Annotated in this window: 88 protein-coding genes, 1 pseudogene and 1 other annotated feature (2 of these 90 cut by a window edge); of the genes and pseudogenes, 12 read left to right on the top strand and 77 right to left on the bottom strand. The window is 26.4% G+C overall.

Going from position 1 to position 115,343, the window contains the following annotated elements; all coding sequences use genetic code 4:
- On the bottom strand, positions 1 to 1,142 hold the 5' portion of the coding sequence (locus tag MYE_RS00945) for a TrkH family potassium uptake protein (protein ID WP_042733169.1). Its footprint begins 469 nt before the window's first position; the window shows 1,142 of its 1,611 coding nt (coding positions 1-1,142); its start codon is at positions 1,140 to 1,142; its stop codon lies off the left edge, out of view.
- A 99-nt stretch (positions 1,143 to 1,241) separates the two neighbouring features.
- Between MYE_RS00945 and MYE_RS00940 the strand changes: the two genes are divergently transcribed.
- Positions 1,242 to 1,943 (top strand): potassium channel family protein, encoded by a 702-nt coding sequence (locus tag MYE_RS00940; RefSeq protein WP_042733168.1) that lies wholly within the window; start codon positions 1,242 to 1,244, stop codon positions 1,941 to 1,943.
- A gap of 42 nt (positions 1,944 to 1,985) precedes the next feature.
- Here MYE_RS00940 and gatB read toward each other — a convergent pair whose 3' ends face one another.
- The 13 genes from gatB to MYE_RS03985 all read right to left on the bottom strand — a co-directional run bounded on the left by gatB (position 1,986) and on the right by MYE_RS03985 (position 19,462).
- A complete protein-coding gene (gene gatB, locus MYE_RS00935) occupies positions 1,986 to 3,425 on the bottom strand; it encodes an Asp-tRNA(Asn)/Glu-tRNA(Gln) amidotransferase subunit GatB (protein WP_042733167.1) in 1,440 nt (479 codons plus the stop codon).
- Between the two features lies 1 nt (position 3,426).
- Positions 3,427 to 4,881 (bottom strand): amidase family protein, encoded by a 1,455-nt coding sequence (locus tag MYE_RS00930; RefSeq protein ID WP_042733166.1) that lies wholly within the window; start codon positions 4,879 to 4,881, stop codon positions 3,427 to 3,429.
- A gap of 1 nt (position 4,882) precedes the next feature.
- On the bottom strand, positions 4,883 to 5,179 hold the full coding sequence (locus MYE_RS00925; protein WP_042733165.1) for an Asp-tRNA(Asn)/Glu-tRNA(Gln) amidotransferase subunit GatC: 297 nt from the start codon (positions 5,177 to 5,179) through the stop codon (positions 4,883 to 4,885).
- Between the two features lie 2 nt (positions 5,180 to 5,181).
- Positions 5,182 to 7,188: an NAD-dependent DNA ligase LigA gene (gene ligA, locus MYE_RS00920; RefSeq protein ID WP_042733164.1), complete on the bottom strand. Its 2,007-nt coding sequence runs from the start codon at positions 7,186 to 7,188 to the stop codon at positions 5,182 to 5,184.
- Between the two features lie 2 nt (positions 7,189 to 7,190).
- The gene (locus MYE_RS00915; protein ID WP_042733163.1) at positions 7,191 to 9,146 is read right to left on the bottom strand and encodes a membrane protein; all 1,956 of its coding nucleotides are present in this window, start codon (positions 9,144 to 9,146) and stop codon (positions 7,191 to 7,193) included.
- Between the two features lie 13 nt (positions 9,147 to 9,159).
- On the bottom strand, positions 9,160 to 10,062 hold the full coding sequence (locus MYE_RS00910) for an RluA family pseudouridine synthase (RefSeq protein ID WP_042733162.1): 903 nt from the start codon (positions 10,060 to 10,062) through the stop codon (positions 9,160 to 9,162).
- Between the two features lie 12 nt (positions 10,063 to 10,074).
- Entirely contained in the window at positions 10,075 to 11,049 is a 975-nt protein-coding gene (locus tag MYE_RS00905) for a CPBP family intramembrane glutamic endopeptidase (RefSeq protein WP_042733161.1), read from the bottom strand.
- Between the two features lie 59 nt (positions 11,050 to 11,108).
- The gene (locus tag MYE_RS00900; protein ID WP_042733160.1) at positions 11,109 to 11,378 is read right to left on the bottom strand and encodes an HPr family phosphocarrier protein; all 270 of its coding nucleotides are present in this window, start codon (positions 11,376 to 11,378) and stop codon (positions 11,109 to 11,111) included.
- A 120-nt stretch (positions 11,379 to 11,498) separates the two neighbouring features.
- Positions 11,499 to 12,209 (bottom strand): lipoprotein, encoded by a 711-nt coding sequence (locus MYE_RS04390; protein WP_042733159.1) that lies wholly within the window; start codon positions 12,207 to 12,209, stop codon positions 11,499 to 11,501.
- Positions 12,210 to 12,477: 268 nt separating this feature from the next.
- Entirely contained in the window at positions 12,478 to 14,652 is a 2,175-nt protein-coding gene (locus MYE_RS00890) for an ATP-dependent helicase (protein ID WP_042733158.1), read from the bottom strand.
- A complete protein-coding gene (locus tag MYE_RS00885) occupies positions 14,639 to 15,472 on the bottom strand; it encodes an RDD family protein (RefSeq protein ID WP_042733157.1) in 834 nt (277 codons plus the stop codon). Before MYE_RS00885 ends, MYE_RS00890 begins: the two co-directional genes overlap by 14 nt.
- A gap of 11 nt (positions 15,473 to 15,483) precedes the next feature.
- Positions 15,484 to 16,437 (bottom strand): glycosyltransferase, encoded by a 954-nt coding sequence (locus tag MYE_RS00880; protein WP_042733156.1) that lies wholly within the window; start codon positions 16,435 to 16,437, stop codon positions 15,484 to 15,486.
- Between the two features lie 133 nt (positions 16,438 to 16,570).
- Positions 16,571 to 19,462, bottom strand: a complete 2,892-nt coding sequence (locus tag MYE_RS03985) for a BspA family leucine-rich repeat surface protein (protein ID WP_052491385.1) — start codon at positions 19,460 to 19,462, stop codon at positions 16,571 to 16,573.
- Positions 19,463 to 19,498: 36 nt separating this feature from the next.
- On the opposite strand from MYE_RS03985, the pseudogene MYE_RS04110 reads away from it, so the two are divergent.
- Positions 19,499 to 20,882, top strand: a pseudogene (locus MYE_RS04110) (IS3 family transposase).
- A 107-nt stretch (positions 20,883 to 20,989) separates the two neighbouring features.
- Here the strand turns inward: MYE_RS04110 and MYE_RS00860 are convergent.
- The 13 genes from MYE_RS00860 to mgtE form a co-directional block, all read right to left on the bottom strand.
- Positions 20,990 to 22,270 carry an IS3 family transposase gene (locus MYE_RS00860; RefSeq protein ID WP_042733154.1) on the bottom strand — a complete coding sequence of 427 codons (1,281 nt, stop codon included), beginning with the start codon at positions 22,268 to 22,270 and terminating at the stop codon, positions 20,990 to 20,992.
- A gap of 103 nt (positions 22,271 to 22,373) precedes the next feature.
- Complete coding sequence (gene asnS, locus MYE_RS00855; protein ID WP_042733153.1) at positions 22,374 to 23,738, bottom strand: asparagine--tRNA ligase; 1,365 nt, start codon at positions 23,736 to 23,738, stop codon at positions 22,374 to 22,376.
- A 4-nt stretch (positions 23,739 to 23,742) separates the two neighbouring features.
- On the bottom strand, positions 23,743 to 24,588 hold the full coding sequence (locus tag MYE_RS00850) for a Cof-type HAD-IIB family hydrolase (RefSeq protein ID WP_042733152.1): 846 nt from the start codon (positions 24,586 to 24,588) through the stop codon (positions 23,743 to 23,745).
- A 10-nt stretch (positions 24,589 to 24,598) separates the two neighbouring features.
- Complete coding sequence (locus MYE_RS00845) at positions 24,599 to 25,738, bottom strand: alpha/beta hydrolase (protein WP_042733151.1); 1,140 nt, start codon at positions 25,736 to 25,738, stop codon at positions 24,599 to 24,601.
- 37 nt (positions 25,739 to 25,775) lie between these two features.
- Entirely contained in the window at positions 25,776 to 26,732 is a 957-nt protein-coding gene (tsaD, locus tag MYE_RS00840) for a tRNA (adenosine(37)-N6)-threonylcarbamoyltransferase complex transferase subunit TsaD (RefSeq protein WP_042733150.1), read from the bottom strand.
- Positions 26,733 to 26,884: 152 nt separating this feature from the next.
- Positions 26,885 to 29,068 carry an MSC_0775 family lipoprotein gene (locus tag MYE_RS00835; RefSeq protein ID WP_042733149.1) on the bottom strand — a complete coding sequence of 728 codons (2,184 nt, stop codon included), beginning with the start codon at positions 29,066 to 29,068 and terminating at the stop codon, positions 26,885 to 26,887.
- 15 nt (positions 29,069 to 29,083) lie between these two features.
- The gene (locus tag MYE_RS00830) at positions 29,084 to 29,983 is read right to left on the bottom strand and encodes an MAG4940 family membrane protein (protein ID WP_042733148.1); all 900 of its coding nucleotides are present in this window, start codon (positions 29,981 to 29,983) and stop codon (positions 29,084 to 29,086) included.
- 290 nt (positions 29,984 to 30,273) lie between these two features.
- On the bottom strand, positions 30,274 to 32,436 hold the full coding sequence (nrdE, locus tag MYE_RS00825; RefSeq protein ID WP_042733147.1) for a class 1b ribonucleoside-diphosphate reductase subunit alpha: 2,163 nt from the start codon (positions 32,434 to 32,436) through the stop codon (positions 30,274 to 30,276).
- Complete coding sequence (gene nrdI / locus MYE_RS00820) at positions 32,426 to 32,896, bottom strand: class Ib ribonucleoside-diphosphate reductase assembly flavoprotein NrdI (protein WP_004428007.1); 471 nt, start codon at positions 32,894 to 32,896, stop codon at positions 32,426 to 32,428. The genes nrdE and nrdI overlap by 11 nt, the downstream gene beginning before the upstream one ends.
- 22 nt (positions 32,897 to 32,918) lie before the next feature.
- The gene (gene nrdF / locus MYE_RS00815; RefSeq protein WP_042733146.1) at positions 32,919 to 33,938 is read right to left on the bottom strand and encodes a class 1b ribonucleoside-diphosphate reductase subunit beta; all 1,020 of its coding nucleotides are present in this window, start codon (positions 33,936 to 33,938) and stop codon (positions 32,919 to 32,921) included.
- 378 nt (positions 33,939 to 34,316) lie between these two features.
- On the bottom strand, positions 34,317 to 35,282 hold the full coding sequence (locus MYE_RS00810; RefSeq protein ID WP_042733145.1) for an alpha/beta hydrolase: 966 nt from the start codon (positions 35,280 to 35,282) through the stop codon (positions 34,317 to 34,319).
- Positions 35,283 to 35,333: 51 nt separating this feature from the next.
- Entirely contained in the window at positions 35,334 to 36,002 is a 669-nt protein-coding gene (gene trmB / locus MYE_RS00805; RefSeq protein WP_042733144.1) for a tRNA (guanosine(46)-N7)-methyltransferase TrmB, read from the bottom strand.
- A 17-nt stretch (positions 36,003 to 36,019) separates the two neighbouring features.
- Positions 36,020 to 37,414: a magnesium transporter gene (gene mgtE / locus MYE_RS00800; RefSeq protein WP_042733143.1), complete on the bottom strand. Its 1,395-nt coding sequence runs from the start codon at positions 37,412 to 37,414 to the stop codon at positions 36,020 to 36,022.
- A gap of 159 nt (positions 37,415 to 37,573) precedes the next feature.
- Here mgtE and MYE_RS00795 point away from each other — a divergent pair, with 159 nt between their 5' ends.
- Complete coding sequence (locus MYE_RS00795; RefSeq protein WP_042733142.1) at positions 37,574 to 39,157, top strand: BspA family leucine-rich repeat surface protein; 1,584 nt, start codon at positions 37,574 to 37,576, stop codon at positions 39,155 to 39,157.
- Between the two features lie 26 nt (positions 39,158 to 39,183).
- On the opposite strand, the gene MYE_RS00790 is transcribed toward MYE_RS00795, so the two are convergent.
- From MYE_RS00790 to MYE_RS00770, 5 genes are read right to left on the bottom strand one after another with little or no spacing between them, the layout of a single operon-like run.
- Complete coding sequence (locus tag MYE_RS00790; protein ID WP_042733141.1) at positions 39,184 to 40,296, bottom strand: bifunctional folylpolyglutamate synthase/dihydrofolate synthase; 1,113 nt, start codon at positions 40,294 to 40,296, stop codon at positions 39,184 to 39,186.
- Positions 40,296 to 43,130 (bottom strand): excinuclease ABC subunit UvrA, encoded by a 2,835-nt coding sequence (gene uvrA / locus MYE_RS00785; protein WP_144402408.1) that lies wholly within the window; start codon positions 43,128 to 43,130, stop codon positions 40,296 to 40,298. The genes MYE_RS00790 and uvrA overlap by 1 nt, the downstream gene beginning before the upstream one ends.
- Positions 43,131 to 43,137: 7 nt before the next feature.
- Entirely contained in the window at positions 43,138 to 45,138 is a 2,001-nt protein-coding gene (gene uvrB / locus MYE_RS00780; RefSeq protein WP_042733139.1) for an excinuclease ABC subunit UvrB, read from the bottom strand.
- Positions 45,139 to 45,145: 7 nt separating this feature from the next.
- Positions 45,146 to 45,931 carry a hypothetical protein gene (locus MYE_RS00775; protein ID WP_042733138.1) on the bottom strand — a complete coding sequence of 262 codons (786 nt, stop codon included), beginning with the start codon at positions 45,929 to 45,931 and terminating at the stop codon, positions 45,146 to 45,148.
- The gene (locus tag MYE_RS00770) at positions 45,915 to 46,703 is read right to left on the bottom strand and encodes a hypothetical protein (RefSeq protein ID WP_042733137.1); all 789 of its coding nucleotides are present in this window, start codon (positions 46,701 to 46,703) and stop codon (positions 45,915 to 45,917) included. Before MYE_RS00770 ends, MYE_RS00775 begins: the two co-directional genes overlap by 17 nt.
- 157 nt (positions 46,704 to 46,860) lie before the next feature.
- On the opposite strand from MYE_RS00770, the gene MYE_RS03970 reads away from it, so the two are divergent.
- Both MYE_RS03970 and MYE_RS04105 read left to right on the top strand, forming a co-directional pair.
- A complete protein-coding gene (locus MYE_RS03970; RefSeq protein ID WP_052491382.1) occupies positions 46,861 to 48,963 on the top strand; it encodes a BspA family leucine-rich repeat surface protein in 2,103 nt (700 codons plus the stop codon).
- Between the two features lie 36 nt (positions 48,964 to 48,999).
- Positions 49,000 to 50,439, top strand: coding sequence for a BspA family leucine-rich repeat surface protein (locus MYE_RS04105; protein WP_082028298.1), 1,440 nt, complete (start codon positions 49,000 to 49,002; stop codon positions 50,437 to 50,439).
- Positions 50,440 to 50,545: 106 nt separating this feature from the next.
- On the opposite strand, the gene secA is transcribed toward MYE_RS04105, so the two are convergent.
- Positions 50,546 to 53,380 carry a preprotein translocase subunit SecA gene (gene secA, locus MYE_RS00755; RefSeq protein ID WP_042733136.1) on the bottom strand — a complete coding sequence of 945 codons (2,835 nt, stop codon included), beginning with the start codon at positions 53,378 to 53,380 and terminating at the stop codon, positions 50,546 to 50,548.
- Between the two features lie 79 nt (positions 53,381 to 53,459).
- Between secA and MYE_RS00750 the strand changes: the two genes are divergently transcribed.
- Positions 53,460 to 54,035: an IMPACT family protein gene (locus tag MYE_RS00750; RefSeq protein ID WP_042733135.1), complete on the top strand. Its 576-nt coding sequence runs from the start codon at positions 53,460 to 53,462 to the stop codon at positions 54,033 to 54,035.
- Between the two features lie 161 nt (positions 54,036 to 54,196).
- Here the strand turns inward: MYE_RS00750 and MYE_RS00745 are convergent, their stop codons facing one another.
- Together MYE_RS00745 and MYE_RS04350 are read right to left on the bottom strand one after the other, a co-directional pair.
- Positions 54,197 to 55,498 (bottom strand): ATP-binding protein, encoded by a 1,302-nt coding sequence (locus MYE_RS00745; RefSeq protein WP_042733134.1) that lies wholly within the window; start codon positions 55,496 to 55,498, stop codon positions 54,197 to 54,199.
- Positions 55,499 to 55,783: 285 nt separating this feature from the next.
- A complete protein-coding gene (locus MYE_RS04350; protein ID WP_052491381.1) occupies positions 55,784 to 58,675 on the bottom strand; it encodes a BspA family leucine-rich repeat surface protein in 2,892 nt (963 codons plus the stop codon).
- 525 nt (positions 58,676 to 59,200) lie between these two features.
- Here MYE_RS04350 and MYE_RS04345 point away from each other — a divergent pair.
- Both MYE_RS04345 and MYE_RS00730 read left to right on the top strand, forming a co-directional pair.
- Entirely contained in the window at positions 59,201 to 61,495 is a 2,295-nt protein-coding gene (locus tag MYE_RS04345; protein ID WP_052491380.1) for a BspA family leucine-rich repeat surface protein, read from the top strand.
- A gap of 254 nt (positions 61,496 to 61,749) precedes the next feature.
- Entirely contained in the window at positions 61,750 to 63,315 is a 1,566-nt protein-coding gene (locus MYE_RS00730) for a BspA family leucine-rich repeat surface protein (RefSeq protein ID WP_052491379.1), read from the top strand.
- Between the two features lie 144 nt (positions 63,316 to 63,459).
- Here the strand turns inward: MYE_RS00730 and MYE_RS00725 are convergent, their stop codons facing one another.
- Positions 63,460 to 64,593 carry a phosphatase PAP2 family protein gene (locus MYE_RS00725; protein WP_042733133.1) on the bottom strand — a complete coding sequence of 378 codons (1,134 nt, stop codon included), beginning with the start codon at positions 64,591 to 64,593 and terminating at the stop codon, positions 63,460 to 63,462.
- Positions 64,594 to 64,725: 132 nt separating this feature from the next.
- Here MYE_RS00725 and MYE_RS00720 point away from each other — a divergent pair, with 132 nt between their 5' ends.
- Positions 64,726 to 65,730 carry a 5'-3' exonuclease gene (locus MYE_RS00720; RefSeq protein WP_042733132.1) on the top strand — a complete coding sequence of 335 codons (1,005 nt, stop codon included), beginning with the start codon at positions 64,726 to 64,728 and terminating at the stop codon, positions 65,728 to 65,730.
- A 16-nt stretch (positions 65,731 to 65,746) separates the two neighbouring features.
- On the opposite strand, the gene MYE_RS00715 is transcribed toward MYE_RS00720, so the two are convergent.
- The 13 genes from MYE_RS00715 to rpiB form a co-directional block, all read right to left on the bottom strand.
- Complete coding sequence (locus MYE_RS00715) at positions 65,747 to 66,046, bottom strand: F0F1 ATP synthase subunit epsilon (RefSeq protein WP_042733131.1); 300 nt, start codon at positions 66,044 to 66,046, stop codon at positions 65,747 to 65,749.
- Positions 66,047 to 66,063: 17 nt separating this feature from the next.
- Entirely contained in the window at positions 66,064 to 67,494 is a 1,431-nt protein-coding gene (gene atpD, locus MYE_RS00710; protein WP_042733130.1) for a F0F1 ATP synthase subunit beta, read from the bottom strand.
- A gap of 10 nt (positions 67,495 to 67,504) precedes the next feature.
- A complete protein-coding gene (gene atpG / locus MYE_RS00705) occupies positions 67,505 to 68,362 on the bottom strand; it encodes an ATP synthase F1 subunit gamma (RefSeq protein ID WP_042733129.1) in 858 nt (285 codons plus the stop codon).
- A gap of 3 nt (positions 68,363 to 68,365) precedes the next feature.
- Positions 68,366 to 69,943, bottom strand: a complete 1,578-nt coding sequence (atpA, locus tag MYE_RS00700; protein ID WP_042733128.1) for a F0F1 ATP synthase subunit alpha — start codon at positions 69,941 to 69,943, stop codon at positions 68,366 to 68,368.
- 11 nt (positions 69,944 to 69,954) lie between these two features.
- The gene (locus tag MYE_RS00695) at positions 69,955 to 70,506 is read right to left on the bottom strand and encodes a F0F1 ATP synthase subunit delta (protein ID WP_042733127.1); all 552 of its coding nucleotides are present in this window, start codon (positions 70,504 to 70,506) and stop codon (positions 69,955 to 69,957) included.
- A 5-nt stretch (positions 70,507 to 70,511) separates the two neighbouring features.
- Entirely contained in the window at positions 70,512 to 71,057 is a 546-nt protein-coding gene (gene atpF, locus MYE_RS00690; RefSeq protein WP_174407387.1) for a F0F1 ATP synthase subunit B, read from the bottom strand.
- 21 nt (positions 71,058 to 71,078) lie between these two features.
- The gene (atpE, locus tag MYE_RS00685; protein ID WP_004428092.1) at positions 71,079 to 71,390 is read right to left on the bottom strand and encodes an ATP synthase F0 subunit C; all 312 of its coding nucleotides are present in this window, start codon (positions 71,388 to 71,390) and stop codon (positions 71,079 to 71,081) included.
- A 14-nt stretch (positions 71,391 to 71,404) separates the two neighbouring features.
- The gene (locus tag MYE_RS00680; RefSeq protein ID WP_042733125.1) at positions 71,405 to 72,283 is read right to left on the bottom strand and encodes a F0F1 ATP synthase subunit A; all 879 of its coding nucleotides are present in this window, start codon (positions 72,281 to 72,283) and stop codon (positions 71,405 to 71,407) included.
- The gene (locus MYE_RS00675) at positions 72,283 to 72,693 is read right to left on the bottom strand and encodes an MG406 family protein (protein WP_042733124.1); all 411 of its coding nucleotides are present in this window, start codon (positions 72,691 to 72,693) and stop codon (positions 72,283 to 72,285) included. Before MYE_RS00675 ends, MYE_RS00680 begins: the two co-directional genes overlap by 1 nt.
- A gap of 220 nt (positions 72,694 to 72,913) precedes the next feature.
- Positions 72,914 to 73,537 carry a uracil phosphoribosyltransferase gene (gene upp / locus MYE_RS00670; protein WP_004428096.1) on the bottom strand — a complete coding sequence of 208 codons (624 nt, stop codon included), beginning with the start codon at positions 73,535 to 73,537 and terminating at the stop codon, positions 72,914 to 72,916.
- A gap of 91 nt (positions 73,538 to 73,628) precedes the next feature.
- Entirely contained in the window at positions 73,629 to 75,779 is a 2,151-nt protein-coding gene (locus tag MYE_RS00665) for an LTA synthase family protein (protein ID WP_042733123.1), read from the bottom strand.
- An 11-nt stretch (positions 75,780 to 75,790) separates the two neighbouring features.
- On the bottom strand, positions 75,791 to 77,032 hold the full coding sequence (locus MYE_RS00660) for a serine hydroxymethyltransferase (RefSeq protein ID WP_042733122.1): 1,242 nt from the start codon (positions 77,030 to 77,032) through the stop codon (positions 75,791 to 75,793).
- The gene (gene rpiB, locus MYE_RS00655; protein ID WP_004428109.1) at positions 77,016 to 77,456 is read right to left on the bottom strand and encodes a ribose 5-phosphate isomerase B; all 441 of its coding nucleotides are present in this window, start codon (positions 77,454 to 77,456) and stop codon (positions 77,016 to 77,018) included. The genes MYE_RS00660 and rpiB overlap by 17 nt, the downstream gene beginning before the upstream one ends.
- Positions 77,457 to 77,537: 81 nt before the next feature.
- On the opposite strand from rpiB, the gene MYE_RS00650 reads away from it, so the two are divergent.
- Entirely contained in the window at positions 77,538 to 77,834 is a 297-nt protein-coding gene (locus MYE_RS00650; RefSeq protein ID WP_042733121.1) for a rhodanese-like domain-containing protein, read from the top strand.
- Positions 77,835 to 77,868: 34 nt separating this feature from the next.
- Here the strand turns inward: MYE_RS00650 and purB are convergent, their stop codons facing one another.
- The 9 genes from purB to MYE_RS00605 all read right to left on the bottom strand — a co-directional run bounded on the left by purB (position 77,869) and on the right by MYE_RS00605 (position 92,195).
- Positions 77,869 to 79,164, bottom strand: a complete 1,296-nt coding sequence (purB, locus tag MYE_RS00645; RefSeq protein ID WP_042733120.1) for an adenylosuccinate lyase — start codon at positions 79,162 to 79,164, stop codon at positions 77,869 to 77,871.
- Positions 79,157 to 80,455 (bottom strand): adenylosuccinate synthase, encoded by a 1,299-nt coding sequence (locus tag MYE_RS00640; protein WP_042733119.1) that lies wholly within the window; start codon positions 80,453 to 80,455, stop codon positions 79,157 to 79,159. Before MYE_RS00640 ends, purB begins: the two co-directional genes overlap by 8 nt.
- A gap of 102 nt (positions 80,456 to 80,557) precedes the next feature.
- Complete coding sequence (gene rpoC / locus MYE_RS00635; RefSeq protein WP_042733118.1) at positions 80,558 to 84,325, bottom strand: DNA-directed RNA polymerase subunit beta'; 3,768 nt, start codon at positions 84,323 to 84,325, stop codon at positions 80,558 to 80,560.
- A gap of 11 nt (positions 84,326 to 84,336) precedes the next feature.
- The gene (gene rpoB / locus MYE_RS00630) at positions 84,337 to 88,200 is read right to left on the bottom strand and encodes a DNA-directed RNA polymerase subunit beta (RefSeq protein ID WP_042733117.1); all 3,864 of its coding nucleotides are present in this window, start codon (positions 88,198 to 88,200) and stop codon (positions 84,337 to 84,339) included.
- A 21-nt stretch (positions 88,201 to 88,221) separates the two neighbouring features.
- On the bottom strand, positions 88,222 to 89,376 hold the full coding sequence (locus MYE_RS00625) for a hypothetical protein (RefSeq protein WP_052491378.1): 1,155 nt from the start codon (positions 89,374 to 89,376) through the stop codon (positions 88,222 to 88,224).
- Positions 89,377 to 89,585: 209 nt separating this feature from the next.
- Complete coding sequence (gene rplL, locus MYE_RS00620) at positions 89,586 to 89,954, bottom strand: 50S ribosomal protein L7/L12 (protein WP_042733116.1); 369 nt, start codon at positions 89,952 to 89,954, stop codon at positions 89,586 to 89,588.
- Positions 89,955 to 90,021: 67 nt separating this feature from the next.
- Entirely contained in the window at positions 90,022 to 90,522 is a 501-nt protein-coding gene (gene rplJ, locus MYE_RS00615) for a 50S ribosomal protein L10 (protein WP_004428127.1), read from the bottom strand.
- A 25-nt stretch (positions 90,523 to 90,547) separates the two neighbouring features.
- Positions 90,548 to 90,686, bottom strand: a sequence feature (ribosomal protein L10 leader region).
- A 109-nt stretch (positions 90,687 to 90,795) separates the two neighbouring features.
- Positions 90,796 to 91,581 (bottom strand): hypothetical protein, encoded by a 786-nt coding sequence (locus MYE_RS00610; RefSeq protein WP_042733115.1) that lies wholly within the window; start codon positions 91,579 to 91,581, stop codon positions 90,796 to 90,798.
- A gap of 20 nt (positions 91,582 to 91,601) precedes the next feature.
- Entirely contained in the window at positions 91,602 to 92,195 is a 594-nt protein-coding gene (locus tag MYE_RS00605; RefSeq protein WP_236681626.1) for a folate family ECF transporter S component, read from the bottom strand.
- 1 nt (position 92,196) lies between these two features.
- On the opposite strand from MYE_RS00605, the gene MYE_RS04385 reads away from it, so the two are divergent.
- Complete coding sequence (locus MYE_RS04385) at positions 92,197 to 92,502, top strand: hypothetical protein (RefSeq protein WP_042733114.1); 306 nt, start codon at positions 92,197 to 92,199, stop codon at positions 92,500 to 92,502.
- Positions 92,503 to 92,568: 66 nt separating this feature from the next.
- The gene (locus MYE_RS04280) at positions 92,569 to 94,101 is read left to right on the top strand and encodes a hypothetical protein (protein ID WP_042733113.1); all 1,533 of its coding nucleotides are present in this window, start codon (positions 92,569 to 92,571) and stop codon (positions 94,099 to 94,101) included.
- A gap of 118 nt (positions 94,102 to 94,219) precedes the next feature.
- Here the strand turns inward: MYE_RS04280 and rplA are convergent, their stop codons facing one another.
- The 19 genes from rplA to fusA form a co-directional block, all read right to left on the bottom strand.
- Positions 94,220 to 94,900, bottom strand: a complete 681-nt coding sequence (gene rplA, locus MYE_RS00590) for a 50S ribosomal protein L1 (RefSeq protein WP_004428139.1) — start codon at positions 94,898 to 94,900, stop codon at positions 94,220 to 94,222.
- Complete coding sequence (rplK, locus tag MYE_RS00585) at positions 94,900 to 95,328, bottom strand: 50S ribosomal protein L11 (protein WP_042733112.1); 429 nt, start codon at positions 95,326 to 95,328, stop codon at positions 94,900 to 94,902. Before rplK ends, rplA begins: the two co-directional genes overlap by 1 nt.
- Before the next feature lie 182 nt (positions 95,329 to 95,510).
- Complete coding sequence (locus MYE_RS04340) at positions 95,511 to 98,018, bottom strand: BspA family leucine-rich repeat surface protein (protein WP_052491376.1); 2,508 nt, start codon at positions 98,016 to 98,018, stop codon at positions 95,511 to 95,513.
- 152 nt (positions 98,019 to 98,170) lie between these two features.
- Positions 98,171 to 98,800: a transcription termination/antitermination protein NusG gene (gene nusG / locus MYE_RS00575; protein ID WP_004428359.1), complete on the bottom strand. Its 630-nt coding sequence runs from the start codon at positions 98,798 to 98,800 to the stop codon at positions 98,171 to 98,173.
- A 21-nt stretch (positions 98,801 to 98,821) separates the two neighbouring features.
- Entirely contained in the window at positions 98,822 to 99,157 is a 336-nt protein-coding gene (gene secE / locus MYE_RS00570; protein ID WP_042733111.1) for a preprotein translocase subunit SecE, read from the bottom strand.
- Entirely contained in the window at positions 99,157 to 99,318 is a 162-nt protein-coding gene (gene rpmG / locus MYE_RS00565; RefSeq protein ID WP_004428362.1) for a 50S ribosomal protein L33, read from the bottom strand. The genes secE and rpmG overlap by 1 nt, the downstream gene beginning before the upstream one ends.
- A gap of 61 nt (positions 99,319 to 99,379) precedes the next feature.
- On the bottom strand, positions 99,380 to 100,117 hold the full coding sequence (rlmB, locus tag MYE_RS00560) for a 23S rRNA (guanosine(2251)-2'-O)-methyltransferase RlmB (RefSeq protein ID WP_042733110.1): 738 nt from the start codon (positions 100,115 to 100,117) through the stop codon (positions 99,380 to 99,382).
- 3 nt (positions 100,118 to 100,120) lie between these two features.
- Complete coding sequence (gene cysS, locus MYE_RS00555) at positions 100,121 to 101,443, bottom strand: cysteine--tRNA ligase (protein ID WP_042733109.1); 1,323 nt, start codon at positions 101,441 to 101,443, stop codon at positions 100,121 to 100,123.
- Between the two features lie 23 nt (positions 101,444 to 101,466).
- A complete protein-coding gene (locus MYE_RS00550; RefSeq protein ID WP_082028295.1) occupies positions 101,467 to 102,417 on the bottom strand; it encodes an ECF transporter S component in 951 nt (316 codons plus the stop codon).
- A 132-nt stretch (positions 102,418 to 102,549) separates the two neighbouring features.
- Entirely contained in the window at positions 102,550 to 103,857 is a 1,308-nt protein-coding gene (locus MYE_RS00545; protein ID WP_042733108.1) for a hypothetical protein, read from the bottom strand.
- Positions 103,858 to 103,976: 119 nt separating this feature from the next.
- Complete coding sequence (gene dnaB, locus MYE_RS00540) at positions 103,977 to 105,296, bottom strand: replicative DNA helicase (protein WP_042733107.1); 1,320 nt, start codon at positions 105,294 to 105,296, stop codon at positions 103,977 to 103,979.
- A gap of 1 nt (position 105,297) precedes the next feature.
- A complete protein-coding gene (gene rplI / locus MYE_RS00535) occupies positions 105,298 to 105,741 on the bottom strand; it encodes a 50S ribosomal protein L9 (protein WP_004428373.1) in 444 nt (147 codons plus the stop codon).
- 104 nt (positions 105,742 to 105,845) lie between these two features.
- The gene (gene rpsR, locus MYE_RS00530) at positions 105,846 to 106,073 is read right to left on the bottom strand and encodes a 30S ribosomal protein S18 (protein ID WP_004428375.1); all 228 of its coding nucleotides are present in this window, start codon (positions 106,071 to 106,073) and stop codon (positions 105,846 to 105,848) included.
- A gap of 22 nt (positions 106,074 to 106,095) precedes the next feature.
- On the bottom strand, positions 106,096 to 106,557 hold the full coding sequence (locus MYE_RS00525; protein ID WP_004428377.1) for a single-stranded DNA-binding protein: 462 nt from the start codon (positions 106,555 to 106,557) through the stop codon (positions 106,096 to 106,098).
- Positions 106,558 to 106,591: 34 nt separating this feature from the next.
- Entirely contained in the window at positions 106,592 to 107,005 is a 414-nt protein-coding gene (gene rpsF, locus MYE_RS00520) for a 30S ribosomal protein S6 (protein WP_042733106.1), read from the bottom strand.
- 177 nt (positions 107,006 to 107,182) lie between these two features.
- Complete coding sequence (locus tag MYE_RS00515; protein ID WP_042733105.1) at positions 107,183 to 108,541, bottom strand: M17 family metallopeptidase; 1,359 nt, start codon at positions 108,539 to 108,541, stop codon at positions 107,183 to 107,185.
- Between the two features lie 57 nt (positions 108,542 to 108,598).
- Positions 108,599 to 112,156, bottom strand: coding sequence for an ABC transporter permease (locus tag MYE_RS00510; RefSeq protein WP_042733104.1), 3,558 nt, complete (start codon positions 112,154 to 112,156; stop codon positions 108,599 to 108,601).
- Positions 112,157 to 112,262: 106 nt separating this feature from the next.
- Complete coding sequence (tuf, locus tag MYE_RS00505; RefSeq protein WP_004428385.1) at positions 112,263 to 113,450, bottom strand: elongation factor Tu; 1,188 nt, start codon at positions 113,448 to 113,450, stop codon at positions 112,263 to 112,265.
- 135 nt (positions 113,451 to 113,585) lie between these two features.
- A protein-coding gene (fusA, locus tag MYE_RS00500) for an elongation factor G (RefSeq protein WP_004428387.1) crosses the window boundary here: on the bottom strand, positions 113,586 to 115,343 show its 3' portion. 312 nt of this gene lie beyond the right edge of the window; only the last 1,758 of its 2,070 coding nucleotides appear in the window; the start codon falls outside the window, past its right edge — the gene reads right to left on this strand; it ends in the stop codon at positions 113,586 to 113,588.

Raw genomic sequence — 115,343 nt, 5'->3', positions numbered from 1 at the left:
ATAAACATTAATACAGATAAAATGAATTTTGAACTTGGATTAAAATTAGACATATTAATAGTTGAAAATCCTGCATTACGAGAAGCGGTTGTGTTAAATAAAACATCCATAAACACTTCATTAAATGGCTTAATAGTTTTATTTAAATTACTATCTAAATTATTAAAAATTAATGAATTATCATAATTAGAATATTCAGTTGATAAAACTAATAAAGGCCCAAATATAAATAATGTTAAATAAACTCAAAAACTTAATTTAGTAAATAAACTGAATTTAACTTTTTGACCTGTTTTTCTTGCTTGTATTTTTCTTTTAATATCATGAAATGTTGGATAACCTAATCCACCAATAATTCACTCTAACATGAAAATAATTTGAATAGAATAAACTTTATGATCTATTGTGTTATAAGGTTGAAGTGAGTTAGGTGAAATAATATCAAAACCTGCATTGTTTACTGCACTTGTTGAATGAAACACAGCAAATCATAATGATCTTCAAAAATCATGAAATGGAGAAACTGTTTCAAGACTTACACCATTATTTGACATTGCAGGTTCATTGAAAAAGAATAAGAAAAATAATATAAACGCTGAAAATATTTGCACAATAGTTAATCAAATAAATCCATCTTTAATTAATTGAATAGTTGAACTTGTAATTGTACTTCCTCTTTCTGATTGAGCAACCATAGTATCAGAAATAGATATTTTTTTATTTATAAGTAAAAATAAAACTATTTTAAAAGTTAAAACTCCAATACCACCAAATTCAATTAGAATTAATAAAATAAATTGTCCTCAAAAAGTATAAGAATGTGAAACATCAATCACAGTTAATCCAGTATCACTAAAACCACTTGAAGCAGTAAATAACCCTGTTAAATAATCTCAATTATATTTACTATCTGCTTGACTAGTTAGTGCAAAACCGGGAATAGAAAGTAAAAATCCACCAATTAAAACAACACAAAGATAAATTAAAAAGATCTTTCCAGAAGTTTTAGAAAGTGGTCACGACTCTTTAAACTTTATAAAAAAATTATGTTTATTTGATTTAATTCTTTTAAAAAAAGATTTTTTAGAGTTGCTTGATTTATTTAGTTTTGCTTCTTTTTGATTGTTATCTTTTTTAAACATAAACTCATCTCTTTTGTAACTATTTTTTTATCTTTTCAATGATATTATTATATCACTATAAAAGAATGTATAATTTAAATAGTTAAAGAGGTATGAAACATGGCAGGAAAACAAAGCTTTGCATTTATTGGTATTTCTAATTTTGCACTATCTATGATTTCATCATTAGTTGAAAAACGTCAATCAGTAAAAGTATTTGATTTTGATGAACACAAGATGAATTTATATCTTTCTGAATTTAGTACAGTTGATTCAGCTGTTATAAACTCAACAAACAAAAAAGCCTTAGAAAAAGAAGGAATTCAATCTTATGATGCAGTAATTGTATCAATTGGAGATGTTGAAGATTCACTAGCAACTGTTTTAAATTTAATAGATTTAGAATGTAAAAAAATCATAGTAAGAGCAAGAGATGAAAACCAAAAAAGAATTTTATTAGCTCTAGGATTAAGCGAAAATCAAATTGTTATTCCAGATAAAGTTGCAGGAAAAATTACAGCAACTAGAATTCTATTTAACATTGATTTTGATCTTGATGTTCAAACTATCGATAACGAATTTGTTTCATCAACTCTTGAAGTATCTAACCCTGATATTTTTGATAAAACAATTCAAGAAATCGGACTATCAGCTAATAAAGACTTTAATATTATTCAAATTAAACATAAAGGAAAAATTATCTTACCTGATGATTACACTGAACTAAGAGAAGGTGACTTATTATTAGTGTTTGCTAAAAATACAATCATTAATATGTTAGCTAAAAAAGTTCAAGGTGAAGATGACGAAGATGAAGCATAATTGATAAATAAAAAACTTCTGTTAGTAACAGAAGTTTTTCTTTTATATAAGTTCTTTGATAGTATCTATAATAATGTTATTTGCTAAATCAGGGTTAACATTACCGTTACTAATTTTCATTAATTGTCCCATTATTGTTTTAATAACTCTTTCTGGACGTGAGTCATATTGAGTTAATAATTCTTTATTTTGTTCAAAAATAGGTTTTAACATTTCTTTAATTTGGTTAGGATCAGAAATTAGTTTTAATCCTAATCTATCAATTATTTGTTCAACTGTTTCTTTGTCTGATTCAAAAATAATAGGCATAATCACTTTTGTTTGTTTTGATGAAATAATTCCATTATCAATCATATTAATAACAGTTGCTAAACTTTCTGGTGTTAGTTTAGTTTGATTAATAGTAATGTTTTCTAGATTTAGTTTTGATTGAACTTCTGAAATTAACATTTTAGAAACTTTAACACAATTAGTTGTTAATTTAATTGTTTTTTCAAAAAACTCAGTCATTTCTAAACTAGTTAAAATAATGTTTGTATCATCTAAACTTAAACCTAGATCATTAACATATCTTAAACGTTTTTGATCTGCTAATTCAGGTGAGTTTTGAATTACTTTTTCAATTCATTTTTCATCTAATTGAATTGGTAAAATGTTAGGTTCTCTAAAGTAACGATAATCTAATGCATCACTTTTACTTCTCATTAAAACAGTTGAATTAGTTTGATCATCAAATCTTCTTGTTTCTTGTTCAACGATTTTGTTTGATAGAATAATTTCTCTTTGTCTATTTAATTCAAATTCAATAGCTTTTCTGATGTTTGAAATTGAGTTTAAGTTTTTAATTTCTACTTTATTTGAAAATGATTTAGATCCTAATGGTCTGATTGAAATATTTAAATCAGTTCTTAATGATCCTTCATTCATTTTTACATCACTTACATTTAAAAATAATAATACTTCTCTTAATTTTTCAACATAAGCACAAGCTTCATCAGCACTTCTCATAACTGGTTTAGTCACTATTTCAATTAGCCCTACTCCAGCACGGTTGTAATCTATATAAGTTAAATCGTCTTTATGAACTTGTTTTGCAGTGTCTTCTTCAATATGTAAACGTTCAATTTCAATTACTTTTTTACTATTATCTGGTAAAGTTATTTCTAATTTCCCGTCTGTTCCTATCGGATGAAATTGTTGAGTAATTTGAAATCCTTTAGTTAAATCAGGATAAAAGTAATTTTTTCTATCAAATCTTAATAGATTATCAATTTTCATATCTAATGCATTACATGCTAATAACGCTAATTCAACACCTTTTTTATTAACAGTTGGTAAACTTCCTGGATAAGCCATATCAACTTCATTAACTTGAGTATTTGGTTTCATACCAAAACTAACAGGAGCAGCAGAAAACATCTTTGTATTTGTTTTTAATTCAACGTGATTTTCAATACCAATAATAAGTTCAAAATTGTTCATCTTAGTCCTCCACTATTTGGTTTTTAATACCGATAATGTTTTCTAGTGTTTTTGCTGCTTGTAAAGTTAATAGATCTGATTTTACTTTAGTTGTTAAGTTAATACCGATTGGCATTTCATCATATTCGAAAAATGGAATTGTAATTGATGGAGCTCCTGAAAAGTTTGCAAGCATTAAAACATCATCTAAAAATTCATTTTCTTGTGAATTTTCATCAACTTCTTGAGCGCCATCAATTAATGGAGCAATAGATCTTGAAGGTGGTAATAATAAAATATCAATTTCATTAAACATTTCATCAACCGCTTGATTAATTAGTGTTCTAACTTTTTTAGCTTTATTTAAATATTTAATTTGATTTTCACGTTTTAAGTTTAATGAACCGATTAAGAAACGTCTTTTTACAACTGAACCAAATTTTTGACTTCTTGTTTTAGTCATAACTTCAGTATAATCTTGTCCTTCAACTCTACTTCCAAATTTAATTCCATCTAAATTAGCATTAGTTGAAACCGCTTCACTAAATGAAATCATCATATAAACAGGTGATAATGCATCTAATAAATCTTGTCTAAAATCAATCGCTTTAACAGTATATCCTTGATTTTCTAATTTTTTGAAAAGTTCTAAATATTTTTCTTTATGATCATCATCTAAAGCATCAATTACATTAGTTATATAACCAAAAGTTTTTGTTTTATCAAAAGAATCAATTTGTTTATAAAAATCAGATGATTCAATTTTAGTTGATGTAAAGTCTTTAACATCATATGCGAAACTAGCATCACATAAAACTGCCATATCATCAACATTTCTAGTAAAGAATCCTGCTGTATCTAAACTTGGAGCATAAGGTAATAATCCATATCTTGAAATTGCTCCATATGTTGGTTTGAACCCAACAATACCGTTATAACTTGCAGGTTTTCTAATTGAATCTCCAGTATCAGATGCTGTTGCAAATGGAATAATTCCTTTAGCAACTAAATAAGCAGATCCTGAACTTGATCCTCCAACTAATCGACGTTTATCTCTTGGATTAACTATTTTTCCATTACATGAGTAAAGACCAGTTCCACCCATTCCTAATTCATCTAAAGCAGTTTTTCCTAATAATACAGCTTTATTTTGATCTAATTTTTCAATTAAAGTTGCTGAAAAAGGTGGAATATATCCTTCTAAAATATTTGATGATGAAGTAGTAGGAATATCTTTAGTTGAAAAATTATCTTTTGATAAATATGGAATACCACATAAAATATTATCTGCATCAAAATTAGCATCAATTTGTTTAGCTTGTTCTAAAGCTTGAGTTTCAGCTATGTAATTAATAGCATTTGAGTCTAATTCGTTTTTTAATTCTCTTATAACTTTTTTAGCTAAATCTGTTGCAGTTGTTCTTTTATTAACTAAATCATCATGTAATTCTAATATACTTTTAGATTTATAATCCATCTTAATTAACCACCTTTGCTATAGTTACACATTCATCTTTACTAGTAGGAGCATTTTTTAAAATGCATTCTTGATCAATAACTTCTGGGTTGTTATCTTCTCTTAAAAAATTATGAATATCTTTTAAAGGGTAAAATGTTGGTTCTACATTTGTTGTGTCAATACTTGTTACTTTTTTAAGTTTTTCTAAAATTGATTCTTCAACAGATAATATATAGTCTAATTCTTGATCGTTTGCTTCTAACATAATATCTTTGGCAAGCGATTTTAAATAATTTATATCTATAACATCTTTCATTATTATTCACTCTCATTTCCTATTAATTTGTAAAACTCATCTTCACTTATAACTTTAACACCTAAACTATTAGCTTTTTCTAGTTTAGATCCTGCATTCTCACCAGCTAGTAAATAATCTGTTTTACTTGTAACTGATGAAGTAGTTTTTCCTAAGTTTTTTTCTATTAATTCTTTAAAGTATTCTCTATTTTTAGATAAAGTTCCTGTTATAACAAATGTTTTATTAGCTATTTTTGATTCTTGATTAACTATAGAATCTAAATAAGCAAAGCTAATTCCAATTAATTTAAGTTCCTCTATTAATTTTATATTTTCATCAATCTTAAATCAATCAACTACAGATTGAGCCATTACTTCACCAATTGAATCAATATTAGTTAATTGTTCTAAACTAGCATTTTTTAAATTATCAATGTTTTTAAAATTTTGAGCTAATACTTTAGCATTTTTTTGACCTATATGTCTTATACCTAATCCAAATAAGATTTTATCAAAAGATGAGCTTTTAGATAATTCAATAGAGTTAATTAAATTATCGTATTTTTTTTGACCAAATCCTTCTATTTGTAAAATTTCATCTTTATGGTTTTTTAAATTATAAATATCTAAGATATTTGAAAGTATTTTATTATTAAATAAAGTTTCAATTAATTGATCACCTAATCCTACAATATTTGTTGCGTTTCGGCTTACAAAGTGTTGTAAACATCTAACAATTTGTCTAGGACAAGAAGTATTAATACAGAATTGATCAACTTCATCAGTATTTTTTTCTAATAAACTATCACAATCAGGACAACGATCGCTAATTATTCATTTATCTAAATTATAAAAATTATCATCTTTAACTGCTTCTAGAACTTCAGGAATAATATCTCCTGCTTTTTTTATTTTTACATAACAATTAACTCTTAAATCTTTTGACTTAATAAATTCAGCATTATGTAAAGTTGCAGCACTTACAACCGTTCCCATTATTTGAACTGGTTCAAGTTTAGCATTATAAGTAATTTTTCCTGTTCGACCAACTGTTGGGAAAATATCTAATAATTTAGTTATTTTTACTTCTGCTGGAAATTTATAAGCGATTGCTCATTTAGGTGCTTTTGTTGTATATCCTATTTTTGCTTGTAATTTTTTATCATTTAATTTAAAAACAATTCCATCAATTTGATAATCTAAATCATCTTTTAGTTCAGTATATTTTTCAATGTAATTTTTAACTTGATCTAAATTAGAACACAACATTGGTTCACTGTTTGTTTTAAATCCTAATTCTTTTAATTTTTCAATTGATTCAGCTTGAGTTAAATCATCTGAATCATCAGCTAAATAATAGTATAAAAATGCATCAAGATTTCTTTTAGCAACAATTGATGAATCTAATTGTCTTAAAGTTCCAGCAGCTGCATTTCTAGGATTTGCAAATAATTGTTCACCTTTTAATAATCTTTCATTATTAATTTTTTCAAATTCTTTTTTAGATAAAAAAACTTCTCCTCTAACTTCAACTCTAGTTTTTTTACTAATTTTTAAAGGTATTGATTTGATAGTTTTTACATTAACTGTTACATCTTCACCAACAACACCATCACCACGAGTTGCTGCTGTTGTTAAAATTCCGTTTTCATAAATTAATGAAATTGATAAACCATCTATTTTTAATTCAGCAAAATATTGATTATCAATTGTATTTGTAACTTTACTTATTTGATTATTAAAATCTTTAAATTCTTCAAAACTAAAAACATTACCTAAACTTAACATAGGAGTTTTATGATTAACTTTTTCAAAACCTTGAATAATAGTTCCACCAACTTTTTGAGTAGGCGAATCTGGTGTGATAAATTCAGGATTTTGTTTTTCTAGTTCAATTAGTTCATTTAAAACAAGATCATATTCACTATCATCAACTGAAGGATTATCTAAAACATAATACTCATAAGATCACTTTTCAATCTTTTCTTTTAATTGATTAATTTTTATTAATATTTCTTGTTTATTCATATCTATTCTCCAAAATCATGTTCAATTTCTTTATCTTGATCTAAATCTAGATCCGTATTTTTTAAAGTATAAATTTTAGGTTTTTCTTTATGTTTTAAATATTTAAATTCTTTTTGATCAATCACACTATCTTCATCATAATCGTTAAATCCTGACATAAATTTAACTAATAATTGTTGTTGTTCTAACATTTTACCTGTATCAATTCCTTCAGCAATAAAACGTTTAATTTTATTATCATATTGTTGTTTTTTAACTATTTGTTTAATAATTGGTAAACCTAAAAATATACCAATACCAACTGAAGGTCTTATGATAATAGGAAGTAAAATTGCTACAATAAATCCCATTGTTAATGTTATTGATATAACTTTAAATAAATCAGGTAATAAAACATTTGTCCCTTTAATAGGTATGATTGAAGCTACTAAAAAGATAGTTGTAAATCATGAAGTAATCACTCCAACAAATAAGTAAATAAAGTTTTGTAAAATAGAACTAAACTTAGCAATATATACTAATTTATCTCATGTAAAGATTCATAAATATAAATAAGCAATTGTTATAAATAATGATTTAAAAGTATAAAACACAATTAAAATTGTTGATATTTTCTTTTGATCATCAACTAAAAATCTAGCTACAACTAAAACTATTAGATAAGAAATTACTAAATAAAGTCCAGCAATAATATTAATAGATTTTGCAATAGCTTTATTCATACCTTTTGCTTGAATTAAAGAAAACTTACCATCTAAAATAATAATTAAACTTGTTGAAAGTGCGTACATTAATGAGAATGTAAATCTTGAAAACACAAACTCAATTGCTTGGTTATTAATTTTACTATTATCTCTAATAATTGATGAAAATAAACCTGAAACAACATAAGGAGTTAACATACCAATTGTTGCAAAACTCAATACGGCTACAACATAAGTATAAAGTTCATAATTAATATATGATTTTCAATCTAATCGACCATTTTTAATAATAATACTTAAGAAGTACTCTCTAAAAGAAGTAATTAAAGTAGACATAATAATTCTAATATTTACACCAACTACCATATAAAGAGATAGTAAAGATGTAACTTCCAGTGCTGATGAACCTAATGCTAAGAATAGAACTAAAATGTCAGCATTTCTTAATATTGAAAATCCTATTTCAGATCAGAAAATTTTAAAGGATCTTCTTGCTAGATGAGAGTTGTTAAAATCTCGGTAGAATTTCAATCAAGGATATTTGATTTTTACATATTGTTTTATTAAAAATCCTCTAACAAAAGGATAAAGTAAAAAGATTAAAAAGATATAAACAGGTGAATAATTATCTCTAATTGTTAGATAACTATTTAAACCTATAAAAAATAATCCAAATACTAAAATATCAGAAAACAATATTGCTAAACGTCTACTTCCGTTTCTTTGATCGGCTCTTAAAATATTTTCATAAACACCAAATAATCCAGTTGATAATGTTTGTTTAAACCCAAAAATAAAAAATATTAAACTTAATTCTCAAAAATTTAAACTAGTTGCATTACCTGATGGAGAAGTGAAATTTAATGATCAATTAGCAGGTTTGTTGTTGATAATTGCTGGAGCTAAAGCAATTTCTAAAGGATATAAAATAGATAAAAGAAGAACTAATGTAAAACCTGTGATAATGTTGTTATTATATTTTCTTTTAGCTGTTGAAAAGACTTCGTTTGCTGAAATTCAATCACCTTCTGAAATTGGTCTCATAAGCATGACAATAGTTGCTATAGCTAATGATCCTTCAGCTGAACCAGCAATTAATGATAAAGATATACTAATTCTAATATACCCGTTTATTTCAGGACCAAAAGTTTTTAGAATTCAAAATATCATTAAGAATTGAATCAACATATTTGTAAGAGAAATAATAACCCCTATAAGGGCACTAAAAACTCCATATTTAGCTGATGTCTTCACTTTTACATCTCCTTTAATTAGCTCATTTAGGAATAAATTCTATTATTTTTTCATTTAAATAATCTAATGGTTTTTCTAAATTATGAAAAACTAATTTGCTTGCAGATAAATAAATTATTTTTTCATCGTTAATTTTTCTACCACCATATCTAAAGTCATTTAAAATTGGATTTTTTAAATGACTTAACATGGATCTTATTTGGTGTTTTCTTCCTGTTATTAATTTTACTAAAATTAAATTCTTTTTAATCATATTAAACTCAGTTTTACAATACTTATAGTTATCTAACATTTCAGTTGAAAAGATTGATTTTTTTATTTCTGAATCATAATTTATTCAACCTTCTAATACAACTGTGTTATCTAACGTTCAATCATGTGAAGTTAAAGCAAGATAATATTTTTCTATTTTATCTTTATTCTGTATTGCATCCATCAATATTTCTGATGACTGTTTGTTTTTTGCATATATTACAAGACCTGAAGTTAATTTATCTAATCGATGAACATGAGAAATTACAAATGAATTTTCATTTAAAGGATCGTATTGATTTTTATCTACTAAATAAGACTTAATCATATCATCTAAACAAACATTGTATGTAGAATGCATTTCTAAATTAGCTTCTTTATTAACAATAATTAAATTATCATCTTCATAACAAATATCTAATTTAACATTTTTTATGTAATTAAAATTATCTCTAATTACAGGTTTATTTGAATCATAAACTTCAACAATATCATTTGATTTTAAAATGAAATGTTTATCTTTAATTCTTTTTGAATTAACTTTAATATCACCTTTTCTTAATCATTTATAAATAACAGAAATTGGTGTTGTTGAATATGTCTTTTTTAGAAATTTAAATAATGTTTGATTTTCATCATTTTTATTAATACAAAATTTTGTCATACTTCTCCTAAATTAATTAGTTGATATTGTTATTATTAAAGAAATTAAGTTATAAGTTGAGTGAATTAATCATGAATAAGTAATATTACCACGTGTAAAATCAAAAGCTAAACTTAAAAATAAACCACCTAAAAGATATGGAGTAATATTTCAAATATCACCTGATCCAACGTGCATAATTCCAAAAAATAACATAGAAATTACAATTGATAATCATCTAGATCCAACTGCTGTGAATATCGCATTTCTTGTGATAATTTCTTCAAATAATGGAGCAACAAATACTGTAAAAATTAGTAAAAGAATTATATAAATTACTTTTGTTTGTTTATCTTTTAATGGTTCAATTAGATTTTGTTGATTTTCAGATTGTCCTAATCCTAGTTTATTAGCTATAATTCCATATAATACATTTCCTAATAAAAACATTACTACTGTAAAAACAACAACTACAATGATTAATTGTTTTTTATTTTCTTTTAATGTTAATTTTACTCTTTGTTTTAGATCATCTATTTTTAAAAATGCATAAATTATTAAAATAATTTCAGCAATTAGTTGAATAAATGTTTGAAATACACTTCCTCATGCTGTTATTTTTTTACTTTCTTTATCAAATAAACCAGGAATTATTTGAGCACATATTGATGAAAAAATTCCCATAACTAAAAATGCAATAGGATAAATAAACAATATACCTACTCCTGCTTTGAAAAATGATGTCGGGTGTAATTTTCAAAAAATAAGTCCACCTATAGTTGAAAAAAATAAACTTGAAACACTAATAATTAATTGAATTTGTTCTTCATTAATGTTTAATTGCTTTTTGAATACATTTAAAAATATTAGCGTGATTAAAGGCAGTATTACTATTGATAATAAAACTATGATTCCCTCAACTTTAGCATTATATTTGTAAAAGTCAAAACCATATTTTTCATCAACATTTGTAGATTTTAATTGGAAATTGGCGATTTTTTTAAACACTTTTTTGCTCTCCTTTAAATAAATAAAACAACCTAATGGTTGCTTTAAAATTAATTAAATTATCCTTCAATTAAACCTGATTCAACCATCGCTTTTTTAACTGCTTCAATTGCATCATCGGCATCAGATCCATCAGCTTCAATAGTTACTTCTGTACCAGTTTTAATAGCCATAGCCATTATATTCATAATTGATTTTAAATTACCTTTTTTTTCACCAGCAATAATTGTAATACTTGAAATGAATTTTGATGCTTCTTTGGCTAACACAGAAGCTGGTCTTGCATGTAATCCTACTTTATCTGTAATAACAGCTGTAAATTTCGCCATTATTTATCTTCCTCCTAAAATTTATATAACATATTTATTATACCTTTTTACCAATTTTATATCAATTAAATATAATTAGCTGTCAAATTAAAAAAGGTGCTCTGGCACCTTTAACATAAATTATTTTAAGTCTTTTACTTTAACTATTTCTTTGTTATATTCAGCTAATGCTTTTTCAACATCTTGTTTGTATTCTTTTTTAGCTGCTTCGTATTTTGTTCAAGCATCTTTGAATTTTTCTAAAAGAGCTGAATTTCCTTGTAGAGTTTCATCAACTAAAAGTTCTGCTTCTAAGTCAGCTTTTGCTTCTGATTCAGCTTTAATAAGTTCAACATTTTGTTTAATTGATTCTACAATAGCTTCTTTTTCTTCTTCAGTTAAATCTTTTTTAGAAAGAATTTCTTTGATTTTAGCTTCTACTTTTTCATTAGATCAATCTTGTTCAAAATCATCTTTAATGTCTTTTCATCCCTTAGCTTCAGGGAAGTTTTTATTATCTTCTTTTTGACCTTTATCTTTATTGTTTGCAAAAATTTTATCTAAAAGTTCTGAATCATTTACATTTCCTTCAACTTTTGTTTTTAATTTAGCAACTTCAGCTTCAATTTTTGCTTCAAGTTGTTTAATTTCTTCAGCTGTGAATGATTTTGATCCGATTTCTTTTAAAATTTCTCCACATTTTTCAACAAATTTATCAAATGCTTTTTCAAGATTTTTTTCTAATTTTTTAACAACATCTTCTTGTTTAACTTCAGTTTTACATGCTACTGCAACTGCTCCAGTTGTAGCAACCATTGCAACTGATCCTAAAACTGTTAATAATTTTTTCATTTTAATTGTACCCTTCAAAATATAAATTCGATTTTAGATTGGTGCAGACACATCGGTGCACATTTTCTATTCTACTTTTTTTTTTTTTTTTGCAAGCGTCTGGTTAAATTGAGTACAAAATAATTTATTTAAAGATATGGCTTTGTATAGGAATTGAATGTGCGATTAGAGTTTTTTATTGTTTAGAAGCTATATTATGCAAGACTTTGTAAAAATAAAAACTTCTATACATTCGTTAAAACTAACAAACATATAAAAGTGATAGTAATTATAATTTTGTTAATGCAGGATTATTTGTTGCAACACTTGTAGTTCCGTGAGCTTTATTTTCAAAAGCAATTTGAAGTTGATTTCCAATTATATTTGTAATGATACCTTTACCAAATAAGATGTGATTAACCATATCTCCAACTTTAAAATCAACAAATTGTGTTGGATTGATTATTGGAGAAATTCTTTTTGAATGAAAATCTTGTTTTTGATAATTCAAACTATTTATAAATTGTGATTCAAATTCATAATGATCTTTATTTAATTCATAAATAAACTTACTTGGTAGCAATTCAGATTTCATAATATAAGAATATTCACCTTTAACATAAGTAATAAATAATTGCTCTTCAGCTCTTGTTAAAGCAACATAAAATGTTCGTCTTTCTTCTTCTAATTCTGATTGAATATTATTTGAAAGTTTTGAAGGAAGAACTCCTTGATTAATACCTACAACAAATACAACTTTATTTTCTAAACCTTTAGCAGCATGCACTGTTAGTAAATAAACTTTATCTTCAACTACTTGTTGATCAGCGTCTCCTGTAAGTGATTCTTCTTGTAAAAAAGCAATTAATTTATTTTCTTCTAAATAATATTCATAATCAAAATCTAGTTCAAAATTTCTTAATTGATCATATAAAGCATTAATGTTTGCAATATTATCTTCATCTTTTAATACTTTTAATTTTTCTTCATATCCAGTTTTACTTAATAAATATCTTAGGATCTCTTCAACTGATTCGTTTTTTAAAAACATTTCATTTGCAGATTTTAAAGTTTCAGATAATGAATCTAATTGTTTTGTAATTAAATGAAGATCGGTTTTATCATCATTTACTAACAAATCATAAATAGAAATATTTTTTTCTTCACATAAATCAACAATCTTTTTAATTGTTACTGATCCAACTTTAGGAATTAAACCTAAAATTCTTTCACTTGAAATGTTATCTTTAATAGAAATCATTTTTAAAAATGCCATAGCATCTTTAATTACTTTTCTTTCTCTAAACTTAATTCCTCCAATTAATTGGAAAGGTATTTTTTGATTGTAAAATTCTTTTTCAAATTCTTGAGATCAAGCATTAATTCTATATAAAACAAAAAAGTCTTTATATCTATATCCTTGTTTAACTAATTCTTTTATTTGTTTTGCAACATATCTTGCTTCATCTTCACGAGATTGAGCTTCTTTTACAATAACTTTTTTTCCTGAATTATTATTTGTAAAAACTTCTTTTTCTTCTCTATTTTTATTATTTCTGATTAAAGCATTTGAAATGTTTACTATTTGTTGAGTTGAACGATAGTTTTGATTAAGTTTTATAGTTATTGCATTAGTATAAGTTTTTGAAAAGTTTAAAATAATATCAACTTTAGCTCCACGTCATGAATATATTGTTTGATCAGGATCTCCAACAACAGTTAAATGATTGGTATCTTTTGTTAAAAATTTAATTAATTCAAATTGAATTTCATTAGTATCTTGAAACTCATCAACCATTACATAATCATATGCATTTCTTCATTTTTGTAAAATTTCAACATTTTGTTTAAATAATTTGTAAACATAAATTTGTAGATCGTCAAAATCTAAACTATTAGATTCTTTAAGCTTTTGTTCATATAATTTATAAACTACAGCAAAATTTCTTTCCATAGGATTAAAAGCGTTTTCCATTGCTTCATTAGGAGTGTATAAGCTTTCTTTTCATTCTTTAATTCTATATAAAATCTTTTTATCAAAAATCTTTTTTTGTTCTTCAGTTAATACTAAATTGGATTCTTTAACAGATTTTTTAATAATAGCTTTTTGATCATCTGAATCAATAATTGAAAAGTTTTTTTCTAATCCTATATTAGTTCCATCACTTCTTAAAACTCTACAACATCAAGAGTGAAAAGTTGAAATGAAAGGAGATTTTGAATTATCTTGAACAATATTTAAAACTCTTTCTTTCATTTCATTAGCTGCTTTATTTGTAAAAGTAACTGCTAAAATTCTAGAAGCTTTAATATTTGCTTTTTCAATTAAATAAGCAACTTTTGCAGTAATTACTCTAGTTTTACCACTACCAGCTGCAGCAATAATTCTAACTGGTTTATCAGTAGTTATTACAGCTGATAATTGTTGAGGATTTAAAGAATCTAATATATTAATTATGCTCATCTTTTTTCTCACTTTCTATTAGTTTAGTTTGATTTTGATTTTCTAACTTTAATGTTTTGATGTCTTGTTTTTTCAAGTTAATAGATTTATTGTAATTAATTTCTTCTTCATTTTGAATTTCATATATAAAATCATTATCAAAATTACCAGGTTGATCAGTTAATGAAACGTGTTTTTCATCTCTTTTTAACATTTTATTAAAGTCATGTTTTTGTATTTTAATTTGTTGTTTTTTATCAACTACAACAAGGTGTAATTTTATATCTATATTTGCTTGATGAAGTTTTTGAAACTTAATTGAAATCATAATAACTAATCATCAAAAGAAAACAATAATTAAACCAAATTGATAAATTATAGCTGATATAAAAATTCTAAATCTATTATCATTATTAATATTTACAGGAAGAATTAAAGCAAAAATAGTAGTTGATATCATTCCAATTAAAAATGGAGCAAATATAAAAACTAATTCTCTTAAAAATATATCTTTAAAAGTAATCGGTTTTTTATATAAACTAATTAATTGTAATTTAAATATTTTTTTAGATAATGATTGACCTTTTAAAGTTCAAGTTAAAACTACAAAATATAAAAACATTCATATTATAGAAATTAAATATCTTGTTAATAAAATCACAACATCTCCTGGTTGTGATTTTCACAATAAATCTATTAAAATCATAGGAATTGATCCTATTATTAAATCAAAAAGTCTAGCAAAAAGTAATTTTCAAACACTAGCTAGACTAAATTGATTGTCTTCTAATTTTTTATTTTTATCAGTGTATTGAACTAATAAATATTTTTTATTTTCCATAGTCTTTTATATTATTTTATTTTGTTTAATTCTGAATCAATATGTTCATTAAACTTTTTAACTCTTTGTGAGAATTTCTCATCTTTATTTTCTAAAAATATTTTGTTAACTTTAATGAACTTATCAATTTTATTTTTAACTTTAAATTGACATTTGTTTAAAACGTTTTTATATAAAACTGCATCATCAAATAAACTAACTAAATTTAAGAAGTTATAACATAATTCATAATAATAAGCATAGTGTAATTCATCAGCTATTTGTTTATATTCACCTGTTGCTCTGAAATAATTCATAATATGTGGTCATTGGTTAATAATATCAAATGCTGAGTATTTCATAACTGATACTTTATGTTTAGTTAATACTTCATCAGTTGCAAAAAATGTTTTAGAATGTTTTAAAAATTCAAATGTGAATAAACTATCAAAACGAACTTTTGGTCTGAAACTAATTTTATTTTCTTTACATATTTGTGTTTTAAAAGCTTTAGAATAAATAATTCTTCTTATGTAAGCATAAACTTCTTTTTCATTTTCAAGATCATATAACTTATTTGTTTGTAATAATGTTTTAGCTGAAGTTTCTTCTAATAATCCATAATATTCTAAATCAAATTGGATCATATCTGGATTATGATTGTTTGAAATTTTTTCTATTTCATCAACAAAATTTTCAAAAATATGATCTCCTTCTTTAACAAAAACCATGTATTTTCCACTAGCTAATAGTTTTGAAATATTTCAATGTTGAGCAGTATCTTGCATTTTGCTGTTTTCGCTTATAATAATGTTTTGGTTTTGTTCGAATAACTCATTTAAATATTCTTTTTTTTCAGCATCTACTTTTGAATCAAATAGAATAATGATTTCAAAAGATTTGTTTTTTTGATTAAGTATAGAATCTACTGTTTTTTTTAATCTTTCTAAACTAGATTGTGAGCTTATAACAAATGATACTTGCATTTTTTACACCAACCTTTTACATTCAATATATATATTTTACACCATTATCAATAGTAATTATATTAGTTTAGTCTTATTAAATAAGATATGAAGAATATAGAAAAAATAGAGTTATAAACTCTATTTTTAATAATTATAAATTTAACAATTTTCTAATTGCTGCAGGAAGTTTGTCTCTCATAGATTCCAGTTTAGATCGTACCATAAAATTTTCTAAAAGTACCGGATCTGTTATTGTTACATTTCAGTTAGAAATGTCTTGGTTGAAAGATTCGGCATTATAAAACATAAAACCCATATCAGTTACATTTGAAGTGTCGAATTTATCTCCCAGAGGTTGGTTGAATGATCTAGCTCCTTGGAACATAATTCCCATATCAGTTACATTTGAAGTATAGAATTTATCTCCAAGAGATTGGTTGAAAGATTCAGCAAATTGGAACATAGCTACCATATTGGTTACTTTTGATGTATCAAATTTATCTCCTAAAGGTTGGTTGAATTTTGTGGTGCTATAAAACATTCCTCTCATATCAATTACGTTTGAAGTATCAAATTTATCTCCAAGAGATTGGTTGAAATTATTAGCATTACGGAACATTTCGTTCATATTAGTTACTTTTGAAGTATCAAATTTATCTCCTAAAGGTTGGTTGAAATTATTAGCATTACGGAACATTTCGTTCATATTAGTTACTTTTGAAGTATCGAATTTATCTCCAAGAGATTGGTTGAATGATCGAGCATCTCGGAACATAGTACTCATATTAGTTACTTTTGAAGTATCAAATTTGTCGCCTAGTGGTTGGTTGAAGTTATAAGCATGATTAAACATAAAATTCATACTTGTTACATTTTTAGTGTTGAATTTATCTCCAAGAGGTTGGTTGAAGTTTTCAGCATGATTAAACATATTAACCATATTAGTTACTTTTGAAGTATCGAATTTATCTCCAAGAGGTTGGTTGAAGTTTCTGGCAAAATTAAACATATATTCCATATTTGTTACATTTGAGGTGTTTCAGTTTCCTATGGATTGATTGAAGTTTATAGCATGACTAAACATAAAACTCATATCAGTTACATTTGAAGTATCTCAATTTTCCAATCCCGAAATTGTCGTGTTCCTATTTTCATTAAATGCCCTATGCAGACTAGATATAAATGTAGGTAAATTTGGTGGTACTTTTTTAGCAAAAGGGTCAACTCTTTCAATTTGTCATTTACCTCTTTCATTTTTAAAGAATCCAATTCTTGTTAATTGATTATCATCGGGTGAATAAATAGCTTTTAAACCAAACTCAACATTAATTGTTCCAATAGATTTTTTATTTTCTCTTCCTGTAATTGTTGCAGTATTTTCTCTGATTTCTATATTAAGATCATTTAAGCTTAAATTTGATTTATTTAGTTTATTTAATGCATCTAAGACAGATCTTTGATCATCATTATCTAATACACCTAGATATGTAAAAGTGATTGGTAATAATCTTAAATTCACATTAATTGATCCTTGATAATTTGGATGATTTTCAATTGTAATAGTTGCAGTGTTATTTGTAACTTCAACTTTTAAATTGTCTTTTGTAATGTTAAGTGGTCTTAATACTTGTTGATTTAATTCATAAAACCTATTTAAAACAGTTTCTTGATCATTATTGTTAAGATTATTTATTTCCTTTACGATATCTCCAATTTTATTGAAATCGTCCTTAATTGAAAAAGTAATTACAATTTGTCCTTTGAATTTAGGATTATTATCTTTAACTTTAACAGTTAATGAAGTATCTTGTATATCTCCAACAAATTCAAAATCTTGAGTAGTTAATCCTTGTAATTTTTCGCGGTTATTTGCAATAAATGAGTCAATAATTGCGTTTTTCTCTACTGAATCAAATATTCCAGCATTAGTATTTAATTCTAAACTTGCAATATCAGTTTTAACTGAATATGAAATTTCAACTGTACCTTGGAATGAATTATTGCTGTCTTTAACTTTGATTTTTAATTTTCCATTTCTATTTGAAACAACATCAAAACTTGCAACAGTAAATCCAGGAAGTTTTTGTTCGTTATCTTTAATAAATTTTTCAATGATTGTGTTTGAGTCATTTGAATTAAATGGTCCAGCATTAGTATTTAAATCTAAATTTGAAATGTCAGTTTTAAATTCCAGATTAACTTCAATTTCTCCTTGGTAGTTTTTATTACCAGTAAGAATAATTTTTGCAGTATTTTGATTAACTTCAACTTTTAATTGATCTTTATTAATTTTTACGTTTTCTTGATTGAATAAATTTCTATTTAATTCTAAGAATCTATTTAAAATAGTGTCATTACTATTATTTTCTAATCGGTCTAAGGTTGTTATTACTTGATCTAATGATGAAAATGGAGATTGATATTTAAATTCAACTTCTCCAGTATAATGAGTAGAATCAGATTTTGCTTTAACTACAATAGTTCGTGATTGTTGATTAATATTAATATCAAAATCTTTATTAAATTTTTCAAAGTTAAAATTTTGATCAAACTTATTATTTTGTAAAATATTTCTTCTAATTATTTCATCAATAATATTTTGTTCATTAACAACGATAAAAAGCCCAAGATCTTTATCCTCGTTTTTTACAAGAAAAGCGATATCTGGTTTATAGAATTTCAATTCCACTTCTCCTTTAACATCATCAGAATTGTTAGCAATGACTGTTGCACTAGCGGAATTTTTATTAAATACCATTGTTACATGTTCTGGTTTGATATCTATATTTGATTTTTTAGGAATTAAAATCTTGTTTATATGTTTTAGTATTTCTTCTTTATTTTCAATATATAAAATATCTAAGAAACGTTCTTTTTCAGATATATCTCTGCTTAGATCGATAAAATCTTTATTCTGTTCTTTTTTACTATGCAATAAACCTACAGTTACTCCGGTTATTGAGCCAAAAATAACTAATAATCCAGCAATAATTAATAGAATTTTGCTTTTACTTTTCTTTTTAGTTTCTACTTTTTTCTGCATAGTACCCCCTTGTCCGGACAAGGGGGTACTATATTTGTGGCGAAGTATTTATATGAGATTAAAAAGAGAGTCATAAAAGAATTGTTAAGTGGTAAAACTATTACTCAAGTGTCCAGAGAGTATGACATAAACATTAACACAATAGTTAATTGAAAGTGTCAATATCAATCTTTTGGTATTAGAGGTATTAGAAAAAGCAAGAATAAATCTATATACACTTCTGAGTTTAAAATTGCTGTTATAAAATATAAAAATGAAAATAATTTAAGTTTTTTAGAAACAGCAAAACATTTTAATATAAAGAATGCATCAACAATATCTTTGTGAGAAAGCAAATATTATAAACATGGTGTTGCTGGTATTTCTAAATTAATAGGAAATGCAGGAGATATTGATAACATGTCATCAGACAAAAAGAAACTATCAGAAACAGAAGCTGATAAGCTTTTAGAAGAAAATAAGAGATTACAACACGAACTAGAATTAGCACGAGCTGAGAACATGTATTTAAAAAAGTTGAGAGCTCTAATTCATTCAAAAACAAAGAAAAAGTAAAATCAATTTTAGAATTAGAGCACAACTGTCCGAACTTAAAAATATCTGATTGATTAAAAATTGCTAACATTAAAAAATCTACATTTTATGAATGAAAACAAAAACTAGAACAAAATATCGATAAAGACGATAAATACAAGGAAATTGCTTTAAAAATTGAAGAAATTTTCTACGATAATGACCGCGATTTTGGTCATAAACGCATACACTTTCAATTAAAACTACTAGGTTATAAAATCAGCAAAAAGAAAGTGTTACAAATAATGAAAGAAAATAGCTTAATTTCCATTTATAACGCTTCTAGACGACGAAAATACAGCTCTTACAAAGGAACGGTTGGAACTGTCGCTAATAACGTAATAAAAAGGGATTTTAAAGCTGATATACCATTCCTAAAAATATTTGGTGATCTAACTGAATTAAAGGTTGGTGAACATAAACTATATTTACAAATCTATAAAGATGCATTCAACAATCAAATCGTTGGTTACAGCTATGGAGCTAGACCAACCGTTGAGATGACAAATAGAGCACTTGACAATTTTATAGACAAGATAATTCCAGGTAAAACTATAATACATACCGATCAAGGAATTCATTACCAACATAGATCGTTTGTAGAAAAATTAGAAAAAGCAGGTGCTATTCAAAGTATGTCTAGAAAAGGAAACTGTCTGACAATTCACCTGCAGAAAATTTCTTTAGTATATTAAAAAGAGAAATGTTCTATAATAGAAAATACAAAAATATTGATCAAGTTATTGAGAAATTAAATTGATATATTTATTGATATAATAATAAAAGAATAAGCTTAAAACTAAGCGGACTAACACCTGTTGAATATACAAGACAGGTTACCGCTTAAAAAAGTCCGGATTTCGGGGTACCGAGCATTTTACTTTTTTTTTTTTTTTGCAAGCAAGGGGGGAGATGTATAAAAAATAAAAAATGATTGAAACCGGGACAAAATTATTAGACTAAATAGTTATGTTTATTATACACACCTCATAGTTCTTGAGGTGTTTTTCATTTGAATTTTTTTAATATTCTTTCATTGTTATATCACTCAATGAAATTTTTAATACATTCTTTTAGTTCACTAAAAGTCATTTCTTTTACTTTCTTTTCAAAGTTATAAAACATTTCTGATTTTAAAATTGAAAAGAAATATTCAGCTTCTCTATTGTCTAGAGAGTTACCTATTCTTGACATTGACACCACTCCACCTCGTTGCTTTATATACTCAAGATATTCATTCGATGAATATGTTACACCATGGTCTGTGTGAATAATAAAGTTTTTAGGAAATTTTGTTTTTCTAATGTGAGTCATAATTAAATTAGTGTCATTATATATGGATAAATTATAACTAACAATTTTCTTTGTTTTGTGATGAATTACGATAGATAAATAAACATGTCTTCCTTCTACATCTATTGGAGCAGGAATGTAACTAACATCACTTGCATAAATATCGTTTTGTAGTCCATTATAATCTCTATTAGCAATATTTGGATAATACACGTTAGTATTTTTTGATTCACGCTTTTTCTTGCACGTTGTTCTTACGTGACAGAAAAGACCTAATTTATTCATTGCTCTTCCTAGTGTTCTAGGGTTAATAATAATGCCATATGTCTTGAAAATATATGCTGATAGCCTTTCTCTACCATATCTTCCGTTTTGTTTTGCAAAAGCTTCTCTAATTATTTCTGCGTGTTCTATAACAGCTTCTTTCTTATCTTTTGATTGTTTCTTGATTTTGTAGTAAAAAGTTGATTTAGGTATTCCAAGAATTTTCATTATTTCCTTGTTAGAAATATTTTCTCCAAATTTTTTCTTAATTTTTTCTATCAGTTCATCTAGATTGTCAACCTTATTTTTCTTTAAAATATCTTCTTTAAAAAGGTCTGTTATTAACCATTCTAAAACTTCGCGATCAATCTCTTTAATCACTTCGTTTCTTTGTTTATCATATTCTTCTTTGTTCTTTCTAGGTCTACCTGATCCTTTACCTTTTTTAGGTGCTTTTCCTGTTTGTGATTCTTTTAGTTCCATACCTAAATTATAATCTTTATATTTTCTAGATAAATATCAGAAGGCTTCTTCTGAAAGTAAATAATTTTCAGAATTTCTAATTTTGCTATAAATATAACAAAATTCTTTTTTAGTAATATTTTGAGATAAATATTCTTTGTAGTGCTTAAATACTTCTAACCACTCACTTACACTTAGTTGCTTTCCTCTTTTCATAAATACTCCTTTTTTGAAAAAAAATAGACCCCCTAGGGGGTCTATCCCTTAGGGAGTCTAATAACTTTGTCCTACTCTCATTCTTAAGAATCATTTTTTATTATTAGAATAATAAGTTTCTTGGTGTTCTTGGGAAAGAGATAACATCTCTAATGTTTGACGCACCAGTAATGTACATAATTAGTCTTTCAAATCCTAATCCAAATCCAGCTGATTTGTAGTATCCGTATTGTCTTAAGTTGTTGTATCATTCTAATTGATCAACATCAACGTTCATTTCTTTACATCTTTGAACTAATTTTTCAAAGTTATCCTCACGTTGACTTCCTCCAACTAATTCACCAATTCCAGGAACTAGTAGATCAACTGCAGCAACTGTTTTACCATCATCATTTTGTTTCATGTAAAATGCTTTGATATCTTTTGGATAGTTTGTAACAAATGTTGGAGCTTTATTAACTTGTTCACAAATAAATCTTTCGTGTTCTGTTCCTAAATCTAAACCAAATTCAATGTTTGATTCTTCAAATTTGTGTCCGTTTGCTACAGCTTTTTTTAGAATTTCAATAGCTTCTGAATATGTTGTAACTTTGAATTCAGAATTTCTAACACTGTTTAATTTATCAATTAATCCTTGTTCTAAGTTTTTGTCACAGAATTCTAATTCTTCTGAGTTTTTTTCAAATACATAGTTAATTACATATTTAACCATATCTTGAATTAAAGCAATATTATCTTTTAAATCAGCAAATGCTACTTCAGGTTCAATCATTCAGAATTCAGCAGCGTGTTTTGCTGTGTTTGAGTTTTCAGCTCTAAATGTTGGTCCGAATGTATAAACTTTTCTAAATGCTTGAGCAAGAGCTTCGGCGTGTAATTGTCCTGAAACTGTTAAACTAGCTTTTTTACCAAAAAAGTCTTGTTCATAATTTCCATCTTCACGAGTTGTTACTAAGAATGCTTCACCAGCTCCTTCTGCATCATTTCCTGTAATTATCGGAGAATGTACTAAAACGAAGTTTTTTTCATTAAAGAATTTATTAATTGCAAAAGCAGCAGTTGAACGAATTCTAAAAATTGCATTAAATGTTTTTGTTTTTGCTCTTAAGTGTGAAATTTCACGTAAAAATTCTGTTGAGTGTTCTTTTTTTTGTAATGGATAATCTTCAATTGCTTGATCTAATAATTCAATTGATTCAGCTTGAATTTCAAAAGCTTGTTGATTATTTGGTGTTAAGATTAATTTTCCTGTAACTTCTACAATTGAACTAACTCTAGCATTTTGAGCGTCTTCATATCCTTTAATTTCAGGTTTATAAACAACTTGAACATCATTTAATGTAGTTCCGTCATTTAAAACCATAAATGAAACAGCTTTTCCTTGTCTGTTTGATCTAACTCTAGCTAAAACACTTACTTTGGTGTCAGCTAATTTTTCATATTGTTGAAATAGTTCTTTTAATTCCATAAATTTAGTCCTCCAATATATATTTTTTGATAAATTTACCAACACCACCATTTAGATTAGTATCAGTAATGTATTTTGCTTTATGTTTAATTTCATCAACTGCATTACCAACAGCAACACAATTAGGAATTTTTTCAAACATGCTTATATCGTTTATATTATCACCAAAAATAGCAATTTCGTCTTTTTTTATGTTTAAAATTTCAGCCATTTTTTCAATTGCATTTCCTTTAGTAGCTGTTAAGTTAGTAAATTCATAAATAGGTGTAGTTTCAATATCACTTTTCATAAACGTTAGATATTGATTCATATTTTCTTGAGTAAATCAATTTTGTAATTCTTGTTCTTTTTCTTGTTCAACAAAACTCATAATTTGAACAACATTTTTAAACTCAAAATCTGTTTTTGTTGAACATATTGTTTTGTTAAATCTTTCAAATCAATTTCTTTTATTCATACTTTCAACTGTAAAAGGAATATTGTTTCAATAAACATCATTAATAGTTGCAGTAAAAATAACAGCGCAAATATTTAATTCAGTTAATTTTTTAACAACTTTATTTACAATATCACTTTCAATTGAATTTATATAAATTGGATCAAATTCACTAACTTTTGAAATAAGTGATCCATTAGATAAAACAAATAAATCAATGTGATCTGCTATATTAAATAAATCTGCTCTTGATTTTGCTGATATGTAAGGTTGACCGGTTGCTATAGTTGTATAAACACCTTTTTGATTTGCTTGTTTAAAAACTTCAACATCAAGATTGTTTGCTAGTTTTCCATGTTCTAAAACCGTTCCATCCAAATCAGTTACAATTAACTTAATATTTTTTAATGACATATAACACCTCTTATTCTTTTTCTTCTTTGAAATAAAAAGTTGATATTTCTAAACTTTCATTAAAATTATTTTCAATAATTTTATCAGCAATACCTAGTTTTTCTAGTGCTTTTTTAGTGGCGTTATCATCATTTATAATTTTATTTTCAAATTTTAATCATCTATAAATTGTTTGACTGTAGTGTTCTTTTAATGAAGTACAATGTCCAGAAAAGTTATAGATTAAAAGTTCATCATTTTTTATAGTTCTAGATCTGTTAATAAACAATCTTGTTGTATCACTTGAAGAAGTGTATCGGTCATTATTACCATGAATAAATAAAATAGGAATTTGAGCAGGTTTAACATTTTCTTTTTCATATTTATCAAAAATATTCATTTCTGTTCAATCATATAAAGTTGCTTTTTCTTGTGATTTTAAAATATCAGTAATTATTTTACTGTCAATTTTTTTATTAAAAAATCTTCTAATTCTTGTTCTTCAAATTTTAGATAACAATGTTTCAATTGAACCATAAGCTGATTCACTAATTGCAAATTTAACTTTATGTTTTTTTAAAAATTCTTGTTGAGTAACTGTTAAATAATTAATTATATAAGCACCCATACTCATACCTAATAACCCTATAGTTTGAGGTTTTTCATTATCAGTTAAATATTTAATTGCTGCAAGTAAATCTCGGCTTTCTAATAATCCTAAAGTTATAAGATCAGTTGAATCAGATTCACCATGATTTCTAAAATCAAAAACTAAAACATTATATCCAAGTTCAATAAAAGGTTTAGCTCAATATAAACTTCAATATTTATGTCCTGTAAATCAATGACAACCTATAATTCATTTTTTAGAATTAGGATCAGTTATATATTTTAATCCACTGATTACAACACCATCTTCAGTTTCAAATCTAATCGGAGCCATATTATCATCAATTTCAAAAGTTAATTGAGGTTTTTTAAAATACAGTTTCATGATTTTATTCATTTTACTGATTTCAGGATTCATATAAATGTATTTTCTTTTTTTATTTTTTCTAAAAAATACTGATTTTTCTAATAAAGTATAAAACTCAATAAAAGACTTATTTAAAGCTTTAAAATTTTTATCTCCTGCTTTTCTTAATATTTTTCTTCTTTCTTTACTCTTCATATATTCACCTACTTACTAGTTTAAAGTTAATGTGTGATTAATTTTGTTTATTAATTAATTTTTCATAAGCTAATTTAGCCATCATCGCAGCATTATCTGTACAATAACTCATTTTAGGAACAAAAGTGTTTTTTATATTATATTTTTCTCCTAGTTCTAAAATTATTTTTCTAACTTGACTATTAGCACTAACTCCACCAGCAACAGTTAATGTTTTAGGTTTAAATTCTATAATAGCTTTTTCAAGTTTTTTTTCTATAATACTTGTTGCTGCATGTTGAAAGCTTGCTGCAAAATCTTCTAAATTTATTTTTTGATTTTTTTGTTTTAAATTATGAATTAAATTTATACATGCTGTTTTTAATCCTGAATAAGAAAAGTCATATGAATTATCGTTTTTAGCTATTGGTAAATTATAAGCGTTTTTATTACCTTTGATAGCTAATTTATCTAACACCGGACCACCTGGATAAGATAATCCTAAAACTCTAGCTACTTTATCATAACACTCACCAATTGCATCATCAGAAGTAGATCCTATTATTTGAAAATCAAATGGAGAATTAACTAATTCAATTTGAGTGTGACCTCCTGAAACTACCATTGCTAGTACTGGATAAACAAATTCATGTTCAATGCTTGCTCCATAAATATGACCTTGAATATGATCTAAAGCTAATATCGGTTTATTAATATATAAACTAATTGTTTCAGCTACTAATTTTCCAATAATTAAAGAACCAATTAATCCAGGTTTTTGAGTGTATGATACATAATCAATTTCATCTATATTTATATTTGCTTCTTTAATTGCTGCTTCTAATACTCAATTTAAATTTTGAACATGTAATCTTGCAGCTAATTCTGGAACAACTCCACCAAATTCTTGATGATTTTTAATTTGAGATGAAATTATATTTGTTAGTATTTTTCCATTATCAATAATTGATATAGAAAATTCATCACAACTTGATTCAATAGCTAAAATTTTCATAAAACTCTCCTTTATTTGTCTAAGTATATATTAATATAATCATAAATAATTTTATTTCATCTTTATATATAGTAAATAGAAAAAGATTTAAATTTAAAATATAAAAACTCACAAATATATTTGTGAGTTTAATAATTTTATGTTGTTAATTATTAAGTTATGTTATTAGCTTTTCTAACATCAAATGAAACAGTTTTATCATCTCTTAGTCTGTAAACTAAGTTAGGGTTTGCATAACCTTTAGTTTTTTCATAATTAGCCATACTTGAACCATTAACGTACGCTGGTATTTCATCTTTAATTATTATATCTTTATTGGTGTCTGGATCTTTGATTTCTTTTCCTGTAATTGGATCTACTTGTTTAACTGGTGTTGGTGTTTTAGTTTCAACTCCAACATTACCTAAAGTACCTCATTGAACTTTATCACCCACGATACGGTGATATGATGATATTCTTCTATCATCTAGTGCAACTGATTGTGTTTTTGTTGAAAAGTAGTTTTGAGATAAATAATTTTCTCTTCTTGTATATAGGTTTACGTGAGCGTGACTCATTCAACCACCATTTGAAGAGTTATCTCCTAAAAATCCAATAACTGTATTTTTCTTAACTTCAAAAGGATTTGTCGGAGTTATACTATTAACTACTTTAATAACTCTTTCTCTACCAAGCTCTATAGTTTGAGCATTTCATCCTAAATTACGATTATTTAATGTTGTTGCAGCATCTAGATGTAAAAATGATATATATATATCTTTATTATTACCGTTCAATTGAGTTTCTATTTGTTTTGGTGATCAATCTAAATTCTTAACAGGTATTTTAGCAACTAAAACAGTTCCTACTCCAGCAAATGGAGTGTTAGTAGTTAATTCATAAGCAGCTATAATATGACCGTCATAAGGCATTAAAACAGGTTGGAAATCGTTTGCTAAATAGTCTTCTCCAATATGCATGTAAATAGGTGTTTTCATTTTTTCACCATAAAATCCTCTAGATCTTCCATAACCTCCTGAAAATAGCTCGGAATTAAATTGTCTAAAGAAATCTTTATTAATTGATTTTAGATTTTCTTGAGTTAGTTGTTCGGTAGCAAAATTTGGAGAACTAATATTTTGTTTTACGAATTCTTCTTCATATAGATTTGCATATTTTTTAACACCAATTGATCTGTTTAATGTGATTTGTTTATTTGATTTTGTTAATACATCTAAAACAAGGTTAGCATTTCTATAATTAGTTCCTTTGTTTATTTGTAATATATTAACTTTTTCAAATTTGTCTTTATCAAATCTAACATTTAATTTATCTTTAGAAATACCTGAAAAGTCAGTATTTAATTCACCAAATTTAATAGTATTAATCTTAATCATGTCATTTAATTTTAAATTGATTCAGAATTCATCATTATCATCAAATTTAAATTTAATGAATTTAGTTACTCCTGTTTCTGCTTTTTGGTTACCTTTGTCTATTTCTCTAACAGCTAATCTAACTTTTAGATAACCTTCATCGAATTCTAAATTAGAGTCTGAAAAGTCAACATCAACAATTGTTGATTTAAATTCTAAATTTTCATCTTTAAATTCGTCTTTTAGTTTGTTAAATTCTTCAATTTTAACTTTAAAGATTGATTCTAATTGTTTAGAACTTAATTCATGAATTCCTCACTCATCAATAGATGATTTAATATCATCTGACATAGCTACACTACTAATTTCTGCACTAAATTTAGAGTCATCTAATGTTTGTAATTTTTCATAAATTGGTTTTAATTTTGTAGTATCAATTCTTTCAAAGCCACTTGCTTTAACATTTTTCAGTCTAAAGTTAATTGTTTGTTCAGAAAATAAACCATCAGCAAAAGGTGAATATATTGCTTTTTTATGACTTTCTAAATCACGTCTCACTCTTACTGGAAATATTACATCAAAGTTGTTAGCAAAATCTCTGATTATATTTGTATAATCAACTTCAAATTTTAATTCATTTACATAATTATCTGATAAGTTAAATTTGTCTTTAACGATTTCTTTAAATCTGTTTTCATCAAATTTTATATATTTAGCAGCATAGTTGTTTTTCATAATATTTAAAAATTCAACTGTTTGACCACTAGCTTCTGGATGAGTGAATTTTACCAATTCTTCATTATGATCGTGCTTTTCAAAATACTCTTTTATTTCAGATAAAATATTAATTTGATTTAATTGTTCTGCTTCAGTCAATGTGTTTTTAAATGTTGGTCCATAACAAGAAACAACAGCTAAAGCAGAAGGTATTATAACCGTACTAGATAATAATGGTAAAAATAACTTTTTTAATAACTTCATATCTATAATACCTTTCTATGCAACTGAAATAACTACTCCTGTTTGGATTTTAATTAATATACATATAAATCCTATTACTATAGGAATAACTATAGAAAAAATAACTACTAATAATAGTTTTAATAATTCTGTTAGAAAACCTTTTAACTCTTGTTTTTTAACTTCTTTGTCTAATAAAACAAAGTTAATTGTTTTAAAAACAATATCTAATATTGGGAAAAATAAGTGGAATGAAAAGTATTCAAAAAATGATGATATGAATAAAATTACTCATATAACAAATAACTCAATTAAAAGAATTTCAAACATATCAATTTTATAAATACCAATATCAATCATTGAAATTAAAGGCATTATAATGATTAAAGAAGTTATGAAAATAAATTCTTTAATACTGAACGCTAATGTTGAAAGTTCACTTTTTGTTTCAAAAAATGACTTGATTGTAGTTTGTTGTAATAATTCATACTCAGCTTTATTTTTATTAGTTCTTTTTATTGCATAAAAGAATCCTAAGAATACAACAAAACCTAAAATTCCTCCAATTAATTGTCCAGCAAATATATAAGGAATACCTTTAGTTAACATACTACCTGTAAGTCCTGATAGCTCTTGTCCTGATTTTCCAAATCCTATAAATACAGATTTAAATAAAACAATCATAGGATTTAAAAATGGTGCAATAGCAGTTTTAGAAAGAATACTTGCGAAAGCATAAGGTAAGAAAAACGCTAATGCTGTTGCTAAAGTAAATCCTACTGATAAAAATAATTTATTATTATGTTTTTTTAAAATTATTGATAGTAACTTAATTGCAAATACAAAAAATATTAGTAAAAATACTCCAATAATTTCAAATGTAAATACTGTGCCATTAAAATAAGTTCTTAAGGCCTCTCCTGGTGTATTTTTCATGTTAAATATATCACCCCTGTTTATCTATTTTATATATTTTATTCTTGTCTAAATAAGGGCATTTTATAAATAGAAACGTTTAGCCGCGCATGCATTATCATGATCTGCTAATAGGTATAATCTCAGCCTTTTACAGCACCCTTATTTCTTTAATATTATAACAACTGTTTAGAAATACTATCCCTATTTTTAAAATAGTTCAAATATTACTAAAATAGTATATTTCTTAAACGTTTTAACCTAAAAATAAAATAATAAAAAGTGCAATTTCTATTGCACTTTTGTGTTTGTTAAATTTTACATGCGTCACATTCGTAGTTTTCGCTATCTTCTAATACATCTTGACGAATTCGTACATAATAAATTGATGCACAACCTTGTTTAAATGCATTAACATAAGCACGGTTTAGATCTCTTGTTGTTGCTTTATCAGTCATAAATAATGTTAATGATATTGCTTGATCAACGTGTTGTTGAGCAGCTGCTACAATGTTAATAATTGGATCTGGTCCCATTTCATATGCTCCAATTGCATAATAAGCCATATTATCAAAATTAATTTCATATGCAGGAACATAAACTCTACCTAGTTTTCCTTCTTTTCTAACTTCAACAGTTGAAACAACAGGTTGAAGTGATGGAGTACATGAACTTAAATAACTAATTGATCCAGTAGGAGCAACTGCCATTAAGTGAGAGTTTGCTAATCCAGTTTGTTTAATTTTTTCTACTAATTCAATTCATTGTTGTTGAGTAGGAATTTCTACATCATATTTACTAAATAATTCTTTAACTTTTGCAGTTGCTGGAGTTCATTTGCCAGGTTCGCATTTTGTATATTTATCAAATCAAGAACCATCTGCGAATCTTGATTCATCAAATGAACTAAATTTTCCAAATTCTTCAGCTAATTTATTTGATGCTTTAAATGCATTATAAGCAACTGTATAGAAGAACATGTTTGTGAAATCAACCGCTTCAGGTGAATTATACATAACTGAGTTTGTAGCTAAAAATCCATGTAAGTTCATAGCCCCTAATCCAACAGCATGATTATTTGCATTACCATTTTTAATTGATGGTGCACAATCTAGATCAGAATTTCTTGAAACAACATCTAATGCAGTAATTGCAGTGTAAACAGCTTTTCCAAATTCTTTTCCAGATTTCATCATTTTATCGATATTTAAACTTCCTAAGTTACAACAAATATCTTCACCTATTTTTGTAAATGATAAATCTTGTTCATATTCACTTGCTGTACTTACTTGAACAATTTCACTACATAAGTTACTCATAATAATTCTTCCTTTTTTATCATGAGCATTTCTTCTGTTTACTGTATCTTCAAATAAAATGTATGGATATCCACTTTCAAAATGTAATTCAGCAATTGTTAAGAATAATTTTCTTGCACTAATAAAAGTTTTTTTAATGCTTGGGTTTTCTAACATTTCATAGTATTTTTCAGTAATCGAAATATCTGATAATGGTTTACCATAAACTTTTTTAACATCATAAGGGCTAAATAAAGCCATATCTTTATTTTCTTTAGCTAATTCAAAAGTAATATCTGGAATAACCACTCCTAAAGATAGAGATTTAATTCTGATTTTTTCATCAGCATTTTCTCTTTTAGTATCTAAAAATGAAATGATGTCTGGATGGTGTGCTGAAATATAAACAGCTCCAGCTCCTTGACGTTGTCCTAATTGATCTGCATAAGTAAATGAATCTTCTAAAATCTTCATTACAGGAATTGGTCCACTACTTAATCCATCAATATTTTTAATAGGTGATCCAGTTTCACGTAAATTTGTTAAACAGATTGCAACTCCTCCACCTCTTTTTGAAAGTTGAAGTGATGTTGAAATAGTTCTACAAATTGATTCCATGTTATCTTCACATCTTAATAAATAACACGAAACATATTCTCCTCTATGTTTTTTACCTGCATTTAAAAATGTTGGTGTTGCTGGTTGGAAACGTCCTAGCATAATATTTTTTAAAATATCTTTTGCTTTTTCATAATTACCGTTTCCTAAAAATAAAGCATTCATTAATGCACGATCAGAATATGACTCTAAATATTTTTCACTATCAAAAGTTTTTAAAGCGTATGCATTAAAGAATTTTAATGCACCCATAAAACTTGGAAATGAATGATTGAATGATTTAGCATATTCGTCTAACTCTTCAATTTGTTTAAAATCATATTTATCTATTATTTCTTTATCGTAATAATTATTTTCAACTAAATATCCTATTCTTTGTCTTAAATTATCAAACTTCATCATTCTTGGTTCGATGTGATTTGTAATATATGATTTTGCAGCTTCTACATCTAATTTAAAGTTATCTTGACCTGGAGAAAACAATTTAGATCTAGCATTTAATTTAATATAGTTATCATTAGTATTATCTAAGATATGTAGGTCTTTATTATCTTTCATTATTTCCATCCTCTCAGAATTTATTTAATATTTTTGTAATTTCACTTACATCATGTTGTGTTCCTAATAATTCAAATTGGTATAAAAATGGAACGTTTAATTTTTTTGAAATAATTGGTCCTGCAATACCAAAAGTATCTCCAAAATTACTATTTCCTGAAGCAATAACTCCTCTGCAGTATTTTCTATTTTCAGGATTATTTAAAAATTTAATAACTTGTTTTGGAACTGCTCCTTCTAAATGTTCTCCTCCACCACTATATGTTGGTGTACATAAAACATAATCTTTATCAACAGAAATAGCTTGTTCTATTTCATATGGGATTCTTGCATTATCAATACCTAATTTTTGTATAAATCTATGAGTATTATTTGATATTGATGAAAAATAAACAACGAATGGTGCTCCTTTTGGTTTAATAACATCACTAGCACTAACTTTTTTTACATTTTCATGCATAATCCTATCCCCCTAAATATATCTAAAATTCTCAGTCTTCGTCTTCAGTTTCAACAGAAACTCCCATAACATATGATGATCCGTTTCCTGAGAAGAAATCATGATTTTCATCAGCTCTAGCTGATAATTGGTTAAAGATTTCAGGTTCAATTCTTGTTTCTTCTTCACTAAATGGTGAATCATATCCTAAGTTTTGTAAGAATTTTCCTGCGTTGTAAACACTAAATCTAATAGCATCATCAACTATACCAAATCCATCATATAATTCTTTTAAATATTCAGTTTCTAAGTCAATTAATTCATATAGTAAATCAAAAACGAATTTTTTCATTTCTTCTTGTTTTTCAGGTGATAATTTAGCAACTTTTTTCTGATATTTATAACCACTATAGTAATTATGAATAACTTTATCTCTTAAAATTAATCTAACAATATCAGAAGTGTTTGGTAATTTACCTCTAGCTGATAAATAGAATGGTAAGTAGAATCCTCCATATAATAAGAATCCTGGCATTAAAGCGGCAGCAACTTTAGATTTTAGTGGGTCATTTCCTGCATAATATGGAATTAAAGCTTTTGCTCTTTTTTGTAGTGATTCAGTTTTAACTACTCATTCATGAGCTTCTTCAATTTGTTCACTTGAACATAATGTTGAAAATATTGTTCCATAACTTCTTGCGTGAACTGCAACCATAAAAGCAAAGTTAGCATAAATTACTTGTTCGTGATCTGTTAATGAATTATCAATTTGTGTAACATCTCCAACTGTTGCTTGAACTGTATCTAATAAAGTTAACCCTGTAAATGTTCTAGTAATTAATTGTTGTCATTCAGGAGTCAATCCTCTTCATGAACTTAAATCATTTGAAACTGGAATTTTTTCTGGCAATCAAAAGTTTTGTGTAATTCTGTTTCAAACTTCTAAGTCTTTTTCATCATTAATTACATTTCAGTTTACAGATCTTAAGTTACCTTTAAAACCTTGTTGGATAAATTCGGTTGGACTTACTGATTCATTATAGTATTTTTGTTCTTTTGACATAAATATCATCTTCCCCTAAACTATCTTATTTTTAACCTTTTTAAAAGTTGTCTTTCTTAATTATAATTTCTTTAAATTAGAAAACTTAAAAAATGTAATGAAAAATTTTTCATTAAAATTAAAACTTTTTATATAAAAAATAATTAGTTAAAAGGTATTTATTTTATTTATTTTTATGTTATATATAAGAAATTATTTATTTTGAAAAACTATCAATTAAACAAAAAAAGAACTCTATAAAGAGTTCTAATTCAGTTCTGTTTATCATTACGCCAGGTCATAAATTAGTAGGCAGGGCCGGTAAGAACTAAAACCACCAATCTAGTAAATAATATAATTTACATTATTAATCTATCACAAAAAATTATTATTATCTATTTATAAAGAATGTTTTTTAATAAATTCTTTAACTTTAATATGATATTGATCTGCATAATCTGCAATAACTCTAACATGTTCACTATTTTCAGGAGTTCAAATTTCAGTTATATCTTTATTTGATTTTTCATACATTTCAACACTCATTAAATAATTAATAAAAGTATCACCTTTAGAATGAATATAAAATATTGGAGTTGTAACCTGATTCATATTTTTTAATAAATCATATTGTTTAATATCTTTATTTACATGTTTATTAAATTTTGATCCAACAAATAAACTAGTTTGTCATCAGTTTTTTTCTAATCTAGTTGACATGTATCATCTAAATTGACGAACTAAATTTGAAAAACCACAATCAGCGACAATTCAATTAATATCTTTTTTATATTTACCAATTTGAGCATATAAAACTGAAGTTGATGCTCCCATACTATTTCCAATTAATCCTATATGAGTGGCTTTATTTTGTTTTAAAAATTCAATAACAGTATCTAACATTTCTATTGTACTAAACCCAACATCAGTATTTTTACCATAACTTCGTCCATGAGCAAATTGATCAAAAGTTAAAATATTATAACCATCATTTAAAAAATGTTGAACAAGTCTTAAGGCTAAATATTTATTTTCAGTTCAACCGTGTAATCCGATTACTCATTTTTTAGAATTTTTATTTTCTATTTTTAAACAACTAATATTACCTTTATCATTAGATAATTCAAACTCTTTGATTTGATCTTTATCAATTAAAAAATCTTTAATATTTTTATCTTTAAGATCTTTAACATGTTCATTATATGTATTAGTAAAATCATCAAATCTTTTATATGTTAAACAAAAATGAATGAATCTTTTAATATATTTATTTTGTTTTGTAATTTGAAATATATAAATAAAAATAAAATAAAATGCTATTTTAAAAAAGTTATTTTTATTAACTGAACAAACTTTATTTTTCATTTGTCCTCCTTATTAATATTGATATTAAAAAAGAGTTTAAAACTCTTAAATTTATTTTAAATTTTTAATAACTATTTTGTTAATATTTTTTCCTAAACTATGAAATTTTGTTTCATATTCAGTTGCAATATTATCTTTTATCATTTCTTGATCTTTATATAAATCATTAGTTTTATAAATAATTTCTCACTTATTAGTTTGACTTAGTTGTTCTAAACTAAATTCATATAATAAATCATTATCACTTTTAAACTCTAAAATCCCATCTTTTTTAAGTATTTTAGAATATCGATCTAAAAATGTAATAAATGTTAAACGTTTTTTAGCGTGTCTTTTTTTAGGTCATGGATCTGAAAAGTTTAAATAAATTTTTGAAATAGAATCATCATCAAACATTTCAGTTAAATCTTCAGCAAAATCATTAAAATATTTTAAATTATTCATTTGTTGATTATTTTGTTCAAAAACTTTTAAACTCTTTTTTAAAGCCACTCCAACAACTGTTGTTTCTTTTTCCATACCAATAAAATTAATATCACTATTTTTTAAAGCTAAAGTAGTTATAAACTGACCTTTACCGCATCCTATTTCAAGATGAACATCATTATTGTTATTAAATTCTTTATTTAAATCTAAACGATTTGGTTTATTAAAATGTATTAAATTATTTTTGTGAATTTCTAAAAAATCTTTTGTTCACGGTTTATTTCTTAAACGCATATTTTCTCCTTACTAGTTTATATAAATAATATACCAACACCTAAAAATATAACAACAGTAATAATATCAACAACTATAGTTAATAATGGAAGTGAAACTGATGAAGAATCTTTACCTAACTTATTTATGATTAAAGGTAATATTAAAGCTAATAAATTTGAAATTAAAATAGTAATAACAATTCCAACACTAGCTATTATGATGCTTTTTCAAATATAAATATTACTAAAATCTGATTTGTATTCAATTAAATAAACACACATCATTCTTATAAAGTTAATCACAACAAGAATTATTGCAAGCATTATTGAAACAATTATTTCTTTGAAAAAGATCGTTTTAATTTCTTTTTTATGTAATTGTTGTAAACTAATAGCTCTTCCTGTTATTAATAAAGTTTGATTAGCTGAACAAGCAACTACTCCTGAAATTATTAATGTTAAAGGAACTAACATTAATAATAATTGACTATTAGCTGTAGGATTATATTTATTAAATATGACAATCATTAAAATATTTGTAATAAATCCTAGTACTAGCATTATTAGTAAAGATAAACTTCTCGATCTAAACATTTGTCAAATTGAAGTTTCAAAATAATTTGTTTCTGTTGTTTTAATACCACTATATTTATGAATATCTTCATTAGTTTCTTCAATCAATACATCAATCACATCATCAACTGTAATAATACCTACTAAAATATTGTTATCATCAACTACTGGTAAAGTATTAATATCATATTTTTTAAACATAATAGCAGCTTCTTCTTGAGATTGGTTAGAATTAATTGAAATTATTTTTCTATTCATAAATTCACCAATTTTAGTATTATTATCATTTAAAATTAGATCTTTAACTTCAATGCTTCCAATTAATTGACCTATTTTATTAACAACAAACACATCATCGATTTCATCATATTCTTCATGATTTTTTTTAATTTCATTTATTGTTTTAGATACAGTTTTAGTTTCTCTAACTGATAGAAAATCAACACTCATAATACTTCCAGCAGTATAATCATCATATTTTAAAATATTTAATAATTCTTTTCTTTGTTCAATTGAAGCAGCATCAAATACTTTTCTAACAATTTCAGTTTCCATATCTTCAATAGCATCAATAATATCATCAGAATAAAGTTCATTAACTAGTTTTTTTAATTTAGTTATATTTAAATTTTTTAATATATATTCTCTTAGATCATAAGATAAATAATTAAAGATTAAACTCGATTGTGATACTTTAATTTTTTTAAAAATTTCAAATGCTATTTTTTCTTGGATATGATTTAAAACTTCAGCAAAATCTGCAGGTTGTGTTTCTTCAGCAAGATTAATTATTTCTTGAGTTTTTTTATCATTGTAAAGATTAATTATTTGTTGTTCTAAATACGTGTGATCTATCATTTTTAACTCCTATGATTTATTTTTTTTATTTTAAAATAAATAGTTTTTTTGTAATTTGATAGTTTAATTTTATCAAATTTAAAATACTATGCATGCACTGCGTAATTCGCTTGATTTTTTTTTTTTTTTATAAAGTAATTTTATAGAAGGTGAAAGTTTATGAAATGAAATAAAAAATTAGTTTCAATAATTTCAAGTATATTTATTACTGGTTCAGGAGTAGCGGTTGGGGTTGGTTTTTGACATATTAGATCAAATAAAACAAATAAAAAGAGTTTAGATAAACTGATTACTATAACTAATTTAGAAACAATTGATAATAATAAAAGAGAAAATTTAATTGAATTAATTAGACAAAAAAATCCAAATGTTAATCTTGATTTTGATAAATTAGATTTAGATATTCAAACTGATAAGGTTATTGTTAAACCTAAAGTTGGAGATAAAACTTATAAAGGTGAAGTTGAATTATCATTTAAACTAAGTGTTGAATTATCTAGTTTAATTACCGAAACTAACTTAGGAATAATTGATGAATCAGAAAATACTGATCAAATTTTATTACAACTAGTGAAAGAAAAAAATCCTAATTTAGATATCAATAAAGTAGATATAGTACGTCAAGAAAATAAAGTTTTTATTAAAGCTAAAAGTAAGGATAAAACCTATAAAGGAATTGTTGAAGTTTTCTTTGCATTATCTATTGATTTATCTAATTTAATTAAAGATAAAAACTTAGGAACAATTGAAAAACTACAATTAACAGAAGAGAAAATAATTGAATTAATTAGACAAAAAAATCCTAGTGTTGAAATTGATTTTTCGAAACTACATTTAGTAATTAATGAACAAGAAGGTAAAGTAACAATCAAACCTAAAACCGGAGATAAAACTTATAAGAGACAAGTAAATTTAAAATTTGATTTATTTACTGAAAATGATACAAAAATTATCCAACAAATAAAATCAATCTGAAATACTGAATTTAAAAACAGATTTAGAGCAAATAGAGATAACGTGTTGGGTAGAGATAAAGCACATAGATTCTTTTTTGAAAGATTAGTCAAACATAAATTAAGTATTAAAGATATTAAATTTATTGGTTCGACTATAAATGATTCGAATAAGATAATATTTAAATTTATCTATAAAAACTACACTAATATAGAATTAGATGGGGGCACAATTAATACGAAACCATTAACTGAATACCATCAGTACAAAGGTAATGAAGTTACTAAAATAGGTTACTACATTAGTAATATCGGATTTACAATAGGACAATTTAAACCCACAACTAACAAGGTACCGAGTCAATTACCTGATATTATTAACGATCTATCTAATGCATTCTCAGGGAATAAAAATAAAGAAATAAAAGGTCTTGAAAATTGAGATACTTCAAATGTAATCAATATGTTTGGGACTTTCGCTTTTACAGATCATTTTAATCAAGATATAAGTACAAGAGAGGTTATGGGAGGAGCTTATAAATACGTTGCTTGAAATGTTTCAAATGTATTAAATATGAGAGCTATGTTCCGTAGTGCTCAAGAATTTAACCAAAATATATCAAACTGAGATACTTCTAAAGTAATTGATATGAGAGAAATGTTTTCTGTAGCTTGAGACTTTAATCAAGATATAAGCAGATGAAATGTAGATAAAGTTGTTTTCTATGATGATTTTAATGAATTTGGTCAATTAAAACCTGAATTTTTACCAGAGAAATTTAGAAAGTAATCTTATACAAAAAAATAGCATTACTGCTATTTTTTATTTTCCATAAATCATTTATAAACTTGAGGAATAAAATATAAACTTCCACAAATTAAAATATTTTTATTATTGTTTTTTAAAAATGTCTTTCAATCATAAATTTTATTTTTGTGATTAACATTATTTATATCTCAAGCTTTAATATGATCAAAACTAGCTATATAAACTTCATCAAAATTGCTTTCTAATAACTCTAATGAAGTTTTATAATCTTTTAAAAAACTTGTTGCATATAAAACTATAAAATCTTTATTAAGTTGTTTTGTTGCTATTATTAACCTATTTATTGCATCAACATTATGAGCACCATCAATTATAAAATAAGGATCAGTTTGTAAAATACTAAATCTTCCTAAAGGTTTATCTAATTTAAAGATACTATCATCATAAATTTCAAATTGTTCTAAAACTTTTTTAGCTAAACCTTTATTTGCTTTTTGATAATCTATTTGATCATCAATTTTATTAGCAAAAATAACTTCTACATTTTTATTAATTAATTTATCAAAAATAATATCTTTATATTTTAAATTATCATCACTAACAATTAATTTAGTGTTAGGTTTTGCTATGTTCATTTTTTGAAAAATAATATCTTCAATACTATTACCTAAATAATCAGTATGATCAATTGAAACAGAACTAAAAGCTGTAAGTATTTGATTAGACATATAATTAGTTGTATCATAATACCCACCAATACCAGCTTCACAAACTACAATATCAACTTGATTATCAACAAAATATAAAATCATAATAAGTGTTGACGTTTCAAAAAAGTTTAACTGATATTTATACATATAAACTTCAGCTTTTTTGATGTATTTTTTTAAATCATCATCACTAATTGGAATGTTATTAATTTGAATTCTTTCATTATGAAACATAAAAGCAGGAGAAATAAATAAACCTACTTTTTTATATTTTTGTTTTAAGCCTTGTGATATATAAAATGACGTTGAACCTTTACCGTTAGTTCCAACAACATTAATAGTTGGTAGTTTTGATTCGATATTATTTAATTCTTTTAAAACTTCTTTAAAAACACTTATTTTTTTATCTCTAGTTAATCATTCAAATAAAAATTCATCAACTGAAATCATTATAAATATCCTTTCAAGTATTTAGCTGTATATGATTTTTCTGATTGAACTACTTGTTCAGGAGTACCGAATGCTACAACTTGTCCACCATATTGTCCACCATCAGGACCTAGATCGATAATATGATCTGAAACTTTAATAAAATCTAAATTATGTTCAATACATAAAACAGTATTACCTAAATCAACTAATTTATTTAAAACATCAATTAATCTTTTTACATCATCAATATGTAAACCTGTAGTTGGTTCATCTAATAAAAACATAGTATTTCCTGTTTGTTTTTTTAATAAATGCGTTGATAGTTTAATTCTTTGAGATTCTCCACCTGAAAGTGTTGTTGCGTTTTGACCTAGTTTAATATAGCCTAATCCAACATCTAAAATCGTTTGAAGTTTAGCTTTAATTTGAGGTATATTTTCAAAAAATTCATAAGCTTGACTAACTGTCATATTTAAAACATCAGAAATTGATTTGTCTTTATATTTCACCATTAAAGTTTCGCTATTATAACGTTTACCTTCACACACTTCACAAACAACTTCAACACTTGGCATAAATTGCATTGAAATAGTAATAACTCCATCACCTTGACAATGTTCACATCTTCCACCAGGAACATTAAATGAAAATCTTCCTTTTTTATATCCTCTTATTTTAGCTTCAGGTAAATTTGTAAACAGATCTCTTATATCATTAAAAACTGAAGTATAAGTTGCTGGATTACTTCTTGGTGTTTTTCCAATTGGTTCTTGAGAAATATAGATTACTTTATTAATATTTTCTACTCCTCTAATTTCTTTTACTTTACCAGTTGGAATGTATTCTTTAGATAAATTATTTTGTAAACCTTTATAAACAATATCTTCTAATAGTGTAGATTTACCACTTCCACTAACTCCTGTAATTGTTACAAATTTATTTAATGGAATAGTTACATCAATATTTTTTAAATTATTTTCACTAGCTTTAATTATTTGAATAACTTTTTTATTACCACTTCTTCTTTTTGTTGGAACTGGTATAGTCATACGTTTTGATAAATATTTTCCTGTAATAGTATCAGTTTTTAAAATTTCATTATATGTTCCTGAAAAAGTAATTTCTCCACCGTTCTCTCCAGCTCCAGGACCAATATCAACAATTCAATCACTAGCTTTCATTGTATCTTCGTCATGTTCAACAACAATTAAAGTATTTCCTAAATCTCTTAAATGTTTTAATGTAGCAATTAATCTATCGTTATCTTTTTGATGTAATCCAATTGAAGGTTCGTCTAAAACATATAAAATACCTGTTAATTGACTTCCGATTTGTTTTGCTAATCTAATTCTTTGAGATTCTCCACCTGAAAGTGTTGTAGCCGTTCTTGCTAGATCTAAATATCCTAATCCTACTTCATTTAAAAAACTAGTTCTTGAAATAATTTCATCTAATACTAATTTAGCAATTGTTTTTTGAGTTTCAGTTAATTCAATATTTAATAAAAAATCTAACTCTTCACTAATACTTATTTTTGTATAATCAAAAATTGATTTATCATTAATTTTTACTGATAATGCTATTTCATTTAATCTTGATCCTTGACATAAAGTACAAGTTGTTGATGACATAAATTTAGAATATCAATTTCTAATTTCTTCAGATTTAGTTTCAAAATATCTTCTTTTAATTAATTGGGCTGTTCCTTCGATATAATCAAAACTTTCATATTTTTTACCATTACTACTTACAAGTCTAATATCAATTTCTCTGTCACTTCCTCATAAAATAACATCAATTTGTTTTTTAGTTAATTGATTTAAAGGCAAGCTTAGATCAATATAGTAATAATCACACAATGTTCTAAATTTTTGTCATTCTAAATTATCAGTATGTAAAAAGTTTTTATAATAACTAACTCCACCTTCATTAATTGAAAGATTCATATTAGGCATAATTAAATTAACATCGGGTTCTAAATTTACACCTAATCCATTACACTCACTACAAGCACCTAATGGAGCATTAAATGAAAATAATCTAGGCTCTAATTCAGGAACAACAAAATCACATTCTTTACATGCAAAAGAAGTTGAAAATAATTTCTCAACTTTTTGATCATCGTTAATATAAGCGATTTTAATTAAATTATTAGAATAGTTTAATCCTGTTTCAACCGCTGCAAAAACTCTTGAATTGATCTCATCAGTATTTTTATAAATAATTCTATCGACAACAATATCAATATTATGCCTTTGATTTTTATCTAACTGAATTTCATCATCTAACATTTTTAATTCACCATCAACAATTACACGAATAAATCCATCAGAACTTAGTTTTTCTAAAACATCTTTAAATGTACCTTTTTTATCTCTAACTAATGGTGAAAGTATATGAATTTGTTGATTTTCTGTTGTTGTTTGTTTGATATTATTCACTATTTCACTAATGCTCATAGCTTGAATTTGACCGTGACCATTTATACAATAAGGTGTTCCAATTCTTGCATATAATAAACGTAGATAATCATAAATTTCAGTAACTGTTCCAACTGTTGATCTTGGGTTATGACTAGTTGTTTTTTGATCAATTGAAATAGATGGAGACAATCCTTCAATTGAATCAACATCAGGTTTTTCATTTCCACCTAAAAATTGTCTAGCATAAGCTGAAAGTGATTCAATATAACGCCTACGTCCTTCAGCATAAATCGTTGAAAACGCTAAAGAAGATTTACCAGATCCACTTAATCCTGTAAAAACAACTAACTTATTTTTAGGTATTTCAAGATCAACATTTTTTAAATTATGTTCTCTTGCACCTTTAATTATGATTTTGTCGTTCATAATAAACCTCCTAATTAGAACTTTTTTGATTTTCTAATTCAATAATTGTATCTCTTAAAACTGCTGCTCTTTCAAAATCTAATTCTTTTGCAGCTTGTAACATTTCCTCTCGTAAATCATCAATCGCTTTTTGAAGTGTTTCAATTTTTTGTTTTGAATTTCGTATTTTTTTAGCTTTTTCAATTGCTTGTTTAGATTTTTTACTTAATACTGATTCAGTAATTTGTTTTGAAACTGTTTTAGGAGTAATGTTATGAATTTTATTGTATTGTTGTTGAATTTCACGTCTACGATTAGTTTCATCAATAGCTTGTTGCATAGCTTGACTAGTGCTATCAGCATACATTATAGCTTTACCATGTTCATTTCTAGCAACTCGTCCTATTGTTTGAATTAATGATCGATAGTTTCTTAAAAATCCTTGTTTATCAGCATCTAATATACAAATTAAACTAACTTCAGGAAGATCTAATCCTTCTCTTAGCAAGTTAACTCCAACAACAACATCATAAACCCCTTTTCTTAAATCATTTAATATTTCACTTCGTTCTAGTGTTTTTAATTCAGAGTGTAAATAAGCTACTTTAATATCTCTTTGTTGTAAATAATTAGTTAAATCTTCACTCATTCTAATTGTTAAAGTTGTAATAAATACTCTTTCATTTACTTTTCTTCTGTTATGTATTTCATTGATAATATCATCAATTTGATTTGTTGTAGGTCTTATTTCAACAATTGGATCTAATAATCCTGTTGGTCTAATAATTTGTTGAACTACATGATTATTAACTTGATCTAATTCATAATCTCCTGGAGTTGCTGAAGTATAGATTACTTGATGTAATAAACTATTAAATTCATCAAAATTTAAAGGACGATTATCTAATGCGCTAGGTAGTCTAAATCCGTATTCAACTAGCGTTGTTTTTCTAGATCTATCAGTGTTATACATTCCTCTAATTTGAGGAAGTGAAATATGAGATTCATCAATAATAGTTAAAAAATCATCTTTAAAATAATCTAATAAAATATAAGGGCGTTGACCCGGTTGACGCAGATCTAAATGAGAAGAATAATTTTCAATACCACTACAATATCCAAATTCTTCAAGTGATTCAAGATCGTATTTAGTTCTTTGTTCTAATCTTTGAGCTTCTAATAATTTATTTTCACTAGTTAAAACAGCTAATCTGTTAGTTAATTCATTTCTAATGTTGTTACAAATTAATTTAATTTTATCTTGTGGTGTCACATAAGCTTGAGCAGGAAAAATTGAAACAGTGCTAGTTCTATCAATAACTGCACCAGTAATTGAATTTAAAATATCAATCATTTCAATCTCATCATTAAATAATGAAATTCTAAACATAATATTATTTGCTCAACCAGGAACTATTTTAATGACATCACCTTTAGCTGAAAAACTACCTAATTCATTTTCAATATCATTTCTTGTATAACCTGTTTTAACTAATCAATTTAATAATTCATTTCTTGCAATTTTTTGTCCTAATTTCAATTCAAAAAATGCTGATGAATATTCATCTGGATTTTGTAAAGCAAAAATAGCAGCAACACTTGCTACAACTATTGTGTCATTTCTTGTTAAAAGTGCATTACAAGCACTAAGCCTCATCATATCTAATTCCATATTCTGACGAGCATCTTTATCAATATATAAATCTTTAGATGGAACATAAGCTTCAGGTTGGAAAAAATCGAAATTTGAAACAAAATATTCAACTCTATTTTCAGGAAATAATTCTTTTAACTCGTAATACAATTGCATAGCTAAAGTTTTATTATGAGCTAAAACTAGAGTTTGTTTATTATGTTTAGCAATAACATTTGCAATAGTAAAAGTTTTACCAGTTCCAGTAGCACCTAGTAAAACTTGATATTTTTTATTATCTTTTAATCCTTGGTTTAATTGTTCAATAGCTTGACTTTGATCTCCAGAAGGTGAGAATCTACTTACTAATTTAAACTTATTGTTATTTATATAATTCATATTAAAATTAATTACTTTCTTTATTAATTTTTATTATACTCTCATTTTTAATGTTATTTTTGTTTGTCAATTTATTTGACTTGTTATAAATTAAAATATTTAAATAATAAACACCAACATATAATAAACTAATTAAAGCAATAAATAAAATATTTCCTAAAACATAAAGAGCAACACCTATTTTTTCAGCAGATAAAAATGCATATGGATAAGCAACATTTTGATCAGCAACATTTGGTATTAATCTAATTCCAATTCAAATTAAATATGCTGAAAGTATAACAACATTTTGTAAGCTTCCTAATCAAACTTGTTTTTTAGTTTTTTGATCACAAATAGGAAAAATAAAAAAGTAAACTAATCAAATTAAAGGAACAATAACATGAATTGCACTAGCACGATAATAAGTATCAAAACTTGTATCATCTATTTGAGTTTGACCGATAATTATTCCAACAACATAAAATAAGAAAATAAAAATTGTTCAAGCAGTAAATGTATATTCAGTATATTTAAAAATAAGTATTTTTTTAGTTTGTAACATTTTTGTAATTTTCATAGCAGAAAATACCATTACAAAAGTAGCGTATCATTCACTTAAATAAGTTGTATCTCTTGTGAATATAAAATCAGCAGCTTCAGGTTTATTTGTAGTTATGCCAAATGATTTAAGTACAAAAAACATAAATAAACATGAAGCTATTAAAAATAACATAACAACTGAAACGATCATTTCAGATTTAAATGTTCTTTTAAAAGTTTTTAATCAATTTTTATTATCAACTTTTTTCATAAATACCTCCATTTTTATTTACTAAATTATTAATTTTTATTACTGCAAAATAACTTGAAAAATACACAGCAAATATAAAAATACCTAAGAAAATAAAATTAGTTACTCCTAGTTTTTCTATATCAATATCAACAAAAGCAAATTGATTATTTTTCACTAATTGTAATCTTGCAAACGTTTTAATAACTACATAAATAATATAAACAAAACTAATTAATACTAATCTTCATGTTGATCTAAACATTACTTTATTATCTACTAATGTTTTATTTTTAAATAATAATAAATAACTTAAAAATGCAATTGGTAATAAAAAGTATGAGTTAATTATTTTTAATCAATAACTTCAGTTAATAATCTCGTTAACAAAACCTACGCTTAAATAAAATATAAATAAAATCATAGATGCTAAAAGCATACTTACAGCTAAAAATTCTACTCATTTATTAGAATAAACTTGTTTTGTTTTTATATTTTTATATAAAGCATAAATTGCATAAGAAGTTGTGATTCACATTGATCACATAGAAATTGAAATTGAATCTAAAAAAATTAAACTATCAATATTAGCAACCTTTTGACTAATATTAGTTATTGCAAATGAAATATTTATAAAAAAGCTAATAAAAATAATAAAACTGTAGAATATAAGATCAGTTTTTAAAGTCCTTGTTAGTGTAGTTTGTTCATGTTTTTTCTCCTTACATAGTCTTATTATATAAAATATATAAAAAATAATAAAAAGTAAGTTAGTAACTTTTAAATTATTCAATCGGTACTTTTATCCTTCAATTCATGGATAACTATTACTTATGATAATTTTGTAAAAACCACCTCGAGTTTTTTGTCAAGTCTTTTTTTTTTTTTTTTTGCATTGCTATAATTTTTATTATGTTTTTTTAAAATTTTTTATTTAATAAAGGAGTTATATGAAATTAACTTGAAAAACAATATCTCTAATAATTGGTACAAATGCTATTTCTGCAACTTCAGTTGGAACTGGTATTACATTGTTAAATAACAAATCTCAAAAGATCGAAAGTATTGATTTATCTACTTTAAATATTGATAAAGATTTAGGATGAATTAATGAAAGTGATAAAACAGTAGAAAAATTAATCTTACTAATTAAACAAAAAAATCCAAAAACTAATTTTAATTTTTCTAAATTAGATTTAGTGATTAAAGACAATACAGTAATAGTAAAACCTATTAAAAATGATAAAACATATAAAAATCAAATAACATTTACATTTTACATTCCTACTTCTGAAGAAATAATTATTAATAAAATTAAATCTATTTGAGATCTTGAATTTAAAGATAGATTTAGAGGTAAAAATAAATGAGATTTACCTTCTAAAAAAACAATATTAAAAACTCTATCAGATAGATTAATAAAAAATAAATTAAATAATATAAAAATCCATTATTTAGAAGACAGTTTAAAAGAGTCTAAACCAAAAGAAAATGAGACTTTAAAATTTATTTATAAAGATAATATAATAGAGTTAAATATTGGAATATTTAATAATCAAAAAAGAAAACACACTTATAAAGATATTACAAAAAGAGAAGTAATAAAAATAGGTTATTTTATAAACTCTAATGGTTTATTTCAAATACAAAAATTTAATAAAGTTACGAAAAAAGTTCCTGATAATTTACCAAGTGCTATCGAAGATTTAAGTAAAGCATTTTATGACAATAAAAATGCATTCATAATAGGAATTCAAAATTGAGATACATCAAATGTAACTAATATGAGTGAGATGTTTTATGGAGCTGAAAAGTTTAATCAAGATATATCTATGTGAAACACCTCAAATGTAACTAATATGAGTAGTATGTTTAGAGATGCTTATTCGTTTAACCAAAATATAAATACAAAGATTACAGTTAAAGAAGATCAAACGAGTTATAAAGCTTGAGATACTTCAAAAGTAACTAATATGAGTGAGATGTTTTGTGGAGCTGAAAAGTTTAATCAAGACATTTCTGACTGAGATACTTCTAAAGTAACTGATATGAGTTATATGTTTAGAGGAGCGTATTCTTTTATTAAGAATATAAATTCTTGAGTTACTTCAAATGTAACAAATATGAGCGGAATGTTCTACAGAGCTGAAAACTTTAATCAAGATGTATCTAAAAAGAAAATAAGAATAGACAACTGGACATATTATTATGCTTGAGATACTTCAAAAGTAACTAATATGAGTGAGATGTTTTATGGAGCTGAAAAGTTTAATCAAGACATTTCCAACTGAAACACTTCAAATGTAACTAATATGAGAGGTATGTTTGAAGGTGCAAGAGAATTTAATCAAGATGTATCTAAAAAGAAAATAAGAAGATGTGGTCCAGAAATATATTATGCTTGAGATACTTCTAAAGTAACTGATATGAGTTATATGTTTAGAGGAGCTGAAAAATTTGACCAAGATATTTCTGACTGAAACACTTCAAATGTAACTAATATGAGAGGTATGTTTGAAGATGCAAGAGAATTTAATCGAAATTTAAAAAATTGAGATACTTTCAAAGTGACTGATATGAGTCGAATGTTTTATGGTGCTAAAAACTTTAATGGTGATATTTCAAATTGAGATACATCAAATGTAACTAATATGAGTTGAATGTTTAGAGATGCTGAAAACTTTAATCAAGATATATCTAAAAAGGAAGAGTGAAATTATCGTCGAAAATATCATTACGTTTGAGATACTTCTAAAGTAACTGATATGAGTGAAATGTTCAAAAATTGCTTAAACTTTAATCAACCATTAAATAATTGAGATGTATCTAATGTAACTAATATGAAAGAAATGTTTTATGATGCTAAAAAATTTAATAAACCTTTAAGTGACTGAAACACTTCAAATGTAACTAATATGGAATCAATGTTTGAAGGTGCAATAGATTTTAATCAAAATATTAGTAATTGAGAAGTAAATCAAGTAAGAAGATATTCTGATTTTAATAAGAATTCTAATTTAGAAGAAAAAAATATTCCACCATTTAAAAGATAATTATTTATCTTAAATTAAAAATAGAAAGAAGATTATATGAAAATTGCTAAATTAATATCTATAATAATTGGTACAAATACCATTTCAATAGGTTCGGTCGGGGTTGGTTTTGGAATATATAACCAAAATCAAAAAATAGAAAACATTGATTTATCTACTTTAATTATTAATAAAGATTTAGGATGAATTAACGAAAGTGATAAAGCATTAGAAAAATTAATCTTGCTAATTAAACAAAAAAATCCAAAAGCTGATATTGATTTTTCTAAATTAAAACTTGAAATAAAAAATAATAAAGTTATTATTAAACCTAAAGAAAATGATAAAACTTATATTAATGAAGTTGAGGTTAAATTTTATATCCCTTCTTCTAAAGATTTCATTATTAATAAAATTAAATCAATCTGAGATGATGAATTCAAAAATAGATTAAGACAAGATAAATTACCATCTAAAAAAATAATATTAGAAACTCTATCAGATAGATTAATAAAAAATAAATTAAATAATATAAAAATCGATTATTTAGAAGACAGTTTAAAAGAGTCTAAACCAAAAGAAAATGAAAATCTGAAGTTTATTTACACTGGCGACATCATAGAGTTAAATGTTGGATGATTTAATACAAGTAAAACAAAACATAAATATAAAGATTCTACTAAAAAAGAAGTAACTGAAATAGGTTATTTTATAAATGAAAAAGGTGGATTTGAAGTACATAAGTTTAATTGAAATACAGAAATCGTTACTGGTTCATTACCTAGTATTATTACTGACTTAAGTGAAGCGTTTAAAGAAAATAAAAATCAAGTTAAGGGGATTGAATATTGAGATACTTCAAATGTAACTACTATGGAAAGTATGTTTAATAATGCAACCGAGTTCAATGGTGATATATCAAAATGAAATACTTCAAATGTAACTGATATGAGTGATATGTTTTCACAAACTGAAAACTTCAACCAAAACATAAACACAAAAGAAATTAAAAGTTCAGATGGTTCATCATATATTGCGTGAGATACTTCAAATGTAACAAATATGAGAAATATGTTTTATGGTGCTAAAAAATTTAATGCCGATATTTCAAATTGAGATACTTCAAAAGTAAAGAATATGCAAGGTATGTTTTGTTGAACTAAAAATTTTAATCAACCATTAAATAATTGAGATGTATCTAATGTAATAGATATGAGTTTTATGTTTGATGGTGCTAAAAGTTTTAACCAAGATTTAGATAATTGGGATGTATCTAATGTAACTACTATGGAGAATATGTTTGCTTCAACAAAAAACTTTAATGGTATTATTTCAAATTGAGATACCTCTAACGTGACTGATATGAGTGAAATGTTTACTGAAGCTGAAAATTTCAGTCAAGATCTTTCAGGGTGAAATGTTAATAATGTGAAATATGGTTTTTCTAATTATGGCAATAAATTAAAACCTGAACAGTTACCAAGATTTAAAAAATAATTAGAATAGCGTTTGCTATTTTTTTATTTCTAAAATTTAGATATTTTTATGCTTAAAGTGGGAAAGATATGAAAAATAATAAAAAAGTACGTTAGTAACTTTTAAATTACCCGATACGTACTTTTACTTTTTGATCTTCTTCAGTTGCATCTTCCGCTTTTTTCTTAGATTCAAATCTAGCTTGTTTTTTAAAGTCATCCATTCTTTGAACAAGTTCTAATAAAATATCTCTTGCAATTGATAGTTTATGCAATTCGTCTGCATCTTTACATTTTTTAGCAATTTTTTCAAAATCAGCTTGAACTTCTTCAATTGTAATTGTTGTGATGTCTCTTTCTTTTTGAATTTTTTTAATCAATCTTGTGATTTCTTGATTTTCAGCTGAAGATTCAGAGATCATTTGTTCTCTTCTTTCTAATTCGATTACTAATCCTAACATAATGTCACGTTGAATTCTTAATCTTCTTAATTTTGGTTTATCTTCTTTGAATTCTTTTTCTAATTCATCAAAACGTCTATTAATTGCAGAATTGTTAATATCATCTTTTGATAGACCAGTTTCATTTAAGATGTCTTCAATATCTTTATCTGTGATTTCAATTCTTTCTTCTCTTGGTTCTTCTTCAACTAATTTTAGAATTACATTAGATAAGTTGTTTACAATTTCATCAGCTATGTTTACTTTCATTTTATTAAATAAACTAGTTGCTTGTTCAACATAAATTGCTAATGGATTGTTTTGAGCATATTGTTGTAGATAAATTCCACTTTTTAATTTGTTAGCTAAATCCAAGTGTTTAGTTCAATATTTATCAAATGAATCTAAAATGACTCTTCTTTCCATATTTAAAGCTACATCTTCAGGAATATCTGAAATTCTTGCTTTATATAATTTCATCATTGCTTCAGCTATTTCAATTGCTAGATCCATTTTTTCTTTGTTATAGAAATCTTGAACAGTAAATTTATTTTTAGGAACTAAATTACCATCAATTACTTTTAATAAACTTTCTGAGTTTAATGTTTTTTCACCATGAACTTCAGTTGAGTGTTTTTCAATTAATTCATAAGCTGTTGTAATTTGGAATTTTTTAATTGCTACAGTTAGATCAGTTGCTTCTAAAATATCTTCACGTTGAGCATAAATAATTTCACGTTGTTGAGCTAGAATGTTATCATAATCTAAAACGTTTTTACGTTGATCGAAGTTCATCCCTTCAAGTTTTTTCTGGTTATTAGTGATTGCTCTTGTAAACAATCTAGATTTAATATAATCATCACCTAATGATTTAAAACGTTGTCTTTGTTTTGGAACAGTAAAACGAATCATTAAATCATCGTCCATTGAAATATAAAATCTTGAAAGACCTGGATCACCTTGTCTACCTGATCTACCACGTAATTGGTTATCAATACGTCTTGCTTCGTTACGTTCAACACCAAATACACGTAATCCACCTAGTTTTTTAACTTCATCACTTAACTTAATATCAGTTCCACGACCAGCCATGTTGGTTGCTAAAGTAATAGCTCCTAATTGTCCGGCTTTTGCAACAATTTCAGCTTCTCTGTCGTGATTTTTAGCGTTAATTGTTTCAAATTTTAATCCGGCTTTTGTTAGATATCTTGCAATTTGTTCACTTGATTCAACACTAGTGGTTCCAATTAAAATAGGAGCACCAAGTTCATGAGTTTCTTTTACATCTTTTACAAGTTTTTTTAACGCTGCATTTTTTGATCCAAATGTTAGATCTGGTTCATCTTTACGAATAACAGGTTTATTTGTTGGAGTAACAACAACTCTAGTATTATAAATTTTAATAAATTCTTCTTCTTCAGTTTTAGCAGTACCAGTCATTCCTGCAATTTTTGAATATAAACGATAGAAATTTTGATAAGTAATTGTTGCTAATGTTACAGTTTCTTCTTCGATTTCAACATTTTCTTTAGCTTGTAAAGCTTGTTGAAGTCCATCTGAATAACTTCTTCCTTCCATAATACGACCAGTAAATTGATCGATTAATAAAATTTCTCCATCTCTAACTGTATATTCAATACCTTCTTTAAAAACAAATTGAGCTTTTAAAGCATTCATAATTAAGTGGAAAATTTCAGTATTTTCTAAAGCAAATAAGTTTTTTAATGAAAAGAATTCATTAGCTTTTCTCATACCTTGTTCATTTAAATAAACTTGTTTTGATTCTAGATCAATGTCAACATCATCATGTTCTTTTAAAGTTAAAGCAAAATCATTAGCTGTTTTATACATGTTTTTTCTAGATGATGACCCACCTGAAATAATTAAAGGTGTTCTTGCTTCGTCAATTAAAACTGAATCAGCTTCATCGATAATACAATAATTTAATTTTCTTTGAACTCTTTGACTTGGATCGCTTACCATATTATCTCTTAAATAATCAAAACCTAACTCTGAGTTAGTTGTATAAGTAATGTCTTTTTCATAAGCTTCTCTTTTTTCTGATTTAGACAATCTACTTCCATTAAGACCAACAGTAATACCTAAAAAATCATAAACTTGTCCGTTTATTTCACTATCACGTTTTGAAAGATATTCGTTAACAGTAACAACATGAACCCCTTTACCAGTTAAAGCATTTAAATATGCAGGAAAAATACCAGTTAAAGTTTTACCTTCACCAGTTCTCATCTCAGCAATATCTCCAGAATTTAAAATAATTCCTCCAATTAACTGAACTCTATAAGCATTTAACCCCAACACTCTTCTAGCAGCTTCTCTAGCTAATGCATAAGCTTCAATTAATAATGAGTCAGGTTCAGTTCCGTTTGCTATTAAATCTTTAAATTCTTGTGTTTTAACTTTGAAATCTTCATCTTTTAACTCTCTCATTTCTGGTTCTAATTTGATAATTTTATCTGCAATTTGACCGTATCTTTTAATTAATCGTTTATCAGAAATCATTTTATCCTCCCACATTTTTGGCATTACAATATAATTATTATATAACATATAATAGTAAAAAATAATTTAGAAAATAGATATGAAAACAATAGATAGTAAAGTTTATACAAATCAAATAATAATTAAAAATTCTAAGTTCATAACAATCATGAAAAAAGTTAATTCTAAACAAGATTTAGAAAGTTTTTTAGATAAATATCGTCAACTTGACGCTACACATAATTGTTATGCTTATAGAATTTATGATGATAAAGTAATTGGTGGTTATAATGATGATGGAGAACCTAGTTCAACTGCAGGAAAACCTATCTTTAATGTATTAGAAAAAAATAATTTATTTAATGTAGTTATTTTAGTTATTCGTTATTATGGTGGTATTAAATTAGGTGCAGGACCTTTAACAAGAGCTTATTCTAATTGTGCTAGTGAAATAGTTAAATTAGCAGATATTATTGAAACTAAAAAATATTATGTTTATAAAATCCAATTTAATATAACAGAAATAAAACAAGTTAATAATTGAATGAATAAAAATAAAATAGAAATACTTACTAAAGAATTTGATGAAAAAGTAGTTTATTTAATTCAATCAGAAGTTGAAATTGATACTAGTAATTTATTTGAAATTTTAGAAAAAAGTGTTCTTAATAAGTAATAAACTTAAAATTTGTGTGGATTCCACACTTTTTTTAAGTGTATCTAATTACTCTGGTTTCAACAATTTTATTGAGCGAGACAACGATATAGATTGAAATAAAATTCCAAAGAAATTTTGATAATAAAAATAGCATGTAAATGTTATTTTTTGTTTATATACTAAACTTCAGAATCAATAAATGATCCATCTAATAAAAAGTCTATTAAGCCTATGTATAATACACCTTTTTGATCATATTTAGGTATTGAATTATCAAAAGTTATAATTATCTTTTTAAATGAGTCATCTATATTATATAAAGAACGAGCTTCTTGTTCTTTTTTTTCTTGTGTTGGCATTTGATATGCTGATTGAATGTAGTATTTCTTATTTGCTTTTTTAGCTACAAAATCAACTTCTAAAGTTTTTCGACTTGTTTTATTATCAACTGTTGAAAATGTTTCAACAACACCTGTATTTATAATAAAACCTCTTCTTTTTAATTCGTTATATATTATATTTTCCATAATATGATTTTCTTCATATTGATTAAAATCTAAACGTGCATTTCTTAAACCAGGATCTTCAAAATAATATTTTAAAGGAGTTTTAAAAACCTTACCTCCTTTAACATTAAATTTATGACAACTAGAAATTAAAAATGATTGTTCAAAATAATCCAAATAATTACTTACTGTAGTTGGCGATATTTGTATTTTTGTTTCTGAATCAAATCTTTTTGATAATTTACTAGGATTAGTTAAAGATCCAATACTTGATGAAATAAAGTTTAATAATATTTCTAGAACATATTTATCTTTCTGAATTGATTTTCTTTCAAGTATATCTTTTATATAAAGTTCATTGAATAGATTAGCCAAGTACTCAACTTTTTCATCTTCTGTATCTAAAATATAAACACCTGGTAGACCACCATAATAGAAATAATGTTGTAAAGCTTTCTTTTGATCATCAAATAAAGGTAATATTTCACTAAAAGATAGTGGTAACACATGTATTCTATTAGCTCTATCTCTAAATTGAGTAAGTATTTCACTAGATAGCATTACTGAATTGCTTCCAGTTACATAAACATCAACATTATCTCTTTTCATAAGTTCAATTAAAACATCTACAAAAGTAATTTTGTGTTTACTATTTTTAACATAAGGATTATCTATTATTTCACAATATTGAATTTCATCTATAAAAACATAATATTTCTCATCATTAGAAACAATAAAATGCTCTATATGTTCTATAAGCTTTAAGGGATCTCTTAAAGAAATATTTTTAACACTATCTAGTGAAAGTTTTATAATTTGTTCTTCTTTTACACCTTTAGAAATTAAATAATCATTAAAAATGTTAAAAAGTAAAAATGATTTACCACATCTTCTTATTCCTGTTATGACTTTAACCTTACCATTGTTCATTTTGTTTATTAGCTTATTTAAATAAAAGTCTCTTCTTATTGACATAGATACCTCTTTAAATTTGTGTGTATTCCACACTTTTTTTAAGTGAAATTAGGTTAAATATATAAATTTTTAATATATTTTTACCGAATACTTAAAATTTATGTGGATTCCACACTTTTTTTAAGTATATTATACAAAAAATACATGTTTTATCAGGTTATAAGTAATAAATATTTAAAATTTGTGTGGATTACACACTTTTTTTAAGTTTTATCATTAAATGTATCAAGTTTAACCAATGATAGAATACTGATAACAAAAAAACTCTCATAAGAGAGTAATTAATTATTTTTTAGGAAATATTGGTAATTTATTATCTTTAAATTCTAAATGAGCGTCTTTGTTAAAGTTTTCATTTTTTTCTACTTTAGATACATTTCATCCTGATAAGTTTTGGTTGAATGATTTTGATTCAGCGAACATTCAACTCATATCAGTTACATTTGAAGTATCTCAGTTAGATATGTCTTGGTTGAAGTTTTTAGTTTTCGAAAACATCTCACTCATATTAGTTACGTTTGATGTGTTTCATGCTTTATACACAGAACCGTCTGATTTTGTTACATTTTTTGTTGATATGTCTTGGTTGAAGTTTTCTGCACCAAAAAATATTCTATTCATATTAGTTACATTTGAAGTATCTCAGTTAGATATGTCTTGGTTGAAGTTATCTGTAAAAGCAAACATTCCACCCATATCAGTTACATTTGAAGTGTTTCAATTTCTTAATGATTTATTAAACTTTTTGGCTGCTCAAAACATTCCATTCATATCAGTTACATTTGAAGTATCTCAGTTAGATATGTCTTGGTTGAAGTTTTCAGCTCATTGAAACATTCCTCTCATATCTCTTACGTTTGAAATATTTCAGTTAGATATGTCTTGGTTGAAGTTTGTGGCTCATCAAAACATCAATTCCATACTTCTCACATTAGAAGTATCTCAATTAGATATGTCTTGGTTGAATTCTGAAGCTTGTGTGAATATTCTACTTATATCAGTTACATTTGAAATATCTCATGCTTTATACACAGAACCATCTGATTTTGTTACATTTTTTGTTGATATGTCTTGGTTGAAAGATCTAGCACCACCAAACATTCCGTGCATGTTAGTTACATTGGAAGTATCTCACTTGGTTATATCTTGGTTGAAGTTATTAGTATGAGAGAAAGTTCTATGCATATTAATTACATTAGAAGTATCTCAATCTTCAATACCATCAATTTTTTCGTTAGGATTATTAGAAAATAGGCAGAAAAGGCTTTCTATTTTTGGTGATAATTTATTTTGTACTTTCTTAATATTAATTTCATGTTCACCCCCAAAATTGCCAACAAATGCTGTAAATAAACCGTCTAAAGGAGAAACGATATATCCTAGTTCAACTACTTCTTCTTTTTTATCATCTTTAAATTTCGTATTAAATTTATTAAACTCACCTAAATCAAGTTCAATTAATTCATTGTTATATTTAATTTTAAATAATTTATTAGGAACAATTTTTATATTGTCTCAGTCTTTTTCATCATCTACAACTTTAGATACTGAAATATTTAAATTATTAGCTTTTAATCTTCTATTAATTGCTTCTAATAATTTTTGATTTGTTAAATAAACACCTCGCTTATCATCAACATAATCATAAAATCTATCTTTAAATTCACTATCTCAAATATGTTTTATCTTGATAATGTTTCTTTGTGTTTCTGTTCGAATAATAAAATTAAATTCTACTTCTCCTTCATAAGTTTTATCACCAGTTTTAGGTTTGATAACAGCTTTATTACCATTTATTTGTAATACTAATTTATTAAAATCTAATTTACTATTTGGATTATTTTTATTAATTAATTCAATTATTTTTTGATTATTAATTTGATTGTCATCAATCTCACCTAAATTTGTAGTAGTAATTAAACTAGTTAATTTTTTACTTAAAGTAAATGAAAATTTAACTTCACCTATATAACTGTTATCACCTGGTTTAGGTCTTATAAAAAAGTTATTTCTCTCTCCATCTGTAAGTATAAATGGAGCAAGTCTACTGAAATCAATAGAAGCAGCTTTTGGATTTTTTTGTTTTAATAAATCTATTAGGCTTGTCACGTTTAGTTCTGAACTATTTATAATTCCTAAATTTGTCTCAGTAATGAAACTGTGTAGATCTTGAATTATTCAGAATGTAACTTCAACTTGTCCTTTATAAGTTTTGTCACCAGTTTTAGGTTTAACGATGACTTTATCATCATAAATATCTAATTCTAATTTATCAAAATCAATTTCATTATTTGGATTTTTTTGTTTGATTAATTCAGCTAATTTAGTTCCAGTTTTTTCTGAACTATTAATATTTCCTAAATTTCTCTCAGTAATTAAATCACTTAGATCTTGACTTAATGAAAATATAATCTCGGCTTGTCCTTCATAAGTTTTATCACCAGTTTTAGGTTTAACGATGACTTTATTTTCTTGAACTACCAATTCTACTTTATCAGTATCTAAATCTGGATTTTTTTGTTTTATTAATTGAATTAGTGTTTGGTTAGTTCTATCCGATTCATGAATTGGGCCTAAATCTCTATTAGTAATTATTGTTGATAGGTCTTTACTTAAAGTAAATGAAATTTCAACTTGTCCTTCATAAGTTTTATCACCAGTTTTAGGTTTAACGATGACTTTATTTTCTTGAACTACCAATTCTACTTTATCAGTATCTAAATCTGGATTTTTTTGTTTTATTAATTGAATTAGTGCTTGGTTAGTTCTATCTGATTCATGAATTGGACCTAAATCTCTATTAGTAATTATTGTTGATAGGTCTTTACTTAAAGTAAATGAAATTTTAACTTCATTTTTATATGTATTATCATTAGGTTTTGGTTTAACAATAATTTTATCGCTTTGAATATCAAATTCTAATTTACTAAAATCAAGATTCAAATTAGGGTTTATTTTTTTAATTAATTCTATTAACTTATTTTCATTCAACTCAGAGCTATTGATAAGACCGATATTAGTATTTCTTATCAGATTTATTAAATTTCTTCTTTCTTCTTTTCTTATATTTGATTGGTTAATTCCAACTCCAATACCAGTACTAGCTGATGCTGTAACTAAAACACCAGCTCCTGCTAGTATTAGTTTTTTTGATATTAAACTTTTTACTAATTTCATAATAACTCCTTTAAAAATTTTCTTTTTAAAGAATAGCATTTCAAAAAAAAAAAAAAAAGAGTTGAAAGTGTACTCAACATGTGCATAGATTAGTCTAAAAAAGATTAAACTTACTAATTAAATAGAAATATTTTTAAATAAACAATAAGTTAACAAATACTTAACTCAAAAAGATATCTAGAGATAAAAATGAACTGAAGATATAGTTATAATCTGCGATGTTTATTTAATGCAGATTGATTCATAAACATGTTAACTTTAATCATTGATTATAGAATAAAAAATAAGTTCATAAAATTCAGCTTATTTGCAATTAAAAATTATTGTGAAAGAGAATAATAGAAAATATAACTATTTTTCAAAAAATTCTAATTAATATCATAATGAATTATTTAAATTTTAGAAGTTTATTAATAGTTTCTGTATACTATGCACACGCTCGATTTTTGTCAAGTCTTTTTTTTTTTTTTTTGATTTTATAATTACCTAAAATATGTTATTTATACAAATTTAGAAAGGGATATTATGAAATTAAAAGCTAAATTAATAATCACTGGTGCTGTAGCGCTTGCTTCATCTGGTGCAGCAACAACTACTTGATATGTTTATACTCAAAAATCAAAAAGCGTTCATTTAAACTCATTACTTACTAATCTAGATTTAGGAATAATTGATCAAGATGAATTAAATAATAAAAATGAGCTTACTAGAATAATAGCTAACTTAAATACAAACTCTAAAATAGATTTTAATAAATTAGATTTTAATATCCAAGATAATAAAATTATTGTAAAACCTAATAAAGATGGTCAAAAAGATTATAAAGGTGAGGTTGAACTTATTTTTCAATTAAGTAAAGAGTTAGGTAGTGTGATAAATGTAACTAACTTAGGAAGAATTAATAGATCTGATAAAACTAATCGAAATTTATTATTGAATTTAATAAAAGAAAAGAATCCTAGTTTAGATACTGATAAGATACAATTAGAAATTCAACAAAATAAAGTTATTGTAAAACCTAAAGCTGGTGACAAAACCTATAAAGGAGAAGTTGAGATCACATTTAGCTTGAGTGCTTCATTATCAAGTGTAATAAATGTAAGAAACTTAGGAATAATTAATGAATCTGATAAAAGTGATAAAAATTTATTATTGAATTTAATAAAACAAAAGAATCCTCGTTTAGATACTGATAAAGTAGAATTAGTAGTTCAAGAAAATAAAATTATTGTAAAACCTAAAGCTGGAGATAATACTTATGAGGGTGAAGTTGAAATTGATTTTGAAATTTTCACTGAACAAGATAAGCAAAATATCGAAAAGATTAATTTAGTTTGAAATAAAGAATTTAAAGACAATTTTAGAACAAATGACGGTCCTGTTGATTTTGATTTAGGATGAGTAGCTACAAAAAATCAAATATTAAAATTATTTACTGAAAGATTAAATGATAATGGATTAAATAATGTAAATATTAGTTATTTAGAAAAGCCTTTAAATGATTTTGATAGACCTAGAGAAAATGAAGTTCTAAAATTTGTTTATAAAGGCGTTACTATCAAACTAAATGTAGGAAAATTTAATGCAAAAGATGTGTTTGATGATTATCATGAATACGAAAAGGGTAGTCAAAATAAAAAAGTAACTAAAATAGGTTCTTTTATTAGTAATGGTGGTTTATTTCATATAGCAAGATTTAAACATAGTGTACAAGAAGTCCCTGATCAATTACCTAGCTTCATTAAGGATCTAAGTAAAGCTTTTCAAGGAAGTAGTAATCAAACTATTAAAGGTATTGAAAAATGAGATACAAAAAACGTTAAAAGAATGTCTTATACATTTTATGATGCTACAAAATTCAATCAAAATATCTCTGGTTGAGATACTTCTAATGTAACTGATATGAGTGGAATGTTTAGGTCAAGTGGTTTCAATCAAAACATAGGAAACTGAAACACTTCTAAAGTAGTTAAGATGAATTGTATGTTCACTAATAATAAAGTGTTTAATAAAGATATATCTAGTTGAGATACTTCTAAAGTAACTAATATGAGTGAAATGTTTTATGGGGCTGAAAAATTTAATCAAGATATCACTAAATGAAATACAAATAGTTTAAAAAATACTGAATCTATGTTTAAAGAGGCAAAAATTTTTAACCAAGATATAAATACAAAAGAAGTAGAAAGAAAAGATGGTTCAAAATATACTGCTTGAGATGTATCAAATGTAATTAATATGAGTGAAATGTTTAGTCGTGCTGAAGCATTTGATAAACCACTAAATAATTGAAATGTTTCAAATGTAAAAAACATGTCAAAAATGTTTAATGTTTCAAACTTTAATCAAGATATAGGTAATTGAAATACTGAGAATGTAACTGATATGCAAAGTATGTTTGCAGGAGCTGAAAAGTTCAATCAATACATAGGTAATTGAAATACTTCAAATGTCAAAAATATGCATAATATGTTTTATAAAGCAAAAACTTTTAACCAAGATATAAATACAAAAGAAGTAGAAAGAAAAGATGGTTCAAAATATACTGCTTGAGATGTATCAAAAGTTAAAAGTATGTCTGACATGTTTTGATCAGCTGAATCATTTAACAAAGATATATCAAGCTGAGATACTTCTAAAGTCACTACTATGAATAATATGTTTTGATTTGCTAAATCATTTGAACAAAACATTAGCACTTGAGATGTTGATAATGTCGAATTCTATAACCGATTCATTAATAAAGAAAGTAAGTTAAAACTTGAATTTATTCCAGAGAAATTTAGAGCTAAAATAAAAGAAGAATTAAACAAAAAATAGCACATAAGTGCTATTTTTAATTTTTATAATCAAATCAAGATCTACAAATGAGAATGTTATTAAAACTATAAAATTCTTTTTTATAGAAGAGAGCACTATATCAGTTAAAAATTTATGTGTGTTTTCCTTTTTTTGAGTATATTCAAATTAATTGTTTTGAGTTTTATTATTTAATTTCTGATAGATATTTTACACTTGATTTCAAAAAAAAAAAAAAATAGAATTAATTTATATGCAAAAAAAGTGGGGATAAAATGAAGAAATTATTATTGTTAATTTTAACTACAACTACAGCTTTAGCTTCAATAGGTACAGGAGTTGGTATAACAATTGTTAAAAACAAAAAACTTCACATATCGAAAATAATAACTAAAAAAGAAATTGGTTTGATCAGAGTTAAGGATATAACAATAGAAAATATAAAAGAAAAAGTAGTTCAATTAAATCCTGAAATTAAAGAATTTTCTTCAAATTTTACCTTAGAATTAATAAGTGATTACAGAGCGAAGTTAAAAGCAAAAGATGAGAATCCTAAATTTACTGGAGAAGTTGAAATTAAATTTATAAGAATAGATAATGATGCATCTCTTGATAATGATCGTAGATCTGTTGATGTTCATAATTTAAGAGGTAGAAGTAGTGATGGGGTTCTATCTTACTATAGAGTCTTTGGTAATCGATGGAAAATCGAACGTTTTGATAAAAAAGTAAATAGCGTTCCAGAAGAATTACCTTGATTTATAACAGATTTAAATTCTGTCTTTGAACATAATGAAAATGAAGAAATAAAAGGTTTAGATAAGTGAGATACTTCAAACGTCACTGAAATGGATGGTGTCTTTAGTTTTGCAAAAAAATTTAATGGAGATGTTACAAATTGAAACACCTCAAATGTAACTAATATGAGAAGAATGTTTCAAGGTGCTGAAAGCTTTAATCAAGATATATCTAAATGAGATACTTCTAAAGCAATAAATATGGAATTTATGTTTGATGGAGCTAAATCCTTCAACCAAGATATATCTAGTTGAGACACTTCGAATGTGATTAACTTAGGTCATATGTTTGCTGTAGCTGAAAGCTTTAATCAAGATATAGGTAATTGAAATACTTCAAACGTAGTGAATATGATTTCTATTTTTAGAGGAGCTAAAAACTTTAATCAAGATATCTCATCTTGAGATACTTCAAATGTAACTGATATGCGAGGTGTGTTTATAAACGCTGAAAGCTTTAATCAAGATATATCTAAATGAGATACTAAGAATGTAACTAAAATGGCTCATATGTTTTACAAAGCTAGAAGTTTTAATCAGGACATAAGCAATTGAGACACTTCGAAAGTAACAGATATGCAATCAATGTTTGAAGAAGCAACGCAATTTAACCAACCATTAAACAACTGAAACACATCTAGTGTAACTAATATGAGTAGAATGTTTACTCGTGCTTCAAATTTCAACCAAGATATATCTAACTGAGATACTTCAAATGTAACTGATATGCGAGGTGTGTTTATAAACGCTGAAAGCTTTAATCAAGATATATCTAAATGAGATACTAAGAATGTAACTAAAATGGCTCATATGTTTTACAAAGCTAGAAGTTTTAATCAGGACATAAGCAATTGAGACACTTCGAAAGTAACAGATATGCAATCAATGTTTGAAGAAGCAACGCAATTTAACCAACCATTAAACAACTGAAACACATCTAGTGTAACTAATATGAGTAGAATGTTTACTCGTGCTTCAAATTTCAACCAAGATATATCTAACTGAGATACTTCAAATGTAACAGATATGCAATCAATGTTTTAAGGAGCAGAATCGTTCGATCAGAATGTTTCTGGTTGAAATGTTAATAAAGTTAAAGAATTTAACAATTTTATTAAAGATGCTAATAAAATGGATGATAGTAAAATTCCAATGAAATTTAGAAAAATAGAAAAATAGCACAAAGTGCTATTTTTTGTTATTTGTTCTTTGTTTGATTTTTTCTCCAATTTTGTGAACGACTCAAATTAAAGGTAATCCAAATAAATAAGAAAAACAAACATCTGAAAATCAATGACCTCTATCGACAACTAAAGCACAACTCATAGATAGTAAGTGTAATAAGGAGATTACTAAGAAAATAATATTTACATAACTTAATTTCTTTTTATTTGATAAAAAGAAAAAGAATGTTGTTGACATTGTTAAAGTTCCAATTATATGACCTGACGGAAATGCCCATTCTACTCACTTATGATAGAAATTTAGATCTTGACGTGGATGAAACATTGTTCCATTTATTACATATCAAGGTCAATCACCATCAATATTAATTACCTTATTACCATCAACTAAACCATGTTTAAACTCAGTTTGATTTAAATAAATATTAACTCAATCTTGATGACCTTCTTGTTTCATTTTTTCTAATAGATCAGCATAAATAACATTGTAATAATAAACTCTAGAAGTCATTCCTTTTAATAAAACAATAATAATATATGTTACTATAGCAAATAAGATCACTTTAATAGATTCAATTCAATATTGATTTGATAAGAAGTTTTGAGATCTAGCAAACTTAAAATGTAATAAACAAAAACCAACGATCATAATTAAATGAGTAACAATAATTGAAAATATAAGAGCAACTTTTCTATAATGCATACTCATTAAAAATACAGCATCTCCATCAACTCCAAATCCATTACCTTTTTTAAGTTGAAAATAAGATCCAGTTGATAGAACTGATAAAGATGAAATTAATATTGCTAAATAGATTACTTTTATAATTCATTTATTTTTACTTCAAAAGTTTAACTGATTATTTTGTGATTTATGTAAAAATCAACTTTCAACAAAAACCATACAAGCAAAACATATAAATGGTGTTAATAACATATTACCTAACATTTCATAAATAACTGCTCAATATTTACCTATTTCATAATTTAAAGCTTTTTCACAAAATTTAGATATTTTGAGATCTGTTTTATAAGGTGTAGAAATCACCAAACCTATCACAGCTAATATAAAAAGTATTAATAAACTAAAAAATATAGTGTAAAAAACTGAACTTTTCTTTTTAAATTTAATATTCATTCAACACCTCGTCTATATTTATAACATCTTATACAATATTTAATTTTATCTTAAATTGTTAATTAATATTACCCTTATTTTATCTTTTACTTTTTAGTGTTATTATTAAATACGTAAGGATTGATTAGAACAATGATTACGAAAAATGAAACCAAACCGATTTTACTAATTGATGGTTATCATTTATTGCATAAAGGCTATTACGGTACTTTAAAAAGAAAGAAAATTTCAACTAATAAAGATGGAATTATAATTAATGCTGTTTATACATTTGCAGCAAATATATTTAAATTTATTAATTCAAACAACTATCATTGTATTATAGTTACTTTTGATATTGATAAAGAATCTTTTAGAAAACAATTATATCCAAACTATAAAGCAAAAAGAAAAGAAACACCAGCAGATCTAATTCCTCAAATGAAACTAGTTAGAGAGTTTTTAACTGCAGCAAATATTCCTTGATATGAAAAAGAACCTTATGAAGGTGATGATGTCATGGGAACTATTAGTAGAATTGCAAATAAATTAGGATATGAAGTTAGAATTCTTTCTAATGATAAAGATACATTTCAATTAGTAAATGACAAAACTTATATAATTACAAATATTAGTAAAAAAGACGCTACTCATATAATTACTGAAAAAGAAGTTTATGAGCATTTTTCTTGTTCTCCTAAACAAGTTGCTGATATTAAAGCATTACTAGGAGATAGTAGTGACAATATTAAAGGTGTTAAATATATGCGACATAAACAAGCGTATATGTTATTAGAAAAATATAAAAATGTTGAAACAATTATTGAAAACATTGATAAATTACCTAAACCTTTGAAAAAAACTATTTCTGAAAATAAAGATTTATTAATTTTAAATAAACAAATAACAACTATTTTAACTAATTTAAAATTAGGAAAAATTAATTTTAAACCTACTAGAGTTACTTATTATAAATTAATTAGATTTTTAAAATCTCAACAAATGTATTCTTTTATTAAACCTATTAGAAATAAAATTGAAGAGTTTAATAAAAATCGTTCAAATAATAGTCAGAACAACAAGAAAATAACTAGTAAGAAGAATTACAAAAAGGTAGTTACTAATAAAGTTAGTAAAACAAAAAGTCAATCTAAGTAGATTGACTTTTTAATTATTAGTCTATTTTGATTGGTGTTTCTAGTCTGCTTCCGTTTTCATCAACTAAATATAAGTTTTCAGTTATTATCTTACATTCAGTTTGACTAACAGTCATTAATCCACCACTAACGTGAACATAAGTTAATTGGTTATTTATTTTAAAATTTAAATCACTAATTTTTAAAGCAGTTACAAATGGAGCCATATTTGCTAATATACCCATATCTCCATCAATAGTTTTAACATTAATTATATCTACTTCTTTACCGTTGATAAAAATACCATTTGGAGTAATAATTTTAAGTTTGATTGCCATAGTTTGTTTTCCTAAAATTATTTTTTATCATTTTTAAATTTCATAATAACATCATCAATTGTTGATGCATATAAGAAGTATGATTCAGGAATATTATCTACTTCACCATCTAAAATAGATTTAAATGATCTAACAGTATCAGCTACTTTTACAAATACTCCGGCTCTTCCTGTAAATTTTTCACCAACAAAGAATGACTGAGATAAGAAGTTTCTTATTTTTCTTGCTCTTTGAACAACTAATTTATCTTCTTCACTTAATTCATCCATACCTAGAATTGCAATAATTGATTGTAAATCACGGTATTTTTGCAATGTTTCTTGTACACCTAATGCAGTTTGATAATGATCTAATCCTACAATTTCTGGATCTAACATACGAGATGATGAAGCTAGCGGATCAACTGCTGGATAAATTCCTAAACTAGCAATAGATCTATCTAAAACAATACGCGCATCTAAGTGAGTAAAAGTAGTTGCAGGTGCTGGATCAGTTAAGTCATCAGCAGGCACATAAACAGCTTGAACTGAAGTGATTGATCCATTTTTTGTTGAAGTAATACGTTCTTGAAGCGCACCCATTTCAGTAGATAGTGTTGGTTGGTATCCTACAGCTGAAGGCATACGTCCTAATAAGGCAGAAACTTCTGCTCCAGCTTGTGTAAATCTAAAGATGTTGTCAATGAATAATAACACATCCATGTTTTTCTTATCTCTAAAATATTCAGCCATTGTTAATCCAGTTAATGCAACACGCATACGTGCTCCTGGTGGTTCGTTCATTTGACCAAATACTAAACTTGTTTTGTCTAAAACTCCAGCTTCAATAAATTCGTAGTATAGATCATTTCCTTCTCTAGTTCTTTCTCCAACTCCAGCAAACACCGAAACTCCGTTGTGTGCTTTTGCGATGTTATTGATTAACTCTTGAATTAAAACAGTTTTACCAACTCCAGCTCCGCCGAATAATCCAACTTTTCCTCCTTTAGAAAATGGAATCATTAAATCGATAACTTTAATTCCTGTTTCTAAAATTTCAGTAGTTGTAACTAATTCATCATAACTAGGAGCATCACGGTGAATTGGTAATCTTTCACCTTCAACATCTGGTTTTTCATCAATAGGATCACCTAAAACATTGAACATACGACCTAATACAACATCTCCAACTGGAGCTTGAATAGGTTTTCCAGTATTTTTAACTTCTAATCCACGAGTTAATCCATCAGTTGGTCCCATGGCGATTGTTCTAACTATTTCATCACCAATACTTTGTTCAACTTCTAAAACAAGTTTTACACCGTTATTATCAACTACTAAAGCATCATAAATCATAGGGATGTTATTTTCACTAAATTTAACATCAACAACAGGACCCATAACTTGAACTATTTTACCTGTTGATACAAATTCAGTAGATTCTTGACTTGGTTTTTTATTTGATTTCATTTTATCCCTCCTAATTTGATTGTGCATTAGCACCAGAAACAATTTCGCTTATTTCTTGAGTAATAGCACCTTGTCTGTCACGGTTATATTTTAAGCTTAAAGTTTGTTCTAAACCTTTACCGTTATTAGTTGCATTTTCCATTGCATTTCTTCTAGAAGCTTGTTCGCTAACTTGAGATTCAACTATTGTTCCATATAAAACAGAATTTAAATATAAACTGATTGCTGTGTCTAAAATTTCTTCTGCACTTGGTTCAAAAACAATTTTAGCTTTTGAACTATTATTTTCTTGTTCTTTATCATTTATTTTAATAATTGGAAATAGTCTTAATATTGATGCTTCATAAGTAACGTTATTGATATATTTAGTATAAACTAGTCTAATATCATCAAATTCACCACTTGTGTAAAATGATAAAATATCGTTTCCTAATAGTCTAGCTTGTTCGTTTGTAAAATTAATATCAACATCAGTTTTTTCTGCTTTAATTTTTACTTTTCTTGCTTTGTAAAATGAAACAGCTTTTGATCCGATTGCATATACTTGATCATTAGGTTTAATGTTTTCCATAACTAATTTATTAACATTGGAATTGTAAGCTCCACATAATCCTAAATTTGAATTAATAACAATTCATAATGTCTTTTTTAATGATTTTTCATCATCTTTTAAATAAATAGACTTATCTGAATTAGTGATAATGTTGTTAAATAATGTATAAACTTCAGTTACATATTGATGTGTTTCAACTACTCTTTTACCAATTTTACGTAATTTAGCACTTGCTACAAGTTGCATTGCATTAGTAATTTTTCCGATGTTTTTAACTGAAGAAATTTCTGCTTTTAAACCACTTAAATTTGGCATAAACTATTTTCCTAAACTTTCATAATCAGCAAGTGATCCATATTGTTCTGGTTTGTAATCTTTAATAGTGTGAGTAATTCTTGCTACAATTTTTTCTGCTTCTTTTAGAATTGATTTTTCTAGTTGATCGTCAAATACTTTGTCTTTTTCTAATTTTTGATATAACTTTTTAGCTGTACTATCTTTAGCAAAATGACGTAAAACTTCATTTTTAAATTCTGCAACAAAATCAAGAGGAAGTCATTTAATTAAGTGAGATTTGATAGTTAATAATAATATAGCTTCTTCTGTTTGAGATAATGGGCTGTATTGTTTTTGAATTAACATTTTAATAATTCTTGCACCTTGATCAAGTTTAGCTTTAGTAGATTCGTCCAGATCTGATCCAAATTTAGCAAATGATTGTAATTCATAGTATTGGGCTAATTCTAATTTTAAAGTTCCAGAAACTTGTTTAATTGATTTGATTTGAGCAGATGATCCAACACGAGAAACAGAAGGACCGATGTCAACAGCTGGTCTTACACCTTGGTTAAACAATTCACTTGATAAGAAGATTTGTCCATCAGTAATTGAAATAACATTAGTTGGAATATATGCTGAAATATCTCCTGCTTGAGTTTCGATAATTGGTAGAGCTGTAATTGATCCTCCACCATATCTTTCATTAACTCTAGCAGCACGTTCTAATAAACGAGAGTGTAAGTAGAAAACATCTCCAGGATAAGCTTCACGACCTGGTGGTCTTCTTAATAGAAGCGACATTTCACGATAAGCAACAGCATGTTTTGATAAATCATCATAAATGATTAAAACATCTTGTCCATTTTCCATTCACTCTTCAGCTATTGTTACTCCTGTATATGGTGCTAGATATTGAAGTGGTGCTGGTGCACTAGCTCCAGCATTAACTACAACTGTATATTCCATTGCACCATGTTTTTTAAATTTCTCAACAACTTGAACAACTGTAGAATCTTTTTGACCAATTGCTACATAAATACATTTAACGTTTTTTCCTTTTTGATTAAGAATTGCATCAACTGCAATTGCAGTTTTTCCTGTTTGACGATCACCAATGATTAACTCACGTTGACCACGTCCGATAGGAATAGCTGAATCGATTGCTAAAATTCCTGTTTCTAAAGGTTGAGAAACTGATTTACGTGCCATAACACCAGTTGCTACTCTTTCAACTGGTCTTGATTTTGTTGTTTCGATTGGTCCTAAATCATCAATTGGATGACCTAGTGCATTAACAATACGTCCGATCATTTTATCACCAACTGGTGTTTCAACAACCTTACCAGTTCTTTTAACAAAATCTCCTTCTTTTACTAAAGTTTCATCACCTAAAATAACAGCTCCAACAGCACCTTCTTCTAAGTTTAAAACCATACCATAAACATCATTAGGAAAAATTAATAATTCACCCATCAATGCTTTATCTAATCCATAAATTAAAGCAACACCATCACCAATAGTAACAACTGTTCCTTGTTCTGATTCAACAACTTTTTTACCGTAATTTTTGATTTGTCGTTCAATCATTTCAGAGATTTCTTTGATATTAAAACTCATTTTTTAACCTCCTATTCACCTTTTATTGCTTGATATTTCATAGATTCTAATTTAGCTTGAATAGAACCATCAAATATTTTGCCATCAACATAAACTTTAACTCCACCTATTAATGAAGAATCAATTTTGTTAATTAAGTCTATTTTTTTATTAATTTGTTTTGAAATTTTTTGTTCAATCATTTCTATTTGTTTTTTAGTTAATTCTTCAGTTGATCAAACAATACCTGAAACTATTTTTCTAGAAGCTAATAATTTTTGATATAAAACTTTTAAAATATCTCTAAAATTTATAAAAGCTTGTATTTCAACTAATAATTTCATAGCGTTAATAAGATGTATATTAAACCCAAATCCAGTAAAAGTTTCATCAATTATAGATATCGATCTACTTTTTTGTTCATTAGTTGAAAAAGATAAAATTTTTGCAAAATCATCTTTATCTCTTAAAACACGAATTAAAACATCTGTTTGTTCAATAAATTCATCAACTAAATTTTCTTCTATTGCGATATTTGACAAGGCTACAGCTCAGTTGTTAATAACTTTTTCTTTTAATAACATAGTTTTTAATCTAAGTTTTTAATAAATTCGTCAACTAATTGTTTATTTTTTTCTTTATCAATTTCTTGATTTAAGATTTTTTCAGCTGCACCAAAAGCTAAGTTTACAATTGTATTTTTAATTTCATCTTCAGCTTTTAAACGTTCTTGAGCAATAGAATTTTTAGCTTGATTTTGAATGTTTCTTGCTTGAGTTGTTGCATTATCAATGATTTGATTTTTTTGAGCTTCAGCATCAATTTTTGCACTTTTAATAATTGATAATGATTCAGTTTTAGCATTTTCTAATAAAGAATTTGCTTTTTGAACTTGAATGTTTGCTTGTGATTGTTTTTCAATAGCATCAGTTAAAACTTCATTGATTTTTTCTCTATGTTTATCAATTGCTTGTCTGAATGGTTTATAAACTAATTTTGATAAAACAATGACTAAAACGATTGTTGCTAATACATGGGCAATAAAATTAGGTAAGTTTGGAAAAAGGCTTGCAACAATGTCAGGCACTCCTTGAGTTTGAGCGAATAAAACACTATTAAATAAACTAAACATAATAATAATCTTTCTATTTTCTAACTAAACAACAAAGATTAATAAAATAGCAATAACTAATGAATAAATAGCACCAGATTCAGCAATACCAGCTGCAATAATCATTGTTGAAGTAATTTTTCCGGCCATTTCAGGGTTACGTCCAATAGCAAGACACGCTCCTTGACCAACTGCTCCTTGACCAACTCCAGCACCAAGAACTCCAACCATTGAAACTCCTGCTCCTAGGTATTTTAATCCTGTACCAGTATCTGAAGCTAATAAATTAGGTAAAATGATTGATAATGCAGTAATGTAATTTGCTAATACGTTTGATACAAATGCTGTATATAACATGATTTTTTCTCCTTTTAATTTAATTGAATAATTTGTTTTTGATTTCGTGAATCGTGTTCTATTCACATATTTTCAACTGCCTCATATGCCTTATGAGACTCTTCATCAATTTGAATTTGCTCTCCTCAATAAGATAGAGTTAACATAGTAAATACTATAGATTGAATTAATCCGTCAAATAAATCGAAATAGATATGTAACATTGGAGCTAATGGGGTCGTAAATATGTTCAATCCTGCTCAAAAATATTTATATTGTAATTTTCAAGCTTCATTAGCATCAGGAAACTCAGATGGATTTCATATGTAATAAGAAATTCAATGATTATCAACAGATTCTGTTGCTCAACTTAATTGAAAACCTATTAATAAAGCATACAATAATCCTAAAATAATCGATCCACCTAAAAGGTTACCAAACAAACGGAAAGATATTGAAAGTAGTGGGGTAAATTGTGAAAATATTTCAATTGGATTTATGTAACGATGAGTAAATCCCATTCTTTGATATTTAAAACCAAAATAATAAATCATTACAAAAGTAACTAATCCCATTGAAAATGTAACTGTAAATGATGTTGTTTGAGATTCAAATCCTAGTAGCGAAACTACTGATCCTAAAAAGATATAAGATAATAAATACATTGCATACGGTGTAGCTTTTTTATATTTTTTACCTAGAATTGAAGTAACAATATTTTCAACTGATAATACAAACATATTTATTAAAACTAAAAATCCAGACATTTTTTCGTCTACTTTATGAGATCTAATTTTCTTATTATAAATAATAGAAATTGTACAAACAAAAGCAGTTACTAGAAAAATAGTGATTAATGAACTAGTAAAACTATCTCATTTTTTAAAATTGTCAGCTATTGACATCAATGTCATTAACTTACTTCCCCCTTTCTTTTTTTATTTCTAATATCTAAATATGAACTTAATGGTAATAAAAACACTGTAGATAAACCAATTAGTATAGATAGATAGTTAAAAATTTTTCCATCATAAAATATTAAAGATAAGAAAAATGGAACAACATACAAACCGATTCTAACGAGAAACATAAAATAAAATAGAAAAGGATTTTCATACTTAATCATAAGTTCTCTAGTGTAAAACAACACAATCAATCCTAAAATCGATGAAATCTGACCTAGAACTAATCCAGTTAACCAATTTCATGCTATTGTTCTTGTACCAACCAAAATCGCAAAAACAATAACAAAAAATGATATTCATAATAAATTAACAATCAAGGCTATTTTTGTTAAATTCCTTGAAAGTGCTTGTTTTAACATCTTTTATAGAACCTCTCTTTGATATGGTAGTCCATGATATAATTTTACTCCTTTTTGTTTAAACTATCATCTAAAATCTAATAACGTCTTTAACATTGACTATTAGAAGTGCGGTTTTTACTATTTAATTTTTAATTATTAATTTATTTTTGATTTTAATAATAAAAAACTCTTATGTAGAAATTAAATCTACTTTAAGAGTTTTTCAATTATCTAATTATTATTTAGTACCAAAAATTCTATCTCCAGCATCTCCTAATCCTGGAACGATGTAACCTTTTTCATTTAAATATTCATCTTTTGATGCAGCATAAATTTCAACATCAGGGTGTTGTTGTTGGATTTTTTGAATTCCATTTTCAACAGCTACTAAACAAACAAATTTAATGTTTTTAGCTCCTCATTCTTTAACAATATCAATAGCTTTACATGCACTTCCTCCAGTTGCTAACATCGGATCAACTACAATAACATAGCTTTTATCAATATCTTTAGTTGTTTTTGCAAAATATTGGTGAATTTCTAAAGTTTCTTCATCTCTATATAATCCAACGTGAGCAATTCTTGCTGTAGGAATTAATGCTTGAATACCATCTAACATACCTATTCCTGCTCTTAAAATAGGAACTAGTACAATTGGTTGATCAATTGTATAACCTTTAGTTTTTTGAATAGGTGTTTCAATTTCAATTTCTTGTAATTGTAAATCTCTAAAAATTTCATAAACCATTAATTGAGCGATTTCATTTAAATTTTCTCTAAAATCTTTTGATGAAGTTTCTTTTCTTCTCATTCTTGTTAACTTATCAATAATTAATGGGTGTTTTAATTCAGTAAATGCCATAATATTCTCCTTTTTATCTATTTTATTTTAATTTAAAAATTATGTAAATATTTTATTAGTTACAAAAAATTAAAAAGTGCTTAAAAGCACTTTAAATTTTATTAGAATATAATTCATTTAATTTATTTTGCATAAAGTATTTATCTTTAATGATTTTATCTTGTTTTATTAAATTATATTTATCTAAAACAGTATTTAAATCTATGTTTTTATCACTAATTTCATACATTATTTGATCTTTAGATGAATAAGTTGTATTTCCTAAAATAGAAAAATCATCAGTAATTAATAACATATTTCTAGGATCTAGATTATATGTTTTTTCATCTGTAAAAATGTTAGTTCCAAAATAATGATAATCTTTATTATTCGAAAATAACTCTAACATAGTTGCATAAATATCAATATGACTTCTAACGTTTTTATTTACACCTTTTAATATACCTTTAGCTTGATCGCTATTTTCATCGTTGTTTTTATTTGGAACATAAACAAAGGCAAGGATTTTTTGTCTTAGTTTTACATATTCTAATCAAGTTAGTTTCTTATTATAATAGATTTCTAAATCGTTTTTATTTAATCCAGTATGTGGATGATCACTATAAAACACAAACATAGTATCTTTTAGTTTATTACCTAATTTTATAAATTGTTTAATAACATTATCAAAATCAATAGCAGCATTTAAATATCTTCTACCTTCACTTGATAGTTTATTAAGATTATTATTTTCTAGTTCTACTTTATTTTTATAATAGTTAAATGGAGCATGTGGGAATAATAAATTTACATGAAAGAAGTTTTTATCTTTCTTGTTAGGATTTTTATTGTTAGTAATAACATTATAGATTAAACTAGGTAGTATTTGATCATTAATAACATCAGTATTAAATAAGTTTAAAGTACGTTTTATACTGTTTGATCGATCTAGATTTTTGATTTCTTTAAAGTTGAAAACGTTAAATTTATCATCATTTCTATATTTTTTATTGTCTGTAAAATAATATCTATTTTCATGACCTAAAGACTTTTCAAAGAAATGATTATAATGATAAAACTCTAAGTTGTTTGGTTCAAAAATATAGTTATTAAAATCACTTAATACTCTAGGTAGTGAGAATTGGATTTCACTTTTTGTTCTTTTTAATTCTTTTGAACTTACTCTATTTCCTGTTGGTATAATTCCAGTTGAAACTGCTAGTGTACCATCAGCTGAATTACCAACTCCAGCATTTGAATAAAAGTTATCTAATACATACGACTCTTTTAATAAACTTCTTAAGTTTGGTAGATAATCAGTGTTAGTAAAAATATTATCTTTACAACTAAACAAATGATTAGTTGATTCAAATTGAACATAAATTACATTTTTTATTGAATCTTTAATTTTATAAATTTCTGAATTAGCATTTAAATTCTTTTTATCATTACCTAATATATTTTTAGAATAACTATTTAATCTAGAATATTTATTGATATTTAATTTGTCTTTATCAATATCTAATTTTTGATTATTTTTAACAAATGGATCATAACTTGAATAAAGTACATAATTTAATTTACCCATCATTTGCATCATTAAAGTTTGATTAGATGATTCTACTTTAACAGTGTTTTTTAAGAAAGTATTATAATTTCAAAATGTTAAAAATGAAGTAGTTAATCCACCAGTAAACAAACACATAGAAATTAGAAATCTTTTAAATAATCTTATTGAAAAATTAGTTTTGTTTTTCTTAACATTAACATCTTTAAAATATTTCTTTTTCAAAATAAGATATGTTATTGCATAAATATCAAAAAGAATTATATAAATTATCAGAAGGTAAAATTTATACTCTAAAAAGTAACCCCCCCCCGCATCTTTTCCAGCATTTATATAAAATTGGCTAGCATTTTCTATTTTATGATCATAAAAAGGAAAGGTTGTTGTTGCATATTTTGAAACTCCAAAATTTAAGAATAGATAGACAATTAATAAAATTAGAACTAAGTTCATTAATAGAATTCTTATTAATTTATTTTTAAATAAAAGTATTACACTAAATAACATTAAAAGTATTGAGATATCTCCTATAATAGCTAATACTTTATGTTTTAAAGGTATGGCAAAAAACGTTACAGTTTGTAAATAATTACTATTTAATTTTGTATAAAGAAAAATGAAAAATAAACATAAAAAGATTACATATATAAATATATGTAAAACTTTGTCTAATATTTTTTTAGATTTTTGTGACATTAATTATTCTATTAATATTCTATGTTTTGATATATAGGGAATTGTTTACAAATTTCTGTTACTTGTTTAGATAATTGTTCTAAGTTTTCTTCTGATCTATCTTTTAAAGCACTACCTATAATTTGTGCAACTTTTATAAATGTATCTTCTTTAAATCCTCTTGTTGTCATTGCAGGTGTTCCAAATCTAACTCCTGAAGTATAGAATGGTTTTTCTTGATCAAATGGAATCATGTTTTTGTTTGCTACAATTCCAATTTTTTCAAGAGTTTTTTCTGCTACTTTTCCTGTAATTCCAATAGTTGATTTAACATCAATTGTTATTAAATGGTTGTCTGATCCACCAGCAACTAATCTAAATCCTTGATTTTGTAATTCGTTAGCAAACGCTTTTGTGTTAGCTACAATTTGTTTTGCATACTCAACAAATTCAGGAGTTGATGCTTCTAAAAATGCTTGAGTTTTTCCAGCAATTTGATTTTCTAATGGTCCACCTTGTGATCCGGGGAAAACTGCTGAGTCAACTTTTTTAGCATATTCTTCTTTACATAAAATAACTCCACCACGTGCTCCTCTTAAAGTTTTGTGAGTTGTAGTTGTTACGATATCAGCATATTCCATTGGGTTAGGGTGAACTCCAGCGGCAACTAATCCTGCAATATGAGCCATGTCAACCATTAACATAGCCCCTACTTTATCAGCTATTTCACGGAATCTTTTAAAGTCAATAATTCTTGAATAAGCACTTGCTCCTGCTACAACTAATTTTGGTTGGTGTTCTAAAACAATTTTTTCAATTTCATCATAATCTAATTGTTCAGTTTCTTTACTTACACCATAAAATCTAAAGTCATAACTTGATCCTGAAAAGTTAATTGGATAACCGTGTGTTAAGTGTCCTCCAGCATCTAAACTCATAGCAACAACTTTATCACCATGATTTAAAATAGCTCTATATGCAGCTTCATTTGCTGAACTTCCTGAGTGAGGTTGAAGATTAGCGTGATCTGCTTTAAATAATTTTTTAATTGTTTCGATTCCTAAACTTTCAATTTCATCGATAAATTCACAACCTCCATAATATCTTTTTCCTGGATATCCTTCAGCATACTTATTTGTTAAAATTGATCCATTTAATTTTAAGACTGCTTCTGAAACGAAGTTTTCGGATGCGATTAATTCTATATGATTTTGTTGTCTTTCTAATTCCTTTCTTAATGGAATTAATATTTTTTCATTAATTTTTGAATTCATTTAATGTACAAACCCTTTCTGTGTGTCGTCCTGCTTCAAATTCTGTATTTAAAAATGTATCTACTAGTTCTAACGATTTTTCTACAGCAATAAATCTTGCTCCAGTTGCTAAAATATTAGCATCATTATGTAAACGTGAAAGTTTTGCAGCTTGAGTTTCATAAACTAAAGCAGCTCTAGCTCCTTGAACTTTATTAGCAGCAATACTAATTCCAATTCCAGAACCACAAAGTACAATACCTTTACTATTTTTATCTTCTACAACATGTTTAGCAACATCATATCCTATATTTGCATAATTACATGATTGACCATCGCTATTTCCTAAATCAACAACTTCATAACCTTTTTCTGTTAAGTGTTTTTTAATAGCGTTTTTCATTTCAACTGCTGTATGATCGTTTCCAATATAAATTTTATCCATTTTTGCCTCCCAGTTTAAAAATATTTTACAACATTATTAGATAACATTTATACTTAAGTAAAATATTAGTAGGTGAATGGTGTGAATAAAATTAGTATTTCAAATGAAGAGTTTTTTCAACTTATAGATCAAGGTTGAAAAGTTATTGATGTTAGAGATCAATATGAATATCAAAACTTTAAAAGATTTGAACCAAGTGAAAATATTTCATATCCTGAAGTTATAAATAATCCGCAATTTAGATGACCTGATATTAATGAAAAATTAATTATAGTATGTAATCACGGAAATAGATCTGGGCTTACTGCTAGGTTCTTACAAAAAATGGGTTATAAAAATGTTTTTGTTTTAAATCGCGGAATTTATTCATTAGACTAATAAAGTAAAAATCATGCTTGTGCATGATTTTTATCTATTTAAAAACTCTACTAAAAATATAATCAACATGTCTTAAAAAGAAATTATTATCAAATAAAGATTCTAGTTTTTCTTTTGCTACATAATTTGTTAGTGAACTTTGTAAAACTTCATTTTTGAAATCTAATTTATCTTTTAGACATTTTAATGTAATTGCTTGAACTTGATCATAAATTTCTTCTCTAGTGACATTTTTACAATTTATTAAAATATAAGTTAATATTCTTTGAGAAAAATAAATATTTTTAGCTTCATTAATATGATTTAACATTTGTTGATGATTAATAACAATATTTTCTAGTGTGTCATTTGTTCTTCTAATTACATAAACTAGTAAATTAAATATTTCAGGTAAATAGATTCTTTCATTTGATGAATGTGAAATATCTCGTTCATGTCATAAATTATTATTTTCTAAAACTGTTAAAACTTGAGATTTAATATAACGACTTAAACCAGCAATATTTTCACTTGAGATAGGATTTTTCTTATGTGGCATTGATGAACTTCCTTTTTGATTTTTACTAAATCCTTCAGCTAATTCATTAACATCACTTCTTTGTAATAATCTAATTTCAGTTGAGATTTTTTCTAAAGTTGTTGCAATATTTGCAAATACTTCAACTAAGAATATGTGTCTATCTCTTTGACAAACTTGAGTTGATAAATTGTCAACTTGCATATCTAATTTGTCAGCTACATATTTTTCAACTTCTACTTCTAAATTAGCATAATTTCCCATAGATCCAGAAATCTTAGCTACTTCTATATCTTGTTTAGCTAATTTGAAACGATTAATTTGTCTTTGAATTTCATCAAATCATAAAGCAAACTTTAAACCTAAACTAGTTGGTTCTCCATACATTCCATGAGTTCTTCCCATGATTAATGTTTTTTTGTTTTCTAATGCTATTTTTTTAAGAGTTGAAGAAATATTTTCTAATTCTTTTTCAACAACAATATTAGATAGTTTAATTAAATAGTTTTGAGCTGTATCTACAATATCAGTTGAAGTGATTCCTAAGTGTATCCATTTACTTTCATCATTTAATTGTTCAGATAACATTCTTGTAAAAGCAACAACGTCATGTTTTGTTTCAGCTTCAATTTCTAACATTCTATTTAGATCTACTTTTAAATTGTTGTTAATTTTATCAATATCAGTTTTATCAATATAACCTAATTTTGATCAAGCTTCGCAAACTAGTTGTTCAACTTTTAGTCAAACATTATATTTGTTTTCATCACTTCATATTTTTGCTATTTCTTTAACTTCGTATCTTTTAATCATCAAATTCACCTTTAATTAAAATTGTTTGCTTACGATCTGGTCCAACTGAGAATCCTAAGAATGGAGTTTTTACAATTTCTTCAATTTTTTTCATGTATTTTTGAGCATTAATTGGAAGTTGGTCAAATGAAGTGACTTTAGTAATATCTTCATTTCATCCATCAACTTCTTCATAAATTGGTTTACATCTTTTTAGATCTAAATCATTTGCTGGCATTGAATGAATAATTTTTCCATCCAATTCATAAGCTGTACAAATTTTAATTTTTTCTTCAGTATCTAAAACATCAAATAATGTTAAGAATAATTCATCAATTCCACCAACTCTAATTGCATATTTTAATGCAACTAAATCTAATCAACCTATTCTACGTGGTTTTCCTGTGTTTGATCCATATTCTCTACCACGTTCTCTTAATTTATTAGCTAAATCACCTATTATTTCAGTTGGCATACCACCTGATCCAACTCTAGTATTATATGCTTTAACAATTCCAACAACTTTATTGATGTGTTTTGCATGAACTCCTACTCCAATTGAAGCGTTGTTTGCTGAACAGTTTGATGAAGTTACAAAAGGATAAGTTCCATGATCTATATCTAATAAAACACCTTGTGCTCCTTCAAATAAAACGAATTTATCATCTTCAATTAAGTTAGCAACTTCATAACCTGAATCTATAATATTATTTTTAATTACTTCAAAATTAGTCATTAATTCATTATAAATTGGTTCTAATTTTAATGGTTCGTGATTATAAACTTTAGTAATAATTTCATTATGATATTCTATGTTTTCTTCTAATACTGCTTTAAAGTTTGGTTGTAAAATATCACAAATTCTAATACCATAACGAGCAGCTTTATCTGAATAAGTAGGACCTATACCACGTTTAGTTGTTCCTATTTTATTTTCTTTTCTAGCTTCTTCTTGAAGTTCATCTAATAAAGTGTGTCATTCAAAGATTAAATGTGCTCTATCTGAAATATAAACATTTTTAGTATCTATTCCAGCTTCATTTAATCTTTTCATTTCAGCAACTAAGTTTTTTAAATTAACAACTGTACCATTACCTATAATGTTTTTAACATCAGCATTAAATACTCCTGAAGGTACAATAGTTACTTTATGTCTTTTATTATTAAATTCAATCATGTGACCAGCATTATCACCACCAGCAAATCTAACTACAGCATCTGCTTTTTGAGCAAAATAATCAGTTATTTTACCTTTTCCTTCGTCACCTCATTGACTACCTACAACAACAAGCGACTTGTATTTTCTTTTCATAAATTTTCTCCTTAAAGTATATAAATTTATTTTACAATATAAAATTCTTTTAATTCTATATTAAAAAATCTTATGCTTTTAACATAAGATTTTTAGTTATTATTAATACTCGTTGTTGTGGTATTCTTCAGCTAATTTTTCAATTTCACTTGTTCCTGTTAAACCGGTTCCTGCAGGGATTAAGTTTCCTAACATAATGTTTTCTTTTAATCCTTGTAGTTTATCTTCTTTTCCTTTGATAATAGCTTTTGTTAACACTCTAGCTGTATCTTGGAATGATGCTGAAGATAATCATGATTCTGATTCTAATGGTGCTTTTTTAATACCAAAGATTTGAGCAACTGATAATGGAGGTCTTTGTCCATTAATAATACATTTTTGCACAGCTTGTTTTCAATTTTGAATTGTAACAATTTCACCTGGTAATAAGTCTGAGTCACCACTGTCAGTAATTTTTACTTTGTTTAACATTTGTTTAATAATGATTTCGATGTATTTATCTGAAATTTCAATACCTTGTAAACGATAAACTTTTTGAACTTCTTTTAGAATGTAGTTTTGAACATCTTGAATTCCACCAACTTCTAATAATTGATGTAAATCAATAGCTCCTTCAGTTAATTTTTGACCTACATGAACATGTTCACCATTTTCAACACGAAGAATTGAGTTGAAATCAGTTTTGTATCTTCTGATTGTATCGTTTTCACCAACAATGTTTATTACATAAATTCCGTTGTGATCTTCAATGTTTGATACTACTCCATCAATTTCTGAAATAATTGCAACTGATCCTTTTGGTGTTGTAACGTCAAGTAATTCTTTAATACGAGGTAACCCTTGAGTAATATCGGCATTACCAGCAACCCCTCCGGTATGGAAGTTACGCATAGTAAGCTGAGTTCCTGGTTCTCCGATTGACTGAGCAGCAACAACTCCAACAGGTTCTCCAACTTTTACTAATGAAGCAGTAGCTAAGTTACGTCCGTAACATCTTTGACATACACCACGTGTGTTATCACAAGTTAATACTGAACGAATTAATACATTTGTAATTCCTGCTTTAACAATTTTTTCAGCAATGTTTTTGTCAATCATTGTATTAGCTGCAACAATTAAATTATTATCAGCATCATAAATATCAGCGAATGCAAAACGACCATCTAATCTATCTTTTAATGGAACGATAACGTTATCGTGTTTTGTATCAATAATTGCTGATACTTCGAATCCTTTAGTTGGTTCACAGTCTTCGTTTACAACAACAATTTCTTGTGAAACGTCAACTAATCTTCTTGTTAGATATCCTGAATCGGCAGTTTTTAAGGCAATATCGGCCATACCTTTTCTAGCTCCGTGCGTTGAAACGAAGTATTCTGACACAGTTAATCCTTCACGGAATGATGATTTAATAGGGATTTCTTTAATATCTCCTTTGGTATCGTTCATCAATCCACGCATACCTACTAACTGAGTGAAGTTAGATACGTTACCACGGGCTCCTGAATCCACCATTACAAAGATTGGGTTTTTTACATCTTTACGTAATACTGTTGATAATTCGTTTTGGATGTTATCTTTGATTGTTGATCAAACTTCGATGATTCTACGTTTTTTCTCACTAGCAGTTAACATACCCATGTTGTAGTATTCAGTAATTTGTTCAACTTTAGCATCAGCTTCTTTGAATTCATCGTATTTGTGAGTAAAGGCAACAACGTCACCAGCAGAAATAGTAGTTCCTGATTTTGTTGAGAAGTGGAATCCTAGATCTTTCATTTTATCTAGCATTTCAGCTGTTTTTCTTGCTCCATAAGTTTGGAAGTATCTTTCAATAATAATTGATAATTCTTTTTTCTTAATTGGTTGTTGAATTTCAACGTTATTAATTGCATCATTAATGTTTTGGTTGAAATCATAAATAAACTCAGGTAATACTTCTTCAGCATTTCAAATACTGTTTGAGTTAATTCATGGGAAAGTTTTATCAAAGATTTCATTGAAGTATAGTTTACCAACTGTTGTTAATAAGTATGAATTTTGTCTTTGTTCTTTATTGTTGAATTTTTCTTCTGGAAGTGCTGATAGTGGTATACCAATTAACGCATTTAATGAAACTTGCTCATTTTTGTAAGCTGTGAATGCTTCTTGAATAGATGCAAACATCATACCTTGACCTTTAGCATCTTTTTCTTCGGTTGTAACGTAGTAGTTTCCTAAAATGATATCTTGACCTGGAGTAACAATTGCTTTTCCATCTTTAGGACCTAGAATTGCATTTGATCCTAACATTAAGGCTCTTGATTCGGCAATAGCTTCTTTTGTAATAGGAACGTGAACGGCCATTTGATCCCCATCGAAGTCAGCGTTAAACGCAGTTGTAACTAATGGGTGTAAACGGATTGCTTTTCCTTTAACTAATTTAGGTTCGAATGCTTGAATTCCTAAACGGTGTAAAGTAGGAGCACGGTTTAAAAGAACTGGTCTTTCTTTAATAACTTGTTCTAAAGCTTCTCAAACTTTAGGGTCATTTTGTAATACCATTTTTTCAGCAACTTTAACGTTTTCTGCATATTCATGTTCTTGTAATCATTGAATTACAAATGGTTTGAATAATGTAATAGCCATTTCACGTGGTAATCCTGCTTGATACATTTTTAGATCTGGTCCAATCGCAATAACTGAACGAGCAGAGTAATCAACACGTTTTCCTAATAAGTTTTGTCTGAAACGACCTTGTTTTCCTTTTAAAACACTTGTTAATGATTTTAAAGGACGTTTATTTTTACCTTGAACTGGTTTTGGTTTACGTTCATTATCTAATAAGGCATCAACAGCTTCTTGTAACATACGTTTTTCGTTGTTAACAATAATTGATGGCGCTCCCATTTCTTTAACTTTTTTAAGTCTTTCATTTCTGATGATAATTCTTCTGTAAAGATCATTAATTTCAGAAGTAGTGAATCTACCACCATCTAATTGAATAATAGGACGAATGTCTGGTGGAATAACTGGAATTACTCTCATAACCATTCATTCTGGTCTTTGGTTTGAACGTCTTAAAGAATCAAGAGTTTCTAAACGTTTCATTAATTTAGATCTGTCATTTGGAGATTTTTTAAGGTTAGATAGTTCAGCTTTAATAGCTTGGCTTTCTTTTTCTAAATCTATTTTTTTCAATAGATATTCAACAGCTCTTGCTCCAATACCAAATTTAGCACCTGTATACTTACCAATTAAAGTAGTTGCTTCATCAATAGAAAATGGAATATTAGTGTTATTTAATTCTTCTAATAATCTGTTTGCTTTTCTAGTATCACGGTGTTCTGGATCGTTGATTATGTTAATAACTTCTAAAATTGTTTCACGTAATTTTTCACGTGTTTTATTAATTTTAGTTGAACCTAGATCTAAAACTTCTTTTTCAGCAAAGTGTTTTGAATCTCCAGCTTCTAAAACGATGTGTGAAACAAAGTATACTACTTCTTCTAATTCTTTAACTTTTAGATCTAATAAAGCAGCAATTCTGTATGGTGCAACTTTTAACATTCAAATGTGAGTTACTGGTTCTTCTAATTCGATGTGTCCCATTCTTTCACGTCTTACGATTGCTTCAGTTAGTTCAACACCACATTTTTCACATTTTTTACCTTTATTCATAGGGTTTGCTTTTTTATATCTACCACATGAACATTCATAGTTTTTAGTTGGACCAAAAATTCTTTCATCAAATAATCCATCTTTTTCAGCTTTTAATGTCTTATAGTTGATAGTTTCTGGTTTAGTAACTTCTCCGTGTGATCAAGAACGGATAGTATCAGGGTTTGCTAATTCAATCTTAATAGATTTTTTGTTTTTTATGTTTTCCATGTTTCCCCCTATTATTCTTCATCTTCTTCATTAAATCCAAATGATTCTAAGATATCTTTTTCATCAATGTAAGTTAGATCTTCTAATTCTTTTTCAACATCTTGGTTATCAATTGATAGGTTTTCTACTTCTAGATTTTCATCATCAAATAATTTTGATAATTGCTCTTCTTCTTCATATGCATTAATTGATAATTTATCACCTTGTTCATCAATCATATACATATTGAATCCTAATCCCATAATTTCTTTTGAAAGAACGTTGAATGATTCTGGAATTCCTGGTTCAGGAACACGTCTTGATCTAACAATAGCTTCATAAGTTTTTGAACGACCTTTAATGTCATCTGATTTAATTGTTAGAATCTCACGTAATGTGTGAGCAGCTCCATAAGCTTCTAAAGCTCAAACTTCCATTTCTCCGAAACGTTGTCCCCCGTTTTGAGCTTTTCCTCCTAAAGGTTGTTGAGTAATTAATGAGTATGGTCCTACGTTACGTGCGTGAATTTTGTCATCAACCATGTGTGATAGTTTTAACATATACATCACACCAACTGCGATTGGTTTATCAATAGCTTCACCAGTTTTACCATCAATTAAAGTAACTTTTCCATAATTTGTCATTCCAGCTTCAGCCATTATTTCATCTAATTCTTTTTCATTTAATCCTTCAAATACCGGAGTAATTATTTTTTCATTTATTTTTTTAGCAGCCATTCCTAAGTGGATTTCTAGAATTTGACCGATGTTCATACGTGAAGGAACCCCTTGTGGGTTTAACATAATGTCAACTGGTGTACCGTCTTCTAAGTGAGGCATATCTTCAACTGGTAGAATTCTTGAAATAATACCTTTGTTTCCGTGACGTCCTGACATTTTGTCACCTTCTTGGATTTTACGTTTTTGAACGATGTAAACTTTAATTACTTCTACGATATCTGCTGGTAAATCAATACCATCTGGATTTGATGCAGATTTAGCTTTGAAACGTTTAATTGATTGAACAATTCCTTCTCCACCGTTTGGAACTCTTAATGAGTTGTCTTTAACGTTTCTTGATTTTTCACCAAAGATTGCATGTAATAATTTATCTTCTGGTGATAATTGAACTTGACCTTTTGGAGTAACTTTACCAACTAAAATATCTCCAACTTTAACTTCAGTTCCAATAGCTACGATTCCTTCACTATCTAAGTGTTTTTTAGCTTGTTCACTTACGTTTGGAACTTCACGTGTAACTTCTTCTAGTCCTTGTTTTGTGTTTCTTACTTCGATTGTGTATTCATCGATGTGAATTGAAGTGAATCTATCATCCATTACAACTCTTTCACTCATAACAATCGCATCTTCGAAGTTGTATCCATTATAAGTTGAAAAGGCAACCACAACGTTTTGACCAATAGCTAATTCTCCTTGATCCATTGATGGGCCATCGGCAATAATTTCACCTTTTTTAACTACATCACCTTTTTTAACAATTGGAGCTTGAGTTAATGAAGTACCATTATTTGATCTTTCAAAATCAGATAATGTATAAGTTTTAATTCCTGATTCTCCTTGAATTGAAATCATTTTTGAATCAACGTATTTAACGATTCCGTCTTCTTTAGCAACAACCGCTTCTCCTGAGTCACGAGCAGCTTCAAATTCAATACCAGTTCCAACAAATGGAGATTCTGGTCTAATTAATGGAACAGCTTGACGTTGCATGTTTGCTCCCATCAATGCACGGTTGGCGTCATCGTTTTCTAAGAAAGGAATTGCTGAAGTGGCAACAGAAACGATTTGTTTTGGTGAAACGTCAATATAATCAATTTCATCAATTCTAGCCATGTAGTCATCACCATTAAAACGTGAAACTACCATTTCATCTAAGATTTTTCCATTTTCATCTTGTTTAACGTTTGATTGAGCAATAACAAATTTTCTTTCTTTATCAGCTGTTAAGTATTCAACTTGATCATTTTGAATAACTCCGTTAACAACTTTTCTATATGGAGTTGTAATAAATCCGTATTCATCAACTCTTGCATAAGTTGATAAGTTATTAATCAATCCGATGTTTGGTCCTTCTGGAGTTTCAATAGGACAAATTCTTCCATAGTGAGATGGGTGAACGTCACGAACTTCTAGTCCAGCTCTATCTCTTGATAATCCACCAGGTCCTAAAGCTGTTAATCTACGTTTATTAGTTAATTCTGATAATGGGTTAATTTGATCCATGAATTGTGATAATTGTGATAAGTTAAAGAATTCACCAATAATCGCTGTTAAAGGTTTAGCGTTGATGATTGTTGAAGTTTTAACTTTGTATAAATCACTTGTAGCTAATTTTTCTTTAACATTTTTGTCAATACGGTTTAATCCCATTCTGAATTGGTTTTGTAATAATTCTCCAACCGTTCTTACACGTCTGTTTCCTAAGTTATCAATATCATCAATTTCACCAATGTTGTATTTTAAGTTTAATAGATATGAAATTGTTGAAATAATATCAGGAACTGTAACAAATTCTTCAACGCTTTCTTTAGTGATTCCAACTAAAGTAGTTACTTCATTTTTTAGATCATTATCTTTATAAACTTTAAGTGTTTGAACTTTTCTACTTCCATTGATTTCTTCTAAATAATTAACATCAATTGTCATTACATCAGTATCTAAAATATCTGAAATTTCTTTAATGTTTGATTTGTTAATTTCAGTATCTTTTTTAACTAAAATGTTGTTGTTAGCATCAACGATGTCTTCAGCTATAATTCTTCCAAAAATTCTGTTTTTAATAGCTAATTTTTGTTGTAATTTAAATCTTCCAGCTTTTGTTAAATCGTATTTACGTTTGTCAAATAAAATACCGTTAATGAATTTAGAAGCACCTTCACTAGTTGCTGTTTCACCTTGTCTAATTTTTTTATAGATTTCTTGTACTTGGTGTGCTCAATCAACTTGTTGATCTCCAAAACTTGTGTCTTGTTGTAAAGTTTCATTTATAACAGCATCATTATTAAAAATTTCTAATATTTGTTTTGAACTAATTCCTAAAGCTGTTAAAAGAGAAGTTGCAGTAGTTTTTCTTGATTTATCGATTTTTACATATAATGGATTGATTGCATCAACTCCAGTTTTTTTAGAATCTGTTTCAAATTCTAATCAAGTACCACGACTTGGAATGATATCTCCAGAATAAATCATTTCTCCAGTTTTTCTGTTTAATTCTTTATTAAAGTAAGCACCTGGAGATCTAACTAATTGAGAAACAATAACTTTTTGTGAACCATTAATAATAAATGTTCCAGCTTCAGTCATTAATGGGAAATCTCCTAAGAAAACTTCACCTGATTTATAAATTGAAACATTTGCAATTAATGATGATGCTTTGTTTTCAATAATATCAATTTGGATTAGATCTGGTTTTTCAGCTTTTTTAATAGTTACTTCAAAAAAGTATGAATCACCAGCACTTTGTTTAAATGCTACTTGATTACTATCTGTTCTGTTTTTTAATCATATAGTTAATGATTTTTTAATATCTTTTTCATCAAAACCTTCGAAATCTTTTTGAATTTCTTCAGTTCTATTAACAGATAATTTTAAGTTTGCATAAATTGGTGCATCATAAATTTTTGATTCTTCTTTAGCTTTTCTTACACTAATTCTTGGTTCTTTAAAACCTCAATTTTCTAATGTTAAAACACTAGTTCCATCCATTGATAAAATAGGGAAAAACTCATCTAAAACTTCTTGAATACCTTGTTGTTTGAATCAGTTAAATGTTTCAGTTTGCACTTCAATTAAGTTAGGTAGAGATAAATTACCTGAAACTTTAGCATAGTTACGTCTTTTAACTCCACGGTTAATTTGTTGAATTTTGTAAGCCATTGTATAGTCCTTTCTCATTTACTATTTGACTAGAAATCTAGCTTTTTCTAGATCTTTATCATAAAAACTATATTTAATAGTTTGATTACCTATTTTTTGAATAACATTTTTAGTAATCAGTTTATCTAATATTTTTTCTAGTTCTTGATCACTAAGCAATTTAATTTTATTTATTGTTAATAAATTTTTAATACTACTTAATGATAGATTTTCTGTTTTTTGAAGCATCAATACAAGTAAAATAAACGTCTGATCATCTTCAAAAATTCACATTCTATTTTTTCTATCTTTTAATATTCATTTATAAATGTGTGAAGCATGATAATAAAAATTTATATTCTCAACATAATAATGCTTAATCATATTTAAAGTTTGATTAACATCCAACTCTTCATTAATTAAATTATTTATATTATCAATAAAGTTATTTCAATTTTTGGCGATTTGATATAGAGGAATAACTATTTTTTTACTTTCATTTCTTTGGAATGAAAATCATTGTGTAAATAAAGTTGAAAATGTTAAATTATAACTTTTAAAAGGCGATATAAGCATTACTACAATAAATAAAATATATGCTTGTGTGTAACCAGATAACATCTTGCTATCCATGTCTTTTAAATAATCAAATAATGCATTAAACTCACTATCAATATCAGATGCAGACAGCGTGTTTTCTACAATTGTCTTATCAGTTGGCGAACGATAGTAATTAGTTTTAATATCTAGATCGAAATCTAAATTTTGCAATAAGATGTGCACAAACATCTCAAAGTTATTTTCATCTAATACTATTTTAGGCATTTTTATAAATTCGTATGCATAAATGGTGTTGTAAATAATGTTTTCAATTTCTGTTTCAGGTCTTTTTCCTTTTTTAATATTTTTAAAAGTATAAAGAACTTCGAAAAATGAATAATTTAATTTTTTCTCTAAAAATAAAAGTAGACAAAACTCAAAATCAAACAACTTTTCTTCGACTACCGGTTCAACAAATTCATCATAAAATGCTTTTGTGTAATCATACAAAAATCGATCTCGATCAACTTGGTTGACTAGATCATATGATAATTTATTTCTTGTTGATATTGGTATTGTTGTTTTGAATGTGCTATTTTTTAATCTTTTTAGTATGTTGTTTAATGACTTTGTTTTTAAAAAGTAATCAAAACGCATTTATACATCCTCTTATAATCGCCAAATAATAAGAAAGAGAATAGCAGAAGCTCTTAACGACTAAACTATACTCGATTTAATTAATTTTAATGTTTTTTAGCAAAAAGTCAATAGAGTTTATTGATTGTTCTTAAATATTGAACAAAGCAAAAAAATATAAAAAAGAGTTACAAAGTAACTCTTTAAACTGTTAATTATTACAATAGAAATTATTTAATGTCTACTGAAGCTCCAGCTTCAACTAATTTAGCTTTGATTTCTTCAGCTTCTTCTGGTTTGATGTTTTCTTTAATTACAACTGGCATTGCTCCGTCAACCATTTTTTTAGCGTCCATTAATCCAACTCCAGTTAATTCTTTAACAACTTTAATAACTGCAACTTTTTGTGCTCCTGCAGATGTTAAAAGAACTGAAACTTCACTTGGAGCTGCGTTTCCTGCTTCTGGAGCAGCTGCTGCAGCAACACCTACTGATGCAACAACACCAAAGTGATCTTCGATTGATTTAACTAAATCGTTTAATTCGTTTAATTTCATTTCTTCTAATGCTTTAATAATATCTTCTTTAGTAATAGCCATGATTTTTCTCTCCTTTATAAACTAATTTAATTGATTGCTATCAATACACAAATTTTTTTAAATTCTATTAATTGCTTTTAGTTTCAGCAACTGCGTTGATTGCTGCCATAACTTTTCGTAATGGGTATAGTAAACTTGAAGCAAACATTGAGTATAGTTCTTCTTTTGAAGGTAAAGAAGCAACTTCGTTGATTCCAGCTGTATCAACAACTTTTCCTTCGTAGATACCAGCTTTTAATTTAAGATTTTCATTTTTCTTAGCAAATTTTGCTACTAATTTAGCAGCACTGATGCTATCTTCGTTTGAAAATATAAATACGTTTTGTTGAGTTAAGAATGGACTTAAATCAGTTAATCCTAATTCTTCAACAGCTCTTCTAACAAGAGAATCTTTATAAACTTTAACGTCAATATTTTGTTTTAAAGCTTCTAATCTTAATTCTGTCATGTCAGCAACTGTTAAGTATTTATATTCAGCAACAGCAACACCTTGAGCGTTTTGAATTTTTGAAACAATTTCAGAAACTATTTCAGCTTTTTTAGCATGATTAGGTCTTGAGTTTGACATCTAAATTCCTCCTTTGTTCTATAATTAACTTTAATAAAAACCTCGGTTAGTAACTAATAAACTAAACCGAGGATAAAACAAAAAAATGTTTTTTAAAAAGAATTCCTCGGTAACATTATTAAGGTTATACCCGTTACTGTCTTCGGTATTAATAGCCTTATTAATAGTATCACATAGTGTATAAAACTGCAATATAAACTTAAAAATAAGAATTCTGTAAAATTTAGATATGTAGAATTTAAAAAAACCAAGTATTTTTACTTGGTTTTAAAACTAATTATTTTGTTTTTTATTTTTAGATGCTTGTTTATATTTTCTAATAAGTGGTAAAGTAAGACTACCTAATATTCACGCTGAAGCAAGTGAAACTATAACAATAAATGCTGTATCAGTACCTTTATCTTCTTGTTCTACTTTTACTATATTAAATCGAACTGTAACTGAACCTTCATAATTAGTTGATTCAGCTTTTGCACTTATTGTTGCAATAAGTTGTTTGGCTATACCTTTTTCATTATTTTTAACAGTATATTCTTGCATTATGATTTGATCTGCAATTAATTTAGTTGTAGTTTTACTGTTTGCAATGTTTATTGCATTTAAAACATCATTTTTAGAAATTGTAGGTGGTAGTTTTGGTGTTTCATACCTAACTTTTTCTATTACCTTAACAAGTTCATCTAACTTAAATTTAACTTTTGGGTTAACTTTGAAAGTAACTTCAATTGATCCTGTGTATTCTTTACTGTCTTTTTTAGCTGAGATTTCAGCTTTTTGATCATCTATTTTTTTTACATGCAATTGTTTAATATCTAAAGATTGTTTATTTTTTCTATTAATTGCTGTAACTATATCTTGATCAGAATATTTAAGAATATCACCTATATTTTTTTCTGTAACTAATTTATCTAAAGATTGTTTCTCTATTTTATTTTCTGATTTTAAAACAACATGATTTATGTGTGTATTTGTTTGTTTATTTTTATTCAATAAACTAGGAGCTAAAGTTGTTGATAATAGTAAAGTTGAAATAGTTAAAATACTTAAAAATTTCTTCATAATTTTTTTATAAATAATTGTTATGATACTTTTCGTTTATTTTCAACTTTTACTACATTTTCAACTCTATTTTTTTCTCATTTATCAGATAAGAATTTTGGTGCTCCTTTTCTAGCACATCATAATTGATGCTCTATTTTTGGATTGTCTCTTAAAACAATTCAACATATTTCAAAACAAGTTATTACTAATGCTGAATAAGATACTCATTCAATAGGAACAAGTATAGCTCTTTGAATCATCTTAGCAACAATTAAACCTTGTTTAGTTCCTGTTGCTCCTCCATATGAAGCAAATGATAATGGTGTAATAACTAGTAAGTGTAATGCTACTGAAGTTAACATAAATGCAGCAATACTTAAAATAAAGTATAGTTTTTTATCTTGTTTTGGTAAAAATACCATTGCACCTAAAAAACCGTACATAACTTTAATTAATGTAAATCCAAAGTGTGGAACTCCTCCTGAAATTAATAATCCAGTAAGATCACTTAATAAACCAGCTAATGGTCCAGCTAATGGTCCTAAAAGCATTCCACATAAGAATAATAAGAAATTACCTAATTGGATTTTGAAACCAAATACTTTAGAATATCCAATCACATTAGTTGCAATAATGCAAAGTGCAATTAATACTCCTAGTAAAGATATAACTTGAATTGTTATCTTACGTCAAAAATGACGATCTAAAAGATATCCAATAACAAAAAATGAAATAATAAATAAAATCGCTACTGCGTTTGCAGAAAAGAACGTAAGTTTGTCTGCTATTTTAGGTCCGTTTCCTGCTAATAATGCTAATGAAATGAAATCAATCAGTCTGCCCTTCTATAATATATATTTGAGAATAAATTACTCAAAAATTATTATAATGATATTTTTTAATAAAAAAAGATCTCTTTTAAAGAGCCTGGAATATTAAACAAAATGATACCTTACCAATTATATGTTTTGGATCCAAAACATATAATTGGTAAAGGAGGTTAGAATGTTTACTATTTTAGACAATAAGTCATATGCACAAATTAAAAAACGTATATTAGATATCTTTGCAAAAGATCCTAAAAGATCATATTTATCAATAGCAAAGCAATTTAATAAATCTGTTTCTACTATAAAAAGATATAAGATAGAATATCTTGATTTTATAAATAATGGAAAGGAGATAGTCCTTTCTCATAAGAATGTAAATAACAAGAATGCACAAAAATATAATGATGAAACAATATACAACTTAGGTGAAATTTATCAAAGTGAAATGAAAATAACAGGAGGAGAGAACAATAATGGTAGTTGTTCATTTTTGACGTTGAAAAATTATCACAGTTGTTTAAAAGAAAAATTTGGTTATGAGATTTCATATTCAAATTTAGATAAAAGATTAATAAAACAAGGTTTTGCTAGTGCATACTGCAAAAGAACAACAAGAAAAGAAGTTAAAAAGATAAGAAAACAAAACGAAGAAAACAAAATTATTAAGTATAGCAAAGAGCTGGTTTTTTACACTCCAAAAGTTGTAGAAAAACATAGATTAGCAACAGCTAATAACTACAAATTCGGACAAGTTTTAGAAGTTGATGGGTGTACTCACTACTACTTTCAAAACGATACAATTGCAACATGTGTTGCTGTTGTAGATGTAGGAACAAATAGAGTGTTAGATATGTATTTCGAAAGCCAAGAAGAATCTCTAAACTCATATCAAAGAATATTTGAAAATGTTTTTCAAAAATACGGCTATCCTATGAGAATAATCACTGATAATAGGGCTAACTTTAAAAAAGATGAAATAAACAACGCTAGAACGCGTATAGAGCTTGAAAAAAGGGGTATAGAAGTCGTTTCTTCATCAAACGCTAATGCAAAGCCACACATAGAAAGAAAATGAGATACAGTGCAAAAGAACGTTCCTTTTTATTTCAAACAAAAGAATATAAAAACAATTGAAGAAGCTAACGCGATAAAAGATGAGTTAATCGAATATCTAAACAGCATATGTAAAATACGTGAAAAAGAAAGCGTTTTTAGAAAACTAGAAAATGAGGCAGTTGAAGCTTTCTTTGACATACCTATTAAAAGAAAAATTATGAATGGAGTGGTGGAATATCAAAAGAATTATTATGCAGCAATTGATGAAAATGGGAAGAGATATAATTTCAAGAAAAATGAAAGTATTGAATTTGTTATAGGTGCAGATGAGAATCTATACTTTAGAACAGAAACTATGCGTTTTAAAGCTGAAATATTAGAAAAAGGATCTCATGAATGAGGAATGGTTGATATAGCAAAAAGAAAACAATTAGATGAAGAAAGAAAACATGACTTAAAAACCCTAGGGACAATAAATAAGACAAGATGAATTCATATGCTATTAGATAAAACTCTTAACACAATTAAAAAACACCCGAGTGGATTGCCTAATGAAGTAGTTGACGAACTATCAGGACTTGTCTCAGGTGTTAAGAATGAATGTTATCGCATATCATTCGAACTCAAAGAAAAATTAGGCTTATTGGATTAGTTTTATTTTCTAATTTCCTTTGATAAGATTATTATAACTTAAAAATTTAAAGGTTCATTTTGTTTAAAAACCCACGAATAAAAAAAGATCTCTTTTAAAGAGATCTATTATTAGTAAATTATAATTGAACTTTAATTCCTGGCCCCATTGTTGTTGAAACACTTACGTTAACGATGTAATCACCTTTAACAGTTTGAGGTTTAACTCTTCTGATTTCTTCAACAACAGTTTTGAAGTTTTCTTCTAATTTGTTTACATCAAATGATGATTTTCCAATAATTAGATGAACGTTTCCTTCTTTGTCAGCACGGTATTCAACTTTACCTTTTTTAATTTCGTCAATTGCTTTAGCAACATCCATAGTAACTGTTCCAGTTTTTGGGTTTGGCATTAATCCTTTTGGACCTAAAATTTTTCCGATTGCTCCTAATTTTGCCATCATTTCTGGAGTAGCAACAATAACATCAAAATCAAATCAGTTTTCGTTTTTGATTTTGTTGATTAAGTCTTCTCCACCAACGATATCAGCACCAGCTTGTTCTGCTTCTTTAACTTTAGTATTTGTTAAAACTAAAATTCTTTGGCTTTTTCCTGTTCCTGCAGGTAAAACTATAGCACCACGAATTTGTTGATCAGCTTTTCTTGGGTCAATGTTTAAGTTGAATGAAACTTCAACAGTTGAATCAAATTTAGTTGTTGAAGTATCTTTAGCTAATTGTAAAGCGTCTTGTACAGGATATAATTTGTGTTTTTCAACTTTAGCTAAAGCTTCTTTAAATCTTTTACTTATTTTAGCCATTATTTAATATCCTCCATACCTGTAACTTTGATTCCCATATTTTTAGCTGTTCCTGCGATTTGTTTCATAGCTGCTTCAATAGTGTTTGCATTTAAATCAGGCATTTTGTATTCAGCAATTTTTCTAACATCTTCTGCTGAAATTGTTGCAACTGTTTGAGTTTTTGCGTTGCTTGCACCTTTATCAATTTTAGCTGCTTTTTTTAACATAGCTGCAGCTGGTGTAGTTTTTAAAACAAAGTCAAATGATTTGTCATCATATGCTGTAATAACAACAGGAACAACATCTCCTGCTCTATCTTTAGTAGCATCGTTAAATTGTCTTGTAAATTCAGGCATGTTGATACCTAATGAAGCTAATTCTGCTCCTGGTTTTGCTTGCATAGCCATGAATTCTAATTTAGCTATACGTGTGATTTTTTTAGCCACGGGTTTTTCCTCCTTATATATTTAAGGTCGTTTTTTACTCGCTGTGGTCCGTATGAGTTACTTTAATATTAAAGAAACTCTCCCACAATAAAAATCGCCTACACATTATTATATAACAAATTTTTATAAATAAAAGAAGTTATTTTGTATCTTTGTATAGTTTTTCATAGTATTAATTTTGGTTACTCTGGTATTGGTTGTTTATAAAAAGAAACATTAAGATGGTTATACAATATTGTTGGTATTATATGAAATAATCTAAAAAAAGTAGTTTTTGCGTATTGAGAGCCCGTTCCAAAGGATACAAAGTTTTGTATGCTAGATAAATCTCATTTTCCTATATATCTTGCGTATTTAGTTGCTGAATAAAACATAAAACTCATATCTCTAACTTTTGATACATCCCAATCCCCTATATAATGATCAAAATTTTCTGCAAAAGCAAACATTCGACTCATATTGGTTACCTTAGAAGTATCTCAACTGTTTAGTGGTCGATCAAATTCTTTTGCCTTTTCAAACATTCCACTCATATCAGTTACATTTGATGTGTCTCAACTATTTATGTTTTGGTTAAATCTTTCTGCCCCTTTAAACATTCGACTCATATTTGTTACATTTGAAGTGTCCCAATTAGATATGTCTTGGTTGAAATTATATACGTTTTCAAACATTCCACTCATATCAGTTACATTAGATGTATCTCATTTTTCAATACCTTTATATAAACCACTACGTTTTTCATTATTCGGTCCTTTAAAAGCGTCTTTTAAACTTGTTATAAAAGATGGTAAAACTTCAGGAACTTCAGTCACTTTTCCATCGATATTCATTATTTGTCATTCACCTTCTATGTTTTTAAAGAACCCAATTCTTTCTAAATCATAATATGGTTCGATAAAACCGCCACCTCTATCGTAGAGATTTGTCAAACCAAATTCCACATTAATTTCTCCAATGAAATATTTATTTTTACCCGCTTTTCCTCTGATTCTTGCATCTTTACCATTAACATCTATATTTAAATCATTCAAACTAAAATTTCAATTATTTTGAATATTTAACGCTCTTAATACAGAACTTGATATAGACTCTCTACCATCATTGTCTAACACACCTAAATAACTTTTGGTAACTTTTAATCACGATTTTAAATTAACTTGGATTGAACCTTGATAGCTTGGATGATTAATAACTGTAATCGTTGCAACGTTATCATTTACTACAACTTTTAACTGGCTACGGGTAATTTTATGTAAATTTAATCTAGTAGAATTCAATAGAATAAAGCGATTTAATACACTTTGCTGATCATTATTTTTAAGATTGTTCACTTCTTTTACAATACCTGAAATTGAACTAAATTGATTTTTAACTGTTAAATTAATAGTGATTGAACCTTGATAATTTTTATTTCCAGTTAAAGTAATTTTTGCAGTATTACCACTAACTTCAACTTGTAATTGATCACGAGTAATTTTTACATTTTCTTGAGCAAATAAAGTTTGGTTTAACTGAATAAATCTATCTAAAACAGTATCAACACTATTATTTGTTAATTGATCAACGTTTGTTTTTAAACCTGAAAGTGTTGAAAATTGAGGTATCACACTTAAATTAATAGTGATTGATCCTTGATAATCAGCATGATTTTGAATTGAAACTGTTGCAGTGTTATTTGAAACAACAACTTTTAAATTATTTTTTGTAATGTTAAATGGTTTTAAAGTTTGTTGCTTTAATTCAAAGAATCTATTTAAAACATTTGTTGAGTTAGTATCAACTAATTGGTTAATGTCTTTTTGTAAGTTTTGGATTGTATCAAATTGTTTTTTGACAGTTAAATTAACTTCAACTGATCCTTGATAATTTTTATTTCCAGTTAAAGTAATTTTTGCAGTGTTTTGAGTGACAACAACTTGTAATTGATCACGAGTAATTTGTACATTTTCTTGAGAAAATAAACTTTGGTTTAACTCATAAAATCTAGTTAAAACAGTATTAGCTTGAGTATCTACAAGCTCATTTACTTCTTTTACGATACCACCAATAGTGTCAAACTCTGGCGATTGATATCTAAAATCAATTTGTCCAGAATAATAAATAGAATCATCTTTTGCTTTAATAGTTACGATTCTTGATTGTTGATTAATATTTATTTCAAATTTTTCAGAAAACTTTTCATAGTTAAGATCATCATAAAACTTTTTAACATTTAAGATGTCTCTTTCAATTATTCTATCAACAACTTTCTGTTCATCAATAACGTTAAAAACACCAAGATCTCTATCTTCGTCTTTTACTCTGCTAGAAATATCTGGTTTTTTAAATTTTATTTCTACCGAACCTCTAACCACTTTACTATCACTTTTAGCGGTAATTGTTACACTAGGATTATTTTTATTAAACTCCATTGTAACTTCTTTAGATTCGATTTTTGTATCAGATTTGCTTGTTCCTAAAATAACACGTAAGTTATTTTTATGTTCTAAGATTTTTTCTTTATTTTCAGTATACAAAATACCTAAAAGACGTTTATCTTCAGGAATTTCCTTGCTAAGGTCAATCATTCTTGAATCTGTTTTTTTCTTATTTTGTAATACTTCTACAGCTAGTGCACCTATAAAACTAAAACAAATTCCTAGCCCTGCAATAGCGACTCAAATTTTACTTTTTCTCTTTTTTTCCATACCCAAAACCTACTTTTTCTCTTTTTTTGCATTCTCTAAAATTTTATTTTTTTTGTAAAGCAAGTTGAGAAAAGGTGTGGTTGGAAGCGAATCTTAATTTATAAATAGTTAATATAAAAAAATAAAAAGCATTTTTCAATGCTTTTAAATTATTAATATTCTTTAATTGGTTCAACATTTTTAAATGAAATTTCTAAAACTGTTCATCTACCAAACATTTCAATAGTAACAAATGCAACACCTTTTGAATAATCCATGTCTTTAACTTTTCCTTCTTCACCTTCATGAAGACCGGTTTTAATTCTAACAACATCTCCAACTTTAAAGTCAGCTGTAAATAAAGGTTTTTTAGCAACAGCTTCATTTTTAACTTTTTCAACAACTTTTTCTTCTTTTTCAATAACTGTATCTGGTAATAACATTTTTAAAGTTTCTTCAGTTGTTAAAGGAGAAGGTTTAGCTCCACGTCCACTTGAACCGATAAATCCAGTTACTCCTGGAGTATTTCTAATTAAGAATCATGCTCTTTCACTCATAATCATATTTATAAAAATATAACCAGGGAATTTATTTTTTTCAGTTTCTTTTCCAGATTTTGTTGTTACTAATCCTTTTGAGATTTTAATGTGAAATATTTCATCTTCAATGTTTGCAGATTTAATTTTTTGTAATAAGTCAGCTGAAACTTTTTCTTCATGTCCTGTTTGACAACTAATTACAAATCATTGACCTTTAGCAGTTAATATTTCATCTTCTAATTTTCTTATTTCTTCATTTGTCATAATCTATTATCCTTACCTTTATTAAAATACTTTAATCAATTGAAATAATTGTTGAATACCTAAATCTAAGCTATAAAATATAACCGCAAAAATAAGCATAAATAAAATAACGATTATAAATTTTTTACTTAAACTATCTGTTCCTGATCATTTAATTTTAGAAATTTCTTTAACCATTTTTATTGGAAATTCTTTAAACATTAGTTTAAAGTCCTTTGGTTCTTTTTCTTTTTTAACTTTTAATTTCTTTTTAGTTTGTTTTGAAATTTTAATTTTAGAATTTGAAGTAGTAGAAGTTAAATTGCTATTGTCAATTACATTAGTCTCGACATTAGTTTTATTTAAATCTTTATCCATTATCTTGTTTCCTTGTGTAGTGTATGTCTAGTGCAATTTGCACAATACTTTTTAAGTTGTAATCTTTCTTTTTGAGTTAATGTAGATTTATTAACTTGATAATTTCTATTTAAACATTCTTCGCAAACTAATGTTATTTTTCTTTTAACTTGTTTAGACATAAACACTTCTCCCTACTTTTTCATTCATATATATTATATATAATAATGTTAATTTAACAACTTAAGATAATTTTTCTAACTTATTTGCTATCTCATAACAAATAATAGAACTAGCAACACTTGCATTAAATGAATCAATTGTTTTATTTGAAGGTATATAAATATTTACATCACTATTTTTAGTAACTAAACTACTTACACCTTTTTGTTCATTACCAATTACTAGAACTGTTTTATTAGCAAAATTTACTTTTCTCATATCAACTGAATCACTATTTAAATTTGTTGAATAAACTCAGAAATTATTATCTTTTAATTGACCTATAGCATTACTTAAATTGTTAACTTTAGAAATTTTAATATCATAAGCTGTTCCACTACTTGTTTTTACAACTGTTGGATTAACTTGAACTTGTTTTCTATCTAAAATAACAATTCCATCCACTCCAAGTAAAACTGCACTTCTAATAATTGCACCAAAGTTATATGAGTCATGAATTTGATCTAACATTAAAATAAATGATTTTTCTTGTTGGTTTACAAAATCTAATAACTCAGAAAAAGGTGTGTAATTAAACTCTTTAATTTCAGCTACAATACCTTGATGATTAACGTGTTCATCAAACATTTTTTCTAATTTTTGATCAGTTGATTTAATCACTTGAATTTTACTTTTATTTAAATTAATTGAATTTAAATAACTTAAATCTTTTGTTCAAATAGTTTTAACCATGTTTTGGTGTTTATTTAAAAATTCTAAAACTACATGTCTACCATAAATTAAATTTTTCTTTTCCATTGACTAAAGAATTCCTTTTTTAACTAATTGTTCTCTTAATTGATCTGCACTAGTAAAATCTTTTTGTTGAACTTTTTCTTTTCATTGTAAATATAATTGTTTATCTTGATCATTAATTTTGTAATTAAATATATCTTGACTAAATCCTAAAGTATTTAAAATATGAATTAATGAACCAACTAAAATCTCAATTTCTTGATTTGAACTAATATTTTTATTTATATCTTTTATGATTGATTCAATTAAAGATAATACCATTGCTGTATTTAAATCATCTTGCATATACTCATTAAATTTATCAACATACTCTGATTGACTTACAATATTAACTTTTTTATTCATAACAACCGATCAATCAATAATTTTTTTAGAAAGATTTTTTAATTTATCTAAAAACTTATTTGCTTGATGAATTATATCTTTATTTATATTTAATGGTAAACGATAGTGTGATGATAAAAAGATTCATCTTAAAGTATTAGCATTATGTTCTTTTACAAAGTCTTTAACTAAAATAACATTTCCTAATGATTTAGACATTTTTTCATCTTCAATTTGTAAATGTCCATTATGCATTCAAATATTTGCTAGTTCTTTATTTCTTAATGCTATAAATTGAATTCGTTCATTTTCATGATGAGGGAATTTTAAATCAATTCCACCAGCATGTATATCAATAGTTTGATTATTAAAAAATTCATCAATTAATAAAACACATTCAGTATGTCAACCAGGACGACCTAATCCAAATGGTGATTCTCATCTAACACCAACATCAGTTTTTTTTCATAAAGTAAAATCTAGTGGGTTTTTCTTTTTAGAATCAATTTCTACTCTTTCTCCAGCAATTAATTCATTAAGTTTAAATCCTGAAAGTTTAGAGTATTGTTGTTCATATTTACTAATATCAAAATAAACATCACCATCAACAACATAAGCTGAATCATTATCAACTAATTGTTTAATAAAATCAATCATCCCATTCATTTTTAAACTAATTGGAATTAAAGTATCTGGATGATTAACATTTAAAGAAGTTAAATCATCTAAATATGCTTTAGTATATCTTTCTGATAATTCTTTTTCTGTTGTTTTTTCTTCTAAAGCTTTAGCAATTATTTTGTCATCTACATCAGTTACATTTTGTAAAAAATTAACTTTATAATTTAAACTTCTTAAAAAACGCACAAAAACATCCATTAATATAGATGGTCTTGCGTTTCCTATATGAATAAAGTTATAAACTGTAGGTCCACAACAATAAAGAGTAATTTCTTTTTTATCTAAGTTTTTTAATTGTTTTGATAATGAATCATAAATTTTCATAAAATACCTACTCTCTATTATTTCTATCTTACTTTAATTAACGGTCTTAAAACTACATACACAGTAGTTAAAATAGTTGTGTTAAATAATAATTTTACAGGTACTTGAATCATTCTCAGAACAACCATTGTAATATAAGTATTTTCAGCTCCATTACTTCCATCGTGTATCTGACCTGGAGTTAATATTTGATAATCTGCTCAAGCAGCTGATAAAACAGTTACTAAAATCTCAGTGATAATACATAATAGTATGATCGGTAAAATAATGTTTAATCATCTATCTTTCTTTTTAATTTCTAAGACAAATGTTACTAAATAGATTAGAGCTAATGTTCCACCCATCATACCTAAGAATAAGTTTGGAAATACAGCAGGATTTACTTTAATACCAAAAATTCTAGTATTATCAGGATTTAAATTTTGCATTCCCTTCATAATTCAAAACATAAATGCAGCTGATAAAACTATAAACATAGTAATTAAACTTAAAGTAAATCATTTATTTTTTAATCTAAATGAATATGCTGTCATTCCTGCTCAAAAACCAAATGAGAAAGCAACAACTAAATAACCGATATGTATATATGAAGGTACGAACATTAACGTTAAAGCTTCGGTAACTATACCTACTATTAATCCAATAATCGGACCAAATATCATACCTGTGATTTTGATCATAACCCCTTCAAAAGCAATCCTTATTGGAGGTAGTACTGTAATAGGAATCGTTAATGAGATAACGGTTGTTATAGAAACTGAAACAGCAACCATCATAGATATATATGTTATTTTTTTAGTATTAAATTTTATCTTTTCATTATATACAAAACCATTTTTATAGTTTCTTATAAATCTTTTGGAGAATTGAAAAATAAAGTAGATGAAAATAGCAGACACTGTAACAATTAGTGAAAAATATGCTAAATTATGTGATTTAAGCAAAAGTTCTCTAAAACCATTTAATGCTTCCATTCTCATCACCACCTTACTATATATCTATTATATTTATATCTTAAAAGTGTGGAATATATAAATTACCACACTTTAACGTTTAATTCATACCTTTATTATATTAAATAAAATAATGTTGTACTATTTTTTTGATTATGACTTTGAAATTTCTAGTTCAATATCTTTAAATGATGCAACATTTTCAGAATAATCTTTAGCATCTGAAAATCTATAACCAACAAAACTTCATCCAAAACTATTTGTATCAGTAGTTGATTTATTATCTGCTTTATTAGCATTATTAAAAGTTGGAATAAACACTTTGTATAAGTTTTTGAAATCTACGTTGAATACAAAATCTTTTTTCTCGTTCTTATCATCTAAATAGTTATATGTTAATTGAAGTTTTAAACTATCTGATTCTTCTTTGTTTAAATAGTAAAAATCGTATTCTGAAGTAGGTCTTAAAGATTTTTTATCTTCAGATAAATTTCAGTTATATTTAAATTTATCTTTTTGTCCTTCTTCAGCAAGATTAATTTTTTCTTTAGCTTTTTTTGGAGTTAAATCTTTTGATGAATATTTTAATTCTGGAGTTAAATTTTCAGTAACCATACCTTTATTTCCAATAATAGATGAACCATATGGATCTTTTGCACGGTTAGTTCCAAAAACAAATTCATTTACTTCATTTTTGTTTTCTTTATTATATGTAAGATCTCCAAGAATTTTATCTTTTACTTCTGTTAATTCTATCTTTTCACCTTGTTCAGTTGGTTCTTTACTTTTATCAATTGCAAATGTTGAAAAAGCTGAACTTGATGATTTAATTTCTGAAATTAATTTAACAGATGAATACATATTATCATTTGAAGAATTAACGATTTGATTTAAATTTGAAACAAATTCATCGTCTCATTTTTCAACTTTTTCTCAGTCTTTTTTAATTGAATTAGATCAATTTTTAACTTTATCTTGATTTGCTTTTCCGAATTTTTTAAGTTCTAATAAACCTTTAATTGAAGAAATATGAGTATTTGAATCATCCATTAATTTATAGAATTCTTCTTGAGTTTCAGCTTCGTTATTAGCGTTTGATCATTGTCCTAAAATATTAGTCTTTTTATCTTTACCTTTAAAAATTTGATATGCATCATCTGCATCTCTTTTTTGAATAATATTAGCATTTAATAAATTTAAAACTCTTGTAACTAAATTTCCATAACCAGTAGCATCTAAAGAAGCTTGAAGATCTTTTTGTCATTCTTCTTTGTTTTCTGAGTGCTTAACTTCTTTTGCAACATATTTCTTTTGGTCTTTATTTCAAACCATTTTATTAATAGTTAGGTTTTCATCATAAGTTCTTTTAACTTCTACTTCATTTTTACCACATGAAACAACAGTTAGCCCGGGTATTATTGCTAATGTTGTTGACATCATAAGTGTTAATAATTTTTTCACTTTTCTTCATCTCCCAAACGTATAAATACTATCTAATTATAACAAATTATCAAAGTATTATTCAAATCATTTTATTAACATAATCTCTATGTAATTAAACAATAATAAAGATTAAAATTTTAGTTTCAATCCATAAATCTACCGTGATCTTTAATAAATCTTAACTCAACAGTTGTTGTTGCACCGTTTCTGTGTTTTGCAATTATTAGTTCTGTTTTTTGTTTTTCTGATTCGCTTAAATCTTTATTATAGTAATCTTCACGATATAAGAATGCTACTAAATCTGCATCTTGTTCAATGGCTCCTGAATCACGTAAATCTGACATCATTGGACGTTTATCTTCTCTAGTTTCAGCACGACGACTTAATTGTGATAAACAAATAATAGGAATTTGAGTTTCTCTTGCAATTTGTTTTAACTGTCTTGAAATTTCACTAACTTCATTTTGTCTATCTTTATAATTAGATCCTGCAATTAATTGTAAATAATCAACAACACATAACTTAATATCGTGATCTCTTTTCATTTTATATAACTTAGATCTGATTTGTTGAATAGTAATTCCTGGAGTTGGATCGATGTAAATAGGAGTTTTATTAAGTTTATCTTTAGCTAGTAATAGGTGTTCTCATTTTTGACGATCTAATCCTTTACCGCTTCTTAAATTTCAAGAATCAATTGATGAGATTCTAGATAATAAACGTTGAGTTAATTGCTCAGCTGGCATTTCTAGAGAAAAGAAAGCAACAGGATAACCACTACTTGCAGCGTTATAAGCTAAGTTTAATGAAAATGCAGTTTTACCAACACTCGGACGAGCAGCTAAAATAATAAAATCAGATGATTGTCATCCACTAGTGCATTTATCTAAACTTGAAAATCCACTAGGAACACCAGTTAATGAATCTGGTTTTGATTCTAATTCTCTAATTTTATTAATAACTTTATTAGCAACCATTCCAATTGATTCAATTTCAAATTGTTTTGATTCTAAATCGATATCTAACAATCTTGTTTGAGCCATTTTTAGTAAATCATCAATTTCTAATTCTCCGCTAGCTCTTTTTGCTTCTAATTCTTTAATAACATTGTTTAATTTTCTATCAATACTTAAGCGATGAATTCTATCAATATAAGATTCTAATCCTTCATCTGTTCAATATTGAGCAGCGATGTTAAAAATATAATCTTCTCCACCAGCATCTTTTAACATGTTTTTTGCATTTAAAAAATCAATAATCGAAATTGGAGATATTTCTTTTTGTTTAAGATTTAATTCTAAAATGGCTTGATAAATTAATTTACTTTTACCAAAGAAAAAATCTTCAGCTTGTAATCTACTAGTAATGTCAGCTAATGTATTTGGATTACTAATTGCTGCTGATAAAACAAAATTTTCAGTATCTAATATTTGTTCAGTTGTTAATTCTTTTTTCATATTAAGCTTCCTTAACTTCAACTTTAATTAATGCTTCTATTCCAAATTCTAATTTAATTTTTACATAACTTAAACCAATACTGTTGATATTTTTAAAGTTAACGAATTTTCTTTTATCTAATTCAATTTTGAATAAGTCATTTAATTGATTAACGATATCTTGATTAGAAATGCTTCCAAAAACTTTTCCATCATTTGTTTGTAATTTAAAGTGTAATGTTACTTCTTCTAAAGATTTTTTAAAAGCTAAGTTTTGAGCTTTAGCAAGTTGTTTTTCTTCTTCTTTAACTTTTAGTTTTGTATTTAATGTATTTAAACTGTTGTCAGTTGCTACTTTAACTAATTTTCTAGGTAGTAAGAAGTTTTTAGCATATCCATCACTTACTTCTTTTACTTCATCTTTTTTTCCTTGTCCTTTAACGTCTTGTAAAAAAATTACTTTCATATCTTCACCTCTTATTTATTATTTTTATTATACAACTAAGCAATAGTTATTTATAAGTATCATGGTTAATAAAAAAATCTAGATAAACTAGATTTTAACATTTATTAATCAATAACGTATGGTAATAAAGCCATTTGACGTGCTCTTTTAATTGCAGCAGCTAATTGTCTTTGGTCTTTAGGAGATGTTCCAGTAATTCTTCTTGGTAGAATTTGTCCATTGTTTGAAATGAATTTTTTCAATAAGTTAACATCTTTGTAATCTATGTATTTAATGTTATTTTTTTGAAAGAAATTAACTTTTTTTCTTTTTTTGAACTTTCTAATTGCCATAACATATCACCTTTCTACTTAATTATTCTCATAGAATTGAAAATTCATCATCAGAATCATTCTGTGAATTATTTTCAAATGAATCAGAAGTTGGAATAGAATTATTTGAAATAATATCTTGATCAAACATTTGATTATCAAAATTTGATGCATTTCTACTTGCATTAACTTTAGAAGATTCTAAAAATGTTACTTTATCAGCTGTAATGTTAACAATAGTTTCAACTCTTCCATCAGGTGTTTTGTTACTTCTTGTAGTAACTCTTCCTTCAACAGAAATTAAACTTCCTTTTGAAAGGTATTTAGCCATATTTTCAGCTGTACGGTTAAATGCTGAACAAGGAATAAAATTAGTTCTTTCTTCACCATTTGAAACAAACTCAGAAACCGCAACTGTAAAGAATACGAATTTTGTATCATTTTTTGCAGCAGTTCTTAGTTCTAGATCTCTTGTTAATCTTCCTATTAAACAAACTCTATTCATAAAATAACTTCCTTTGTTTTATTAATTATTAATATTATTTAGCTTCTTTTGATGATGCTTCTTCTCTTTTGAATGAAGCTCTTCTGAAGTTTTTCTTTTCACGTTGTTCTTCTTCGAATTTTGTCATATCAGTTTTTGATAATTCAACTGATTCTTCGTAATTTTTATTATTTTCAGTATTTAAAACTAAAGTTCTAACAACATTTTTATCAATTTTAGCAACACGTTCAAATTCTTTAATTGCAGCTGATGTTGCTTCAACGATAACTACACGGTAGAATCCTTTTTTCTTATGATTAATTTCATAAGCAAAGTCAATTAAACCTAAATCGTTAGATTTAATCATTTTTCCACCTTCTGTTAAAATGTTATCTAACTTAGTTGATAATTCTTTTGTATCTTTTAAATCCTGATCTAAAATATACATTACTTCATATTTTCTAATCATTTAGATAATCCTCCTTATGGTCTTTTGGGCTTATATAAGCCAAGGAGTTAATTCGTTTTGAAATTAACTCATATGAATTATATAAAAAATCAATTATTAATACAACTTAAAAACAACTAAATTATAAAAGTAAAAGGATTCTTATAATAATTAGAATCCTTTTTTATAATTTATTAATTATTTATTAAACATTTCAAATAGAGTTCTTACTAATACACCTTGTCCACGACCTTCAATATCAGCAGTTCCAGCGATATCAAAGTGAACAAATGGTTTATTTTCAGCAAATTCATTTAAGAATGCAGCAGCAGTTGAGCTTCCACCTTCTCTACCTTTACATGAGTTTGTTAAATCAGCCATGATTGTGTCATTTTTAACTTTTTCAACATGTTCTTCAAAAATAGGCATTCTTCACATTCTTTCACCTGTTTTTTCAGAAACTTCTTTTAGTGTTTTTCATTTTTGATCAAAGTTTGTAAATACACCTGTTGCTCATGATCCTAAAGCAATAGTCATTGCTCCAGTTAGAGTTGATGCTTCTCATATTTCAGTTGCTTGTTTTTCTCTAATTGCATAAGTAATTCCGTCGGCTAATACTAATCTTCCTTCAGCATCTGTATTACCAATTTCAACAGTTAATCCGTTCATTGAAGTTAAAACTGATTCAGGTAAAGTTGCAGTTTTTCCGATTCTGTTATCAGTAAACATACCAATTCCAACAATGTTAATTTTTGCTTTAGCTTTTGCTAACGCCATAACTGTTGAAAGCATAATAGCAGCACCTGACATATCAAATTTCATTCCATCCATGAAATTACTTGGTTTTAAGTTGTATCCACCACTATCGAATGTAATTCCTTTTCCAACTAATGCTACTTTTGGTTGTGATTCATCACCGATGTATTCTAAAACAACTGCACGTGGTTCATAACATGATCCGGCATTAACTCCTAAGAATAATCCCATACCTAGATCTTCAGCTTCTTTTCTTCCTAAAACTGTTACTTTTAATCCATCGATTGTTTTAGCTTTTTTAGCAATTTCATCTGCTAAATATTCACTTGTAGCAATGTTTGGTGGAGTGTCTTGTAAAGTTCTTGCAAAGTTTACAAATTCCATTTTAATTTCTTCTTTTTCAATTAATGGTAAAACATCTTCTTTTGTAATTAAGTTGTAAACTACATCAGTTTTACATTCACATTTTTTGTAGCAAACTTTTTTGAATGATTCAAATGAAATTGATTCATAAATATCTGAAATAGTTTTTGCTTTACATCCACATTCAGCAGCTACAACTTCAATAAATGAATCTAAATCCACATTAACATTTAATTTATTTGAAGCAACAAATTTTTTGAATGCTTTTCTTAATTTTGCAAATAAATCTTTTCCGTCTTTTTTAATAACCATGTAGATTTTCTTTTCTTCACTAATTAGTGTTGTAGAACAATCTGCTTGAGAAACATATTTTAATTCCTTTGGATCAGCTACAGCAACTAAAGTTAATTCTTCATGTTTTTCGTTAAATTTAATCATATTAAACTCTCCTTTTTTCAATTAATCATATTATAACATTTTTAAATTTTCTATAACCTATGCTTCTTGAAATATATTTTTAGGTGATTGTTTACTTGTAAATGTTTTAACTGAAATTAACATCATAACTATAAATAATATAAATGGAATTATACAAATTAGAATAAATGGTAATGATCAATAAAATGAAAGTGCTAGATTGAACGTATCAATAAATTGAGTGCTTAGTGTTGAAATTATATAAAAGACTATTAGAATAGCAAAACCAAGAGCTAATATATCTGCGACAACATATCCAAAAATAAGATATCGATTAATTTCTTTTAACTTATATCCCATAGCTTTAAATAGAATAATTGTTCTTCTGTTTTCATATAAAATTAAAATAATTAAAATCATAGAAATAGAAATAGAAACAATAACTAAGTAATATAAAACTTTTTGAATTGCTTCTGTTAATGGGTCTAGTTGCTTTTGAACAATTTCAGCAAACTTATTAAAGTTAAAAGAATTAGTAGGCATTGTTTTTAAATAAGATACTAATGATGAAGATTCAATATCTGCATCTATATCATCACTGCGTTCGGTTATTGGGAATCAATAATTTGTAATTTGTTTTCCATTTGATTCTTGATTATAACCAGTAGTTCATTGATTATTTTGATTTAAAACTGAAAGTGATGAATATATAGGTAAAGTGAAGTATTGATTGTTTATTGGTAATTCATCTTTAGAAAAATTAGTGTTATTTAAAAAGTCACCATCATTATTTATTCCATCCCAAATAGGTTTTATTATGTTTTTTATTTCCTGATTTACTTGGATCTCTGGATCTTTTTCTTCATCACTAGTTAAGTAATTATAGTTATATAGCATGTTAATAAAATCTTTTTTATCAAAATATAAACCCTTATAAATATTTTGTCTATTATAAATTTTAGCTATTTTTATATAAACAAATGGAAATGAATCGACTTGATCTGATTTAAAGGCAGTACCAAGAGTGATTTTTAAAATATCACCTAGTCTTGAATTACTTTCTTTAATAAGAGTATCAGTTGCAGCAACATTTAAAACAGGAACATCTCTGGTTTTGTTATCAACTTTAAATCTTTCGATACTTATTGTTTTTGAATCTTTAAATTTATTTTTAATTTCTTTTTCTATATCTTTTAAAGCAAAGTTTTTTGAAATTTTATCTTCTCTATTAACACCAATTCCTACTGTTCAACGAAATCTTTCATTTGCTAATCCATTGTATTTATTAATATTACTACTATACATTAAAGAATGAGATCAATAACTTGCTATACTTTTTTCTTCACTTTCTTCTGATTTAAAAGACAAAGTTTTTCCAAACAATAAATTAATTGGAACAGCAATATCTGGGTTATTATATTTATTATTTAGTAAAGATAATTTAGTTCTATATTCTTTTATAAAATCAATAATTTTTTGATCAGTTGAAATTATTTGTTGCTTGTGATCATCAATCATTTTTTTCATAAATTCTTTTTGATCGTTATTAATACCTATTTTTGATTTATCAATTTCATTTTTAAGATCATCAATAAACTTCTCAGGATCTGTATTTTCTATTTTATGAATCAATTCTTGTGAAATCATATAATTTTTAATATCATCACCCGAAAAAGTTGTATTAAGTAATCCATTAATCAAATTTTCTATTGAGTTAATTGATGTTATACCTTCTAGTGATTGAATTGAAGAATAACTTAATTTTCTGTTATTAGTTTCTTGATCGGTTAAATCAGAAGCATCATATGTAACAGGTAATCAATCTTGTAATTTAACTGATTCATATGGTTTGTATGCTTGTCTAATTGCTTCAATAGAATTTTTAACTGATGAGTTGAATTGTACTGAATAAAATAATGTAGTAAATGAAATTAATAATAATACAAATGTAACTATATTTTTATAGATATTTTTAAATGAAAATGCAAATCCAATTTTTATATTAGATGGTGCTTGATTAATAGTTTTTTTAAATAATTTATAACCTAATTTTGGTGCTTTTGATTTGTTAACACTATAAATAGATAAGTTTTTATCTGATAGTTTAGTAGCGGTAACTAAAATAAACATGATAAACATAACTATAGAAATAAAGATAAGTAAAAATGCTGTTTTTTCTGAAAATAAAGAATTTGATCATATGAAAGGATATTCATTTTTAACAACATCAACAAATATTTGTGAAATAACTGATGAAGTAGAAATACCAATTATTAATGCAATTATTAATGGGAAAATAACTGATGATATTGTTAATAATGAAAGTTTAAGTTTTGATACTCCTAAACTTCTTAAAAATGATAGATTTTCTCTTTGTAATTTAACTAATTGATCAGCAATAAAATAAAAGACTGCACAAACTAAGAAAATCATTAGAATTGAAATACCTGAATTAACAGCAAATAATACGTTTTTAACTTTAATTGCATCAACAACATATTGTTTATTATCATTAAATGTTTTGTCTAAAGTGTGGTCTTTAAATGAAATATCATTAGGTTGTTTTAACTCAAAATCATTTAAAAATAAATTGCTAAATTTTTTATAATCTCTTGCAGTAGATGAATCAAATGCGATATCTATCATATTGATTCAATATTTTTTATCATTCAAATTAGGTGGTAAAAAAATGTGAGATTCTTTTAAACTATCTTTTTCAAAAATTGAATCTAAACTATAACAAGTTCCAACTAACATAAGTCTAATTCACCCAGAAGATGTTTTAAACTCGTAGTGATCTCCTAATTTTAAGTTGTTATTTTTAACATATTTTGGTGATGCAAAGAAATATTTTTGACTTTTTATGCTTTGTTTTTGTTGTTCTGATAATTTTGATACATTAATTTGAGATTCTATTTTAACTTGATTTTTGAATTTAAAATTGTCATTTACTTTCTCATCGAAATCATTTTTGTCTTCTCAAAAATCTCTAATTTCAGGCATAGTTTCAATAAAAACTCTTGATGAACCGTATCTATCTTCAAATGTTGCTCAATGATCTCATTTAAATCATTGATTATGAATTTCATATTTTTGTTTACTATCTTCTAGATATTGCATTAATAAATTTTTTGAAAACGATCTAGTTGTTGACTTGTATCCTTGTATTTGCTCATCACAAAAATAATGAAATATTTTTTCTCCAATTTGTTTAGCATCTTGATTTTCTATTTCATCATATTTTCTTAAATCACCTCTATGATTACCTATTACATCTATATATTCTTTTATAGAAGATTCTAATTTGTTATCTTTTTTTATTTCTTCATATTTATCTTTATTAATCTTCTTAAAAATATCATCTACATAATTATATAAATTGTTATTTTTATCTATAAAACCAGCGAATTTATCATAATCTTTTTTATTAGAACTTGCAAATCTAGGATAGTTAAAAGTTATATTAGCAGCAGGTTTAAACATATTGTTAAAGTATTGGTCAAACTTAAATTGGAAAGAAAAAAGACCTGTAATAATAGAAAAAGCTACTATTAAAAATAATAGAAAGATAGAATATAAAATCTTTTTAGATTTAAAGTCTCTAAGTGATTGTTTTAAAACAAGTCTTAATTTCATAAATTACCCCAAATTTTTATAAGTTATACTCATTATTTAATTTTAACATTAAATAAATAACAAAAAGACCAATCTACATTGGTCTTTGTTTTTATTAAATTTACAATTATTTTTCGATTGAAATAACTGTTCCAGCTCCGATAGTTCTTCCACCTTCACGGATTGAGAATTTTGTTCCTTCTTCAATAGCAACTGGTTTAATTAAAGCGATTTCCATTTCTACGTTGTCACCTGGCATAACCATGTCTGTTCCTTCTGGTAAAGTAACTTCTCCAGTAACGTCAGTTGTACGGAAGTAGAATTGAGGACGGTATTTGTTGAAGAATGGTTTATGACGTCCACCTTCTTCTTGAGTTAATGCATAAACAGATGCTTTTAAAGTTGTATGAGGTTTAATTGTACCTGGTTTAGCTAAAACTTGTCCACGTTCGATTGAGTTTCTGTCAACTCCACGTAATAATGCTCCAACGTTATCTCCAGCTTCAGCGAAGTCTAATAATTTTCTGAACATTTCTAATCCAGTAACAACTGTTTTAGTTGGTTCATCTTTTAATCCGATAATTTCAACTTCTTCGTTAACTTTAACTGTTCCTCTTTCAACACGTCCAGTAGCAACAGTTCCACGTCCAGTAATTGTGAATACGTCTTCAACTGGCATTAAGAAAGTTTTATCTGAATCTCTTTGAGGAGTTGGGATGTATTCATCAACTGCAGCCATTAATTCGTTAATTGCTCCAACTCATTTAGCATCTCCGTTTAATGCTCCTAAAGCTGATCCTCTAATAACTGGTGCTCCTTCTCCATCGAAGTCGTATTCAGTTAATAGATCTCTAATTTCCATTTCAACTAAGTCGATCATTTCATCATCATCAACCATGTCACATTTGTTTAAGAAAACAACGATTTTTGGAACTCCAACTTGTCTTGATAATAAGATGTGTTCTCTTGTTTGAGGCATTGGTCCATCAGTAGCAGCTACTACTAAGATAGCTCCATCCATTTGTGCTGCTCCAGTAATCATGTTTTTAACATAGTCAGCGTGTCCTGGACAGTCAACGTGTGCGTAGTGTCTGTTAGCTGTTTTATATTCAACGTGTGAAGTGTTGATAGTAATTCCACGTTCTCTTTCTTCTGGTGCATTATCAATGTTTGCGTAATCTTTGAATTCTGCTCCACCTTGTTCTGCTAAAACTTTAGTAATTGCAGCAGTTAAAGTAGTTTTCCCGTGGTCAACGTGTCCAATTGTACCAATATTAACGTGAGGTAAACTACGGTCAAATTGTTCTTTTGCCATTTGTTTTATTTCTCCTTATTTCTAATAAATAACTAAGTGACAGTAGACAGAATCTACTATCAGATTTCTGCCCCCGTAGGGGCACTCTAAATTTATTTTATATTTTACACTTTATTATTAGTAAAATCAAAGCAATTATTTACCTGATTTTTTAATAATTTCTTCAGCGATTGATTTAGGTGCTTCTGCATAGTGACTGAAGATCATAGTGTAATTTCCACGTCCTTGAGTAAATGAACGTAATTCAGTAGCGTATCCAAACATTTCTGTTAATGGAACTTTTGATTTAACAGTTTGTGCGTTTCCTCTTTGTTCTGAACCTTCGATTAATCCACGTTTTGATGAAATGTTACCCATAACATCTCCGTAGTATTCATCTGGAACTGTTACTTCAACGTTCATGATTGGTTCTAAAACAACAGGATTCATTTTTTTAACAGCTTCTTTTAAAGCCATTGAAGCAGCGATTTTGTAAGCCATTTCGTTTGAGTCAACATCATGCATTGATCCATCAACGATAGTAGCTTTAACATCGATCATTGGGTATCCTGCAATAACCCCGTTTTGTAAAGCGTTTTCTAATCCAACACGAGCTGCATTGATGTATTCTTTTGAAATACGTCCTCCAGTAATTTTGTCAACTCATTCAAATCCTTTATCAGGGTTTGGTTCGAATTCAATCACAACGTGTCCATATGATCCACGTCCTCCTGATTGTTTAACATATTTACCTTCAGCTTTTCCAGCATTTTTAACTGTTTCACGGTATGAAACTTGTGGTGCTCCTACGTTTGTATCAACGTTGAATTCACGTCTCATACGGTCAACAATAATATCTAAGTGTAATTCTCCCATACCTGCGATAATTGTTTGACCTGTTTCTTCATCAGTATAAGTTCTGAATGTTGGATCTTCTTCAGCTAATTTGTTTAAAGCAATACTCATTTTTTCTTGGTCAGCTTTAGTTTTTGGTTCTAATGCTAATTGGATAACTGGTTCTGGGAATACCATTGATTCTAAGATGATTTCAGCTTTTTCATCACATAAAGTATCTCCAGTTGTTGTATTTTTTAATCCAACTGCTGCAGCGATATCTCCAGCATAAACTTCATCGATTTCTGTACGGTTGTTTGCGTGCATTTGTAAAATACGTCCAACACGTTCTTTTTGTTGTTTTGTTGAGTTTAATATGTAACTTCCTTTTGAAAGAATTCCTGAGTAAACTCTGAAGAATGTTAATTTCCCTACGAATGGGTCAGTCATAACTTTGAATGCTAATGCTGAGAATGGTTCTTGATCATCAGCATGTCTTTCAACTTCTTCACCTGTTGGTAAAATTCCTTTAATTGAAGGGATGTCTAATGGTGATGGTAAGTAATCAACAACAGCGTCTAATAATAATTTAACCCCTTTGTTTTTGAATGCTGATCCAGCTAATACTGGGAAGAAGTCAGCATTGATTACTCCTTTACGGATTGCTGATTTTAATTCTGGAATAGTGATTTCTCCACCATCTAAGAATTTCATCATTAATTCTTCATCATATTCAACAGCAACTTCGATTAATTGATTTCTTAATTCTTGAGCTTGATCTAATAAGTCAGCTGGAATTTCGATTTCTTTAGCAACTTCTTCTGGTTTTCCGTCGAATTCGTAAGCTTTCATTTCAACTAAATCAATAATACCTGTGAAGTTTTCTTCAGCACCGATTGGTAATTGGATTGGAGCAGCTTTTGCACCTAATCTATCACCAATACTTTTTACTGAGTAAATGAAGTCAGCACCAGTTTTATCCATTTTGTTAACAAAAACAATACGAGGAACTTGGTAGTTAGTTGCTTGTCTTCAAACAGTTTCAGTTTGTGGTTCAACTCCTGATTGACCGTCTAAAAC

It is taken from the genome of Mycoplasma yeatsii GM274B, from assembly GCF_000875755.1.
In the GTDB taxonomy this organism is placed as follows: domain Bacteria; phylum Bacillota_I; class Bacilli_A; order Mycoplasmatales; family Mycoplasmataceae; genus Mycoplasma; species Mycoplasma yeatsii.
Note: the sequence above shows the minus strand (reverse complement) of the source record. Positions and strands in the feature narration are given on the sequence as shown.